Origin of the sequence: Rhizobium sp. Root708, assembly GCF_001429725.1 — a bacterium.
Classification (GTDB): domain Bacteria; phylum Pseudomonadota; class Alphaproteobacteria; order Rhizobiales; family Rhizobiaceae; genus Rhizobium.
Window position 1 is genome coordinate 113,600 of the sequence record NZ_LMHV01000007.1, and the last position, 112,691, is coordinate 226,290.

General features: G+C 61.1%; 111 protein-coding genes and 2 pseudogenes (2 of these 113 running past the window's edge). 49 read left to right on the plus strand and 64 right to left on the minus strand.

Annotated features, from left to right (window positions below):
* Window positions 1-185: the final stretch of a DUF72 domain-containing protein gene (locus tag ASE04_RS07440; protein WP_056814407.1), read on the plus strand. It extends 622 nt beyond the left edge of the window; the window shows 185 of its 807 coding nt (coding positions 623-807); its start codon lies off the left edge, out of view; it ends in the stop codon at window positions 183-185.
* Between the two features lie 5 nt (window positions 186-190).
* Here ASE04_RS07440 and ASE04_RS07445 read toward each other — a convergent pair whose 3' ends face one another.
* A complete protein-coding gene (locus ASE04_RS07445; protein WP_056814410.1) occupies window positions 191-1,666 on the minus strand; it encodes a bifunctional ADP-dependent NAD(P)H-hydrate dehydratase/NAD(P)H-hydrate epimerase in 1,476 nt (491 codons plus the stop codon).
* A 342-nt stretch (window positions 1,667-2,008) separates the two neighbouring features.
* On the opposite strand from ASE04_RS07445, the gene ASE04_RS07450 reads away from it, so the two are divergent.
* The 3 genes from ASE04_RS07450 to hspQ all read left to right on the plus strand — a co-directional run bounded on the left by ASE04_RS07450 (window position 2,009) and on the right by hspQ (window position 4,296).
* Entirely contained in the window at window positions 2,009-2,347 is a 339-nt protein-coding gene (locus tag ASE04_RS07450; protein WP_003579240.1) for a P-II family nitrogen regulator, read from the plus strand.
* A 57-nt stretch (window positions 2,348-2,404) separates the two neighbouring features.
* Window positions 2,405-3,814 carry a type I glutamate--ammonia ligase gene (gene glnA / locus ASE04_RS07455; RefSeq protein WP_056814412.1) on the plus strand — a complete coding sequence of 470 codons (1,410 nt, stop codon included), beginning with the start codon at window positions 2,405-2,407 and terminating at the stop codon, window positions 3,812-3,814.
* Between the two features lie 152 nt (window positions 3,815-3,966).
* Window positions 3,967-4,296, plus strand: coding sequence for a heat shock protein HspQ (gene hspQ / locus ASE04_RS07460; protein WP_056814414.1), 330 nt, complete (start codon window positions 3,967-3,969; stop codon window positions 4,294-4,296).
* Between the two features lie 123 nt (window positions 4,297-4,419).
* On the opposite strand, the gene ASE04_RS07465 is transcribed toward hspQ, so the two are convergent.
* Window positions 4,420-5,073: an invasion associated locus B family protein gene (locus tag ASE04_RS07465; protein ID WP_056814419.1), complete on the minus strand. Its 654-nt coding sequence runs from the start codon at window positions 5,071-5,073 to the stop codon at window positions 4,420-4,422.
* Window positions 5,074-5,340: 267 nt separating this feature from the next.
* On the opposite strand from ASE04_RS07465, the gene ASE04_RS07470 reads away from it, so the two are divergent.
* Window positions 5,341-7,146: an extracellular solute-binding protein gene (locus ASE04_RS07470; protein WP_056814422.1), complete on the plus strand. Its 1,806-nt coding sequence runs from the start codon at window positions 5,341-5,343 to the stop codon at window positions 7,144-7,146.
* 90 nt (window positions 7,147-7,236) lie between these two features.
* Window positions 7,237-7,908 (plus strand): DsbA family oxidoreductase, encoded by a 672-nt coding sequence (locus ASE04_RS07475; RefSeq protein ID WP_056814425.1) that lies wholly within the window; start codon window positions 7,237-7,239, stop codon window positions 7,906-7,908.
* A gap of 207 nt (window positions 7,909-8,115) precedes the next feature.
* Here the strand turns inward: ASE04_RS07475 and mfd are convergent, their stop codons facing one another.
* Window positions 8,116-11,619, minus strand: a complete 3,504-nt coding sequence (gene mfd, locus ASE04_RS07480) for a transcription-repair coupling factor (protein ID WP_056814428.1) — start codon at window positions 11,617-11,619, stop codon at window positions 8,116-8,118.
* Complete coding sequence (locus tag ASE04_RS07485) at window positions 11,619-11,933, minus strand: FAD assembly factor SdhE (RefSeq protein WP_056814431.1); 315 nt, start codon at window positions 11,931-11,933, stop codon at window positions 11,619-11,621. Before ASE04_RS07485 ends, mfd begins: the two co-directional genes overlap by 1 nt.
* Window positions 11,934-12,025: 92 nt before the next feature.
* Between ASE04_RS07485 and recG the strand changes: the two genes are divergently transcribed.
* The gene (recG, locus tag ASE04_RS07490; RefSeq protein ID WP_056814434.1) at window positions 12,026-14,131 is read left to right on the plus strand and encodes an ATP-dependent DNA helicase RecG; all 2,106 of its coding nucleotides are present in this window, start codon (window positions 12,026-12,028) and stop codon (window positions 14,129-14,131) included.
* A gap of 68 nt (window positions 14,132-14,199) precedes the next feature.
* On the opposite strand, the gene ASE04_RS07495 is transcribed toward recG, so the two are convergent.
* Window positions 14,200-16,071, minus strand: coding sequence for a L,D-transpeptidase family protein (locus tag ASE04_RS07495; protein ID WP_056814436.1), 1,872 nt, complete (start codon window positions 16,069-16,071; stop codon window positions 14,200-14,202).
* A 402-nt stretch (window positions 16,072-16,473) separates the two neighbouring features.
* Between ASE04_RS07495 and fumC the strand changes: the two genes are divergently transcribed.
* The 3 genes from fumC (at window position 16,474) to ASE04_RS07510 (ending at window position 21,034) form a co-directional block, all read left to right on the plus strand.
* Window positions 16,474-17,865 (plus strand): class II fumarate hydratase, encoded by a 1,392-nt coding sequence (fumC, locus tag ASE04_RS07500; protein ID WP_056814438.1) that lies wholly within the window; start codon window positions 16,474-16,476, stop codon window positions 17,863-17,865.
* 159 nt (window positions 17,866-18,024) lie between these two features.
* Complete coding sequence (locus ASE04_RS07505; RefSeq protein ID WP_056814441.1) at window positions 18,025-19,632, plus strand: fumarate hydratase; 1,608 nt, start codon at window positions 18,025-18,027, stop codon at window positions 19,630-19,632.
* A 334-nt stretch (window positions 19,633-19,966) separates the two neighbouring features.
* Complete coding sequence (locus tag ASE04_RS07510) at window positions 19,967-21,034, plus strand: GGDEF domain-containing protein (RefSeq protein ID WP_056814443.1); 1,068 nt, start codon at window positions 19,967-19,969, stop codon at window positions 21,032-21,034.
* A gap of 62 nt (window positions 21,035-21,096) precedes the next feature.
* Here the strand turns inward: ASE04_RS07510 and ASE04_RS07515 are convergent, their stop codons facing one another.
* Together ASE04_RS07515 and ASE04_RS07520 are read right to left on the minus strand one after the other, a co-directional pair.
* The gene (locus ASE04_RS07515) at window positions 21,097-21,708 is read right to left on the minus strand and encodes a pyridoxamine 5'-phosphate oxidase family protein (RefSeq protein ID WP_056814446.1); all 612 of its coding nucleotides are present in this window, start codon (window positions 21,706-21,708) and stop codon (window positions 21,097-21,099) included.
* Between the two features lie 49 nt (window positions 21,709-21,757).
* Complete coding sequence (locus ASE04_RS07520; protein ID WP_056814449.1) at window positions 21,758-22,711, minus strand: alpha/beta hydrolase; 954 nt, start codon at window positions 22,709-22,711, stop codon at window positions 21,758-21,760.
* A gap of 45 nt (window positions 22,712-22,756) precedes the next feature.
* Between ASE04_RS07520 and ASE04_RS07525 the strand changes: the two genes are divergently transcribed.
* Window positions 22,757-23,233 (plus strand): MarR family winged helix-turn-helix transcriptional regulator, encoded by a 477-nt coding sequence (locus ASE04_RS07525; protein ID WP_056814452.1) that lies wholly within the window; start codon window positions 22,757-22,759, stop codon window positions 23,231-23,233.
* Here ASE04_RS07525 and ASE04_RS07530 read toward each other — a convergent pair.
* A complete protein-coding gene (locus tag ASE04_RS07530; protein WP_056814455.1) occupies window positions 23,230-24,420 on the minus strand; it encodes a low temperature requirement protein A in 1,191 nt (396 codons plus the stop codon). The genes ASE04_RS07525 and ASE04_RS07530 overlap by 4 nt on opposite strands.
* A 24-nt stretch (window positions 24,421-24,444) precedes the next feature.
* Entirely contained in the window at window positions 24,445-24,819 is a 375-nt protein-coding gene (locus ASE04_RS07535) for a gamma-butyrobetaine hydroxylase-like domain-containing protein (RefSeq protein WP_056814458.1), read from the minus strand.
* Window positions 24,820-24,952: 133 nt separating this feature from the next.
* Here ASE04_RS07535 and moaA point away from each other — a divergent pair, with 133 nt between their 5' ends.
* Complete coding sequence (moaA, locus tag ASE04_RS07540; protein ID WP_056814768.1) at window positions 24,953-25,999, plus strand: GTP 3',8-cyclase MoaA; 1,047 nt, start codon at window positions 24,953-24,955, stop codon at window positions 25,997-25,999.
* A 21-nt stretch (window positions 26,000-26,020) separates the two neighbouring features.
* On the opposite strand, the gene ASE04_RS07545 is transcribed toward moaA, so the two are convergent.
* Entirely contained in the window at window positions 26,021-26,791 is a 771-nt protein-coding gene (locus ASE04_RS07545) for an SDR family oxidoreductase (protein ID WP_056814464.1), read from the minus strand.
* Window positions 26,792-26,991: 200 nt separating this feature from the next.
* On the opposite strand from ASE04_RS07545, the gene ASE04_RS07550 reads away from it, so the two are divergent.
* From ASE04_RS07550 to mobB, 3 genes are read left to right on the plus strand one after another with little or no spacing between them, the layout of a single operon-like run.
* A complete protein-coding gene (locus tag ASE04_RS07550) occupies window positions 26,992-27,900 on the plus strand; it encodes a DMT family transporter (RefSeq protein WP_056814467.1) in 909 nt (302 codons plus the stop codon).
* Between the two features lie 7 nt (window positions 27,901-27,907).
* A complete protein-coding gene (mobA, locus tag ASE04_RS07555; RefSeq protein WP_056814470.1) occupies window positions 27,908-28,540 on the plus strand; it encodes a molybdenum cofactor guanylyltransferase MobA in 633 nt (210 codons plus the stop codon).
* Window positions 28,540-29,055 carry a molybdopterin-guanine dinucleotide biosynthesis protein B gene (mobB, locus tag ASE04_RS07560; protein WP_056814771.1) on the plus strand — a complete coding sequence of 172 codons (516 nt, stop codon included), beginning with the start codon at window positions 28,540-28,542 and terminating at the stop codon, window positions 29,053-29,055. Before mobA ends, mobB begins: the two co-directional genes overlap by 1 nt.
* A gap of 60 nt (window positions 29,056-29,115) precedes the next feature.
* On the opposite strand, the gene ASE04_RS07565 is transcribed toward mobB, so the two are convergent.
* A complete protein-coding gene (locus ASE04_RS07565) occupies window positions 29,116-31,353 on the minus strand; it encodes an OmpA family protein (protein ID WP_056814473.1) in 2,238 nt (745 codons plus the stop codon).
* A gap of 318 nt (window positions 31,354-31,671) precedes the next feature.
* Between ASE04_RS07565 and ASE04_RS07570 the strand changes: the two genes are divergently transcribed.
* The 8 genes from ASE04_RS07570 to ASE04_RS07605 all read left to right on the plus strand — a co-directional run bounded on the left by ASE04_RS07570 (window position 31,672) and on the right by ASE04_RS07605 (window position 37,120).
* Window positions 31,672-32,448 (plus strand): transporter substrate-binding domain-containing protein, encoded by a 777-nt coding sequence (locus ASE04_RS07570; RefSeq protein WP_056814477.1) that lies wholly within the window; start codon window positions 31,672-31,674, stop codon window positions 32,446-32,448.
* 113 nt (window positions 32,449-32,561) lie between these two features.
* The gene (locus ASE04_RS07575; RefSeq protein ID WP_056814480.1) at window positions 32,562-33,365 is read left to right on the plus strand and encodes an ABC transporter permease; all 804 of its coding nucleotides are present in this window, start codon (window positions 32,562-32,564) and stop codon (window positions 33,363-33,365) included.
* Complete coding sequence (locus ASE04_RS07580) at window positions 33,362-34,192, plus strand: ABC transporter permease (protein WP_056814482.1); 831 nt, start codon at window positions 33,362-33,364, stop codon at window positions 34,190-34,192. The genes ASE04_RS07575 and ASE04_RS07580 overlap by 4 nt, the downstream gene beginning before the upstream one ends.
* 161 nt (window positions 34,193-34,353) lie before the next feature.
* On the plus strand, window positions 34,354-34,620 hold the full coding sequence (locus tag ASE04_RS07585) for an usg protein (RefSeq protein WP_056814484.1): 267 nt from the start codon (window positions 34,354-34,356) through the stop codon (window positions 34,618-34,620).
* 87 nt (window positions 34,621-34,707) lie between these two features.
* A complete protein-coding gene (locus ASE04_RS07590; protein ID WP_056814775.1) occupies window positions 34,708-35,526 on the plus strand; it encodes a class I SAM-dependent DNA methyltransferase in 819 nt (272 codons plus the stop codon).
* Between the two features lie 89 nt (window positions 35,527-35,615).
* Window positions 35,616-36,305: a glutathione S-transferase family protein gene (locus ASE04_RS07595; protein ID WP_056814487.1), complete on the plus strand. Its 690-nt coding sequence runs from the start codon at window positions 35,616-35,618 to the stop codon at window positions 36,303-36,305.
* Window positions 36,305-36,637: an ArsR/SmtB family transcription factor gene (locus ASE04_RS07600; RefSeq protein WP_056814490.1), complete on the plus strand. Its 333-nt coding sequence runs from the start codon at window positions 36,305-36,307 to the stop codon at window positions 36,635-36,637. Before ASE04_RS07595 ends, ASE04_RS07600 begins: the two co-directional genes overlap by 1 nt.
* Before the next feature lie 6 nt (window positions 36,638-36,643).
* Window positions 36,644-37,120 (plus strand): SRPBCC family protein, encoded by a 477-nt coding sequence (locus ASE04_RS07605; protein WP_056814493.1) that lies wholly within the window; start codon window positions 36,644-36,646, stop codon window positions 37,118-37,120.
* Between the two features lie 19 nt (window positions 37,121-37,139).
* Here ASE04_RS07605 and ASE04_RS07610 read toward each other — a convergent pair whose 3' ends face one another.
* The 4 genes from ASE04_RS07610 to ASE04_RS07625 all read right to left on the minus strand — a co-directional run bounded on the left by ASE04_RS07610 (window position 37,140) and on the right by ASE04_RS07625 (window position 41,038).
* Window positions 37,140-37,943, minus strand: coding sequence for an ABC transporter ATP-binding protein (locus tag ASE04_RS07610; protein WP_056814495.1), 804 nt, complete (start codon window positions 37,941-37,943; stop codon window positions 37,140-37,142).
* Window positions 37,944-37,955: 12 nt separating this feature from the next.
* On the minus strand, window positions 37,956-38,792 hold the full coding sequence (gene ssuC / locus ASE04_RS07615; protein WP_056814498.1) for an aliphatic sulfonate ABC transporter permease SsuC: 837 nt from the start codon (window positions 38,790-38,792) through the stop codon (window positions 37,956-37,958).
* Window positions 38,793-38,869: 77 nt separating this feature from the next.
* Complete coding sequence (gene ssuD, locus ASE04_RS07620) at window positions 38,870-40,045, minus strand: FMNH2-dependent alkanesulfonate monooxygenase (protein WP_056814500.1); 1,176 nt, start codon at window positions 40,043-40,045, stop codon at window positions 38,870-38,872.
* A 27-nt stretch (window positions 40,046-40,072) separates the two neighbouring features.
* Complete coding sequence (locus ASE04_RS07625; protein WP_056814778.1) at window positions 40,073-41,038, minus strand: aliphatic sulfonate ABC transporter substrate-binding protein; 966 nt, start codon at window positions 41,036-41,038, stop codon at window positions 40,073-40,075.
* Between the two features lie 254 nt (window positions 41,039-41,292).
* Between ASE04_RS07625 and ASE04_RS07635 the strand changes: the two genes are divergently transcribed.
* Window positions 41,293-42,162 (plus strand): NAD(P)-dependent oxidoreductase, encoded by an 870-nt coding sequence (locus ASE04_RS07635; protein WP_056814505.1) that lies wholly within the window; start codon window positions 41,293-41,295, stop codon window positions 42,160-42,162.
* Window positions 42,159-42,845 carry a DNA alkylation repair protein gene (locus ASE04_RS07640; RefSeq protein ID WP_056814508.1) on the plus strand — a complete coding sequence of 229 codons (687 nt, stop codon included), beginning with the start codon at window positions 42,159-42,161 and terminating at the stop codon, window positions 42,843-42,845. Before ASE04_RS07635 ends, ASE04_RS07640 begins: the two co-directional genes overlap by 4 nt.
* 15 nt (window positions 42,846-42,860) lie before the next feature.
* Here ASE04_RS07640 and ASE04_RS07645 read toward each other — a convergent pair whose 3' ends face one another.
* The 3 genes from ASE04_RS07645 to ASE04_RS07655 all read right to left on the minus strand — a co-directional run bounded on the left by ASE04_RS07645 (window position 42,861) and on the right by ASE04_RS07655 (window position 44,582).
* Window positions 42,861-43,349: an Lrp/AsnC family transcriptional regulator gene (locus tag ASE04_RS07645; RefSeq protein WP_056814509.1), complete on the minus strand. Its 489-nt coding sequence runs from the start codon at window positions 43,347-43,349 to the stop codon at window positions 42,861-42,863.
* A gap of 67 nt (window positions 43,350-43,416) precedes the next feature.
* The gene (locus tag ASE04_RS07650) at window positions 43,417-44,055 is read right to left on the minus strand and encodes a uracil-DNA glycosylase family protein (protein ID WP_056814511.1); all 639 of its coding nucleotides are present in this window, start codon (window positions 44,053-44,055) and stop codon (window positions 43,417-43,419) included.
* Window positions 44,049-44,582, minus strand: a complete 534-nt coding sequence (locus ASE04_RS07655) for a thermonuclease family protein (RefSeq protein WP_056814514.1) — start codon at window positions 44,580-44,582, stop codon at window positions 44,049-44,051. Before ASE04_RS07655 ends, ASE04_RS07650 begins: the two co-directional genes overlap by 7 nt.
* A gap of 106 nt (window positions 44,583-44,688) precedes the next feature.
* Here ASE04_RS07655 and ASE04_RS07660 point away from each other — a divergent pair, with 106 nt between their 5' ends.
* Entirely contained in the window at window positions 44,689-46,224 is a 1,536-nt protein-coding gene (locus tag ASE04_RS07660) for a sensor histidine kinase (RefSeq protein WP_056814517.1), read from the plus strand.
* Window positions 46,225-46,231: 7 nt separating this feature from the next.
* On the opposite strand, the gene ASE04_RS07665 is transcribed toward ASE04_RS07660, so the two are convergent.
* The 3 genes from ASE04_RS07665 to cobT all read right to left on the minus strand — a co-directional run bounded on the left by ASE04_RS07665 (window position 46,232) and on the right by cobT (window position 48,931).
* Complete coding sequence (locus ASE04_RS07665) at window positions 46,232-47,302, minus strand: hypothetical protein (RefSeq protein WP_156408725.1); 1,071 nt, start codon at window positions 47,300-47,302, stop codon at window positions 46,232-46,234.
* A 108-nt stretch (window positions 47,303-47,410) separates the two neighbouring features.
* Window positions 47,411-47,791 carry a diacylglycerol kinase gene (locus ASE04_RS07670; RefSeq protein WP_056814521.1) on the minus strand — a complete coding sequence of 127 codons (381 nt, stop codon included), beginning with the start codon at window positions 47,789-47,791 and terminating at the stop codon, window positions 47,411-47,413.
* Between the two features lie 123 nt (window positions 47,792-47,914).
* Window positions 47,915-48,931, minus strand: coding sequence for a nicotinate-nucleotide--dimethylbenzimidazole phosphoribosyltransferase (cobT, locus tag ASE04_RS07675; RefSeq protein WP_056814523.1), 1,017 nt, complete (start codon window positions 48,929-48,931; stop codon window positions 47,915-47,917).
* A 132-nt stretch (window positions 48,932-49,063) separates the two neighbouring features.
* Between cobT and ASE04_RS07680 the strand changes: the two genes are divergently transcribed.
* From ASE04_RS07680 to ASE04_RS07695, 4 genes are all read left to right on the plus strand, one after another.
* The gene (locus ASE04_RS07680) at window positions 49,064-49,846 is read left to right on the plus strand and encodes an adenosylcobinamide-GDP ribazoletransferase (protein ID WP_056814526.1); all 783 of its coding nucleotides are present in this window, start codon (window positions 49,064-49,066) and stop codon (window positions 49,844-49,846) included.
* A 19-nt stretch (window positions 49,847-49,865) separates the two neighbouring features.
* Entirely contained in the window at window positions 49,866-50,054 is a 189-nt protein-coding gene (locus ASE04_RS07685) for a DUF1289 domain-containing protein (protein ID WP_056814527.1), read from the plus strand.
* The gene (locus tag ASE04_RS07690) at window positions 50,051-50,752 is read left to right on the plus strand and encodes a TIGR02281 family clan AA aspartic protease (RefSeq protein WP_056814530.1); all 702 of its coding nucleotides are present in this window, start codon (window positions 50,051-50,053) and stop codon (window positions 50,750-50,752) included. Before ASE04_RS07685 ends, ASE04_RS07690 begins: the two co-directional genes overlap by 4 nt.
* 178 nt (window positions 50,753-50,930) lie before the next feature.
* Entirely contained in the window at window positions 50,931-52,394 is a 1,464-nt protein-coding gene (locus ASE04_RS07695) for a glycosyltransferase family 39 protein (protein WP_056814531.1), read from the plus strand.
* A gap of 38 nt (window positions 52,395-52,432) precedes the next feature.
* Here ASE04_RS07695 and ASE04_RS07700 read toward each other — a convergent pair whose 3' ends face one another.
* The 9 genes and pseudogenes from ASE04_RS07700 to ASE04_RS07735 all read right to left on the minus strand — a co-directional run bounded on the left by ASE04_RS07700 (window position 52,433) and on the right by ASE04_RS07735 (window position 61,584).
* Entirely contained in the window at window positions 52,433-53,194 is a 762-nt protein-coding gene (locus ASE04_RS07700) for an ABC transporter permease (protein ID WP_056814534.1), read from the minus strand.
* A complete protein-coding gene (locus tag ASE04_RS07705) occupies window positions 53,191-54,117 on the minus strand; it encodes an ABC transporter ATP-binding protein (RefSeq protein WP_056814537.1) in 927 nt (308 codons plus the stop codon). The genes ASE04_RS07700 and ASE04_RS07705 overlap by 4 nt, the downstream gene beginning before the upstream one ends.
* A 170-nt stretch (window positions 54,118-54,287) precedes the next feature.
* Window positions 54,288-55,589: an extensin-like domain-containing protein gene (locus ASE04_RS07710; protein ID WP_056814539.1), complete on the minus strand. Its 1,302-nt coding sequence runs from the start codon at window positions 55,587-55,589 to the stop codon at window positions 54,288-54,290.
* 159 nt (window positions 55,590-55,748) lie between these two features.
* Window positions 55,749-57,152 (minus strand): pyridoxal phosphate-dependent decarboxylase family protein, encoded by a 1,404-nt coding sequence (locus tag ASE04_RS07715; RefSeq protein WP_056814781.1) that lies wholly within the window; start codon window positions 57,150-57,152, stop codon window positions 55,749-55,751.
* Window positions 57,153-57,290: 138 nt separating this feature from the next.
* Window positions 57,291-57,524: a hypothetical protein gene (locus ASE04_RS07720; RefSeq protein ID WP_056814545.1), complete on the minus strand. Its 234-nt coding sequence runs from the start codon at window positions 57,522-57,524 to the stop codon at window positions 57,291-57,293.
* A gap of 142 nt (window positions 57,525-57,666) precedes the next feature.
* Window positions 57,667-57,825: a hypothetical protein gene (locus tag ASE04_RS31150; protein WP_200960694.1), complete on the minus strand. Its 159-nt coding sequence runs from the start codon at window positions 57,823-57,825 to the stop codon at window positions 57,667-57,669.
* 131 nt (window positions 57,826-57,956) lie between these two features.
* Window positions 57,957-59,617 (minus strand): annotated as a pseudogene (locus ASE04_RS07725) (alpha/beta hydrolase).
* Window positions 59,618-59,654: 37 nt separating this feature from the next.
* Complete coding sequence (locus tag ASE04_RS07730) at window positions 59,655-60,707, minus strand: linear amide C-N hydrolase (protein WP_244490359.1); 1,053 nt, start codon at window positions 60,705-60,707, stop codon at window positions 59,655-59,657.
* A gap of 52 nt (window positions 60,708-60,759) precedes the next feature.
* Entirely contained in the window at window positions 60,760-61,584 is an 825-nt protein-coding gene (locus tag ASE04_RS07735; RefSeq protein WP_056814551.1) for a hypothetical protein, read from the minus strand.
* Between the two features lie 254 nt (window positions 61,585-61,838).
* Between ASE04_RS07735 and ASE04_RS07740 the strand changes: the two genes are divergently transcribed.
* The 4 genes from ASE04_RS07740 to ASE04_RS07755 all read left to right on the plus strand — a co-directional run bounded on the left by ASE04_RS07740 (window position 61,839) and on the right by ASE04_RS07755 (window position 63,656).
* A complete protein-coding gene (locus tag ASE04_RS07740) occupies window positions 61,839-62,222 on the plus strand; it encodes an acyl-CoA thioesterase (protein ID WP_056814553.1) in 384 nt (127 codons plus the stop codon).
* 3 nt (window positions 62,223-62,225) lie between these two features.
* On the plus strand, window positions 62,226-62,813 hold the full coding sequence (locus tag ASE04_RS07745; RefSeq protein ID WP_056814557.1) for a hypothetical protein: 588 nt from the start codon (window positions 62,226-62,228) through the stop codon (window positions 62,811-62,813).
* A 71-nt stretch (window positions 62,814-62,884) separates the two neighbouring features.
* On the plus strand, window positions 62,885-63,331 hold the full coding sequence (locus ASE04_RS07750) for an SRPBCC family protein (protein ID WP_056814561.1): 447 nt from the start codon (window positions 62,885-62,887) through the stop codon (window positions 63,329-63,331).
* Window positions 63,324-63,656, plus strand: coding sequence for an ArsR/SmtB family transcription factor (locus ASE04_RS07755; RefSeq protein ID WP_200960697.1), 333 nt, complete (start codon window positions 63,324-63,326; stop codon window positions 63,654-63,656). Before ASE04_RS07750 ends, ASE04_RS07755 begins: the two co-directional genes overlap by 8 nt.
* A 1-nt stretch (window position 63,657) precedes the next feature.
* Here the strand turns inward: ASE04_RS07755 and ASE04_RS07760 are convergent, their stop codons facing one another.
* The 3 genes from ASE04_RS07760 to ASE04_RS07770 all read right to left on the minus strand — a co-directional run bounded on the left by ASE04_RS07760 (window position 63,658) and on the right by ASE04_RS07770 (window position 66,820).
* Window positions 63,658-64,830 (minus strand): DUF1501 domain-containing protein, encoded by a 1,173-nt coding sequence (locus ASE04_RS07760; protein WP_056814571.1) that lies wholly within the window; start codon window positions 64,828-64,830, stop codon window positions 63,658-63,660.
* A gap of 10 nt (window positions 64,831-64,840) precedes the next feature.
* Window positions 64,841-66,355, minus strand: coding sequence for a DUF1800 domain-containing protein (locus tag ASE04_RS07765; protein ID WP_056814573.1), 1,515 nt, complete (start codon window positions 66,353-66,355; stop codon window positions 64,841-64,843).
* 111 nt (window positions 66,356-66,466) lie between these two features.
* Window positions 66,467-66,820 (minus strand): DMT family protein, encoded by a 354-nt coding sequence (locus ASE04_RS07770; RefSeq protein WP_056814575.1) that lies wholly within the window; start codon window positions 66,818-66,820, stop codon window positions 66,467-66,469.
* A 301-nt stretch (window positions 66,821-67,121) separates the two neighbouring features.
* On the opposite strand from ASE04_RS07770, the gene ASE04_RS07775 reads away from it, so the two are divergent.
* Window positions 67,122-68,357: a TIGR02594 family protein gene (locus tag ASE04_RS07775; RefSeq protein WP_056814578.1), complete on the plus strand. Its 1,236-nt coding sequence runs from the start codon at window positions 67,122-67,124 to the stop codon at window positions 68,355-68,357.
* A gap of 65 nt (window positions 68,358-68,422) precedes the next feature.
* Here ASE04_RS07775 and ASE04_RS07780 read toward each other — a convergent pair whose 3' ends face one another.
* The 4 genes from ASE04_RS07780 to ASE04_RS07795 form a co-directional block, all read right to left on the minus strand.
* Window positions 68,423-69,670, minus strand: coding sequence for an MFS transporter (locus ASE04_RS07780; protein WP_056814582.1), 1,248 nt, complete (start codon window positions 69,668-69,670; stop codon window positions 68,423-68,425).
* A 161-nt stretch (window positions 69,671-69,831) separates the two neighbouring features.
* The gene (locus ASE04_RS07785; protein ID WP_056814586.1) at window positions 69,832-70,158 is read right to left on the minus strand and encodes a hypothetical protein; all 327 of its coding nucleotides are present in this window, start codon (window positions 70,156-70,158) and stop codon (window positions 69,832-69,834) included.
* 29 nt (window positions 70,159-70,187) lie between these two features.
* Window positions 70,188-70,847: a dihydrofolate reductase family protein gene (locus tag ASE04_RS07790; protein WP_056814589.1), complete on the minus strand. Its 660-nt coding sequence runs from the start codon at window positions 70,845-70,847 to the stop codon at window positions 70,188-70,190.
* A 67-nt stretch (window positions 70,848-70,914) separates the two neighbouring features.
* Window positions 70,915-71,382 (minus strand): VOC family protein, encoded by a 468-nt coding sequence (locus ASE04_RS07795; protein WP_056814591.1) that lies wholly within the window; start codon window positions 71,380-71,382, stop codon window positions 70,915-70,917.
* Window positions 71,383-71,554: 172 nt separating this feature from the next.
* Between ASE04_RS07795 and uvrB the strand changes: the two genes are divergently transcribed.
* The 5 genes from uvrB (at window position 71,555) to ASE04_RS07825 (ending at window position 78,276) form a co-directional block, all read left to right on the plus strand.
* A complete protein-coding gene (gene uvrB / locus ASE04_RS07800) occupies window positions 71,555-74,473 on the plus strand; it encodes an excinuclease ABC subunit UvrB (protein WP_056814594.1) in 2,919 nt (972 codons plus the stop codon).
* Window positions 74,474-75,006: 533 nt separating this feature from the next.
* Window positions 75,007-76,176, plus strand: coding sequence for an ImmA/IrrE family metallo-endopeptidase (locus ASE04_RS07810; protein ID WP_056814600.1), 1,170 nt, complete (start codon window positions 75,007-75,009; stop codon window positions 76,174-76,176).
* 1 nt (window position 76,177) lies between these two features.
* A complete protein-coding gene (locus ASE04_RS07815) occupies window positions 76,178-76,573 on the plus strand; it encodes a hypothetical protein (protein WP_056814602.1) in 396 nt (131 codons plus the stop codon).
* 668 nt (window positions 76,574-77,241) lie between these two features.
* Window positions 77,242-77,688 carry a hypothetical protein gene (locus ASE04_RS07820; protein WP_056814605.1) on the plus strand — a complete coding sequence of 149 codons (447 nt, stop codon included), beginning with the start codon at window positions 77,242-77,244 and terminating at the stop codon, window positions 77,686-77,688.
* Between the two features lie 375 nt (window positions 77,689-78,063).
* Window positions 78,064-78,276, plus strand: coding sequence for a cold-shock protein (locus tag ASE04_RS07825; RefSeq protein ID WP_007533154.1), 213 nt, complete (start codon window positions 78,064-78,066; stop codon window positions 78,274-78,276).
* Between the two features lie 431 nt (window positions 78,277-78,707).
* Here the strand turns inward: ASE04_RS07825 and dusA are convergent, their stop codons facing one another.
* Complete coding sequence (dusA, locus tag ASE04_RS07830) at window positions 78,708-79,736, minus strand: tRNA dihydrouridine(20/20a) synthase DusA (RefSeq protein WP_056814607.1); 1,029 nt, start codon at window positions 79,734-79,736, stop codon at window positions 78,708-78,710.
* 178 nt (window positions 79,737-79,914) lie between these two features.
* On the opposite strand from dusA, the gene ASE04_RS07835 reads away from it, so the two are divergent.
* A complete protein-coding gene (locus ASE04_RS07835; RefSeq protein ID WP_056814610.1) occupies window positions 79,915-80,610 on the plus strand; it encodes a fumarylacetoacetate hydrolase family protein in 696 nt (231 codons plus the stop codon).
* Between the two features lie 10 nt (window positions 80,611-80,620).
* Window positions 80,621-81,148, plus strand: a complete 528-nt coding sequence (locus tag ASE04_RS07840) for a gamma carbonic anhydrase family protein (protein WP_056814612.1) — start codon at window positions 80,621-80,623, stop codon at window positions 81,146-81,148.
* A gap of 3 nt (window positions 81,149-81,151) precedes the next feature.
* On the opposite strand, the gene ASE04_RS07845 is transcribed toward ASE04_RS07840, so the two are convergent.
* From ASE04_RS07845 to ASE04_RS07865, 5 genes are all read right to left on the minus strand, one after another.
* Complete coding sequence (locus ASE04_RS07845; protein ID WP_056814615.1) at window positions 81,152-81,505, minus strand: hypothetical protein; 354 nt, start codon at window positions 81,503-81,505, stop codon at window positions 81,152-81,154.
* Between the two features lie 10 nt (window positions 81,506-81,515).
* Window positions 81,516-81,956 (minus strand): hypothetical protein, encoded by a 441-nt coding sequence (locus tag ASE04_RS07850; protein ID WP_056814618.1) that lies wholly within the window; start codon window positions 81,954-81,956, stop codon window positions 81,516-81,518.
* Between the two features lie 116 nt (window positions 81,957-82,072).
* Entirely contained in the window at window positions 82,073-82,471 is a 399-nt protein-coding gene (locus ASE04_RS07855; protein WP_056814621.1) for a Fur family transcriptional regulator, read from the minus strand.
* Window positions 82,468-83,283, minus strand: coding sequence for a zinc ABC transporter permease subunit ZnuB (znuB, locus tag ASE04_RS07860; RefSeq protein ID WP_056814623.1), 816 nt, complete (start codon window positions 83,281-83,283; stop codon window positions 82,468-82,470). Before znuB ends, ASE04_RS07855 begins: the two co-directional genes overlap by 4 nt.
* On the minus strand, window positions 83,276-84,211 hold the full coding sequence (locus ASE04_RS07865; RefSeq protein ID WP_056814625.1) for an ATP-binding cassette domain-containing protein: 936 nt from the start codon (window positions 84,209-84,211) through the stop codon (window positions 83,276-83,278). Before ASE04_RS07865 ends, znuB begins: the two co-directional genes overlap by 8 nt.
* A gap of 101 nt (window positions 84,212-84,312) precedes the next feature.
* On the opposite strand from ASE04_RS07865, the gene znuA reads away from it, so the two are divergent.
* Entirely contained in the window at window positions 84,313-85,299 is a 987-nt protein-coding gene (znuA, locus tag ASE04_RS07870; protein ID WP_056814628.1) for a zinc ABC transporter substrate-binding protein ZnuA, read from the plus strand.
* A gap of 77 nt (window positions 85,300-85,376) precedes the next feature.
* Complete coding sequence (locus ASE04_RS07875; RefSeq protein WP_056814631.1) at window positions 85,377-86,582, plus strand: GTP-binding protein; 1,206 nt, start codon at window positions 85,377-85,379, stop codon at window positions 86,580-86,582.
* Between the two features lie 213 nt (window positions 86,583-86,795).
* On the opposite strand, the gene ASE04_RS07880 is transcribed toward ASE04_RS07875, so the two are convergent.
* The 10 genes from ASE04_RS07880 to ASE04_RS07925 all read right to left on the minus strand — a co-directional run bounded on the left by ASE04_RS07880 (window position 86,796) and on the right by ASE04_RS07925 (window position 98,973).
* The gene (locus ASE04_RS07880) at window positions 86,796-87,107 is read right to left on the minus strand and encodes an RcnB family protein (protein ID WP_056814634.1); all 312 of its coding nucleotides are present in this window, start codon (window positions 87,105-87,107) and stop codon (window positions 86,796-86,798) included.
* Window positions 87,108-87,272: 165 nt separating this feature from the next.
* Window positions 87,273-88,886 (minus strand): glycoside hydrolase family 43 protein, encoded by a 1,614-nt coding sequence (locus ASE04_RS07885; protein ID WP_056814636.1) that lies wholly within the window; start codon window positions 88,884-88,886, stop codon window positions 87,273-87,275.
* A 91-nt stretch (window positions 88,887-88,977) separates the two neighbouring features.
* Complete coding sequence (gene mgrA, locus ASE04_RS07890; RefSeq protein ID WP_056814639.1) at window positions 88,978-90,009, minus strand: L-glyceraldehyde 3-phosphate reductase; 1,032 nt, start codon at window positions 90,007-90,009, stop codon at window positions 88,978-88,980.
* 67 nt (window positions 90,010-90,076) lie between these two features.
* On the minus strand, window positions 90,077-91,210 hold the full coding sequence (locus ASE04_RS07895) for a Gfo/Idh/MocA family protein (protein WP_056814642.1): 1,134 nt from the start codon (window positions 91,208-91,210) through the stop codon (window positions 90,077-90,079).
* 8 nt (window positions 91,211-91,218) lie between these two features.
* Window positions 91,219-91,980 carry a sugar phosphate isomerase/epimerase family protein gene (locus tag ASE04_RS07900; RefSeq protein ID WP_056814644.1) on the minus strand — a complete coding sequence of 254 codons (762 nt, stop codon included), beginning with the start codon at window positions 91,978-91,980 and terminating at the stop codon, window positions 91,219-91,221.
* Between the two features lie 42 nt (window positions 91,981-92,022).
* A complete protein-coding gene (locus ASE04_RS07905) occupies window positions 92,023-94,488 on the minus strand; it encodes a beta-mannosidase (RefSeq protein ID WP_056814648.1) in 2,466 nt (821 codons plus the stop codon).
* Between the two features lie 124 nt (window positions 94,489-94,612).
* Entirely contained in the window at window positions 94,613-95,698 is a 1,086-nt protein-coding gene (locus ASE04_RS07910; protein ID WP_056814651.1) for an ABC transporter ATP-binding protein, read from the minus strand.
* A gap of 3 nt (window positions 95,699-95,701) precedes the next feature.
* Window positions 95,702-96,631, minus strand: coding sequence for a carbohydrate ABC transporter permease (locus ASE04_RS07915; protein WP_056814654.1), 930 nt, complete (start codon window positions 96,629-96,631; stop codon window positions 95,702-95,704).
* Window positions 96,624-97,526 (minus strand): carbohydrate ABC transporter permease, encoded by a 903-nt coding sequence (locus ASE04_RS07920; RefSeq protein ID WP_056814657.1) that lies wholly within the window; start codon window positions 97,524-97,526, stop codon window positions 96,624-96,626. The genes ASE04_RS07915 and ASE04_RS07920 overlap by 8 nt, the downstream gene beginning before the upstream one ends.
* Before the next feature lie 211 nt (window positions 97,527-97,737).
* Complete coding sequence (locus tag ASE04_RS07925; RefSeq protein ID WP_056814660.1) at window positions 97,738-98,973, minus strand: ABC transporter substrate-binding protein; 1,236 nt, start codon at window positions 98,971-98,973, stop codon at window positions 97,738-97,740.
* A 453-nt stretch (window positions 98,974-99,426) separates the two neighbouring features.
* On the opposite strand from ASE04_RS07925, the gene ASE04_RS07930 reads away from it, so the two are divergent.
* Both ASE04_RS07930 and ASE04_RS07935 read left to right on the plus strand, forming a co-directional pair.
* Entirely contained in the window at window positions 99,427-100,467 is a 1,041-nt protein-coding gene (locus tag ASE04_RS07930; protein WP_056814663.1) for a LacI family transcriptional regulator, read from the plus strand.
* 52 nt (window positions 100,468-100,519) lie between these two features.
* A complete protein-coding gene (locus tag ASE04_RS07935) occupies window positions 100,520-101,077 on the plus strand; it encodes a cysteine hydrolase family protein (RefSeq protein ID WP_056814784.1) in 558 nt (185 codons plus the stop codon).
* Window positions 101,078-101,136: 59 nt separating this feature from the next.
* Here ASE04_RS07935 and gndA read toward each other — a convergent pair whose 3' ends face one another.
* Window positions 101,137-102,588 carry an NADP-dependent phosphogluconate dehydrogenase gene (gene gndA, locus ASE04_RS07940; protein ID WP_200960695.1) on the minus strand — a complete coding sequence of 484 codons (1,452 nt, stop codon included), beginning with the start codon at window positions 102,586-102,588 and terminating at the stop codon, window positions 101,137-101,139.
* A 123-nt stretch (window positions 102,589-102,711) separates the two neighbouring features.
* Between gndA and ASE04_RS07945 the strand changes: the two genes are divergently transcribed.
* From ASE04_RS07945 to ASE04_RS07955, 3 genes and pseudogenes are all read left to right on the plus strand, one after another.
* Window positions 102,712-103,509, plus strand: coding sequence for an AraC family transcriptional regulator (locus tag ASE04_RS07945; protein ID WP_056814668.1), 798 nt, complete (start codon window positions 102,712-102,714; stop codon window positions 103,507-103,509).
* A 65-nt stretch (window positions 103,510-103,574) separates the two neighbouring features.
* Window positions 103,575-103,982, plus strand: a pseudogene (locus ASE04_RS07950) (SRPBCC family protein).
* The gene (locus tag ASE04_RS07955) at window positions 103,982-104,335 is read left to right on the plus strand and encodes a VOC family protein (RefSeq protein ID WP_056814786.1); all 354 of its coding nucleotides are present in this window, start codon (window positions 103,982-103,984) and stop codon (window positions 104,333-104,335) included. The pseudogene ASE04_RS07950 and the gene ASE04_RS07955 overlap by 1 nt, the downstream one beginning before the upstream one ends.
* On the opposite strand, the gene ASE04_RS07960 is transcribed toward ASE04_RS07955, so the two are convergent.
* The 10 genes from ASE04_RS07960 to cobD all read right to left on the minus strand — a co-directional run.
* On the minus strand, window positions 104,336-105,055 hold the full coding sequence (locus tag ASE04_RS07960) for a PAS domain-containing protein (protein ID WP_056814673.1): 720 nt from the start codon (window positions 105,053-105,055) through the stop codon (window positions 104,336-104,338).
* 171 nt (window positions 105,056-105,226) lie between these two features.
* On the minus strand, window positions 105,227-106,162 hold the full coding sequence (locus tag ASE04_RS07965; RefSeq protein WP_056814676.1) for a lipid A biosynthesis lauroyl acyltransferase: 936 nt from the start codon (window positions 106,160-106,162) through the stop codon (window positions 105,227-105,229).
* 4 nt (window positions 106,163-106,166) lie between these two features.
* Window positions 106,167-107,195: a zinc-binding dehydrogenase gene (locus ASE04_RS07970; protein ID WP_056814790.1), complete on the minus strand. Its 1,029-nt coding sequence runs from the start codon at window positions 107,193-107,195 to the stop codon at window positions 106,167-106,169.
* A gap of 131 nt (window positions 107,196-107,326) precedes the next feature.
* Complete coding sequence (locus ASE04_RS07975) at window positions 107,327-108,613, minus strand: beta-ketoacyl-ACP synthase (RefSeq protein WP_056814679.1); 1,287 nt, start codon at window positions 108,611-108,613, stop codon at window positions 107,327-107,329.
* A 10-nt stretch (window positions 108,614-108,623) separates the two neighbouring features.
* Window positions 108,624-109,820, minus strand: coding sequence for a beta-ketoacyl-ACP synthase (locus tag ASE04_RS07980; RefSeq protein WP_056814682.1), 1,197 nt, complete (start codon window positions 109,818-109,820; stop codon window positions 108,624-108,626).
* A complete protein-coding gene (locus ASE04_RS07985; protein ID WP_056814685.1) occupies window positions 109,817-110,299 on the minus strand; it encodes a 3-hydroxyacyl-ACP dehydratase FabZ family protein in 483 nt (160 codons plus the stop codon). Before ASE04_RS07985 ends, ASE04_RS07980 begins: the two co-directional genes overlap by 4 nt.
* A 115-nt stretch (window positions 110,300-110,414) precedes the next feature.
* Window positions 110,415-110,693, minus strand: a complete 279-nt coding sequence (locus ASE04_RS07990) for an acyl carrier protein (protein ID WP_056814689.1) — start codon at window positions 110,691-110,693, stop codon at window positions 110,415-110,417.
* 160 nt (window positions 110,694-110,853) lie between these two features.
* Entirely contained in the window at window positions 110,854-111,282 is a 429-nt protein-coding gene (locus tag ASE04_RS07995; protein ID WP_056814692.1) for a L,D-transpeptidase, read from the minus strand.
* Window positions 111,283-111,382: 100 nt separating this feature from the next.
* The gene (cbiB, locus tag ASE04_RS08000; RefSeq protein ID WP_056814695.1) at window positions 111,383-112,363 is read right to left on the minus strand and encodes an adenosylcobinamide-phosphate synthase CbiB; all 981 of its coding nucleotides are present in this window, start codon (window positions 112,361-112,363) and stop codon (window positions 111,383-111,385) included.
* Window positions 112,360-112,691, minus strand: the final stretch of a protein-coding gene (gene cobD, locus ASE04_RS08005; RefSeq protein ID WP_056814697.1) for a threonine-phosphate decarboxylase CobD. The gene runs 670 nt beyond the window's last position; only the last 332 of its 1,002 coding nucleotides appear in the window; the start codon falls outside the window, past its right edge; the stop codon is at window positions 112,360-112,362. Before cobD ends, cbiB begins: the two co-directional genes overlap by 4 nt.

Below are 112,691 nucleotides of genomic sequence, written 5' to 3' on the forward strand. Positions count from 1 at the left end.
TGAAGGCCTGGGCGGAGCGCCTCGAGCTATGGGCAGCCGGCAAGGTTCCGAAGGATCTGCCATTGGTCGATAGCACCCGGAAGGTCGAGGAGAAATCCCGCGACGTCTTCGCCTTCATCATTCATGAGGGGAAGGTCAACGCGCCCTTCGGTGCCATTGCCCTGCAGGAAAAGGTCTCGGCCTGATCTCGTCACGGCGGAAGCACCGCGGACACCAGATCTTCCGCCGTCAGCCCTTTGCCCGCGCGCATTCCCGCTTCGCCGTGCAGGTAGACCCCGGCGGCCGCAGCCTCGAATGCAGGCGCGCCTTGCGCCATCATCGCGCCGACGATCCCGGCAAGCACGTCGCCTGAGCCGGCGGTCGCAAGCCAGATCGGAGCATTGGTGTTGATCAGCGCCCGCCCGTCGGGCGAAGCGATCACCGTATCCGCGCCCTTGTAGATGATGGCGGCGTTGGCGCGCTTGGCGGCCGCCCGCGCCTTATCGACCTTCCCCTTCGTCGCGTCTTCGGCGATATCGGGAAAGAGCCGCCCGAATTCCCCTTCATGCGGGGTCAGGACAAGGCGTGGCGCTCCGTCGGCAAACAGCGCGAACAATTCGTCCGGGTTGTCGCGAAAAGAGGAGATGCCGTCTGCATCAAGCACCAGATGGCGATCGCGCAGTGCCGCAACGAAGCGGCGGGCCTTGTCGCCTGCGCCAAAGCCCGGACCGAGCACGAAGGTATGCAGTCGGTTGTCCTCGAGCCATAGATCGAGCCCTGCCGCGTCGTTGACCTCATGCAGCATTATGGCCGTCAGGTGCCCGGCATTTTCCGCGAGCGCATCGGTTGGCGAAGCAATCGTCAACAATCCTGCGCCCGCCTTCAGTCCGGCCATCGCCGACATGCGCGCGGCCCCCGTTTTCCCGACTTCGCCGGAGAACACCGCAAGATGTCCGCGCTTGTATTTGTGCGTTTCCTGTTCTGGCCGAAGCAACGCGCCCATCCACTGCTCGGGCCGGTTTTCAGCAAGCCGCTCGACAGCCTTCGAACGTATGATCCGCGCGGGAATGCCGATGTCGTAGACCTCGACGCTTCCACAGTACTCGCGGCCCGGAAGAAGCAGATGACCCGGCTTGCGCGTCATGAACGTGACCGTTCGATCCGCCTTGAAGGCTGCTCCAAGTATCGCGCCAGTGCGCCCATCGATCCCTGAGGGAAGATCGATCGCAAGCACGGGAAGCGATGCCTCGGCCACCTTCCGTATCGCGTCGGCGACAACCTGCCCGACATCGCGAGAAAGCCCTGCCCCGAAGATGGCATCGATGACGACGTCGCCTTGCCGCGGCTCGTAGTCAGCAAGCGGCCGGCTGCTCCCAGCCCATTCCTCCCGAGCTCGAGCCGCATCGCCCTTCAGTCCTTTGGGATCGCCGAAATGAAAGACAGCAACATCTATGCCCGTCTCCTCCAGGCAGCGCGCCGCAACGTATCCGTCTCCGCCATTATTACCCGGACCACAGAGAATGACGGCGCGGACGGCACCGGGATAGAAGCGTAGAAAGGATGCGGCGACAGCGGCGCCGGCACGCGTCATCAAGGCGAAACTGTCTAGTCCGGACTCGGCGGCGGCCACGTCGGCCGCGGTCATTTCAGAAGGTGTGAGAAGAAGATCGGAAAGGCGTTCGGTCATAGGGCCATTCAACCAGAAACAGCCCAAATAACAATCAGTTCCGCAGATATTCTCGTGACTCATTTTTATTCATTTGCATACTTTTTAATCACGACCCTACCATCACGATCATTATTTAGGGTATGTGAATATTCATGTTTTCAGACAAAAAAGCGCGTCGAAGCTGATTTTTTCGTCGATTTTTCATGAAAAACATTTCGAGTTACGCCCAAAACAGACGCATTTCAGCGCGCTCGCTCTATTTTCCAGAAAATTCCGCTTTCCAACTGGCACGATAACTGCATCATGTCGCTCAGCGGGTTTGGACCTGCATTAACGGGAGAAGCGGAGAGTCATTTTCTCATGAAAAAGATCGAAGCGATCATTAAGCCCTTCAAGCTCGACGAAGTGAAGGAGGCCCTTCAGGAAGTTGGTTTGCAGGGCATCACTGTCACGGAAGCGAAGGGCTTCGGTCGTCAGAAAGGCCATACGGAACTTTACCGTGGCGCTGAATATGTCGTGGACTTCCTGCCCAAGGTGAAGGTGGAAGTCGTGCTGGCGGACGAAAACGCGGAAGCCGTCATCGACGCCATCCGCAAGGCCGCACAGACCGGCCGCATTGGGGACGGCAAGATTTTTGTGTCCAACATTGAAGAGGTTATCCGCATCCGTACCGGCGAAACCGGTATCGATGCTATCTAGCCTTTATCGCCTAGCGGCGAAAAACCGTATCGTCATCTCAAATAAAGGAACTATTTAATGGCGACCGCAAGCGAAATTCTCAAGCAAATCAAGGAAAACGACGTAAAGTTCGTCGACCTGCGCTTCACCGATCCTAAGGGCAAGCTGCAGCACGTAACGATGGACGTCGTCTGCGTCGACGAAGACATGTTCGCCGATGGCGTCATGTTCGACGGCTCCTCGATCGGCGGCTGGAAGGCCATCAACGAATCCGACATGGTGTTGATGCCGGACCCGGAAACGGTTCACATGGACCCGTTCTTCGCGCAGTCCACCATGGTTATCCTCTGCGATATTCTCGATCCGGTCTCGGGCGAAGCCTACAACCGCGACCCGCGCGGCACCGCCAAGAAGGCTGAAGCCTACCTCAAGGCATCCGGTATCGGCGACACGATCTTCGTTGGCCCGGAAGCTGAATTCTTCATTTTTGATGACGTTCGCTACAAGGCCGATCCTTACAATACCGGCTTCAAGCTCGACTCCACCGAACTGCCGTCCAACGACGACACCGAATATGAGACAGGCAACCTCGGCCACCGTCCGCGCGTCAAGGGCGGCTACTTCCCGGTTCCCCCGATCGACAGCTGCCAGGACATGCGTTCCGAAATGCTGACGGTTCTGTCGGAAATGGGCGTCACCGTTGAAAAGCACCACCACGAAGTGGCCGCTGCCCAGCACGAACTCGGCATCAAGTTCGACACGCTCGTTCGCAACGCCGACAAGATGCAGATCTACAAGTACGTCGTGCATCAGGTCGCCAATGCCTACGGCAAGACGGCAACCTTCATGCCGAAGCCGATCTTCGGCGACAACGGTTCGGGCATGCACGTCCACATGTCGATCTGGAAGGGCGGCAAGCCAAGCTTCGCCGGCGACGAGTATGCGGGCCTGTCCGAGAGCTGCCTGTACTTCATCGGCGGCGTCATCAAGCATGCCAAGGCGCTGAACGCTTTCACCAACCCGTCGACGAACTCCTACAAGCGTCTCGTCCCGGGCTATGAAGCACCGGTTCTGCTCGCCTATTCGGCGCGCAACCGCTCGGCTTCGTGCCGTATTCCGTTCGGCAGCAACCCGAAGGCAAAGCGCGTCGAAGTCCGCTTCCCGGATCCGATGGCAAACCCCTACCTCGCCTTCGCAGCGATGCTCATGGCGGGCCTCGACGGCATCAAGAACAAGATCCATCCCGGCAAGGCCATGGACAAGGATCTCTACGATCTGCCGCCGAAGGAACTGAAGAAGATCCCGACGGTTTGCGGCTCGCTGCGCGAAGCTCTCGAGAGCCTCGACAAGGACCGCAAGTTCCTGACCGCCGGCGGCGTCTTCGACGACGACCAGATCGACAGCTTCATCGAGCTGAAGATGGTGGAAGTCATGCGCTACGACATGACCCCGCACCCGGTCGAATACGACATGTACTATTCGGCGTAATAGCCTGATCAATGGGAGCCCGGCCCGCCGGGCTTCCACTCCGTCGTCACGGATCGCCAGAGGCGATATGACGCTCATGTGACGCAATCCCGCACAAATCTTGATTTGAGCGAGGCCAATCACCAAATTGGGTGATGAAAGGAAGTCGTACCATGAAAGAAAGAGTAGCAAAGTTCAGTATCGGCGAAGTGGTTCGGCACAAGGTTTTTCCGTTTCGCGGCGTCATCTTTGACGTAGACCCGGAATTCGCGAACACGGAAGAATGGTGGAACTCCATCCCCGCCGAAGCGCGTCCGAGCAAGGATCAGCCTTTTTACCACTTGCTCGCCGAAAACGATGAAAACGAATACGTCGCCTATGTATCCGAGCAGAACCTGATGAACGACGAAAGCGGCGTTCCGCTTCGCAACGAGCAGGTCTACCAGATCTTCGACATGGCACCGACGGGCGAGTTCAAGCCCAAGATGAGCTTCGCCCACTAAATTGTCGGCCCACCAAATTCGGAATGACTTCGAACCCCGCTCCGGCGGGGTTTTTCCTTGCCGGCAGGCAACAAAAAACCCGGCGCTAGGCCGGGTTTTCGATATTGTGAAAGCGGTGCCGGCTTACTGAGCCTTGGCAGCCTTCTGAGCGTCTTCGAGCTTCTTGCGAGCTTCGTCAGCCTTCTTCTGCATGCTGTCCTGCAGGCTCTTCTGGCTTTCGGCAAGCTTCGAGGCAGAAACGGCTTCGCCGTCGAATGCGCCCGTGAAGCCTTCCAGAGAAATCTTGATCGGGTTCGGCGCACGGCGGAAGTTGATCGAGGTCAGAACCAGGTCGGTGCCCTTCTTCAGGCTCGCAACCATGGCATCCGTCAGCGGGATCTGCGCGACGCAACGATCAGGCATGCACATCAGGTAGTCGATCTTCTGCGGCTTGCCGCCGTCGATCTGCATACCCACGCCTGGCGGGATCAGACGTGCAGGGGGAACGGAAACCTGCAGGCTCTTGTTGTTGATCTTGCCGGAAACCGTGATCAGGCCAACGCCGGTAACCAGCTGGCCGCCGCCTGCCAGGACAACGTTCTGAACAACGCAAACGTCGTTGTCTTCCTGCTTGCTGCAGGTCTTGTACCAGCCGAGGCGCGGTGCGCCGGCAGCCTGGGCCGGAGCGTCGGTCGAAGCGTCCTGTGCGTAGGAAGACACCGGAGCCGCTGCGGCTCCAAGCATCACTGCCAGAACGGACAGCGCTGCCCGCGTTTTCTTTTCAGCCTTGAACATCATAACGAATTCCGTCTCCTGAAATCCCTTAGGGACGACGACGCGTCATCCTCACCAACAGGGTTGTTCGCACTCCACCTCTTAAAACAATGAGGCAAATGCATGACCCCCCGACTTCGGGTTCTCCTGTTACATCGCGTCGCGCTAGATATCCAGTATTTCTTTGGCCTTTTCGGGGTCGTTCGAAAGAATTCGGCGCGGATGGTGAATTGCGGTGGCTGCGTGATAGTCTGGCGCCGAATCGTGCCGTTCCCGGAAAGGACCTCAACGATGCTCCGGATCGTTCTTCCCGTCATTTTTACGCTTGTTGGCAGCGCCGCGCTGGCCGACCCGGTGCACGGTATAGCCATGCACGGCGAGCCCGCTTTGCCCAGCGATTTCAAGCATCTCCCCTACGTCAATCCCGATGTGAAAAAGGGCGGCAAGATCAACTATGGGGTCGTCGGAACCTTCGACAGCCTCAATCCCTTCATCCTGAAAAGCATGCGCACGACAGCGCGCGGCATGTGGGATCCGGAGTACGGAAATCTCGTCTTCGAAACGCTGATGCTGCGCTCGCGAGACGAGCCCTTCACGCTCTATGGCCTGCTCGCGGAATCGGCCGAATGGGACGAGGATCGCACCTATATCCAGTTCAACCTCAATCCGGCCGCCAAGTGGTCCGACGGGCAGCCGGTGACGCCTGACGACGTCATCTTCACCTTCAATCTGCTCAAGGAAAAAGGCCGCGTCCCGTTCAGCACGCGGCTGAACGCGGTCGAGAAGATGGAGAAGGTCAGTGACCACGGTGTCCGGTTTACCTTCAACGATAAGGCCGACCGCGAGTTTCCAATGATTCTGGCTGGTTCGACCCCGATCCTGCCGAAGCATGCCATCGACCCTGACAGCTTCGACCGATCGTCGCTGACGCCTCCTGTCGGTTCGGGACCCTACAAGATCAAGTCGCTGAAACCGGGCGAAAGCATTACCTTCGAACGCGACCCGAACTATTGGGGCAAGGCCATCCCGGCAAAGATCGGTCTCGACAATTACGACCAGATCAGCGTCCAGTATTTCCTCCAGGACACAACCCTGTTTGAATCCTTCAAGAAGGGCGACGTCGATATCTATCCCGACGGCAGCCCAGGCCATTGGGCGAATGCCTACAATTTCCCTGCGGTGACGTCCGGCAGCGTCGTCAAGGACACGTTCGACCCCAAGCTGCCGAGCGGCATGTTCGGCTTCGTCTTCAACACCCGGCGCCCGGTCTTCGACAGTGTGAAGCTTCGCGAGGGACTGTCGCTCATCTTCGACTTCGAGTGGGCGAACAAGAACCTGTTTTCAAACGCCTATATCCGCACCCAGAGCTTCTGGCAGAACTCCGATCTGTCGAGCTTCCAGGTACCGGCCGACGAACGCGAGTTGAACTTGCTCGGCCCGATCAAGGATCGCATCGATCCGGCGATCCTCAACGGCACCTACAAGCTGCCGGTGACCGACGGATCCGGCCGCGACCGCAATGTCCTGAAGCAGGCCGCAGCCCTCCTCAAGGAAGCGGGTTACACAATCAAGAACGGCAAGATGAGCGACGCCAACGGCCGTCCGCTTGGCTTCGAGATCATGACGCAGAATACCGATCAGGAAAAACTGGCTGTTTCTTATCAGCGGTCGCTGCAGCTTCTCGGCATTGGCGTGACGATCCGAACCGTCGACGATTCGCAGTATCAGAGCCGCACCAACAGCTTCGACTACGACGTCATCGTCAAATCCTACACCTCTTCGCTGTCGCCTGGGATCGAACAATTGGGACGCTGGTCCTCGGCCGCGAAGGGTCGCCAGGGCACGGACAATTTCGCCGGCGTCGCCGACCCCGATGTCGATACGCTGATCCAGCACATCCTCACGGCGCGTTCGGCCGAGGACTTTACCGCTGCCGTGCGTTCGCACGATCGCATGCTGCTGTCGGGCCACTACGTTCTGCCGCTCTATCACGTGGATCAGCAGTGGGTGGCGCGCAGCAAGCGCATCGCTCATCCTGATACAGTGCCCCTCTATGGCTATCAGCTGTCGACCTGGTGGGATCAGAGCGTACAATAGGCAGGTTCCCTTTTACTGCCTGGTTGAACTCTTCCGCCGCAGGTCCTAGATGGCGGAAAGATTTCGATTTTCAGGAAAAGGGAAAAGCCCATGGAACGTATTGCCATCGACGTTGTTTCCGACGTCGTCTGCCCGTGGTGCTATCTCGGAAAGGCGCGGCTCGAGCTTGCGATCGCCGAAGTCCAGGACGAAGTCGGCGTCGACATCAACTGGCGCCCTTACCGTCTCAACCCCGACTATCCGCCTGAGGGCGTCGATCAGAAGACAGCGCTCGAGCAGAAGCTCGGCGGTGCCGAACGCGTCGCTCAGGGCCACAAGATGCTGAGCGAGCTTGGCCGCGAAGTCGGCATCAAGTTCGATTTCGACGCCATCGAGATCGGTCCGAACACGCTCGACGCGCACCGTCTCATTCACTGGGCGATGATCGAGGATCGCGACAAGGCGGACCGGGTGGTCAATGCGCTGTTCAAGGCGAATTTCGAGGAAGGCCGCAATGTCGGCGATCATGCCGTGCTGCTCGACATCGCCGAAGCCGGCGGCCTCGACCGCGCCGTCACAGCATCCCTGCTCGCCTCCGACGCCGACAAGGATCTCGTCGTCGCCGAGATCGAAGCAGCGCAGAAGATGGGCGTGAACGGCGTGCCGTTCTTCATCTTCGACCAGCAATATGCCGTCAGCGGCGCGCAGACGCCCGACGTGCTGGCCGGCGCGCTTCGTGACATCGCCAAGGCGAAGGCCGAAGCGCGCGCCGGCATGAACTGAGGGCGCGTCTGCATATTATCGGAGCAGCCAGAAGATGCTCCCTCATCCCGGCCTTGAGCCGGGATCCAGCCGACGCGCGTCCGCGTGACGAAAAGACTCTTCCGGCCCAAGGACTTGGGCCTGCTGGATCCCGGCACAAGGCCGGGATGAGGAGAGGAAGAGGGGGGCCGCGCAACTCACTCAGCTGCCGAAGTCCCCTGAACCGTCCTACTTCGCCATCTCCGCAAGCTGGGTCATGATAACGGCTGCTCCCTGCAGCCGTTTTTCCGGCGTGGGCAGATCGCGAGTCAGGAACACGCTGTGATCCGGGCGGATCTTCGCCATGGCGCCCTGCTTGGCGATGTAGCCGACCAGGTTTGCCGGGTTCGGAAATTCCTTGTTGCGGAACTGAACCACGATGCCCTTCGGACCGGCATCCAGCTTCTCGACGTTGGCGATACGGCAGAGCGACTTCACGTAGACGATCTTCAGGAGATGCTGCACCTCGATCGGCATCGGGCCGAAGCGGTCGATCATCTCCGCGCCGAAAGCATCGATCTCCTTCAGTTCCGTGATTTCGCCGAGGCGACGGTATAGCGCCATGCGCAGGTGCAGGTCCGGAACGTAGCCATCCGGGATCATCACCGACGTTCCGACGGAGATTTGCGGCGACCAGCCGGTATCCTGGATCTCGTCGACGCCCTTCACCTCGGCAACCGCTTCTTCCAGCATCTGCTGGTAGAGCTCGAAGCCGACTTCCTTGATATGGCCGGACTGTTCTTCGCCGAGCAGGTTGCCGGCGCCGCGGATATCGAGGTCGTGGCTCGCCAGCTGGAAGCCGGCACCCAGCGTATCGAGCGACTGCAACACCTTCAGGCGGCGTTCGGCCGTCGCCGTCAGCACCTTGTTGACCGGCAGGGTAAACAGCGCGAAGGCGCGCACCTTGGAGCGGCCGACACGCCCGCGCAGCTGGTAGAGCTGTGCAAGGCCGAACATATCGGCGCGATGCACGATCAGCGTGTTGGCGGTCGGAACGTCGAGGCCGGATTCCACGATGGTCGTCGACAGCAGCACGTCGTAACGCCCTTCATAGAAGGCATTCATGATGTCCTCGAGCTCTCCTGCGGGCATCTGACCATGCGCGACCGCCACCTTCAGTTCCGGCAGATCGGACCGCAGGAAGGCCTGCACGTCTTCGAGATCGGCAAGACGCGGGCAGACATAGAAGCTCTGGCCGCCGCGATAGTGCTCGCGCATCAGCGTCTCGCGGATAACGAGGCTGTCGAAGGGCGAAATGAACGTTCGTACCGCCATGCGGTCGACCGGTGGCGTCGTGATCAGCGACAATTCGCGAACACCGGTCATCGCCAGCTGCAGCGTGCGCGGGATCGGCGTTGCCGAGAGCGTCAGGACGTGAACGTCACTCTTGAGTTCCTTCAACCGCTCCTTGTGCTTCACGCCGAAATGCTGCTCTTCATCGATGATCAGCAGCCCGAGATTGGCGAACTGGATACCGGCGCCGAGCAGCGCATGGGTGCCGACGACGATATCGGTCTTGCCATCGGCGACCTCCTTCTTGGTCAGCGCCAGTTCCTTGGAGCCGACCAGCCGCGATGCCTGCGCCACACGAATCGGCAGCCCGCGGAAACGCTCGGAAAAGGTCTTGAAATGCTGGCGCGACAGCAGCGTCGTCGGCACGACGACGGCCACCTGAATGCCGTTCATCGCCGCGACGAAGGCCGCGCGCAGCGCAACTTCGGTCTTGCCGAAACCAACGTCGCCGCAAATCAGACGATCCATCGGGCGCCCGGCGCCAAGATCGCTGCGAACAGCCTCGATGGCGCTGTCCTGGTCTTCCGTCTCGTCGTAGGGGAAGCGAGCCGCGAACTCGTCATAGAGCCCTTCCGGCGTCGTCAGAACCGGCGCATGGCGCGTCAGGCGCTCCGCGGCGATACGGATAAGCGCATCCGCCATGTCGAGCAGCCGCTTCTTGAGCTTGGCCTTGCGCATCTGCCATGCGCCGCCGCCAAGCTTGTCGAGCTGCGCCTCGGTCCCCTCGCCGCCGTAGCGCGAAAGCAGGTCGATGTTCTCGACCGGTAGAAACAGTTTGGCATCATCGGCATACTGCAGCTCGAGGCAGGCGTGCTGCGCACCTGCCGCCTCGATCGTGCGCAGGCCGATAAACCGGCCGATGCCGTGCTCGGCGTGGACGACGATCGAACCTTCATCGAGACCAGCGACTTCGGAAATGAAATCGGCAGCCCGCTTGCGGCGCTTCGAGCGACGCACCATGCGGTCGCCGAGAATGTCCTGCTCGCCGATGACGACAAGATTGCCGGCTTCGAAGCCGGATTCGAGGCTGAACACGGCAGCCGCCGCTTCGCCCTTGGCGAGGCCATCGATCTCCTTGAACGCGCCAATTGGCTTCACGCGCTCGAGACCGTGTTCGTTCAGCACCTGCAGCAGACGCTCGAGCGAGCCTTCCGTCCACGCCGTTATCAGCACCTTGGCGCCGGACGCGCGTCTGTCGGCGATATGCTTGACGACAATATCGAAAACATTGACGCGCTCGGCATTGCCGCCGCCTTCGGTGTTGGAACGAGCCCAACGCTCCCCCTGGCGCGCATCGAGGTTGATGACGCGCCGCGCCTCACCCTCATGCTCGTTGAAGGGCGAAATCCGCATCGCATTGAAGGCGTCGAGCGTTGCCGCGAACGTCTTGCCGTCCATGTAGAGCTGGCCGGGCGTTACGGGCTTGTAGGGCGTTCCCTGCGCCATCTGCCCCTTGACGGCTTGGCCGGAATTCAGGCGGGCGTCGTAATAATCGAAGACGAGCTTTGAGCGTTCTTCTGCCGCTTCGCGAACCGTGTGGTCCGTCACCAGACGGAAGCCGCGGAGATAATCGAAAACGGTTTCCAGCTTTTCGTAGAAGAGCGGCAACCAATGTTCCATGCCGGGATAGCGCCGTCCCTCGGATATGGCGAGGTAGAGGGCATCGTCGCGCGTCGCGGCCCCGAAAGCGGAGAGATAGTTCTTGCGGAAACGGCTGATCGTATCGGGGGTCAGCGTGACTTCGCTCATCGGGTTGAGATCGAGAGACCGCACCTGTCCGGTCGTGCGCTGGCTCGCCGGGTCGAAGCTGCGAATGCTTTCGAGCGTGTCACCGAAGAAGTCGAGGCGAACCGGTTCCTCGGAACCGGGCACGAAAACATCGAGAATACCGCCGCGCACCGCATATTCGCCGACCTCGCGCACCGTCGCGACGCGCTCGAAACCGTTCCGCTCCAGGCGGCCGGCAATGTCGTCCATTCGCACCGTGTTGCCGGGGCGCGCGGAGAAGGCCAGGCTCTCGATGATCTCCTGAGGAGCAACCTTCTGAAGCATCGCATTGACGGTGACGAGCACGATCGCCGCATGCGGCTTCTTCCGATGCGCGATCAGCCCGCTGAGGGCAGCAAGCCGCCGCGCGGAAGTGTCGGCGCTTGGCGACACGCGGTCATACGGAAGACAGTCCCATGCAGGCAAGGTCAGGACCGGTATCTCTGGCGCAACGAAGCCCAGCATCTGTTCCAGATCTGCCATCCGCTGGCCATCTGAAAGCACGTAGGCAACAGGCTCGCCATTGCGCGCCAGCTCCGCCAGGAGCAGCGCTTCCATGCCGGCGGGCACGTTGCCGATCGTCAGTGGTTCGGCGACCGCTGACAGCTTCTTTGCGTCAAAACCTGGGATCATTAGGCGTTCCTGGGCAGGGCTTCGGCTGGATACTCGAAATCGGGCTTGTAGGCGCAAAGGCGCTCGAACATCGGCGTCAGGAAACGCTCCGGCACAGGCCAGGTTCCCATGATCCAGCGCACGAGATCGTTATCCTCTTCGGCCATGATGGTCTCGAACTCGTCCAGCTCGGCTTCCGAAAGTGTGGCAATCTCCTTCTCGGCGAACTGTCCGAAGACCAGATCCATCTCACGGATGCCGCGATGCCAGCAGCGAAAGAGAATTCGGCGGCGGCGCGGATCAAGATCGGCGCTTGAGAGTGACACACCCGTCATGGCATTACCTTCCTGTTGATGCGCCTCTATAGACCCTCGAAAGCGGCTTGTCAGCCTTGCCAAGACCGCATTGTTCATCGCATTTTGCCGCCATGCGCCCCGCCATACTCGATCCGCTGTTTTCACCTGTTTCCGCCCTGCCCGGCGTCGGTCCAAAGATCGCCGAGCTGCTGGTGAAGTTGCTTGGGCGGGAGACGCCCGATGACACCCGCGTCGTGGATCTGCTGTTCCACGCGCCTCATTCGCTGATCGACCGCCGCAATCAGCCGGGCATCGCTCTTGCCCCGCAGGGTGCCATCGTCACGGTCACCGGACGCGTCGACCGCCATCAGGCGCCGCCACGCGGAAAGAGCAACATCCCCTACCGCGTCAGCCTGCACGACGAGACCGGCGAGCTGACACTCGTCTTCTTTCGCGGTCAGGCGGCGTGGCTCGAAAAGCAGCTCCCGCTCGATGAGGAGGTAACCGTCAGCGGCAAGATCGACTGGTTCAACGGTCGCGCCTCCATGGTTCATCCCGACTACATCGTGAAGGCAAGCGAAGCCGAGAACCTGCCTCTTGTCGAGCCGATCTATCCGCTTACTGCCGGTCTTTCTCCGAAGACATTGCGAAAGATCATCGAGGCAGCGCTGCCGCGCGCGCCGGAGCTGCCGGAATGGATCGACCTCGCGCTTGCGCAGAAGCAGGGCCTGCCGTCGATCGCGGACGCGTTCCACGGGCTGCATGAACCTCATGACCCCTCGGATATCGACCCGCAGGCGCCTCCCCGCCGCCGCCTCGCCTATGACGAGTTCCTGGCCGGTCAGCTTTCGCTGAGCCTGGTGCGCCAGCGGCTACGCAAGGTGGCCGGTCAGCCAGTTCATCCGACAGGCCTTATCAGCGCCCAGATCCTCGGGGCTTTGCCGTTCTCACCGACATCAAGCCAGAACGCCGCGGTTGCCGACATCCTGAAGGACATGGCAGGAGAGGATCGCATGTTGCGGCTCCTGCAGGGCGACGTCGGCTCCGGCAAGACCCTGGTTGCCCTGATGTCGATAGCCGCTGTCATCGAAAGCGGCGGCCAAGCAGTGCTGATGGCACCGACCGAAATCCTGGCTCGCCAGCATTACGCAACGATCTCCAAGTTTGCCGCCTCCGCCGGCCTCGGCATCGAAGTGCTCACCGGCCGCACCAAGGGACGTGAGCGTGAAGACATCCTCGAAAGGATCGCATCTGGCGAGGCACAGATCATCATCGGCACCCACGCGCTGTTCCAGGACAGCGTCAACTATCGCAACCTCATGTTGGCCGTGGTCGACGAGCAGCATCGCTTCGGCGTCCATCAGCGCCTCAGACTGACGGCCAAGGGTATCACGCCACATATGCTCGTCATGACGGCGACGCCGATCCCGCGAACCCTGGTGCTCGCGGCCTTCGGCGACATGGACGTCTCGAAGCTGACGGAGAAGCCAGCCGGTCGGAAGCCGATACAGACGATCACCGTTCCGACGGAACGCACCGGCGACATCGTCGGCCGCCTGCAAAGCGCGCTGGCCGAGGGCAAGAAGGCCTACTGGATCTGCCCGCTCGTCGAAGAGTCCGAGGAAAGCGACCTGATGTCGGTCGAGGAGCGTCATGCGACACTGGTGTCGTCGCTTGGCCCCGGCATCGGCCTGATCCACGGCCGCATGAGCGGCCCGGAGAAGGATGCCGTGATGATGGCGTTCAAATCAGGCGAAACCCGCCTGCTGGTTGCGACAACCGTGGTGGAAGTCGGCGTCGATGTTCCCGATGCGACGATCATGGTGATCGAGCATGCCGAACGTTTCGGCCTGGCGCAGCTGCATCAGCTTCGCGGTCGCGTCGGACGCGGCGACGAGGCCTCCACCTGCATCCTGCTTTACAAGGGACCGCTCGGAGAGACCGGCCACGCGCGCCTGTCGATCATGCGCGAGACCGAGGACGGCTTCCGCATCGCCGAGGAAGATCTGAAACTGCGCGGCGAAGGCGAGCTCCTGGGTACGCGCCAATCCGGAACGCCGGGCTTTCGCATCGCGAGCCTTGAGGCACATGCCGATCTTCTGGAAATTGCGCGCCGGGATGCGGCCTATCTGATCGAGCGCGATCCCGATCTCTCCAGCGAGCGCGGCCAAGCCGTCCGCACATTGCTTTACCTGTTCCGCCGCGACGAAGCGATCCGCTTCCTGCATGCCGGCTGACGGCTGAAACCACGATTGCGGCATCAGAAAACCGCTGCGCGACATCTGCCGCGCAGCGGGTACGATCCTTAGATCTGGGCGCCACGAGCCTTCGTCGTGACATCGAAAGCTTTCTCGACATAGGCATCGCGTCCATAGACATCGTCGAAGTACTGGACGACGCCGTCCTTGTTCGGCCATGCCGTGAAGTAGGCGATGTAGATCGGGAACTTCTGCGGCACTTGGACGGCGTGGTTCTTGCCGGTGGCGATTTCCTGGCCGATCTTCTCGACGGTCGTGCCGAGCACCGCCGCCGCCATGGCGCGCGGATCGGCAAGGCGTACGCAACCGTGGCTGAGAGCCCGCATGTCGCGCTTGAAGAAGCTCTTCGACGGCGTGTCGTGCATGTAGATGGCATGCGCGTTCGGGAACAGGATCTTCAACTCGCCGAGCGCATTGTCACCACTCGGTGGCTGACGCACGGAAACGTTCGAGGTCGAGCCGTACCAGTCGACGCTCGACGACGGAACGGCCTTGCCGCCGACGGCAACTTCGTAACCCATGCGATCGAGATAGTTCGGGTCGGAACGCAGCTTCGGCAGCATCTCGTTGATGATGATCGACTGCGGAACGCCCCAGAACGGATTGAACTCGACCGTCTGGACCTGATCCTGGAAGAAGAAGGTCTGATGCGACGGCTGGCCGACCACCACCCGCATCGACAACTGTTCCTTGTTGTCGTTGTGATAGTAGACCATGTAGGCCGGCTGATTGATGAAGACGTAGCGCGAGCCAAGGTCATTCGGCAGCCAGCGCGCCTGTTCCATGGCAACGACAAGCTTTTCGACCTTGGCGCCATTGCTGTCGCCGCCGGTCATGACACGAACGGTCGCCTGCCCGATGACGCCATCAGGCTTCAGACCGCGCTCCTTCTGGAAGGCTTCGACCAGCGAGACGATCTCAGGCGAGTATTCGGTGCCGCCGGCATAGGAGGAAAGCGTGGCGGCGTTCTCGCTCTTCAGCGCAGCCGAACCATGCTTGTCGATGGCCTTGACGATATTCGGGATCGCGTCGGACGTATCGCCCGGACGCAGCAGGCCGCTAAGCTCGATCTTGATCGGCTGCTCGATGTGACCTTCGCCCCGAAGCTTTGCCAGTTCAGCCTTCAACGCGGCAAACTGCGGGCCATCAGGGGTGCGGCTACCAAGATAGGCGCCGACATCGGGGCTCATCCGCGCCAGCTTCAGCACCGGATCGAGCTTGACCGTCTTGCGGGCGAAATCGTGATAGCCAGACAGCTTGTTCGGATCGACGCGCCCACGACCGGTGTCCTGCACATATGCGAGAACCTTGGCGGACAGCTCGAGTTCGAACTGCATCAGGGCGCGATCGCGCACGGCCGGATCCGGATTGGCCGGATCGACCGCAGGGGCGCTTACTGCGTAATCGGCGGGATCGAGGCCAACCGAGCCGACATCAGCCAGGAAGGCCATGGCAGCCTTGGCGCGATCGTTGATTTCAGTACCGCTCACCCAGACGAGAGGGTTCTTCGCGTCGCTGTAATAGGTTTCGAGAGCCTTTGCGACATCGACGGGCGCACGCACCTTGGCTTCGATCAGGTATCGGCGCTGCACGGCGGGAGCAGGCTGGGCGTCGCCGGTGGCAGCCACGACGGCGCCGGTCACGACGGGATCGGTGAATTTCCCGGTATCGACGAAACGCATCGCGTCCGGCTTGTAGGTATAGTATTGCGGTGACGAAACCTTCGGCAACGGCGCGGAAGGCTGCTCGGCCATCGGCGCCATTGTCGGCGCCGGATTGATGATCGTGCTCTGGGTACGGGCGCGATCGCCGCGGATCATGTCCATCAGCGTATAGGCATGCGCGGGCGTCACTCCGAAGGCCGCGGCGCCGCAGGACAATGCGAGTGCGGAAACCGCACCTTTGAAGAAGAATTTCATGCTTTTTCCAGTCCCAGTGTCATGCTTGTCTTAAATCATGGGCAAGAGCCCAGTTCAGAACTCGTCTTATCCCGGCGCCAGCCGGTCACATGGCAGAAAGCAGCCAGCATCGCCAGCCTCGAAGAATTCAATCTTCGGTAACGCAGCACAGCCGCCGCCAGAACTCAATTCACACAAAATTATGAAATTATTGGTTAATTTTTTACTCTGTTTTCGTATCCGGACACAGTTGCCAAAAAGCCGCTGAACTATAAAAAGTCCGCCGTGGCGCAAATGCCACTGCCGATTTCGCGCCATAACATGACTTCATCATTCATATTTCCGCTTCCCCAGTTTTCTTGGCGCCGTTTCAGACCTATAAGACCGCATCTCGCATTGCAGACGCGTCAGAAAGGCTCGGCCATGACCTCCACCCGCACCGAAACCGATACATTCGGCCCGATCGAAGTTGAAAACGACAAGTATTGGGGAGCGCAGGCCCAGCGCTCGCTCGGAAACTTCAAGATTGGCTGGGAAAAGCAGCCGGCATCGATCGTGCGCGCCCTTGGCATCGTCAAGCAGGCAGCTGCCCGGACGAACATGGCGCTTGGCCAGCTTTCGCCCGAAATCGGCAACCCCATTGTCGCGGCCGCCCAGGAAGTCGTCGACGGCAAGCTCAACGAGCACTTCCCGCTCGTCGTCTGGCAGACCGGATCCGGCACCCAGTCGAACATGAATGCCAATGAGGTGATCTCCAACCGCGCGATCGAAATGCTCGGCGGCGTCATGGGTTCGAAGAAGCCGGTGCATCCGAACGATCACGTCAACATGAGCCAGTCGTCGAACGATACCTATCCGACGGCGATGCACATCGCTTGCGCCGAACAGATCGTTCGCCACCTGCTCCCGAGCCTCAAGCACCTTCACGCCGCGCTCGACATGAAGGTCACTGAGTTCAGCCACATCATCAAGATCGGCCGCACCCACACGCAGGACGCGACGCCGCTGACGCTCGGCCAGGAGTTTTCGGGCTATGCGGCGCAGGTCGGCTCCGCCATCAAGCGCATCGAACTGACATTGCCGGGCCTTTGCGAACTGGCGCAGGGCGGCACCGCCGTCGGCACAGGCCTCAACGCGCCTGTGGGCTTTGCCGAAAAGGTCGCGGAAGAGATTGCCGCGATCACCGGCCTGCCCTTCGTGACGGCGCCGAACAAGTTCGAGGCGCTGGCTGCCCACGACTCGATGGTCTTCAGCCACGGCGCCATCAACGCCGCCGCCGCCGCGCTGTTCAAGATCGCCAACGACATCCGCCTGCTCGGATCCGGCCCGCGCGCCGGCCTTGGTGAACTGGCCCTGCCGGAAAACGAACCGGGCTCCTCGATCATGCCGGGCAAGGTCAATCCGACGCAGTGCGAAGCCCTGACCCAGGTTTGCGTCCATATCTTCGGCAACAACGCCGCGCTCACCTTCGCCGACAGCCAGGGCCACTTCGAGCTCAACGTCTACAATCCGATGATGGCCTACAATTTCCTGCAGTCGGTCCAGTTGCTCGCTGATGCGGCAGTCTCCTTCACCGACAATTGCGTCGTCGGCATCGAGGCGCGTGAGGACAACATCAAGAAGGGCGTCGAAAACTCGCTGATGCTGGTGACGGCGCTGAACGGCAGGCTCGGCTACGATATCTGCGCCAAGATCGCCAAGACCGCCCACAAGAACGGCACGACGCTTCGCGAGGAAGCCGTTGGCGGCGGCTACCTGACGAACGAGGAGTTCGACCAGTATGTTCGCCCCGAAACGATGATCGGCCCGAAGTAAATCCGCCCTGCGACCTCGCTCAACAGTCGACACCGCCGGCTCTGCGGCGGTGTTTTCGCGAGTTTTCATGACTAAAACAGACTAGTTTTAGAATTATTGCAATTGCGAAGACGCGCGAATAGACCATCTGCGATTTCGGTCCGCATGAAAGGTCCTTCGATGGCTGACGATCTTTTCCCCCTCAGCAAAGACTCCACCCAATACCGCAAGATCAGCAGCGACTACGTCTCTGTCGACAGCTTCAAGGGGCAGGACATCCTGACCGTCGAGCCGGAAGGTATCCGCCTGCTTGCCGAAACAGCCTTTGCAGACATCAACCATCTCCTGCGGCCCGGCCACCTGAAGCAGCTCGCCTCGATCCTCGAAGATCCGGAAGCGACCGACAACGACCGTTTCGTCGCCTACGACCTCCTGAAGAACGCCAACATCGCCGCCGGCGGCATCCTGCCGATGTGCCAGGACACTGGCACGGCGATCATCATGGGCAAGAAGGGCCGCCGCGTCTGGACCGAAGGTGAGGATTACTCGGCTCTTGCCAAGGGCGTCATGGACGCCTACGAGAAGAAGAACCTGCGCTATTCGCAGCTCGCGCCGATCAAGATGTTCGAGGAAAAGAACACCAAGAACAACCTGCCAGCCCAGATCGACATCTACGAGGAAGGCACGGACAGCTACGACTTCCTCTTCGTCGCCAAGGGCGGCGGCTCGGCCAACAAGACCTTCCTCTATCAGGGCACCCCGTCGCTTCTGACCCACGACCGCATGATCGACTTCCTCAAGGAGAAGATCCTGACCTTAGGTACGGCAGCCTGTCCCCCTTACCATCTGGCGATCGTCATCGGCGGCACTTCGGCCGAGATGAACCTGAAGACCGTCAAGCTCGCCTCGACGCGCTATCTCGACGAACTGCCGACCGAAGGCTCCGAAAGCGGGCACGCCTTCCGTGACATCGAGATGGAAAAGGAAATCCATAAGCTGACGCAGCAGATGGGCGTCGGCGCGCAGTTCGGCGGCAAGTATTTCTGTCATGACGTGCGTGTCGTCCGCCTGCCCCGCCACGGCGCGTCGCTGCCGATCGGCCTTGGCGTCTCCTGTTCCGCCGACCGACAGGCCAAGGGCAAGATCACCCGCGACGGCATCTTCGTCGAGCAGCTTGAGACGGATCCCTCGAAGTACATGCCTGAGATCGACGAGTCGAAGCTCTCGGACTCCATGGTCCGCATCGACCTGAACCAGCCGATGACGGCAATCCTCGCCGAACTCAGCAGGCATCCGGTCAAGACCCGCCTGTCGCTGACGGGCACCATCATCGTCGCCCGCGACCTCGCCCACGCCAAGATCCGTGAGCGGCTGGAAAAGGGCGAAGGCATGCCGGAGTATATGAAGAACCACCCGGTGTACTACGCCGGCCCGGCCAAGACACCGGCAGGCTACGCCTCTGGCTCCTTCGGCCCGACCACGGCCGGCCGCATGGACAGCTACGTCGACCAGTTCCAGTCTTTCGGCGGATCCATGGTCATGCTGGCCAAGGGTAACCGCTCCCGCGCGGTGCGCGAAGCTTGCAACAAGCATGGCGGCTTCTATCTCGGCTCGATCGGCGGACCGGCCGCGCGCCTCGCCCAGGATTGCATCAAGAAGGTCGAGGTTCTGGAATACCAGGAACTCGGCATGGAAGCCGTCTGGAAGATCGAGGTCGAAGACTTCCCGGCCTTCATCGTCACCGACGACAAGGGCAACGACTTCTTCCAGGAATTCAACCTGGGCTGACCCGCTTCACTCACTCGCCGCGGTTGCCTGATGGGCGACCGCGGCGACCTTCTACCGGCGTTCCTGCAACGCGGTATCGGCAGCCAACGTGGCCGAAACAATCCGCAAGAAGTGCGGCTTTCTCATATTTTTTCTTCCTATACTCGCCTAAGGCGCGATCCGATTTTCGCGATCTCGAAATTCCAAGATAAAAATCAGTGAGATAAGAAGACGTCATCGTTTCATGAAAAAACTTACATGTAATCTCTGGTATATCCTCCCTTAATCATTTCCCAACAAATGAAGAGTAAGAAATTAAAGACTGCTTTTAAGAGTTTCCAAGAGGAGTAGCCGGATGACGACGGCTGTGGCGCCAAAGACCCAGGTTCCCGACGTGGCGAGCCAAATTACCTTTGCCATGCGCTCCATGGGCGTCGCGCCTATTCCGCGGAACTACGAGCTCTTTTACGAAGCCTATATCGGGTCCAACCCGGCACTGACGCGCGATCTTGCTGCCCTCGGAAACCATGCCACGCAGGAAGAACTCGACGAACTCGGTGCGCAGTATTTCACGCACAGCCCGGCCCGCGTCTTCGACGACGCACACACCCGCATCGTCGCCGAACTGGAGACTCTGTTGAAGGTCCTCCGACAGGAGCAGACGTCGCTCGAAAGCTACAACAAGCTGCTCGGCGAGACCTACAACCGCATCAACTCGAAGAACACGACAAGCGCCGAAATCATTCAGAATGCGCTGACGCTTCTGACCGAAGCCACGGGCGATACGATGGCGCACGGCGAGAAGACCGTCGAGAACGTCGTTCAGCGCTCGCAGGAAATGGATCAGGTCCGCAAGGAGCTCGACGAATACAAGCGTATCGCCAATACGGACTCGCTGACACGTCTCGCAAATCGCCGCGCCTTCGACGACCGCCTTGCAGCCGTCTTCAACAATCCGATGATGCGCCCGGTAAGCGCTCTCGTTCTTGCTGACATCGACAACTTCAAGAAGATCAACGACACCTACGGCCACCCGGTCGGTGACAAGATCCTTGCGACGGTCGCCTCCGTCATTCGCGCCAACGTCCGCCGGGACATCTTCGTCGCCCGCACCGGCGGCGAGGAATTTGCTCTCATCATCGAAGGCAACACGGCCGAGGAAGTGATGGGTATGGCGGAACGGATTCGCCGGACGCTGGAAACGACACCCTTCACCAATTCCCGCACCAGGATCAATTACGGTCCGGTCACCGTATCCGTTGGCGTCTGCATGGCATCCAATGCGGCCGATGCCGGAGAGCTTTATCACAAGACCGACGTCGCCCTTTACGGCGCAAAGAACTCCGGCCGCAACTGCAGCGTCCTCTTCGAAGACGGCATGCAGAAAGACTTCACGAAGAGTTGGCTGATCTACAAGGGCTGATAGCCCGACATTTCAGCGGTTTGTCGCACCTGCAGGCTCTCCGGCAGGTTCAGCTGTTGTGGCTACCACATCGTCTTGGCCGCGCGCTCCGGCCACTCGCGATCATAGGTCTGATAGTCAAAATCGCCCGTCGCCGCCTTCAGCATCAAGCCGGGGGTCGGCAGGCTTTTCGGATCGATGAAGGTTTCGGGATTCCAAAGCTCCGAGCGGATCAGCGCCCGCGCGCACTGGAAGTAGACCTCGTCGATCGCGATGACGATCACCGTGCGCGGCTGTTTGCCGTCCATCTCGAAGCTGGAAAGGACCGCCTCGTCGTTCGTCACGACGCCGCGCCCGTTGATGCGCATCGTCGTGTTCGAGCCGGGAATGAGGAACATCAGCGCTAGGCGCGGGTCTCGCACGATATTGGAGAGCGAGTCGACACGGTTGTTGCCACGCCAATCAGGCATGTGCAGCGTTCGCTCATCGACAATGCGCACCACGCCGCCGATATCGCCGCGCGGCGAACAGTCGAGCCCCTCGGGACCAACCGTTGCCAGTGCCACAAAGGGCGAAGCCTCGATCATCTCGCGATAGAGGGGCGTGAGATAGTCCGTCACCTTGGCCACCGATGCCTGCGAGAGCCCGCCCGCATAGATCGCCGCAAGTTCTTCCACCGTCTCAATGATTTTCATGATCGTCCCGCCGCGTTGTTCAGGTGGCCCTTAGCCGCCTAAGGTGACGCTACAATGACATGCGCCGCGCGGAAAGATCGAATAGCGGCACGATCTCGGCCTCGCGGACGGAATCGTCACCGGTCAGAAACTCGGTGATCGTCTCGAGAACAGGCAGCGCCGCGACGATGCGGCGATGGCCGAAGCCGTTCGCCCAATGAAGCCTGACGGCATCGCCGGCCGCCGCGTAACGCCGGGCGTGATCGGCGCTGACCTCCTTGTCGTCTTCCGCATGCACGATCATGACCGGTCGCCCGATGATGCCAGCCACCGCGCTCGCATCGAACTCCTCAAGTCTCCGGCCGGTGATGCGATGGACCTCGCTCTCCAGCGCCTGCTGCGCCGGTCGCCGAAGCCCGATCATCTTGCCGAAATCCTTGAACAGCCAGTGCATTTCGCTGGGAGAGCCTATCAACACGAGCTTCTCCGGCAGGACGGCCGGCACCGCCGGCAACATACCTGAAGCGGCTACCATCAAGGCGGCGCCGCCGAAGGAATGGCCGATGGCGGCGTCGAATGCGCCGAACCGACGTTCGGCTGCGGCGATCGCCTTCACGGCCATACCCATATGAAGCGCTCGCCCTTTGGCGCCTCCGTGCCCGGGGAAGTCCACGGCAATCACCTCCGCGCCGGTTGCCGCCAGCGTTTCGATGATGTCAGCCATGTAGACGCTGCTCGATCCCCACCCATGCGTCACGAGATAGCGCGCTCGTCGCCCGATGGCGCCACCGTTCATCCGGTAGGCATGCGCCTGCCCGCCGCCTTGAAGCGCCAGGGTGAAGCGCTCGGCGCCCGCAAGCTTCGCGGTGCCCGCGGCATGTGCCGCTTTTGCCTTCTCTCCCTTCGGCGCCGAGGACGGCGTCATGCAGAACAGACGGAAGGCCGCTTTTCCTGCCATGCGCGGCGAAACCGACTGCAACAGCGAAAATCCGAGGCGGGTGACCTTCAGCGTAAAGTTTGCCATAGTGGGAATCCAATAATGTTCAACACTGAACAATAAAGTACAACGATGAACAAAAATCAATCCCTACCCTGGGATCATCCACGTTTTCGCAGCTGGATCGCCGTCGCCCGCGCCTGCCAGCTCATGCAGCAATCGCTCGGTCGCTCGCTCGCCGAACTCGATATCAAGACCCCGCACCTCGATATCATGATCAACCTCTACCGGTTCGAGGGCATTTCCCAGCAGGAGCTTGCCCGCAAGCTCCTGGTCGGGCGCTCGAACATGAGCATGCTGCTGCCGCAGATGGAGAAACGCGGGCTGATCGAGCGACGTGGCGATGAAAAAGACAAGCGCGTGCTGCGCCTCTTCCTGACCACTGAAGGCCGGGAAATCACCGAAAAGGCCATGGTCATGCAGACAGACCTGATCGAGCGCGTATTGTCGCCGGAACCGATCGAACAATGCATGGCAATGGCGGATTCCATGGAACGGATTATCCGCGTGCTGCAAAAAGATCTAGTCGACGACGAAGACGCGTCCTAGTGAACCGTGTGAGCGGTGGTCTGTCCAGCGAGAGATTTGTACTCCCACGCGGCCACGATGATCAGCACGGCCGTCGCCAGCATTCCCGCAAGATAAAGCTCGATGAACGGCGCGACAAAGGCGAGCAGGATCAGCAGCACGAGGCCACCGAGATGCGAGAGCGGCAGGCGTCCGCTCGTGGCACCCTTGAACCACAGGTTGCCGGCAAGGAAGAGCCCGGATCCGCCGAAGACCGAGGCCATCACGCCGATATTGCCGGTCTCATGCGGGTGGGAAAACATGAACTCGACCGCGACGGCATGGACGATGATGCCCGCCAGGATCGGAATATGCGCATAGGTGAAGGCCTGGCGCGCAAGGCTCCCCGGTGCCTCGTCATGCTCGATGCGATGTGCCGCCCGTTCGTGTCCGAAACGGAAATAGAGCCACCACATGGTAACAGTCGCGACGAAGCCGGTGGCGAAGACCACCGCCGTCAGCCCCGAAAACGGCAGTTCCGAGAAGGTGCGACCCGAAACAAGGATCGCTTCGCCGAGGCAGATGATGACGAACAGCGCGCAGCGCTCCGCCATATGCGCGCCCGACACATCCCAATCCGACGCGCTGGACTTGCCGAGCCCCGGCACGAAAAAGCCGCTTGCCGGCCCGGCATATTCGATCGCCAACGCGATCAGCCAGGCAGTCAGCCGCGCCTCATGCTCAAGCAGACCGCCAGCAATCCAGAAGACGGCGGAAACGATCAGCCACGTACTGATGCGCAGGAAATTGCGGTAGTTGGAAGGACTGGCTTCCTTGACGGCATAGACCGTGAAAAGCGACCGGCCGACCTGCATCAGTACGTAGGCGCCCGCGAAAAGCAGCCCCTTCTCACCGAAGGCTTCCGGAATGGATGCGGAGAGAACGAGGCCAAGCAGCATCAGCACCACGAGCATGCCGCGAACAGCCGTCTTTTCCGGATCGAGCCAGTTGGTGACCCAGGCCGTGAAGATCCACACCCACCAGACCGCAAAGGTCATCAGCCCCGCTTCAAGCGCGCCGAGTGGCGTGTAGTGAGCAGCGAGCGCATGCGACAGCTGGGAAATCGAGAAAACGAAGACGAGGTCGAAAAACAACTCGAGGAAAGTGACTCTGCTGCCTCCCGGGCTGCCCTTGCTGCGCAGCCAGTTCCGTTTTCCCGTTCCTGCCATGATGTCCCCTTGAGCAGTTGATATTCAGCGCGGCTTTTCCGAGGTGTCGCGGCTCATGCCCTTTTCGCGCAGCTCCGCTTCGTAGGTGGCAAACAGCTCTTCGCCACGCTCGCCGAGTTCGCGCAGATAGGTCCAGGTAAAGATCCCGGTATCGTGCATGTCGTCGAAGCCGATCCGGACGGCGTAGTTGCCGGTCGGCGTGAGCGAGATGATCGCGACATTGCGCTTTCCCGGCACCGTCACTTTCTGCCCCGGCCCGTGCCCCTGCACTTCCGCCGAAGGAGAAAGTACGCGCAGCATCTCCGCCGGAAGATCGAAACGCGTCTCGTCGTTGAATGTCACGACCAGATGCTGCCGGTCTTTCGAAACTCTGAGTTCGGTTGGCCAGATATCGCTCATGATCCCATTCCCCTTCAAAATCACGAGTAGGCAATGACGCAGAGTGAGGCAAGCGCAATTTGCCGCTTGCGAAGGCGTTTCCCTTGACGCCGCAATGACCTATACGCACATTAGTAGCATTGCGGAGGCATTCGTGAACAGCAACGTCGGAACGACAGGCAACGCATCGCCGCTGGTTGCAGAGGCGAAACCGATGATCGACCCGTTCAAGCGGGCCGTAACCTATCTGCGCGTCTCCGTCACCGACCGCTGCGACTTCCGCTGCACCTACTGCATGGCCGAGCACATGACCTTCCTGCCGAAGCAGGAGCTGCTGACGCTCGAGGAATTGCACCGGCTCTGTTCCGCCTTCATCGCCAAGGGCGTCCGCAAGCTGCGGCTGACCGGCGGCGAGCCGCTGGTGCGCAAGAACATCATGTATCTGGTGCGCGAACTCGGCAAGCAGATCGGCTCCGGCCTCGACGAGCTGACGCTGACCACCAACGGCTCGCAGCTTTCCCGCTTCGCCGACGAGCTCTACGCCGCAGGTGTCCGCCGCATCAACGTCTCGCTGGATACGCTCGATCCCGACAAGTTTCGCCAGATCACCCGCTGGGGCGACTTCAACAAAGTGATGGAAGGGATCGACGCCGCCCAGAAGGCAGGCCTGAAGATCAAGCTGAATGCGGTGGCGCTGAAGGATTTCAACGATAGCGAGATGCCGGAAATGATCCGCTTCGCGCATGGCCGCGGCATGGACCTGACGGTCATCGAAACGATGCCGATGGGCGAGATCGAGGAAGACCGGACCGACCGATACCTGCCGCTGTCGAAGCTGAGGGCCGATCTCGAACAGCAGTTCACCTTCTCCGATATCGGCTACCGCACCGGTGGTCCGGCCCGCTATGTCGAGGTCAAGGAGACAGGCGGACGGCTCGGTTTCATCACGCCGATGACCCATAATTTCTGCGAGAGCTGCAACCGCGTGCGGCTGACCTGCACCGGTACGCTCTACATGTGTCTTGGCCAGAACGATGCAGCCGATCTTCGCGCTGCCGTCCGCGCTACCCCTGATGATGGGCTGCTCTATGCGGCGATCGACGAGGCGATCTCGCGCAAGCCGAAGGGCCACGACTTCATCATCGACCGCACCCATAACCGCCCGGCGGTCGCCCGCCATATGAGCGTCACCGGCGGGTGACGCCCACTGGAGTCAAGCGGATCAGGTCCGGTTGATCGAGACCCCACCGTCCGCCAGCATCGACGTGCCGGTCACGAAGCTCGCCATATCCGATCCCAGGAAGAGTGCTGCCTTGGCGATTTCCTCCGGCTGCGCCAGGCGCTTCAGCGCGTGCAGGCCATGGATGAAGGCGACCAGCTGCATGTCCGGGTTTTCGAAATTCGCCGGGTTCAGCGCGGTATCCGTACCGCCAGGCAGCAGCGCGTTGACGCGGATGTTCTTCGGCCCGAGTTCGGCGGCAAGGACCTGCACCAGGCCGGTCAGGCCAGCCTTGCTCGCGGCATAGGCGCCCATACCCGGCATTCCCGCCGTGTGGCCGACGAAGGTCGAGGTGAAGACGATCGATCCGCCGCCGCGGGCAATCATCGCCGGCACCTGATATTTCGCCGCCAGAAATGCGCTGGTCAGGTTGACCGCCAGCATCTCGTTCCAGCCTTCGAGGGAAAGATCGGCGACCGGCGCAGACTCGCCCGTCCCCCCGGCATTGTTGAACGCGACGTCGAGGCCGCCGAAGCGCTCGACAGCCACCTCGACCAGCCGCCTGTTCAACGCCTCGTCGCGCACGTCGCCGGCAACGGCCACCGCCTCGCCGCCGGCATCGGCGATCTCCTCGACCAGCATGCCGAGTTCCGCTTCGCGTCGCGCCGCGACCACCAGCCGTGCGCCCTCCGCTGCAAAGAGTTTGGCCGCCGCCCGGCCAATGCCGGAGCTCGCTCCCGTTATGATCGCAACCTTGCCATCCAGATATTTCATGTCGGAACCTCCACTTGTTGTTGGCGGTCCTCCAAATCTCAGACATCCGCCGCCGCAGCCACCCGTTTCCTGTCGTCGGCGCACGAACACCGGCATCATTGTGCACTGCGCAATCGAATTATGGCGATTGTGGCTTTCGATCGATTCCCATCGCAACCGCCAGCTTCTAAAAGGAGTTGTACGAGAATCGGAATATCGACATGCCGCGGTCCCGCAATACCCAGGGCGCCATCTACATGAGTTCGGCCATGGCCGGATTTTCCTGCAGCGACGCACTCTCCAAATCAGTCATCGTCTATATGAACGCCGGCCAGATCATGTGCCTGCGTGGCCTCTTCACCAGCGTGCTCGTCTATGCGATCGCCCGCTACATGGGTGCGCTGCGCTCATGGCGCGTCATGCTGAAGCCCATGGTCCTGGTCCGTGTCGTCTGCGAGGTTCTGGCCGCCGTGACTTACATTACGGCGCTTGGAATGATGCCGATCGCCAATGCCTCCGCCATCCTTCAGTCGCTGCCGCTCGTCGTCACCTTCGGTGCCGCGCTGTTCTTTTCCGAGCCGGTCGGCTGGCGCCGCTGGCTGGCGATTGTCGGCGGATTGGTCGGCGTGCTGATCATCATCCGCCCCGGCGCGGAGGGCTTCACGACGGCGGCCCTGCTCTGCGTCGCGAGCGTGCTCGTGACCGCAGGCCGCGACCTCGCCACCCGCGGCATCGGCCCGGAAATTCCCTCGCTGATGATCACCGTCGTGACGGCGCTCTCGGTCACGATCATCGGCGCCTTGCTGACACCTGTTCTCGGCGGATGGCAGCCGGTCAGCGCCACGGCGCTGTCTCACCTGCTGCTCGCCGCCGTTCTCGTCCTCGTCGGCTATCAATCCGTCATCATGGCAATGCGGACGGGGGAGATTTCCTTCGTTGCCCCTCTGCGTTACACCAGCCTGATCTTCTCGGCCCTGCTGGGCTTCATCTTCTTTGCGGAGGTTCCCGACCTCTGGACCCTGATCGGTGCCGCTGTCGTCATAGCGTCCGGCCTCTACACGTTCTATCGTGAGGCAAAACGTCATGTGCAGCCGGTCGCCCAGGAGTCCGAACCGAGAACACCCGTCTGAGGCAAACATGAACGATTTTACATTGGACAGATCCAACATTCCGGGTGTCGTACTGGCAGGTGGGCGCTCGTCCCGCATGGGGCGCGACAAGGCCTCGGTGACGCTTGGCGGGCATTCGTTGCTGAGCCGCGTGCTCGATCAGCTGACGCCGCAGGTCTCCTCGATCGCGGTGAACGCCGACGCGATACCGGAAAATTGCAGCCAGCGGTTCATTCCCGATATAATCCCCGGCAAGGCTGGACCGATGGCCGGCATTCATGCGGCGATGGCCTACGGCGCGACCCTTGGGGACGCCACGCACGTGATCACGGTTTCCGTCGACAGTCCGTTCTTTCCACACGACCTCGTCGACTGGCTCGCCGCCGCAATCGATACGCCGGAAAAGATCGCCATTGCCACCTCCGAGGGCCGCAGCCATCCGGTGTTCGGACTTTGGCCCGTGGTGCTGGCTGATGATCTCAGATCCTGGATCGCCACCGACGAAAAGCGGCGCGTGCGGGACTTCCTCCTGCGTCATGACGTTACGGAAGTTGCCTTCCCGCTACGCCCGACCCGCGCCAGCCTTCTCGATCCGTTTTTCAACGTCAACACGCCAGACGATCTCGCCGAGGCGGAACGCTGGCTGAAGGTACTCGTATGATGAACAAGCCGAAGGTCTTTGGCATCGCCGGCTGGAAAAACTCGGGCAAGACCGGCCTCGCCGTTCGTCTCGTCGAGGAGTTTACCCGCCGCGGCTACAGCATCTCGACGATCAAGCATGCCCACCACGACTTCGACATCGACAAGGTCGGCGCCGACAGCTACCGGCATCGTCAGGCCGGCGCGCATGAGGTCACCATCGTTTCCGGCACGCGCTACGCCATCATGCATGAACTGCGCGGCGCACCGGAGCCGACCTTCGAGGAAATCCTCTCCCGTCTGGCGCCCTGCGACCTTGTCCTGATCGAAGGCTACAAGCGCGAGCAGATCCCGAAGATCGAGGCCCGGCGCCTGGAGGCGGCAAACCGCGAGCCGCTGGCGCCGACCGATCCGTTCATCTCCGCAATCGCCGCGGACCACCCCGTCGCCGAAGCCTTCCTTCCGGTCTTCGATATCAACGACACATCGGCGATCGCCGATTTCATTGCCGCGATCGTGGAATTGGCCGCCAAGTAGCAGCCGGAACGAAAAAAGCCGCCGGTCTCCCGGCGGCTTTTGATGCGTGCTTGCAATAACTCAGTTGCGCGAAGCGACCGGACGGACCAGCGCCGTGACGCGGCGGATGGTGACGCGGCGGTTCTCCTGGTTCGGCCCCTGCGTGTTGACCTTCAGATAGCGCTCGCCATAGCCCTGCGTCGCAAGGTTTTCAGGCGGGATGCCGTAAACGTCGGTCATGACGTTGGCGACCGATTCCGCGCGCTGGTCCGACAGAACGAGATTGCTCTGGTCGGAGCCAACCGCATCCGTATGACCTTCGATCAGGAAGGTTTCCGACGGATCCTTGCGCAGCACCTCGTTGATGGCGTCTGCCACCTTGCGCAGGCTGCGCGCCTGGCTCATCGGGATCTCCGAACTACCCGTTGCAAAGGTGATCGTATCGAGGTCGATACGGCGCACCTTGTCGCGGATACGGGCCGAATACTTCACCTCGTCGAGCGAATAGACGCGTTCGACAGGCTCGACCGGCGGCTCGCGCAGGAAGTCGTAGTAGTCGCGATCGTCGTCACTGCTCGTGTCCATGATGTAGTCGCGCAGCGGAATGCGCAGGCGCATCGGCGGCAGGTCCGCACCCGGATCTTCGAAGTAGCTGCGATCCGGATCGTCATAAAGTCCCGGCGAGTAGTAGAGCACCGACTCCCTGCCCCGGTTGTCGACACGCGAGCGCTGGATGATGTCGCCGTAGCGGTTACGAACCGTCACGATCTGGTAGCCGTCGCGGTCGATCGTCTCGCGATAACGGTCACGCGGCAGCTGCTCGTAGATCGGCCGTTCGCCATCCCTGAGGAAGCGGCGGTCGTCGTCGCCGCGCACATAGGTCTGGTTGTTGAACTGGATGATCACACGATTGTCGTTGCCGCGCTGGCCGAACTGAGCACCGTCGGGCCGCTCGAACTGCGGGCGACGATCAAGGCGCTCGCCCTGTTCGCTGGTAACTGCCTCGATCTTGATCGGCGGACGTCTTTCGCCGCCCGGAGCAACCTGTGCGTCGGCATCGGACTTCGGAACGCGAAAGTTCTGTTCCTGCCCGCGCTGCCTGTCGCGGTCGCGGCGCGACTGCACGCCACCGGAACGATCCGCGTCCTTGTCGCTGTCGAGAACGGCGGCACCGTTTTCAACAGGTAGAACGACCGTTTCCGTGCTCTTGCTCGGATCGGCGGCGATCTCCTTGCGACGCTCGAGTTCCTTCGGCGTTATCTTTTCAGGAGCCGGGATTGCCTGCTCGGTCTGGCCGGCTACCGCCGGTGGCTGTGCGGTGGCATCGCCATTCGGCTGTGCTGCCGGCACCTGCTGTCCCTGCTGCATGTTGCCAGCGGGCTGTTCGGGATTGGCCGGAGCCTGCTCGGCAGCGGGCTTTTCTTCAGGCAGCGGCGGCTTCTCGCCGCCAGGCGCAGCCTGTTCGGCCGGCTTCTCGCCTTCGGGCTGAGCCTGCGGTGCCTCGGCGGCAGTCGGCTTCTTGCGCGGCTTTACCGGCTGCTCGCCCTCAGCGGCGACGGGCGCCTTGGCTCCAGGCTGGGCTTCGCCCTGCGGCTCCGCTGCCTGCGGAGCCGGCTGCTCGGCCTGCGGCTTGGCTTCCTGCTGCTGTTGCTTGTCACGCTTGTTTCCACGCGGCTTCTGCTGCGGCTCGGCGGGCTGCTCCTGCGGGGCTGCCTGCTCCTGCTGCGGAGCGGCTGGTTCCGCCTGAGGCGCTGCCTCTTCGGCGGGCTGGCGCTTCTTGCGCGGCTTTTCGGCCGGGGCTTCCTGCTGCGGGGCGGCCTGCTCGGCCTGCGGCGCGGCTTCCTCTACCTGCTGACGCTTCTTGCGCGGCTTCTCGGCTGGGGCCTCTTGCTGCGGAGCAGCCTCCTCGGCGGGCTGCTGGCGCTGACGGCGCGGCTTTTCTGCCGGAGCTTCCTGTTGCTGCTGCGGAGCGGCTTCCTCGGCTGCCGGCTCGCGCTGGCGGCGCGGCTTCTCGGCAGGCGCTTCCTGCTGGGCCGGCTGCTCTGCGGCGGGCGCCTGCGGAGCCTGGGGCTGTTCGGCCGGAGCCTGCTGTTGTTCGCCGCCTTCTTGCTGCTGCTTGTGACGCTTCTTCAGCAGTTCCTCTTCCGACTCTCCGCCGGGGGCTGCCTCTTGCGCCACTTCGATCCCGGCTGCAGCCGGCGCCGTGCGCACCTGTTCGACCGATGAAGCTGCAGCCATGGCATGTATGGGCTGCAAGGCCATGGACAGCGACAGAAGCGGAAAGGCGGCACTGGCAAACAATCTGGATTTCATTCCCATAGGGGCTCCTCGTACGTTCTTCTTATTTCAGCACAGTCGTATTGCGAGCACACAACAACGTGACGGTCGCAACTGAAGTGCGTCCGGTTTTGTTCCATGCATTCTTAGGAACTGCCCCATTAACCCGTTATGAATAAGGCAGACTGCAATTGTTCATGTTTGTCACCGTTTAGCGCGCTCAAAGCGCTTCGATTCCAGTTGCAATTTTAGAGAAAAAAGATTGAGTATCGCGCCAAGGCGCTGCACCGCGGCGCCGCATACTGGCCGCCGACGCAAAACCAAAAACACGGCTGGCGGCCACCAACAGAGAGGACTCTTATGCGTATCTCCACCCGTATTCTCGCCGCCGCCTCCGTTGCCGCGATGTCTCTTTTCGCCGGCTCCGCAATGGCTGATGGCGAGAAGTATGTTATCGGCACCGACTCGACATATCCCCCCTTCGAATATGTCGACGCCAGCGGCCAGTTCCTCGGATTCGACATGGACATCGCCCGCGCGCTCTGCACGCAGATGAAAGCCGAATGCACGATCGTCAGCAGCGATTGGGATGGCATCATTCCCGCCCTGCAGGCAAAGAAGTTCGACATGATCATTTCGTCCATGTCGATCACGCCGGAGCGTTCGAAGCTCGTCGACTTCACCAACAAGTACTACAACACCCCACCGGCGATCGCCGTCCCCAAGGACTCGACGGTCACCGACGTTGCAGGCCTGAAGGGCAAGACGATCGGCGCCCAGACGTCCACGACGCACGCGAACTATGCCGAAAAGCACCTGTCGGACACCGAACTTAAGCTCTATCCGACCGCGGACGAGTACAAGCTCGACATCTCCAACGGTCGCGTCGACGCCGTCATCGACGACGTTGTCGTTCTCTCGCAGTGGGTCAAGTCCGACGCCGGCGCATGCTGCAAGATCCTGACGACGCTGCCTGTCGACAAGGAAATCAACGGCGTAGGCGCAGGCATCGCCGTCCGCCAGGGCGACAACGAGCTTCGCGAAAAGCTCAACAAGGCAATCGTCGCGATCCGCGAAAGCGGCGAGTACAAGAAGATCCAGGACAAGTACTTCGACTTCAACGTTTACGGCGACTGATAATTTCTGTAGGCCGCTAATAAAGGTGATGGCGGAAGGCTTGCCCTTCCGCCATTTTTGTTTGACATAGACGGAAAGAGCAAAGCGGCAAAAGCCGCGAGGGGAAAATTGGTATGGGCGGATTATTTTCCGCGCTGGGCTCGTTGTGGGCCTGGATAGGATATATTTTCGATCCGCTGTGCGGACCGGCAGGGCTTTTCACTTGGTTCGGTTCTTCCACGATTTTGGCCTGCGGTGATACCGGCTGGGGCGATGAAATCGCGGCAGGCCTGAAGGTCACCGTGGCGGTCGCCATCGTCACCTTGCCGATCGGCCTCGTCATCGGCTTTCTGGTGGCGCTCGGCCAGCAGTCGGAAGAAAAGTCCGTTCGTCTCGCCGCCGGCATCTACACCACGATTTTTCGCGGCCTGCCTGAGCTCCTGACGCTCTTCATCATCTACTACGGCATGCAGATCCTCATTCAGTCGGTCCTGTCGTCGCTCGGATATGACGGACGAATCGAGATCAATGCATTCCTGGCCGGCGTTATCGCGCTCTCCGTCGTCTTCTCGTCTTACTGTTCCGAGGTTCTGCTGTCGGCGTTCCGCGCGGTGCCGAAGGGGCAATACGAAGCCGGCGATGCGCTTGGTTTCCATCGCGGCCGCACGATGATGCTGATCATCCTGCCGCAACTGGTCCGGATCGCCCTACCCGGCCTCGTCAATCTCTGGATGATCCTGCTCAAGGACACGTCCTACGTCTCGATCATCGGCCTCGCCGATGTCCTGCGCCAGACCGGCGTCGCGGTGAAGGTCACCAAGCAGGCCTTCCTGTTCTACTTCGTTGCCTGCTGCATCTACCTCGGCCTCGCCATCATCTCGTCCTACGGCCTGAGCTACATCGAACGCTGGGCGAAGCGCTCGGAGGTCCGTCGATGAGCTACGCGGAAGCCCTGATTCCACCGCAGCCGGCGCCAAAGGCGGCGCGAAAGCCTATTACGCTCGCCCGCGTCACCGGCTATGCGGTCGTGGCCCTTTGGATTCTTCTTGCAATCGTCCTGATCACCACCGTCATCGGCGGCTGGGACCCGGAGAAGTTCACGCGCTACGGACCACGCTACCTTCACGGCCTCGTCACGACGATCGAGTTGGTCGCGATCTCGGTTTTCTTCGGCGCCATCCTGTCGTTGCCGCTGGCCTTCGCGCGGATGTCGCCCAACCGCTACATCAACGGCATCGCCTACGCCTATGTCTACGTGTTCCGCGGCACGCCGCTGCTCGCCCAGCTCTTCCTGATCTACTACGGTCTTGGCGGCTTTCGCAAAGAGCTCGAAGCCGTCGGGCTCTGGTGGTTCTTCCGCGACGCCTGGTTCTGCGGCCTCTTTTCCATGACGATCAACACCGCTGCCTATCAGGCCGAGATTCTTCGCGGCGCGATCGAAAGTGTGCCACGCGGCCAGCACGAAGCAGCCGCATCGCTCGGCATTCACAAGATCGTCGCTTTTCGCAAGGTCGTGCTGCCGCAGGCGCTGATCGTGGCGCTGCGTCCTTACGGCAACGAGATCATCCTGCTGATCAAGGGTTCCGCCGTCGTCGCCATCATCACCGTTCTCGATCTGATGGGCGAGACGCGTTACGCCTTCTCGCGCACCTTCGATTATCAGACCTACCTCTGGGCAGCGATTTTCTATCTCACCATGGTGGAAGCGCTGCGCCATCTCTGGGGCTGGATCGAACGCCGGCTGACGCGCCATCTCAAGCGCTGACAATGCTTGGCAGCAGTCCGTTCGTGCGGCTGCCAAGCACCTGAAATAAAAGAACAATCATCGATTCTTCTAGCATTCCCGCAAGCTTCGGTTAACCATCACATGGTTCCATTTCACATGGTGCTAATAAGCGCCGTGTGGGAACAGAAGCGAGGCAGGCAATGCATAAGGACATGGAAAAGCAGCTGCAGGGCTACGGCTTGACGACCGCGCAGATCATCTACCGCATGCCGGATCACCGCGCGATCCTGCAGACCTATATCTGGCAGGACTACGACCTGGCGCCGGACTTCCCGGAAATGCGCGGCTTCCTGAAATTCTGGCAGGAGAAGCTGGACGGGCCTCTTCATTCGGTCCGTTATATCCATCGCAAGCTGATATCGGCCACGGAATGGCGCGCTCTGCGCGGCGAGTTCATTCTGAACTGACGTCCGGGTCGGCCGCAGGCGCACCATTGCAAAAACGGCGCGGGGGCCGTACAGCCACCGCAACGGATGATGGAAGGTGTGAACGCCATGGCAAACAAGATCGACGAAGACGTGCTGGCGGAAGCCTACAACCGGGCGCTGACGCTGGAAAAGGCCGGTGACGTGGACGCCGCCGTAAAAGCCTATGAAGAGGTGCTTGTCATCGATCCTGAGGATCACGGCGGCGCCGCAGTTAGAATTGCGGCGCTTGGGCGCGGCGAGACCCCGGCCAAGGCGCCGGATGCCTACGTCGAGACGCTTTTCGATCAGCATGCGGAAGTCTTCGAGGACGTGCTTGTCGAGCAGTTGGGCTACCATGTGCCGATGATGGTCCGGCAGCGTTTGCAGACGCTTGGGCTCGGGCCGTTCCAGCGCTTGCTCGATCTCGGATGCGGAACCGGCCTGACCGGCAGCGCGCTTCGCGACATGTGCGCCGACATGACCGGCATCGATCTCTCCGAGAACATGGTCGAGATTGCCCACGAGAAGGACCTTTACGAGACCTTGTTCGTGGCCGAGGTGGAAGACTTCCTCGATGATAACGACGAGGATCCCTTCGACATCATCACCGCGACCGACGTTCTGCCCTACCTCGGCGCGCTGGAGCCGTTGTTCTTCGGCGCGGCCGAAAACCTGACACCAGGTGGCCTTTTCGTATTTTCGTCCGAAACCCTGCCCGAGGCGGTTCTGAACGGCCGAGCCTATATCGTCGGCCCGCACCAGCGTTTTGCGCACGCGGAAGCCTATGTACGCGAACGACTGACCGCGACCGGCTTCGAGCTCGTCGAGATCACCGACATCAACGTGCGCATGGAAGAGGGGCAGCCGACTCCCGGCCATCTCGTCGTCGCACGGCTCGCCCAATAGTTTTCCATTTGGAGAACTATTTGTTGCAGAGTGCCTTTGGGTTTGATAGTTTCCTATTTGGATAAGTATCAAAGCAAAGGCTTCTGCACATGCCTCTCGTTCTGTACGGCCACCCCCTCGCCTCCTTCTGCCACAAGGTGCTGATTGCGCTTTACGAAAGCGGCACCGCCTTCGAAGACCGGCTCGTCGATCTCGCCAACGAGGATTCGCGCGCCGATTTTCTCTCGCTCTGGCCGGTCGGCAAGATGCCGATGCTGCGCGACGAGGCCCGCAACCGCACGGTTCCGGAAACGACGATCATTATCGAATACCTCGAGCTGCATTATCCGGGCGCACAGCGGCTTCTGCCGCTGGAGGACGGTGATGCCCTGCAGGTCAGGCTTTGGGATCGCTTCTTCGATCTTTACGTGCAGACGCCGATGCAGAAGATCGTCGGTGACACGTTGCGCCCCGATGGGGCGAAGGACCCGCATGGCGTTGCTGAGGCACGCACGACGCTGGAGACGGCTTACGACATGATCGAAGCCCAGCTCGGCGCCCAGGCCTGGGTCTGCGGCGACAACTTCACCATGGCCGATTGCGCCGCCGCTCCGGCCCTATTCTACGCGGAGACGCTGGTGCCGTTTGGCGAAGCCCGTCCGCTACTGAAGGCCTACTACGAACGCCTGCTCGCGCGGCCGTCCTTTGCGCGGGTTTTGGAAGAGGCAATGCCCTACTTCCGCTTCTATCCCCACCGCGACAACCTGCCCCTTCGGTTCCGGCCGGATGGCGCAGCCTGATGACGGCGGGCGACACCGGCCTGGATCGCCTCTTTCATGCCTTGTCCGATCGCAGCCGGCGCGGCATGGTCGACCGACTGGGACGAGGGCCGGCATCCGTATCGGAGCTCGCCGCCCCGCAAGCCATGGCGCTTCCGGCGGCGATGAAGCATCTGTCTGTGCTGGAAGAAAGCGGGCTGGTCGCCTCGCGCAAGGTGGGGCGTATCAGGACCTATCACCTGCGCAAGGAAGCACTCGGGAATCTCGAACACTGGCTTAGCGCCCACAAGGAAGGATGGAACCGAACCTTCGACAGGCTGGAAGAGTTCCTTTCCCGAGATGAAACGGAGTGATCTGGAATGAAGACGAATTCTGCCGACCATGCGACCTTCGTGATCGAACGCGACCTGCGCGCACCCGTCGGACGAGCCTTTGCTGCCTGGGCCGACCCACGGGCCAAGCAACAGTGGTTTGCCTGCCACGACAATTGGGTCTCTCTCGAATACGGCCTGGATTTTCGAGTTGGCGGCGCTGAGGTCAACCGCGTCGCGGATGCGGAGGGGATCGTCCATGCCTACGACGCGCGATATCTCGACATCGTCCCCGACGCGCGCATCATCTACGCCTACGACATGAAGCTCGGCGATAACAGGATCTCCGCGTCGCTGACGACAGTCACCTTCCGGCCAACGCCACAGGGAACGACAATGACGTTCACCGAGCAGGTCGTCTTTCTCGACGGTTACACCGACGACGGATCGCGTCGTCAGGGGACCGAGATCCTGATCGACAACGTTCAGGCGTTCATCGAACGCGAAAGCGAGATGGTGCACTAGTCCTATTCGCCGGCAGCTCTCAGGTTCCGAGAAGTGCGTGCAGAAGCCGTCCTTCCAGCTCGGCCAGTTCAGGACTTCCGTGATGGCGCGGATGCGCTTGCGGAATGGCAAGGTCGAGCGCAACACGCCCTTCGTCCAGCACGATGACCCGATCGGCGAGATGCACGGCCTCGCTGACGTCGTGCGTGACGAGTACGGCGGTAAACCCAAGCTCCCGCCAGACGCGGCTCAACAGCTGCTGCATGCTGATACGCGTCAACGCATCAAGCGATCCGAGCGGTTCGTCGAGCGCGAGAACGCCCGGCTTGCTGACCAGCGCGCGCGCCAGGGCAACGCGCTGCCGCTGCCCGCCCGAAAGCCGCGCCGGCCATTCATCTGCCTTCTCCGCAAGCTGAACCTCTTGGAGGGCAGCAAGCGCTCTGGAGCGACCCTCCCGCTTATCCACGCCCACGCCCAAGCCGACGGCCACATTGTCCGCGACGGTGAGCCACGGAAGCAATCTCGGCTCCTGGAAGACGATACGGGCGCTCTCACGCGAACCACTTGCCTGGTTGTCGAAGACAAGCTCGCCCGCGGTCGGTCTGTCGAGGCCCATCAGGATCCGCAGCAACGTGCTCTTGCCGCAACCGCTCTTGCCGATCACAGCGACGAACTGGCCGGCCGGTATATGCAGGCTGATGCCGCGAAGGACGCGATTGCCGCCGAAGCTCTTTTCCAATCCCTTGAGCGTGATCGACGCGGCACCGGTCTGGGGAGCGGCCGTCGGCTGGGTACCGTACTCGTCCGCCGTTTCCTGAAAACGTTCCTGCATGACGAAAGCCATCGGAGTTCTCCCTTATTGAGCGTAGACCGGGTTCCATTTCAGCGCACGGCGTTCCAGCCAGCGCGCGATCACATCGGCAAGCTTGCCGAGCATTGCGTAGATCACCAGCGCCAGCACAACGACGTCGGTCATCATGAACTCGCGGGCGTTGTTGGCCATATGGCCGATACCTGACGATGCGGCGATCGATTCCGATACGATCAGTGTCAGCCACATGATGCCAAGCGCATAGCGCAGGCCGACGAAGATCGATGGCAGAGCGCCTGGGAAGATCACTTTCCGAAACAGCGTCCATCCACTCATCCCGTAGACGCGCGCCATCTCGATCAGATCCCGATCGACGCTGCGCACGCCGTGATAGGTGTTGAGATAGACGGGAAAGAGCACACCGAGGGACGTCAGGAACAGCTTCGATTCTTCACCGATCCCGAACCACAGAATGACGAGCGGGATCATTGCCAGATGCGGAATTGTCCGCAGCATTTGCAACGTCGTGTCGGTCAGTTGCTCCGACAGCCGCGAAACGCCGTTGATGACCCCGAACAGGAACCCGATCGAACCGCCGACAAGCAACCCCGCGAAGGCACGCGCGGCGCTGACGAGGATATCGTGCGGAAGCTGGCCACTCGACGTCGTCGACCAGAAGGCAACGGCAACATCGGCGGGCGACGGCATGATCCGGGAAGAAATCCATCCTGCCGAGGAAGCGATCTGCCAGATGGCGATAATCGCGACCGGCACGGCATAGGGCAACAGCTTTTCCCTGCAGGGAAACGAGATGCGCAATGGCGCCCTCCCCGCGCTGCCTTTCGCCAGGCTCCGGTCGATCGACGTATCGAATGCGGACATCAAGTCTCTCCTCGCTTATTGCGATGGCATCTTCAAACAGCGAACGCCGCCCTGAGCGAGCGGCGTCCAGCGGTGTCTCAGGAGCCGGAAACGACCTTCAGGTTTCCGCCGTGGCTGCCGCCGCCGAAGACTTGCTTCTTTCCGAAATCGCTCTGGAAGCCATGACGCTGTTCCTCGCGAACGAGGCCGAGCTCCGGGAAGAGCAACTCTGCCACGCGGTAAGCCTCTTCGAGATGCGGGTAGCCGGAGCCGATGACCGTATCGACGCCGATGTCCTGATATTCGCGCAATCTGGCGGCGACGGTCTTCGGCGAACCGACAAGCGCGGTGCCCGCACCGGCGCGCACCAGGCCGACACCAGCCCAGAGGTTTGGCGAAACCTCGAGATTGTCACGGCGACCGCCATGCAGCGCCGCCATTCTCTTCTGGCCAACGGAATCAGACTCCTGGACGAAGCGCTCCTGCGCCTCGCGAATCGTGTCGTCGTCGAGCTTGGAGATCAGCTTGTCCGCGGCTGCCCAGGCTTCCTCGTCCGTCTCGCGGACGATGAAATGCAGTCGGATCCCGAAGCTGACCTCGCGGCCCTTCTGCGCCGCCGCTGCACGCACCTTCTCGACCTTCTCGGCAACCTGTGCCGGCGGCTCGCCCCAGGTCAGGTACTTGTCGACGCGGCCAACGGAGAAGTCGATACCGGCATCCGATGATCCGCCGAAATAAAGTGGCGGGCGCGGGTTCTGCACCGACGGGAAGCCGAGCCGCGCATTGGTCGCCTTGATGTATTTGCCGTCGTAGCTCGCAATGCCCTTCTCCAGCAGCTCCTCGAAGACCGTGAAGAATTCGTCGGCATGCGCATAGCGCTCGTCGTGAGCGAGATGGATGCCATCACCGGCAAGCTCCGCCGGGCTTCCGCCGACGACGATGTTGAGCAGCAACCGGCCATTGGAGATGCGATCAAGCGTGGTCGTCAGGCGGGCGTAATACGCCGGCGACGCTGTTCCCGGCCTGATGGCGACGAGGAACTGCAGCTTCTCGGTCTTGGCGGCAAGGGCTGCCGCGGTCACGAAGGACTCCTCGCAGGCAACACCGGTCGGCAGAAGCACGCCGGAATAGCCGAGGCGGTCGACCGCCTGCGCGATCTGCGTGAGATAGCCGATCTCCGGCGCGCGGTTGAGTTCGTTGGAGCCGAGATAGGCGCCATCGCCGGAAGTCGGGATGAACCAGAGAAAATTGATCGGGTCGTGTTTGGCAGTCATGGGAGGGGTCCTTTTCGAAAATCGCAATCAGCTGGCCTTCGGCCGCCAGACGATGTCGCCAGTCTTCAACTGCCTGGGCACGATACCGAGGCTGAAGAATTCGTCCGCGAGAGCCTGCTGATAGGCCGCAGCATCGTCGGTGATGGTGGAAACGCTCCCGAGGTCAGCACCCGGCCGGGAGAGCGTCGTACGGGTCACCTCTGGAGGTACGCCGGTGATCTCGGAAAGGGCTGCGACGGTCTCGTCGAGCTTTCCCTGTGCCGATTTGCCGACCTTTGCCAGTTCATCGATAACATCCACGATGACCTGACCGTTGGCGTCGGTGAACTCCGCGTTGGCGAGGAAGTAGCTATAGGAATCGACGATGCCTTCGGCGGTGGAGAGCACACGCGTCTGCGGATCGGCCTCGACGATCGCCAGATACGGATCCCAGATCGACCAGGCATCGATGCTGCCGTTCTTGAACGCCGCCGCCGCATCAGGCGGTGACAGGTCAATCGCCTCGACATCATCGATCTTGAGGCCCGACTTGCGCAGGATTTTTACCGTGACGTTGTGCGCGCTCGATCCGCGCTTGAAGGCGACCTTCTTGCCCTTGAGATCTTCCACCTTCTCGATGCCGGAATCCTTGCGCACGACGATGGCCGAGCCGGCCGGGCTGCCGCGATAGGTACCGACATAATAGAGGTGGCCGCCGGCGGCCTGGGCAAAGAGCGGCGGAACGTCGCCGGTGGCGCCAAAATCGAGCGCACCGGCGCCGAGCGCCTCGAGCAACGGCGGGCCGGAGGTGAACTCGGACCAGCTGACGGCAATGCCCTTGGCTAACAGCCGCTCTTCCAAGGCACCCCGACGCTTTGCGAGAGCGAGAACACCGTTCTTCTGCCAGCCGATACGGAATTCCGTCGCGGCAGCGCGCGCCTGTCTGGTCGCGGGCAGAAGTGCGGTTGCGGCAGCCGCACCGAAAAGCCCGAGAGTCTGTCGACGAGAGATCATCTGATTCCCCTTTTCTTGGCCGCTCGGCCTCATCGGCAGACGGCAATTATCTTGATGATCTGATCCTGCTTAAATCTACTAACTCTATCGACAATTGGAATTACAATCTTGAGGCCCGTTTCAATTTTCCTGACCTTCGCTTGGCGGGTTTTCGGAAATAATATTCCAAGCAGCGGCGGCGCGCGGCTGGACGGCTTTTCGACCGTCATGCTTTCGGCTACTTCTCGTTCCGATGTTTTTGAAGGGATGAGTACATGTCAAAAGTCGCGTTCATCGGTCTCGGTGTCATGGGTTTTCCCATGGCGGGTCATCTCAAGACCAAGGGCGGCCACGACGTCACGGTGTATAACCGCACGGCAGCCAAGGCGGCATCCTGGGTGGAGAAGTTCGGCGGCAGCAGTGCCCCTACCCCCGCGCAGGCAGCCGAGAATGCTGACTTCGTCTTCACCTGTGTCGGCAATGACGATGATCTCCGCGCGGTGACAACCGGGCCGGATGGCGTGTTCCAGTCGATGAAACCGGGTGCGATCCTCATCGACAATACGACGGCCAGCGCCGAGGTTGCCCGCGAACTCGATGCGGCGGCAAAAGCAAAAGGCTGCTCCTTCATCGACGCTCCCGTATCCGGCGGCCAGGCCGGCGCCGAAAACGGCGTGCTGACAGTGATGTGCGGCGGCGACGAGGCGACCTTTTCCACGGCTAAGCCTGTTATCGACGGCTACGCCCGCATGGTCGGCCTGATGGGTCCCGCCGGCGCCGGGCAGCTGACCAAGATGATCAACCAGATCTGCATCGCCGGTGTCGTTCAGGGTCTCGCCGAGGGCATCCACTTCGGCAAGCGTGCCGGGCTCGACATCGAGAAGGTTGTCGAGGTGATCTCCAAGGGCGCTGCCGGTTCCTGGCAGATGGAAAACCGCCACAAGACGATGAACGAGGGCAAGTACGATTTCGGCTTCGCCATCGACTGGATGCGCAAGGATCTTGGGATCGTCCTCACCGAAGCAAGGCAGAACGGCGCCAAGCTGCCGCTGACAGCACTTGTCGATCAGTTCTATGGCGACGTTCAGGCGATGGGCGGCAACAGGTGGGATACATCTTCGCTGCTGGCACGTCTCGAAAAATGATCGATCCGTCTTCGAGCGCGGCGGATCTCGTCGCCCACCTGAGATCGCTGCGCTCCGAGACAAACATCGCCGGCATGAAACGGTTCGGAATCGAGACCGAAACGGCGCTCGGCATATCGAATCCCGACTTGCAGGCAATCGCGCGTCGCGTGAAGAAAGACCACCGGCGGGCGCTGACGCTTTGGCAAAGCCAGGTGCGCGAAGCTCGCCTCCTCGCCGTCTACACGGCCGATCCGAAACAGCTCTCGCTCGATGAAGCGCGCCTCTGGTGCGCCGATTTCAATTCGTGGGAGATCGTCGACAGCGCCGCCGATCTCTTCGTCGAGGCCCGTCTTCTGCCACTCATCCGGGAATTCGCATCCGACGAGCGTGAGTCTATTCGTCGCACCGCCTTCGCGATGATCGCATCCGCCGCCGTACATATGAAGAAAGAGCCGGATGCAACGATATTGGCCTATCTGCCGCTGATCGAGTCCCATGCGACCGATCCACGAAATTTCGTGAAGAAAGGGGTGAATTGGGCGCTTCGCAATATCGGCAAGCGAAACCGCTCCTGCCATGCGCAGGCGCTTGTGCTTGCGGAAACGCTTTGCGAGAGCGCTGACCGGACGGCACGCTGGATCGGAAAGGATGCGGTGCGGGAACTGACGAGCGAAAAGATCATCGCTCGTCTGAAAGGTTGAGTGCCGCGACCCCGCTCAATCCTCGTTGGATTTGGCGTTGTCGAGAAGCATGTAGTCGAGCGGCAGCTGCGTCGAATACTTGATCTGCTCCATGGCAAATGCCGAGGAAACATCCCGGATTTCGATCTTTGCGATCATCCGCTTGTAGAACGCATCATAGGCCGCGATGTCAGGAACGACCACGCGCAGCAGATAGTCGACATCACCGCTCATGCGATAGAACTCGACGACCTCGGGAAATTCCGCAACAACCTCGGAAAAGCGGCGCAGCCATTCGATCGAATGGGTGGCCGTCCGGATGGACACGAAAACCGTAACCTTGGTGTTGACCTTCTCCGGGTCGAGGATGGCGACGCGGCGCTTGATAACGCAGTCTTCTTCCATCTTCTGGATACGGCGCCAGCAAGGCGTCGTGGAAAGCCCGACCTTCTTGGCGAGGTCGGCCACGGCCAACGTCGAGTCTTCCTGCAGAAGACGCAGAATTTTGCGGTCAAGACGATCCATAAATCAAACCCCCGTCGAATTATTTTCTCTGTATAGCGCGATTCCGAAAGGATAAAAGAAATTTGTTTCAGTTCACGAGCAATTTGATGCGTGCGCGCAGCACCGGCAGCAATTCCTCGGTGAACCAGGGGTTTCGCTTGATCCAGCCGCTGTTGCGCCAGCTCGGATGCGGCAGCGGCAGGATTGCAGGCGACCGATTGGCAAACAATACCTGCCGCCACGCCCGCACCGTTTCCGTCAGGCTCTCGCGGCGCTCCTCGCGCATATGCCAGGCCTGAGCGTACTGCCCGACGGTGAGCACCAATTCGATCTGCGGCATGAGCCGCATGGCGCGCTCGCGCCAGATCGGCGCGCATTCGCGCCTGGGCGGAAGATCACCGCCCTTCGCGTCGTAGCCCGGAAAACAGAAGCCCATCGGCAGGATCGCAAATCGATCGGGATCGTAGAACGTCTCCCGGTCGACATCGAGCCAGTCGCGTAATCGGTCGCCGGAGGCATCGTTGAACGGAATGCCGCTCTCATGCACTCGCAAGCCCGGTGCCTGCCCGGCAATGAGGATGCGGGCACGCGACGAGAGAGTTGCAACGGGTCTCGGCTCGTGCGGCAACTGATCAGCCGGGCCTTTTAGCGGCGCATCGCGACAGATACGACAGCCGGCGATGGCAATGCGCAGCGCCTCGAGTTCGGGCTCATGGTCGCCTACCATCCGAACAGCTTTCGCGTCTCAGGCCGGGCGCCATGCTCCCGGTCACGCACATCCCGCGGCATTTCGAAATGGCCGGCCCACATACCGGCCTTCTCCGCCCTCGCCTGCGCCTCCTCGGCGCCATAGCCGCCATAGGCGACCGCAAATCCCTGGCGGACCATCGTCCCATTGATATCGGTTCCACCAGCCTTGCACACCACCAGCCGCCGCTGGAACCGGTCGCGCTCATGCCCCTCGCACTTTGTATCCCGCGTATCGACGAGCGCCTGCAGCGTCTCCTTGGCCTGACGACCACAAGCCCATTGCCGACCGTCGCGTTCGCACGTCTGGCCAAGCTCGGGTGCGTCGATGTTCTTGAGGCGCATCCGCTCGTCTCCGATCGCGAGGCTATCGCCGTCAGCGGCATGAAACCTGCCGGTGTAGGCGGTCTGCGCCTCACCGTTCAATTTGGCGGCGATCAGCCAAAGGAAAGCAAGCAGCGCCAGGGCGACAACGCCGTCCCGCATCACCTGGAAATTGCGCGCCACGCTTTCGCCTCCTTGAAAAACAAATCCTTGGCGAAATTGGCAAACAACTTCTTAAGAATTGCGCACTAGGGTGTAGGCACGCAGGGTTCAAATTCCAACGTGCAAAATGAGTAACGGCGTCAGCACATCGACGGACAAAAATATCGTCGACAAATCTCGAAGCCACCGCAACAAGCCTGTGTCCCGGGCTGTGCGGCAGACTCGCGAACGCCTGCAATCCAGCCATGCTCCAAGCGGTGCATTCGATCGCGACGTGCTTGCGCGATATGTCGGCGCCGTCCTTCAAGGCGCCTCTATCACACCTCTCTTCGTCGTCATAGCCGCAGCACTCGGGACGTATATCACCGAGAACACCCAGATTTTCCTCTGGGCGCTGCTGACGCTGACAGCACATGCCGCGAATGTTTTCCTCGCGCGACGAGCCCGCAAGCAGGAGATAACAGCGGTCAGTGCACGGAGCTGGCGCCGCGCGCTGCTGCTCGGCCAGGTGATGATCGGCTGCTGCTGGACCGTCTTTGCGATGCAGGATTGCTCCACCTGCGATCCGGCCAGCTTCGTTCTCTACAAGGGCGCGACGCTGCTGATTGCCTTGTCCGTGACGGCCATGTGGAACTTCATGCTGACGCCGGCGGTGCTCGTTACCTTCGCGCCTGTCGTGATCGGGCTTGCGACCAAGGCGGCGTTTTCGCGCGAGATCCTCGAAATCAGCCTGACCGCGACCTTCACCACGACGGTCGTCTTCTTCAATTTCATCAGCGACAGGCTGTTCCAGTCGAACCTGCAGATCCTCGCCTATCAATCCGAGAAGGACGACCTGATCGCCGAGCTCGAGGTCGCGAAATCCATGTCCGACGAGGCCCGTCGGCGGGCCGAGGAGGCCAACCTGGCCAAGTCGCGGTTCCTCGCGTCCATGTCACACGAACTGCGAACGCCGTTGAATGCCATTCTCGGCTTCTCGGAAGTGATGTCCGCGGAAGTGATGGGACCGCTGAACAATCCGACCTACAAGGAATACGCCGACGACATCCACCGGTCGGGCCAGCACCTCCTCAACCTGATCAACGAGATCCTCGACCTTTCTCGTATCGAGGCCGGCAAGTACGAACTGAACGAGGAAGCGATCTCCCTCCTGGACATCTCCGAGGATTGCATCGGCATGGTCCAGCTGCGCGCGCGCGGCAAGAACATCTCGATCAGCCAACAGTTCGAACCCGAGCTCCCGACCGTTTGGGCCGACGAGAAATCAATGCGGCAGGTGATCCTCAATCTGCTGTCGAATGCCGTGAAGTTCACGCCGCAGGGCGGCGAGGTTCACGTCAAGGTCGGCTGGACCGCAGGCGGCGGTCAGTACATCTCGATCAAGGACAACGGCCCCGGAATTCCGGAAGAGGAAATACCGGTCGTTCTCTCCGCCTTCGGCCAGGGCTCGATCGCCATCAAGAGTGCGGAGCAAGGCACCGGCCTTGGCCTGCCGATCGTTCAGGCGATCCTTTCCAAGCACGACGGTCAGTTCATCCTGAAGTCGAAGCTGCGCGAAGGCACCGAGGTCATCGCGATCCTGCCGGCAAAGCGCGTGCTCCAGACAGTTCCCGCCGTCGAGGAAGCGCCCGTCGTCTCCCGCCGGCGGAAGAGCTTCGCCTGATCCCGACCTACTTCACGATCTGCTGAAATTCCTTGTCGGAGGCAAAATCCTGCAGGTCGTTGTCGTCGTTTTCCGGATCCGTCAGCTCCAGAAGCCGGAACTTGTAGTTATGATTCAGTTGGACGGCTCGGCGAGCCGCGCTTAGCACCGCGTTCCGCGCCTGCCGCAACTCTCGCGTGGTCGCGCCTGCAATGAGCAGTTCGTGATGTTTTTGTCCGTAGGCCGCCGCCATCAGATACCAGTAGCGTGCAAGGTTGGCTGCCGGCGTTTCGGCGAGCGTATTGCCGATATCGATTGCCTCGGCATATCCGCCCTCGCGGTACAGCAGGCTGAATATGACCTCGAGGCTATCGTCGATCGATATCTCCGATGCTGTTGAAGTGTAGGCGAGCGATGGCCCTCCGGCTATGTCCGCCAGCCTTGCCGCGGCTTCACGGACTTTCGGCACACCAACTTGAAGCAGCGCCTCGCCCGGATCGCGCAGCACCTTCTCCGCGTACTGGAAGAGAGGTGAGAGGTAGATGCGGGTATACAGATAGAAAAAGATGAAACCGGCCACGAGCCCGGAGACCAGAAGGAAGGGACTTACCGCAGGCAGGGTCGTTGCCTGGGAGCCAGGCATATTGTCTTTCAGGAAAGCACTGAAATCCACGAAACGATCGTCAAGCGAGCCGATCTGCGTCAGCCCCACGCCGACCAGCATCGTCGTCAGCCATTCGGAAACACGCTCGAGATTCGTATTGGAACTGAGCAGACGTTCGCCTTTGCCGGCAAGTCTCGCCAGCGGGTCGGCGTCCGCCGGCGCCGCAACGACCGCAACCTGGTTATCCTTGGTCATTATCCTGGGCACGGAAAACAGAAATCCGAGGAAGCCGCCTGCCGACATCCCCGCAAAAACGACCAACCCGCCGACGCCGCTCGCAGCAACCCAACCGCTGAACTGAGACAAAACCAGCAGAAACAGAATGAACGCAACGGATATCCCGCCGACGACCACAAGCACCATAGCCGGTCGGCTACGCTTCTTCTCTTCCTGCCGCCATTGCCACCACCTGAAATGAGACGACATGCCCACCATGATCAGCCCCCACCGTTAAGAATGACGGCAGGTAATCATAAAGCAGACACACCTTCAAGGTGTACAATTTGATTAAGCAACTCAAAAGAGCATTCGGTTGTATCACCGCTATCCAAGCAGCAGATGCTTGCCGATCGTGAACATGAGAAACAGGCCGCAAGCCGCGAGCATGCACAAGACCGCGAACGATCCGAGATCCTTCGCGTGCTTGCCGACCATGGAAATCTCAGGCGATATCCGGTCGATCACCTCTTCGATCGCCGTATTCAGTGCCTCGACCGCAAACAGCGCCAGAAACAGCACCACCGCGATCATCAATTCGGAAAGCGTCGCCCCGACGGAAAGCAGCAGAATGATGGAAACCGCGAAGAACAATAGCTCCTGGCGAAACGCCGCTTCCTTGATCAGCCGACGAAAGCCGCCGAGCGAATAGCCGGCGGCGGCAAAAAAGTGGCTGAAGCCGGTCAGCTTCGTTACGGCGGGTTTCATGGAGCGGCCTCATTCGTCAAGTCGATGGCGGCCCCTTCGGCCGCCATGTTTCAGAAGATGCGAATACCGTTAACAGACCCGTACCGCAAGGCTCCGTCACAAAACTGTCACGGACGCCAATGCTCAGTGCTTGTTCGTCACCCCTGCCTGGGCAAAGGTCGCCATGCCGGAATGGCATGCGGCAGCGGCCTTGACGATACCCGCCGCCAGCGCAGCACCGGTACCTTCGCCGAGGCGCATACCGAGGGCGAGCAGCGGCGTTTTTCCGAGCATCTCGATAGCGCGCAGGTGTCCGGGCTCACCGGAAACGTGACCGATGAGGCAATGGTCGAGCGCCGATGGATTGGCGGCCTTGAGAATGGCACCGGCGGCCGTCGCGACGTAACCGTCGATCAGCACCGGAATCCGCTCGACGCGCGCGGCAAGGATAGCGCCGGCCATGGCCGCGATCTCCCTGCCGCCAAGGCGGCGCATGATCTCCAGCGGATCGTGCAGGTGGTCGCGATGCAACGCAACGGCCTTCTCGACGGCCGCGACCTTCCGCTCCAGCATCTCGCCTTCGGAGCCGGTGCCCGGTCCGACCCAGTCACGGGCGGAGCCGCCGTAGAGCGCATAGTTGATCGCCGCGGCGATCGTCGTATTGCCGATGCCCATCTCGCCGATGCAAAGCAGATCCGTACCGCCGGCGATCGCCTCCATGCCGAACGCCATCGTCGCGGCACAGTCGCGTTCGGAAAGCGCGGCTTCCTCGGTGATGTCGCCGGTCGGATAGTCGAGCGCGAGATCGAAGACCTTCAGGCCGAGGTCGTAAGCGACGCAGATCTGGTTGATCGCCGCACCGCCGGCTGCGAAGTTCTCCACCATCTGCTGGGTGACGGACGGCGGGAAAGGCGTGATCCCCTGCTTCGCCACACCATGATTGCCGGCGAATATCGCCACGAGCGGCCGGTTCACGGCAGGTGCGCGGCCGGTCCAGGCGGCAAGCCAGAAGGCGATTTCTTCAAGACGGCCCAGCGCACCCGGCGGCTTCGTCAGTTGCGCATCGCGTTCGCGTGCGGCGACCAATGCCGCGGCATCCGGTCCCGGCAGATCGCGCAGCAATGTCCGGAAATCGTCGAACGGCAGGCCTGAAACGCTCATGAATGCGGCTTCCTTGTCTCTAACTTGTATTTTCGCTGCAAATCAGCTTCTTTCGTGGCCACTCTCTTAAAGGCAGCAGCTCAGGCGAACAACTGCAAAAGCGCTGCAATATCGTCGCGGAGCAAGCCCTGCATGAACATCGGAACCTACGGGGCGGATATTGCCCGGGCCATCGGTTTCCTCAGCCGAATTCCGATGCCGCAGGCCGCGTTTTCCGGCTATGACGGCAAGCTCGGTCGTGTCGCGCGTGCCTTTCCCGCCGCGAGCGTGATCATTACGCTTCTGCCGGCTTTGATCCTTTTCGTGATGCTGTCCCTGCACGGTGACCGGCTCATGTCGGCGCTGGTGGCCTTGTCCGTTCTGTGTGTCCTGACTGGCGCGCTGCACGAAGACGGACTGGCCGATTGCGCCGATGGCATGGGTGGTGGCCGCGACCGCGAGCACAGCCTGTCGATCATGAAGGACAGCCGCATCGGCACCTACGGCGCGATTTCCCTCGTCCTGTCGTTTGCGCTTCGTGCGGCGGCGCTGGCGGCGATCGCCCGCGCGGAGGCACCGTTAGCCGCAGCCCTCGCCCTTCCAGCCGCCGCCTGCATCAGCCGCAGCGCGCTCGTCTGGCATTGGTACCGCCTGCCGCCGGCAAAGCCCGACGGCGTTGCCGCAGCTTCTGGCAAACCGAACGAAAGCGCCATGCAGATCGCGTTGGTATCGGGCTGCCTCCTGGCGGGCCTGCTGGTCTGGCCGAGCCTCGGCCTGCTGCCCCTCGTTTGCACGCTTCTGGCGGCGGGATTGAGCACCGTCGCCTTCACGAGATACACGCGAATGCGCCTGCTCGGCCACACCGGCGACACCCTTGGCGCGACAGCACAAATTTCCGAGATCGCTTCCCTGTGCGCCCTTGCCATGGCTTTGTGAAACAACGATAAAGCTCGTCATGCGCACGCCCTGCATCAACGTATGCTCTATCGATCCCGCCAACGGTTTCTGTGTTGGCTGCGGCCGCACGCTTGGCGAGATCGCCGGCTGGATGTCGCTTAGCGAGGAGCAGCGCAACACTGTGATGGCATTGCTGCCCGACCGGCTCCGCCAGAGTGCTGCGGCAACCTTGGAGCATCGTGCATGAGCCGTATGGTTGTCCTTCTTGCTGTGCTCGGCATCGGTCTTGCCGTCCTGATCTTCAATCACGACAATTCCCGCATCATGGGAATGCGGACCGACGATTTCGGACGCATGATCTATCTGCTGCCGATCGCCTTGATGCTGGCGGCCGGCATCTGGTCACGACGGATCAACGCCGGCGAAACACTCCGCAACATCATGATCTGGCTGGTGCTGATACTCGGCCTTGCGACGGCGTATCTCTATAGGCAGGAAGCCTCAGGCGTAGGCAACCGCCTCCTCGCCGGCCTCGTTCCCGGCCGCGCCGTCGTGGTGACGACGAGCGAAGGCGGCAAGGAGGTTATTCTCCATAAGCTGCTGAACGGCCATTTCGAGGCCGACGTCATGGTCAACGGCCAGTCGATATCGATGCTGGTGGATACCGGCGCGAGCATGATCGCCCTGTCGCGTGAAGACGCCGAGCGCGTCGGCATTATCCCCGAGAACCTCACCTATTCCATGTCCGTCATGACCGCCAATGGTCGCGCCAGTGCCGCTCCGGTCACCCTTGCCGAAGTCTCCATCGGCCCGATCGTCCGCAACAATGTCGTTGCCAGCGTCGCCGAAGACGGCAAGCTGGACCAGAGCCTGCTTGGCATGAGCTTCCTGGAAACCCTGGGTTCGCTGCAGATGCAGACCGACGAATTACGGATGCGCGACTAGTCCGGGAACGATCACCCAAGATGAACGAGCGACGCAAGATCTGGTGAGGTTTTCCGGCATCAGTGGCCACAAATCATCTTTCTGACGCCCTCCGTCGCTTGCTCCCCCTGCCTCCATAAGCAATGTTGCAACTCAGATTGGTTGATCCGTTTGCGATCAGGATGCCTGGGAAAGCAATTTGACTGATATTAGCAGCCAAGCGGAACGTCCGTGGCGCAGCCGCCTGGACGTGACGATCTCGCTTCCAATGGCCGTGCTTGCAACCTACTTTGCAATGGCCTTGATCGCACGCCTGTTGCGCGGCAACGACCTTTCAGCCGACGAGAACCAGTTGGCGTTCCTCTCTCAGTTCATGTGGCTGGGCTACGGCAACCAGCCGCCGTTCTACAACTGGCTCGCCTGGATTTCGACCCATGCTTTCGGCACCTCGATAGCGTCGTTATCGCTGCTGAAGGATTTGCTGCTTTTTTCAAGCTGTCTCTGTCTTGGCGTGGCAACGCGGGTTGCCACGCAACGCAAGGAATGCGCAGAGCTTGCCGCCATAGGCGCCGTGACGCTGCCAGCCGTCTTTCTGCTCTCCCAGCGCGACTTGACGCATACCGTCGGCGCCTTTCTGGCCGTCGCCCTTTTTCTTCTCTCTCTATTTTCCGCCCTCAAGCGTCCGACTGCGCTGAACTACGCCTGTGTCGGGCTTGCGGCCGGGATCGGCTTTCTTGCCAAGTATAATTTTGCCGTCCTGCCGATCGCAGCCGGCATTGCGCTATTGCTGGACAAGGACTGGCGTGCCCGTGCACTCGATTGGCGAGTGGCGATCACCGTCGTCGTCGGGCTGATGGTCGTCGGCCCGCATCTGAGCTGGGTGCATGGCAATTTCGGCATGGCGACAGGTGCAACCGTCGAGGAGATGCAGGAAGCCGCAAGCGGTTCGCTTCCCAAATGGTTGACGGCTGCCGCGGCCCTCCTCCTTTCCGTCGTGAAGTGCTCGGCCATCACCATGGCGCTCTTCGCACTGGCCTACAGAAGCCGGCTTGCCGACATCATCAGGGCCGAAAGCCGGTGGACGCGCCTGACCGGACGTATGCTGCTCATATCGCTGCTGCTGGTTTTCGTGGTGCTTATCGCGGTCGATGCAACGACCGTGCGTCCGAAATGGCTGGCGATCTATTTCCTGCTCTTGCCCGTCTATCTCGCCTGCAAGGTCGCCGCAGCCGATGTCCGATCGGAAAAGGCCACACGGCAATTCACCCTGGTATCGGCGGGCCTGGTCATGTCCTTCCTCGCGGTGATCCTCATCGGCGAGCTGACGGAGCCGCTGCGAGGCAAGGATGACGACAACTCCGCGCCCTACGCTGCCCTCGCCTCCCAGGCCCGTGCCGCCGTTTTGAGCGATGCCACCGTCATTCTTGTGGAGAACGTGCCGCTGGCCGGAAACCTGAAGATATGGCTTCCGAATGCCCTGGTTCTGACGCCGGATACGGCCAGCGCCGTTGGCGCCGAACCGGCTCTAGTCGTCTGGCAGGCGGACAAAGGTGGCGAGCCGCCGGCCTGGGCGACGGAATGGATGGAGCGGTCGAACCTGCTCGATATCCACTCCACGACCGACGGAAACTTCCGTCTGGCCGTGCGCTCCTCACTGCCGTGATATCGGCACGCTCAGGCGCCGCTGCTTGAGCGGCGTCCTCAGTTGCGCAGGCGATATCCAGTCTTGAACATCCATCCGAGCGTTCCGAGGCACAAAGCCAGGAAGATCGAGATCATCCCGAGGCTGACCAGCGGGTTGACATCGGCAATTCCGTAAAAGCTCCAACGGAAACCGCTGACGAGATAGAGCACCGGATTGAAATGGCTGACCGCCTGCCAGAATGGCGGCAGCATGTTGATCGAGTAGAAGCTGCCACCGAGGAAGGTCAGCGGCGGAACGACCAGCATCGGAATGAGGTTGAGCTGCTCGAAGTTGCTGGCCCAGATGCCGATCATGAAGCCGAACAGGCTGAAGGTGATCGCCGTCAGCAGGAAGAACAGCACCATCATGAACGGGTGCTCGATCCGGACATCGACGAAGATATTGGCCGTCAGAAGGATGATCACGCCGATCATCAGCCCCTTCGTGGCGGCTGCGCCGACATAGCCCAGCAATATCTCGGCCATGGCGACCGGGGCCGACAGGACCTCGTAGATGGTTCCGGTGAACTTCGGAAAATAGATACCGAACGAGCCGTTGCTGATGCACTGACCGAGCAGCGTCAGCATGATGAGACCCGGCGTGATGAAGGCGCCGTAGGACACCCCTTCGACCTCCTGGATCCTTGAGCCGACCGCCGCCCCGAAGACGATGAAATAGAGCGACGTCGAGATGACGGGCGAGACCACGCTTTGAAGCAGCGTGCGGCGGGTCCGCGCCATTTCGAAGAAGTAGATGGACTTGATGGCCTCGAAGTTCATTTTGCTCCTCCCACGAGAGCCACGAAAATGTCCTCAAGCGAGGTCTGCTGCGTGGACAGGTCCTTGAAATGAATATTGTGCTGGCCAAGCCGCGTCAGCAGCGCGGCAATGCTTTCCTGCTCGTTCTGTGTGTCGAAATCATAGACGAGCCGGCCTCCGTCATCGGAGAGCGACAGACCGTTTCCGGCAAATTCCGGCGGCAGAACGGAAAGAGGCTCGCTGAGCTCCAGGATCAGCTGCTTGCCGCCGAGCTTCCTCATCAGCGTGCTCTTCTCCTCCACCAGCAGGAGCTTGCCGCCATTGATGACGCCGACGCGATCGGCGATCTCTTCCGCCTCTTCGATATAGTGCGTCGTCAGGATGATCGTGACGCCTGCCCGGCGCAGCGTCGCGACGACCTCCCACATGTCCTTACGCAGCGCGACATCGACACCGGCGGTCGGTTCATCGAGGAAAAGCACCATCGGCTCGTGCGACAACGCCTTGGCGATCAGCACGCGCCGCTTCATGCCGCCTGACAGCTGCCGAAGCGTGTTGTCCTTCTTGTCCCAGAGCGAGAGGTCGCGCAGCACCTTCTCGATATGGGCGGGATTGGCCTTCTTGCCGTGCAATCCGCGTGAAAAGCTGACCGTGTTCCAGACGGTCTCGAACTGGTCGGTGGTCAATTCCTGCGGAACGAGGCCGATCATCGATCGTGTCAGCCGGAAGTCCTTCACGACATCCTTGCCATCGACGAGGACGTGACCGCTGCTCGGGTTGGCGATGCCGCAGACGATCGAGATCAGCGTCGTCTTGCCGGCACCATTCGGGCCGAGGAGCGCGAGAATTTCCCCACGCTCGACGTCGAGGTCGACGCCCTTCAGTGCCTGGAAGCCATTTGCATATGTCTTGGTGAGATCGCGGATGGAAATGATTGGGGCCATAGGGCTTTTTTCTAGGTTAGCGCGGAATTACTCGCGCTATATAGCCGCCGCGAGCACGTTTGACATCCTGTAACGCGCGAACAGAGCATTCGTATTCACGAAATGCTGAAAGAACGAAAGAATCTACTTTCCCTTAGTTCAATCAGTTCGGCCTTTTGACAAGGACGCGGCTAGTCGCAGTAAGCCTTGCCGCTCTGGCGTGCCCGCAGATCGAAATGGAAGTGGTTCCAGTGCTCCGGATTGCTGCCCGGACCGAGGACGGTGTTGAAGTACTTGCAGCTGTCGCTGCGAACCGCCTTGAGCAAGCGCCCCTCGCGTAAGGAGAACAGCCCCTTCTTGCGCACATCGATCTCGTGGCCGCTCTTCAGCACGAACTTGCCGACATCGATCGCGTTTCCGCGCGCATGTTCGGACATCGGATTGTATTTCTGGCGGCTGTTGTTCATGCGGCGGCAGCTGTATCCACCGAGAGGTTGGATCGTCTTGATGCCGGACCAGTAGCGGAAGCGCGCTGATGGAGCGAGCTCGTTCTTGACCCACTTCGCGAAGGCGAGCGTAACCTGGCAATTGAGCGTGACCGCCGGCTTGACCCCGATGTTCCCTGACAGGCCCTGCAGCGAAATCGGGTAGGGAACCTGGCAGGCCGGGCCCTGGGAGATCGCCGGCTTGTCGGTGAAGACGACGCCCATGCGCTTCAACTCGCGGCGGCATGAAAGCTCGGAACTCGGCATGACGCCCGGATCGACCGGCGCCGGCGCGCTCATCATCGGATTGTTGGGGCGCAGCATCGCCACCTGCGTCTCGTTTTCCTCAGGCACTCTCGCGGGAGCAACGACCGCGCGTCCGTCACCCCAGGCGGGCGCCGCGCTCATCGCCGCTTCGCTGGCCGGCCTAGGCGCCCGGGCCCTGTTGATCTGCGTCGGACTATCCGTGCCTATGCCATCGACAACAGGCTGATCGGATTGACCTTCGGCGATCTGCTGCTCTTCCTCGGCGGCAAGCCCGGTCACCGGTTCGGCGCCAAGTTCGTCGTCCATGTTGACGCCGCCTGCGGGAACGGCGAGCTGCTGCGTGCCACCCCAGGTCTGCGGCTGCCCTGAAAGCTGGCCCGCCATCCCGCGTGCACCGGCGGAGGCTTCGTCACTGCCGCTGCGCGGCAGCCCTTGTGACGCCGGCATTGGCTGCGCCATCCGCGCCGAATGACCGGTTCCCGCCAGATTGGGCGTATCGAGATAGTCGACGGACTGCGAGGTATCGCGCACAGGCTGCGTGGAAACGGGGTATGCCGGCTGAACATCGGCGCTCGGCATCTGCACCGGCGCCTGATAATGCTTCGGCGGAGTAATGGAACTGACCTTCATGCCGCTGTCGACATCGCCGGGGGGAACGAGCCCGTCCGTTGAACAGGTCGTCAAGGCTGTCGAAAGCAGCACCGGCAGCAAGGAACGCCGCAGAAGGGAAACAAACGCCATACTCTCATCGCTTCCGGGTATCGGCAGTGACCAAAAGACTTCACCCGAAATTTAGTGAAAAACGGTGAACGAAAACTTACCTGCCGAAACCGACGACATCTCCCCAACAATTCGTGGTATTGAATGCACGCTACGCGGACGCCCCAACGTCGGTCTTTTTCACCCTCGCCGCACCGCGCGATAGGCACTGATGATCGCCTCGGCCGCCCTCTCCGCTTCCGCCATGTCGGTCTGATAATTGCACACAGACAGGCGCATCACCTGCCGTCCGCGCCAGGTCGCCCCGCCTGCGAAGACACGGCCGACCCGCTGCAGCTCGGCAATCGTTGCTGTGGTCAACGCGTCCGCCGGCTCCGCGGGCAGGTCGGTGCCGAACCGGACGATGGCCTGATTCAGGACAACGCTGTTGCCGATCGCAATTCCGGGCTCCGACGCCAGCGCCGTCGCGATCGTCTCGGCAGAATCACAACAGCGGTCGACCAAGGCTTCGATGCCCGACCGACCCAGGTGCCGGATCATGGCCCAGGTCGAAAATCCGCGCGCCCGCCGCGAGAGTTCGGGAACGTAGTGGGACGGATCACGCTCGCCCTCGCGCGCAAGCGGAAGGTAACTGGCGGCAATCGTCATGGCACGACGGTGCGCGAGCTCATTGCGGACGATCGCATAGCCGCAGTCGTAAGGCGTCTGCAGCCATTTGTGGCCGTCCGTCGCCCAGCTGTCCGCGAACTCGACCCCACCGGTGAGATGGCGCCGCCGCGCCGACGTCTGCGCCCATAACCCGAATGCACCATCGACGTGAACCCAGGCTCCCTTGGACTTTGCCATTGGAATGAGCCGCGCGAAATCATCACAATGGCCGGTGTTGATCTGCCCGGCCTGCAAGACTGCGATACAGGGACCCTCAACCTCTGTAATTGCCTCAGCGAACGCCTCGGGCTCTATCCGCCCCTGATCGTCGGTCGCGATCCTGATGACACGATCGTGGCCGAGGCCGAGGAACTGCAGGGCAGAGAAGACCGTCGTATGCGCATCGTCACCGATCAGGACGCTGATCGGCGGTGCCCCGAAGAGACCAAGCGCATCGGCATCCCAGCCCGCCCGCGCCAACACCTCGCCCCTGGCAGCCGCAAGACAGGTAAAGTTCGCGACCGTTGCGCCGGTGACGAAGCCAATGGAACAGGAAGGCGGCAGCCCAAGCAGCGTCAACAGCCAACGGCTGGTAACTGCCTCCACCGCCGAGGCAGCGGGCGCAACGGTATGATTGCCGGAATTCTGCCCCCAGGCGCTCGTCAGAAAATCGGCCGCCACCCCCATCGGATGCGAGCCACCGATGACCCAGCCGAAGAAGCGCGGCCCTGTCATGGCGTGAAGTGCAGGCTCCGCCTTCGCGACGAGATCGTCCAGCACGCTCGCCATCGGCGCCGATCCCTCGGGAAGATCCTCGGAAAAATCGGCAAGCGCGGCCGCATAATCCTTGCGGGCACGCTGCGGCCCTTCCGCGACGCGGTCACGAAAGCTTGCAGCGTGATCGGCGGCCTTCGAAAAGAGTTCTCTGTTGTCCACCGCATCTGCCTCCCGGACGGGAGCGAACCCGCCCAATCTGATGTCGGATATCTGGATCAGCAAACGATAGCGGCAACGCCCGGCCCATGCCAAACATCAAAGGGAGGTACAGCGGAAATTGCGCGGTGCTTCGGCGGCTCAGCCGGCGAAGCGTACCGATGTCGGACGCGACACCTTGATCTCGCGGGTGCGATTGTTGTCGCGACTATAGATCTCGTTCATGATCTTGGCGACTTCGGTGGCATAGCCCTCCGTCAGGCCATGCATGATCTGGCCGCCGAAGGACGCCGGCTCTTCAATCTGATTGTCCCAAACCATCCACATATCGAGCGGATCGCAGATGGTATCGTAACGCGGGCTAAAATTACTCATAAACTCGATGCCTTGACTATGCCCGACAAATAGCACGCGCCTGTTAACGCGAGCTTGCGCAGACCCGTCATTTCATAGGGGCGAAATCTTGCATGGTCTACCGGCGCCGCCAGTGAGGTGGCCCACATGCTTAACACTCCGCTCATCGCGGCGGCACGCTGCCGGTGACGATCCTGTCAGTCTTGGAAAGATCCATCTGCGGCCAATTGGACGCAGTTTCATTCGCAGGGCGGGCGCCGATCGCTAGAATCGTGATCAGGCCGGCCACAATGGCAGAAAGGAGCAAGCCGCTATAGGTCATGTTCAAACCTCGAAAATGTGGTTTCCCAGCCACTGCGGCGCAAACTGATACGCGAGCCTAAATGAAAGCCTAAGGAACGTGGTTAACCCACACCAATATCCACATTCGGAACATGAGATTGCCGGTCGCGGTCAGTCGTGAGCAGCATTCGCCTCTTCCTTAGCCTCGAAAAAGCGCTTGAGTTCCTGCACCTGTCCGGAGGGAATCCCGGGATCGGTCACCGCGACCCAGGCGTCGATGTAATGCTGCGGCGCGTAGACATGGCCGTAGCCGATTGGCGACGTGGTCGCGATCGCCATGTCGAAAACCAGTTGCAGCATTGTCAGGGCCGGCAGCCAAGTCAGGCTCGGCGTCACATCGGGCCCGCGCGGCGCCTTCATCCAGGCCGGCTCGCGTAGAACGAATGCGCATCGAAGAACGTGATGGGGTCGCTGGCATATTGCAGATAGACGATCCGTATCGGCCCCCAGATAGCGCCGGCGATATCGAGAGCATTGTTCTGGTTGGTGAAGCGGACGATCGAGCCGTCCCGGAAACGCGGCAGCCACGCAGGCGATTGCGGATCGCGGCCTGCCGTGACGGCGCGCCATGTTGCGCTTTCAAACGGCGGTCCGCTCCAGAGCGCGCCTTGAAACGGATCAGCGACAATGTCGAAGATGTCAGCCGAGATCTGCGAGTTGAGCGCGCCAAGGCTGAGGCCGTGCAGATAGAGCTTAGGCCGCTTGTCACGCGGCAGGCTGGTCCAATAGCGATAGACCTCACGAAACAGCGCACGGGCAGAGTCGGCGCCATATTCGGGCTCCACCAGCAGCGAAAGCCAGCTTGTCAGATACGAGTATTGCAGCCCGACACTGGCGACATCGCCGTGATGCAGGTATTCAAGCGTATCCAGCGCAGCCGGATCGATCCACCCGGTTCCCGTCGGCGCAACGATGACAAGCAGCGAGCGGTCGAAGGCTCCTTCTCTTTTCATCTCCTCCAGCGCCAGATTCGCCCGGGCCTCGATCGTCTCGGCATTGTTCAGGCCGACATAGACCCGCACCGGCTCCTTGGCCGGAGATTTCCAGAACGCTCCGATATCCGCGGCCGTCGGTCCGGATGCAATGAAGTGCCGTCCCTGGCGGCCAAGCCCCTCCCAAGAAACAAGCGAAGCGGCGCTGCCCGTATGCATGGGGTTCGCAGGCATCGGAACGTCGTCCTCGATGAGTGCATCGACCTTGCGGAACGACGAGTCGGCAAGGTGAAGCGCCCCTCGCAGCAACACGCCCTCCACAACCGACCAGAAGAGAAATGCCGCAAGGAGGCCGCCGACGACGTTCGAAACGCGGCGCGGAACGAAGCGGTTGAGCCGCTTCGATATCCATGAAACCGTCAATTCAAACAGCCGCGCCACGAGAATTGCAACCAGGAAAACCAGAGCCGCAACGGCTGCCAACTTCGTCGGCTCGGCGGTATCAAGCGGCGGCATATGCCAGAGTTCGCGGATCGAATTCTGCCAGCCGGCTGCCCGCCACAGGAACGCGACGGACACCAGCAGGCCGCCAGCGAAAACGACGTATTTCAGCGGCAGCAATCTCGTCCTTGCCGTCGGCAGCTCGAGATACTGCCAGAGCCAGGTCAGCACGACCCCGAAGAGGTAGCCGACCGCAGCACTTATGCCCGACAAGGCTCCCTGGACGATGAAGGATCGCGGCATCAGGCTCGGCGTCAGCGATGCCGCGAAAAACGCGAACCCGGCAACGATCCCTGCTACCGACAGCGAGCCGATAAAACGTCCGAGAAGGCGTTTCATGCAAGTCCCCTCAGGCTTCGGTCACTCCGGCCACAGCCTAGTGCAGCCCGAGGAAGATGAACGGCTTCGCCTCTTTGAAGTCCTTGGTGGCATCGCCGGAATAGGTGTGATCCTGATTCTCGCCGAGGTCGAGGCGCTTGACCTTGCCAGTCTCCCTGGAGAAATCAATCGCCTTCAGATCGACCCAGAAAGTGTTCGGCGTCAGCGCCGACTCGAAAAAGTAGAGCTTGCGCTTGTGGTCGAAGACGGTCCGCCAGCGCGTCGAGGAGATGTTCGGCTCCTCCGGCGTATTCAGACCGTAGGGCACGGAAACATTGCGGATCACGCTGAAGACGCTGGCAAGCGCACGGTGCGGATCCTCGTCCTTCGGGATCGCGTTCACGTAGAACGACGCCCGCGCAAAGCGATCCGAGGCGCGGTTCGTGCCGGGAAGCATCACCGTGCCGCCGATCTGCTTCCAATAGGCGTTGAGGGCCAGTTGCTGCTCGAAGATCGGTGAGTTGGTCATCACCTGATACTTGCGGTCGTGATGGATGACCTGCTTGCCTTTGACATACTCCACGATCGCACTGTCGCCTGTCGCATCAGACATGGAAAGGTGCAGCGTCGTCAGTCGGTTTTCTCCGGGAACATTGTCCGTGACGATGGTGAAAGGCTCCTTTTCAAGCACCCTCACCGCCTCGTCGACGGTCGCGAAATTGTCGAGCACGTATTGCGCCCAGGCCGCGATCGTCAGCCCCGGCTTGCTGTCCTTGCCGAAAGACGGGTACTCGGATTCAACCAGCCAGAGAAGGTTGGCGCTGAGACCGGCCTCGTTGACCCCGTCGGTCGTCGAGACGTCGTAGCCCGTGGCAACCACGCTGCCATACTTGGCGGTCCACTTGATGGAATTCGGTCCCGCCTCACCACTCCGCTCGATCCCGCGCGGCAGGACGTAGAGATTGGTCGCCACGTCGCTCTTCCAGTCCATCGAGCGGGCAGTGATGATGTTGTCGTCGGGCCCGAGATAGACCAGGCGCGTGCACGCTTCGGCAGCCATCGGCCCTAGCGCCAGCATGAGCCCCAGCGAGGCGGAAAGCAGAGAACGCATCGAGGAATTCCTGACCAAGAACATGGGCAACTCCAATCTGTCCGGTTGACCTTTAGAAGCGCATCGAAAGCCCGATGACCGGCCCATGCTGGCTCACATCCCAGCGGAACTTGTTGACGCCGGTGAAGTCGTCGTTCTCGTAGTCCTGATAGAGCAACCGATAGCCCGCGCGGAGAATTGTCGGGTGGCCGAACATCGTCATGCGATAGCCGAGATAGGCCTGCGCGTTGACGCTGACCTTGGAGCCGAGGCCGAAGCCGCCGACATCGGCCTCGGCAAACAGGTTCCAGCGCTCCGTCAGGTCGGCATTCATGCGCAACCCGATGAATGGATCGGTCCAGTCCGCGCTTTTCTTGGTACGAAGGCCAAGCGCCTGCACATCGGCCTTCAGTTCGGTCCAGCGAACACCGGCTGTCGGCTCGATTGAGATCGTGCGCGGCTTCCCGAAGACCGTGTCTCCACCAAGTGACTGTTCGTAGGCCTTGTAGAAGGCACCCGCAGCCAGCGTCGTCGTGGTGATATCGAGCCCGATTTCATGAGCGAAGACATCCTCGCTCTGGCTTGTCTTGACGTACTGCCCGTCGAAATAGACGCCCCATTGGCCGTTCGTCACTTCGATATTGCCCATCGCCACGAAGTCGAGATGGTGGAAAATATCGGAGAAAGGCACGTCGACATCAGTGTCGAGGCCTGCAAGCGAACCATTCCCTATGAGGGACGCAGCCCAGGCATAAGGACTGACGATAACCGCCCATTCGCGCTCGGGCGCCATCCGCTCGGCATCGAAATCAGCCGAATATGCACCGAACGGGACCACCATGGAGAGGAACAGAACCAGCGGAAGAACGGGATGCAGGACACGCTTCGAAACCGGCATGCAGAAACTCCGTTCCCCTATGGTTACAGCAGCTTACTATCGTAAGGCGCAAATTCAAGCTGTCCGCACAAAACAAAACAAATGGTTGTGCAACTCACCCCGGCCTTCCATTTCCGATTAAGGCCGGCATCCTGCCGGTCGGGCGTGCCTCGCGGCATCGTCCTTACGCGGGAAAACCGCAATTCGATTTGGAATTGCCGACCGATAAGTTAGGCTCCCGCGGAATCGAATACGCATCCAGATAGGAGACCCGCATGACCGACACCAAGCCGAATGGCGCCCTGACCCTCCGTACGGTGGCGATGCCGGCCGACGCCAATCCGGCGGGCGATATTTTCGGCGGCTGGGTGATGGCGCAGATGGACCTTGCATCGGGGATCATGGCCTCCGAGCGTGCGAAGGGCCGTGTGGTGACCGCCGCCGTGAAGGAAATGGCCTTCGCCCTGCCCGTGAAGATCGGCGATACGCTCTCTGTGTATACGACGATCGAACGCGTCGGCCGCACCTCGATCACGCTCTCCGTCGAGGCTTGGGCAACGCGCGCCCGCTACAACAACATGGAAAGAGTGACGGCAGCGACCTTCATCATGGTCGCGCTCGACGAAAACGGCCAACCGACGCCCGTTCCGGCGGAGTGATGCATGGAAACCGTCACCTCACCCGAGGTCTTCCTCCACATCAAGGTGGTCATGGGGATGGTCATCTCGCTGAGCCTGGCGCGGTTGCTGACGGGCATCGCCGGCATCATCCAGCACCCGGGAAAGGCGAAGCCTTATGCCGTTCATCTCGGCTGGGCCGCCTCCATGTTTCTCTTCATCATCCACATCTGGTGGTGGGAGTACCGGCTGCAGGCAGTGCCGATCCTGCATTTCGGCATCTACCTGTTTCTGGTCTCCTTCTGCTGCCTGTTCTTCATGCTCTGCGCCCTGCTCTTTCCGGCCTCGCTCGATGAGTATGGCGGCTATGAAGAGTATTTCTATTCGCGTCGCCGCTGGTTCTTCGGCACGCTCGCCATCACCTACGCCGTCGATATCATCGACACCGCGATCAAGGGCGGGGATCACATCCAGTCGCTCGGCTGGGAATATCCGGCGCGCAACATCATCTACGTGATCCTCTGCGTCGTCGCCGCCTGGACCGCCAACCGCCGTTTCCACATGGCCTTCGTGTGCCTCAATCTGCTCTATCAGATCAGCTTCATCTTCCGGATCTACGACGTCCTCGGATGACAATGCGCAACTTTCTGGTTGCCATTCACCCTTCAGCGTGAGATAAAAAGAGCAACCAGGAGGTTGCTGATATGTCTGATCGCATCGAGAAGGTTATCGAACTGAACGCACCGGTCGACCGCGTCTGGAAGGCCATTACCGATCATCGTGAATTCGGCGAATGGTTCCGCGTCCAGCTGGACGGCCCCTTCGTCCCGGGCGAGAACTCCACCGGCCACATCACCCATCCAGGCTACGAACACATCCGCTGGCAGGCGACCGTCAAGCGCATGGAGAAGCCGGAGCTGTTTTCCTTCACCTGGCATCCCTACGCCATCGACCCCGACGTCGATTATTCCGGCGAGCCGCCGACCCTCGTCGAGTTCCGACTGGAGCCGACGCCCTCGGGCTCGCGCCTCACCGTCACGGAGTCCGGCTTCGACAAGGTGCCCCCGCATCGTCGCGAAGAGGCTTTCCGAATGAACGACGGTGGTTGGGCCGCACAGATGAAAAACGTCAAGGAATACGTCGATCGATAACGTCGAGCTTCATCGCGAAAACGCGGCGACCCTGTTTGCCGCCTTGGGAGACCCGACGCGCCTGTCGCTGCTGACGACCCTCAGCGACGGGCGCGAACGTTCGATCGCAGGCCTTTCGATCGGCACTGTCCTGACCCGGCAGGCCGTGACGAAACATCTGCATGTGCTGGAGCAGGCAGGCCTCGTTCGCTCCACCAAGGTCGGGCGCGAAAGCCACTACGCCTTCCAGCCCGACAGGATCGGCGAAATGCGTGCCTATCTCGACAGTGTGTCGCGGCAATGGGACGATGCGCTGGAGCGCCTGCGTGCCTTCGTCGAACGGTAGATCACGCCCGCAGGAACTGTGATCCCTTGTCGAAGCTCACCCCGGGAAAGATCCTTGACGTAAGGTCATCGGCGCTGACGTCGAACTGCCGGTAAAGCATAGCCGCGGCAAGCTCGCGGACGTCGGCTGTCGGCGCAAGATCGCGCCCATCGAGGAGCTGCTGTTCGGCAAGCCCCGGCCATCGTCCGAGAATGCGACCGCCATTGATGCCGCCGCCGGCCAGGACCGCGCAGCCGCCCGTACCGTGGTCGGTACCGCCCGAGCCGTTCTCACGCACGGTTCGCCCGAATTCCGTCATCGCCAGCACGACCGTCTTTGCCCATACGTCCGGGCCGAGCGTCGCCTTCAGCGTCGTGATCGCCTCTGCCAGATCCTGCGCCGGTCGTTTGAACTGGCCGACCTGCGCAACATGCGTATCCCAGCCGGTGATAGAGAAGCTCGCAATCCTGTAGTCGCCCTTCAACATCTTGCCGGCGAGGGCCGCGATATCGGCGATCTTCTCGCCTCTCGGCCCGTCGGGCTCGGTCATCATAGAGGCGGCATTGGCGCGTGTCGCCTCTTCCATGGCCTTGGCGAAGGCAGGATCGTCCGCATAGAGCCGCTTCAGAAACTGCATCTCGTCCTTGGCCGAACCGAGATCGGAGTCGGATGCCCAGACGTCGACATTGCTCGGTCCGGAGAGGATGAGCTCGGTCGAGGTATTGATGTCGATCGCCTTTCTCGGATCCGAGCGGGGAATGACCGCCAGCGCACGGTTGAGCCAGCCGGTCTTTTCCTCCTGCACGTGCTCACCACCCGATTCCAGCATGTCCTGTCCGTCGAAATGGCTGCGCTGGTCGCGGTATGGCGTCGAGACCGCCTGCACGAAAGCGAGTTCCCGGCTCTTCCACAGCGGCAGCAGATCGGCCGCGGCGGGATGCAGCCCGAAATGTCCGTCGAGATCGAGCAGACCGCTATCGGGCGTCAGGGCAAGCGTCGGACGCAATGCCGAAAACCCCGCCTCCCCATAGGGCTGCACCAGAGCCAGACCGTCCATCGCGCCACGCAGCACGATCGTCACGAAACGGTTGTCGCCCGGCATGGCGGCGAAGGTAACCGGCGTGAAGATCGGCGCCGCGGCAAGGCAACAGGCGGAAGCAAGAAAACCCCGGCGTGAAAGCACCATGTCATTCATGAGCATGCTCCTATCGGCGATTGAATTCGGGCGATGCCAGCGTCAGCATCAGGCCGCTGATCTTGTTGGGTGCCTGCCCGACGATACGGATCGTGTCGTCCCGCGCGGCATCGGCGAGCGTCGCCTTCAGGAATTCGCGAGGATCGAAACCTTGTCCGAACTGCGCGGTCGCGCGCCGCGCCCAGCGCAATCGCTCGGCAAGTTGGCTCGCGGTGATCCAGGCGCCGAAGGACTCTTCGAAGCCTGCCGGGCTGGGCGGGAGCCAGGTGGGCTGCCCCATCCGTCGCAACGCGCCCTGCCCCAGCGCCCGGGCGGTCTGGATGGCCTTGCGATCCCTGAGCGCCTTGCCAGCCTCGCCCATCATCGTCGCATCGCCACCAACGTTCGGGGAACTGGCGTCGCCGTTCTTGGCCGCCATGCCAAGGTCTTCGCGACTGCCCTGATTGGCCTTGAGAAAACGCCCGACGTTACCGTCATCAGGACCGGCGTTCAGCGCCCGCAACCCGGCCACCACATAGTCGAAAGGCTGGCGCGCCTTGCTCCCGGGATTGTCCCACGCGGCGGGATGCGCGAGCATCGCCGTATAGACGGCGGTCAAATTGCCGTCGGTCTTCCTCCACGCATCGGTCATGACGGAAATCATGCCATCCGGTGGATCGTCGGAGATGAAGTGGACCACGAGTTTGCGACAGATGTGCAGGGCCGTCTTCGGGTTCGCGGCCAGCTCGTCGAGCAGCGAGAGATAGTCCCGCTCGGTTCTCTTCGGGCCGCCGTAGCTGATACCGAGAACCTTGTGCGGCCCGGGCTCGGAGATACCCGGCCGGAACATCGCGTCCATATCGCGGCGATCGATCGTCAGACCGGTCAGAACCATGGCGGCGGCGCGAACGTCGGCCTGCGTGTATCCGCTACCCGCCCCAAGCGTATGCAGCTCAAGCAGCTCGCGCCCGAGGTTTTCGTTGAGCCCCTTCTTTTGCTGCATGCCGCCGCGCGAGTCCGGCCCCAGTGATTGCGCCTGGTCGAGATAGATCAGCATCGCCGGATGCTCGGTCGCGCTGCGCAAAAGGTCGGAAAAGTGCCCGGCAATATGCGGGCGGATCGCCTCCGCCTCATATGCCGGCACGAGCAGGCGCATGGGCAGGCTCTTGTTGGCGCTGGTGGAAAAGTGATTGGTCCAGAACGTCGCCAAGCGCTCATGGAATCCGTATGGAGAAAGAACCGCCTGCAAGAGCCGCGCGTTTGCGTCCTGTTGAAACCTTGCCTGCGCCTGTCGCTGCAGCAACTTGCGGTGCTCCCGGCGCTCCTGGTCGTCATCCTCGCTTTGCCTGAGGTCGCGAAGCTGCTGCTGAAGATCGGAGATTGCGGCTCGCCTCTCGTCGAGGCCGCCGACGGGAAAAGCGACCGGCGACTGCAGGGCGGCCGGCAACTGGGCAAGCAGCGCGTCCTTGTTCTGCACCGAAGCTTCGCCCGGACGCAGACCGTAGCCGAAGCGGATCGCCGCCATGGTTGGAACCGAAAGGCTCATGAGCCGTCACCTCCATATCGCTGGATGGTGACAGGCTCTCAATAAATGTGTCGGAAATTACGGCAATTTCCGAACATGGACGATTTGTAATTCTCCGGCGATTCCAGACCGTTAGCCCCGGAAAATGAACGATGCGCCGATCGCGATCAGGGCAAAGCCGATGACGTGATTCCACGTCAGGCTTTCGCCCAGCCAGAATACCGAAAAGCCCGAGAAGACGAGAAGCGTGATGACTTCCTGCATGGTCTTCAGCTGCGCCGTCGAATAGACGGCCGAACCGATGCGGTTGGCCGGCACCGCGAGGCAGTATTCGAAGAAGGCGATCGCCCAGCTGACGACGATAGCGACGAAAATCGCCGTGCCCTTATGCTTGAGATGCCCGTACCAGGCAAAGGTCATGAAGATGTTGGACGCAAAGAGCATGACAACCGGCCAGACGGCGGCTGGGCTGATGGCAAAGGGCATGGGTGATTCCTGACGTTGAAACTGGCGCCAGCATGTATCGCCAATTTTCCTCTCTGCAAGGGGCCGAACCCCGTTGCCGTGACTGCGCATCGCGGAGCCGGCGAACCACTCTCCAAACATCCCGAAAACACAATCAGTGATTGATGTTGATTTGTGTGAATTACCCCAAAGCTGTGCGCCTAATGCGGCAGGCGTCCGCACATGGATAATTCGATGCGCCGCAACGGCAGAATTGCCGCCCGATTGTCGCGCATCATCCGTCCGGATGGCCTTGTTGAACGTCTGTCGGAGGGGACGCCCCATGGATACGATCACAGACATTGCCAAAACCAGTCTGGCCGAAGTGCTTTCCGCCTTGGCGCAGGCGAAAATGAAAGTCGGTTCCATCGCAGATGCCGATGGTACCTACTCGGTGACTTACGAGCCGTCGCCATCGTCCTCGGATGGCGCCAGCCTCAGCAGCACCTTGCCGACCGCACCGCCGGTCGCCAACATGGACAGCCCGTCGCCGCCCGTGGCCGGCGCACCTGGCGCATTCGTCCACGCTCGGGCGATTGCGCCGAAAACGATCCTCTATACCGACGCGGAAGGACGCGACGAAATCCGCGAAGGCGGATCTCGCTCCTGGCGCAACTGCAATGCCGGAAATATTCGCAAGGGCGATTTCTCGATCAACTGCGGCGCCATTGGCGATGACGGCAGCTTCGCGATCTTTCCCGACGAGGAAACCGGCAAGGCAGCAATCATCGCCCTGCTGCGAACGGCAACCTACATCAAGCTGACCCTCAAGGAGGCGATTTTCCGTTACGCGCCGCCCAGCGAGAACAATTCTGAAGCCTACGCCCAATTCATCCACAGCAAGACCGGTATCGCACTGAATGCCGTTCTCTCCAGCCTGAAGATGGATGACTTCCGCAAGATCGCGAGGTTCATCCAGATCGTCGAGGGCTGGAAGCCGGGCATCATCAGATCGAACGCACCGCCCGCACCGCTGATGAGCACCGCGATCGGCGTGGCGTCTTCCGCGGCTTCGGCCACGCAGGACTGGATGATGATTGCCCGCCGCGAAGCGGCCCTGCCCGTGCGCGAACGCAGCCAGTGGCCGGACCCCGGCGAGAACCCGCGCATCCTCAATTACTTCAGGGTCAGCGCCCCGTGGTTCGAGGTGGCGGGCGGCGACGAGGTCGATTGGTGCGCGGCCTTCGTCAATTACTGCCTTGTCAGCAGCGGCCACATGGGCACCGATCATCCCGGCGCACGATCGTTCTTCTGGAACAAGAAGAAGCAATTCCTCGTCCTAAAGGAGCCGAAACCAGGAGCGATAGCGGTTCGTCGCTATGCGCCCTTCTCCGATCCCGACTGGGCAACCGGTAACGGCCATGTCGGCTTCGTGGTTTCATGGACCAGCACGACGGTAACGCTGCTTGGAGGAAACCAGAGCAACACCGTCTGCGAGAAGACCTTCCCGCGGCTCGAAAAGAACGGAAACACCAAGGAATCCGAGTTCGTCCGTTTCCTGATGCCCGTCATCGTCTGAGCGACATCACAAGGCAACGCGGGCGCGGCCATACCGCGCCCGCGCAGAGCGGTTCGGCTGGCCGATCAGGCGCGCACGCCGTGCGGCTCCTCGGCCTCCTCCGTTCCGAACCGCACATCCTTCTTCTCGTAGCCGAAGCCGGCGAGCAGCGCGACGACGATGGCAACGACAGCCGCGACCATCAGCAGCGCGTAGGCATAGTCGCCACCCCAATGCTCGGCCAGTCCCGCCTGCAGCGTCGCGTTGCCCGACGCGAGCAGATTGCCGAGCTGGTAGGCGAACCCCGGGAAGGTGCCGCGCACCTCGTCCGGCGACAGTTCATTGAGGTGCACCGGCACAATACCCCAGGCGCCCTGCACGAAAAACTGCATCAGGAACGCCCCGATCGCGAGCAGCACCGGTCCCGGCGCATAGACCCAAAGCGGCGCCACCGGCACGGCGATCAGCGAGGCGATGACGATCGCCTTCTTGCGTCCGATCCTCTGCGATAACGCACCGAAGAACAGGCCGCCGCAGATAGCCCCTATATTGTAGACGATGGCGATCGCGCCGGTCGTGTAGCTGTCGTAGTTGCGCTGGGTCTCCAGGAAGGTCGGATAGAGATCCTGCGTGCCATGGCTGAGGAAATTGAACGCCGTCATCAGCAGCACCGACCACAGGAACAGCGGCACGTTTTCACGCAGCACGGCGAGGAACGGCCGGCGCCCCTGTTTCTGGCGCTTGATGAAAGCCGGGCTCTCCTCGACGTTGCGCCTGATATAGAGCACCAGCAACGCTGGCAGCGCCCCGACGAAGAACATGCCGCGCCAGCCGATAACCGGAAACAGCAGGAAAAACACGATCGAGGCAATCAGATAGCCGGACGGATAACCGGCCTGCAGAATGCCGGAGACGATGCCACGGCTATCTTCAGGCACGGTTTCCATGACAAGCGAAGCGCCAACGCCCCACTCGCCGCCCATGGCGATACCATAGAGCGCTCTGAGCATGATGAACATGGTCAGCCCGGTCGAGAAACCGGTCAGAAACTCGAACAGCGAATAGAGCGCCACATTGACCATCAGCGTGATGCGGCGACCATATTTGTCCGACGCCAGCCCGAAGAGCAGCGCGCCGAGCGGCCGCATGGCAAGCGTCAGGAAGATCGCCACCGACACGGCGGCGACGTCGGTATGGAACTCCTCGGCAATGTGTTTGAGGACGAAAACCAGAATGAAGAAATCGAAGGCGTCGAGCGTCCAGCCGAGATAGCTGGCAATAACGGTGTTGCGCTGCTGCGGGGTGAGCGCGCGCAGGCTCTGCAATGCGGACATCATGGTCCTCCGTCCGAAAGCGGCGGCGAGGCGGGCAATGTCCGGATGCCGTCGAAGAGAGGGATCGCCCGGGGATGGGCGAGGTCGAAGCTGTGACAGGCAGCCTCGTTCAACGTCAGCACTGCTGTCCTTGTTCCCGGCTGCGACAGTTTGACCGCCGCTCAGCCTTCGCCGGCAAGCTTCGCGCGAATGCGATCCGGCCCGCCGGTCATGCGCCGGGCAAAGGGCCGCTCGGGATCGACGACTCGCCAGAAAGGCGCGCTGCCCTCCTCGCTGATGTGCGCCAGATGCCGCTGCACAGTGACAGGGCAGCAGGCATCCGCCCCATGTTTCGCCGCGAGCGCTCGCCGGATTTCCGCCAGATCCGACAGCTGGCCCGCCGGCGCGCTTCGCAACGCATCGACGACCATGCTTTCGCTCGGGATCAGCATGCGCTGCTCCCGTGCCCTGCCCTTCGGCCGCATCCTGATGACGGGAACGTCTTCCATATCCATCCTCCTCAGATCGAAAGCCGCGCTCAGGTGAGGTTCCGGCGGCGCTCCAGCTCGGCGGCCGTCGGCTGTTCGAATTCGAACGAGCCGGTGACGATATCGCCGTCGCGAACATACTTGTTCACCGTCACACCAGTGCTCGAAACCCGCGAACTGACGAGCTTCAGCTTGCCCGGAGATGCTCCGTCGCCAAACAGCCGTTTGCCCTTGCCGAGCACGACGGGAAAGAACGAGACATACAGCTCGTCGACGAGATCGTTCCGGAACAGGGTCTGCAGGAAGTCCGTGGAACCTTGCGTCAGCAGGTCAGGTCCATCGCCCGCCTTCAACGCCTTGAGCGCACCGATGACGTCGGCGCCGAGCACCTGGCTGTTCTGCCAGTCGGGCTTGAAGTCCGGATTGCGGGTCGCGACATATTTGGTGATCTTGTCGAACAGCGGGCCGATCGGATCGTCGGGGGCGACATAAGGCCAGTGCGCAGCGAAGATGTCATAGGTCTTGCGGCCGAGCAGCAGATCGAAGCGATTGGCGAACATCTCACCGACCGACTCTCCCATCGCCTCGTCGAAATAGGGCGCGGCCCAGCCTCCGTAACGGAAGCCACCGATCGGATCCTCATCCGGACCGCCCGGCGCCTGCATGATGCCGTCGAGGCTGACGAATGCTCCTGTAATGATCTTTCTCATGCCTGTTCTCCTCCGTGATCCCTCGGGCTGTTGACGGCGGCTTCGCGGGCGCGCTCGCCAACGTCAGTCACTCTCGCCAATCGTCCATCTGTTGCGCTGGATTGAGTTCTTGCGCGAGTCCAATGAGAATCCCCTCAGGCCCGCGGATATAGCAAAGCCGATACGCCTCCTTGTACTGGACGACATCACCGACGAGACGCGCACCATGCGTGCGAAGCCTCTCAAGTGTCTCGTCGACGTCATCAACGGCGAACATGACGCGGAGATAGCCGAGGGCGTTGACTTCAGCGTTCCGGTGATCCGCGACCACATCCGGCCTGAGAAACCGCGAAAGCTCGAGCCGGCTATGGCCGTCAGGTGTGCGCATCATCGCGATCTCGACGCACTGATCGCCCAGTCCGGTAACGCGACCGGCCCATTCTCCTTCGATCATCGCCCGCCCCTCGAGCTCAAGGCCGAGCGCGAGAAAGAAATCGATCGTCGCTCCCAGGTCTTCGACGACGATCCCGACATTGTCCATCCGCTTCAGCGCCATTCTAATCTCCGTTTGGTTATCTGACCCCAAGGACGTTCGCCCGCCGCCCACACCGACACTCGCATCAGACAAAATTCGCCGCCACTGTTTGCCAAATCCGAACGATTCTTTTGTTTCCCTTTTGTACTCTTGGCCCCTTCACTTTCGCGGTGACTCTCGCCATATTCCGCCGATGGCCAAAACTCCGAAGAAATCCACCGCCCCGAATGGCTTCGAGGAAACCCCACAGTCGTCCTTTGAAGGCGCTCCCCTGTCCGGCTCCGTGTCCGACTGGGTGAAGCAGCTGGAGGCCGATGCCGAGGCGTCAGGTGTCGAGACGCAGCGCCAGATCGCCTCGAAGGCCGGCAAGCACCGCAAGAAGGTGGAGATCGCCGCTTCCAAATCCGCGAGGGGAACCTCCATGGGCGGCTCGACCGACCCGAAGACCCGCGCCGCCGCCGGCCTCAACCCGGTCGCTGGCATGGACACGACGCTGGAGGAGGCCGCCTCGCTGCAGGCCGGCACCGCCGTCACCGCCACAGTCGAGGCCCTGTCGGCGCTGATCGAGAGCGGCAACCCGCTGCACAAGAACGGCAAGATCTGGACGCCGCACCGCCCTGCCCGGCCCGACAAGTCCGAAGGCGGAATCTCGATCCGCATGGACTCGGAATACCAGCCCGCCGGCGACCAGCCGACCGCCATCAAGGACCTTGTCGAGGGCCTTGAAAATGGCGATCGCAGCCAGGTGCTGCTCGGCGTCACCGGCTCCGGCAAGACCTTCACCATGGCCAAGGTGATCGAGGAAACCCAGCGCCCGGCCCTGATCCTGGCGCCGAACAAGACACTGGCCGCCCAGCTCTATTCCGAGTTCAAGAACTTCTTCCCCGACAACGCCGTCGAGTACTTCGTCTCCTACTACGATTACTACCAGCCGGAAGCCTACGTCCCGCGCTCCGACACCTATATCGAGAAGGAATCTTCGATCAACGAGCAGATCGACCGCATGCGCCACTCGGCGACGCGCTCGCTGCTCGAGCGTGACGACTGCATCATCGTCGCCTCCGTTTCCTGCATCTACGGTATCGGCTCGGTCGAGACCTATACCGCCATGACCTTCCAGATGAATGTCGGCGACCGCCTCGACCAGCGCCAGCTGCTCGCCGACCTCGTCGCCCAGCAATACAAGCGCCGCGACATGGATTTCCAGCGCGGCTCCTTCCGCGTCCGCGGCGACACCATCGAAATCTTCCCGGCCCACTTGGAAGACGCGGCCTGGCGCATAAGCATGTTCGGCGACGAGATCGACGCCATCACCGAGTTCGACCCGCTGACCGGCGCCAAGACCGGCGACCTGAAATCGGTGAAGATCTACGCCAACTCGCACTACGTCACCCCGCGCCCGACGCTGAACGCCGCCATCAAGTCGATCAAGGAGGAGCTGAAGGGCCGCCTCGTCGAACTGGAAAAGGCCGGCCGCCTCTTGGAAGCCCAGCGCCTGGAACAGCGCACCCGCTACGATATCGAGATGCTCGAAGCGACCGGCTCCTGCCAGGGCATCGAGAACTATTCGCGCTACCTGACCGGCCGCGACCCCGGCGACCCGCCGCCGACGCTGTTTGAATACGTCCCCGACAACGCCATCGTCTTCATCGACGAGAGCCACGTCACCATTCCGCAGATCGGCGGCATGTACCGGGGCGACTTTCGAAGAAAAGCGACGCTGGCCGAATACGGCTTCCGCCTGCCGTCGTGCATGGACAACCGGCCGCTGCGCTTCGAGGAATGGGACGCCATGCGCCCCGACACCGTCGCCGTCTCGGCCACACCGGGCGGCTGGGAGATGGAACAGTCGGGCGGCGTCTTCGCCGAACAGGTGATCCGTCCGACCGGCCTGATCGATCCGCCGGTCGAGGTCCGCTCCGCCCGCAGCCAGGTCGACGACGTGCTCGGCGAGATCCGCGAGACCGCCGCGAAGGGCTACCGCACGCTGTGCACCGTGCTGACCAAGCGCATGGCCGAGGACCTGACCGAATATCTGCACGAACAGGGCGTGCGCGTCCGCTACATGCACTCCGACATCGACACGCTCGAGCGCATCGAGATCATCCGCGATCTCCGCCTCGGCGCCTTCGACGTGCTCGTTGGCATCAACCTCCTGCGCGAAGGCCTCGACATTCCCGAATGCGGTTTCGTCGCCATCCTCGATGCCGACAAGGAAGGCTTCCTGCGCTCCGAGACCTCGCTGGTCCAGACCATCGGCCGCGCCGCGCGTAACGTCGACGGCAAGGTCATCCTCTATGCCGACAAGATCACCGGCTCGATGCAGCGGGCGATGGACGAAACCGCCCGCCGCCGCGAAAAGCAGGTCGCCTACAACGAGCAACACGGGATTACGCCGGAGAGCGTCAAGGCGAAGATTTCCGACATCCTCGATAGCGTCTACGAACGCGACCACGTCCGCGCCGACATCTCCGGCGCCTCGGGCAAGGGTTTCGCAGACGGCGGCAACCTCGTCGGCGGCAACCTGCAGACGCATCTCAACGCGCTCGAAAAGCAGATGCGCGACGCCGCCGCCGACCTCGACTTCGAGAAGGCCGCCCGCCTCCGCGACGAGATCAAGCGCCTCAAGGCCGCCGAACTCGCCGTCATGGACGACCCGATGGCGCGCGAGGAAGCCCGCGCGCAGGAAGGCAGCGGCAGGAAGAGCGGCAAGCCGGCCGCAGGCGCCGAGCCCAAGTCCCTCTTCGCCAAGCCCGGCCTCGACAACATGGGCCCGGGCACCGACACCACGACGCCGCTCTTCCGCAAGCCCGATCTCGACGATATGGGCCGCGACGTCGCCGACCCCGCCGGCAAACCCCTCTTCCGCCGCAACACGCTCGACGAAATGACGGTCGGCCGCACTGAAAAACCGGTCGCAGGCCACCTGCCGGATAAGCCAGACGCCGCCAAGAGCACGAAGCGCTTCTCACCGCTGCTGGAAGGCCAGCCGGAGCGCGACGACGTCAGGCCGCTGGTCCGCGGCAAGACCGGCGTCGGGAGTTATGAGGATGCGGGTGACGTGAAGCGCAAGGGGCGGACCAAGGGCAAGACGGGGCGGCCAGGGCAGTAAAGCTTCAATGGCTCGCGATAACATTAAGGCAATGCACCGCCGGAAACCTCAGTGTCTTGCCTTCGCCTTGAAGTTTTCCCTGTAGTAGGAAATTGCCGACGAGAGCCTAGCATAGCCATCATACCACCGAATTAGCTGCACGATCCCCAACAAGAAAGGCGAAGTGAAGATCAAGCAACTCCAAACCGACGTGGACCGAGCTATACAGATCGTTGGCACAATTGACGAAATAACCAGAAGCAAGAAAGCAACAAATCCTATTATGGCAGAGGCAAACGTCAGCCGGCCGTTCATAATCCCGATTCTATTTAGCTCGAACTGAAATTGTAGCTTCTCGTTCCCGAGATCGCTAAGGCCGGCTTTGCCATGAATTCGTTCAGTGAATTTCAGAACGCGAGCACACTCGGCTAGTATTTTTTCATTTTTTATATCGATAATCTGAGATAGAATCGGATAAGCAAATGCAACCCCAACGCCCGTTGAGAATACGTTCTGAAGTGACGTAAGCAGTACTCCTTCGCAGGCTACCTCTAATGACATTCAATCCCTCAACGGTGAAAAACATAATTGGCGCGCGCGGCCTTACGATCGATGAGGTATCGAAGGCTGCAGGCATGTCCGTCAAAAGGGTTCATGCAACCCTCGACGGTGACAATATCCCAACAAAGAATCAGATAGTTAATTTAGCTGCCAAGATGGCAGTGCCGCCATATGCTTTCTTCGCTGACCAATACATTGTACCGGCGTCACCCATCCTGGACTTTCGGGCTTCCAAACCGGAATCTCTCAAATACGGAAAGGATGCTAGCCGGTTCGAGTACATTTTTACGCTTAGAGACTTTCTTGCGAGACTATATAACCGTTTAGATCTCGATGCACCCGAGATCCTTTTCTCATCTGAGCCCGAAGGAAACCCTGAACAATTTGCAAAGTCAGTGGAGAACCTGCTCGACCTTCAAGCGATAAGAGCGGAGTCGAATTCTAAATCGGACTTCTACAGACTTTTTAGAAAAGCGATAGAAACGCTTGGTGTGTTCGTCATACAAGACCACAACATTTCCACGAACGTCGATGGATTTGCTCTTTATCACGCAAACTTCACGTCCAATTTGATATTCGTGAATACGCTGAAGCGAAATCCCGGAGCGAAGAGCTTCACTCTTGCACACGAACTGTCGCATATTCTTGGAAAGCGCTCGGCTATATCAAACAATTACGAATATGATAATGAGATTGAAGCCTACGCGAACGATTTTGCCGGGTGCCTCCTGATTCCTCGCGAGGCTTTGATCGACGAACTGAATTCAAAGAAGTATTTCTTCAACTCCTACGAAATGGCAAGGCAGTCGGCCGATAAGCTTTCTGACATTTTCAGATGCAGCGTCAGCGCGATGTTGGTTAGACTGGAGAGGCTTGGATACTCGAAGCACGAGTATACAAAAGCCTTTCTGGCTGGCTTTGGAAAAGCCAATTTCCTCGATACTGACAAACCACCAGCATTCGGCCCGAAGGATGGTCCTAAGCCAGGCGTTATTGATCTTGCATATTTTGGCACACGAGCCACAGCGGTCTTAGTTGCAGCTTTACAGCGTGGTTTAACTACAAAATACGAAATATTCGAGAATACCGGCCTCTCCAAGAAGAGAATTGATGGGCTTCTCCAAGTTGCTTCAGAAAAAAACCTACTAGGGCAGTTCGATTAGGATGGCTTCAATACTCGAATTTACAGTTGCCACGGAAGCAGCTGACGCAATGGATAATACAGGACTTTGCGCCCATGGTTGCACATCGTTCTCTCCGCTAGGGCTCGCCAGAGCAGAAGCCGACGACATTCAACGATTTGATCCAGATGCATTTGAGAAACTGAATCATTTCGGGGTAACCATACATGAAGTTGAGATCGAAGATTTTGATTATATTGGCTCTTTGTCTCATTTAGCTGTAGTGAACCAGTTTGATAGCAAAACCACCAAGAAGCTCTACAAGCATGCTATTGCTGTTCGGCTGGGGCGAGACCTTCTGATCGCAAACGAATCGCCAGAAAAAGACACGATCGAGGCGGTCTCCTTAGCGTTCGGGAATGCCTATCATATACTCTAACCTGGTGGTTAACGTCTCGGACGGTGCCGCTAGCGCGTCTGAGTCTGACGTCTGACTCTTGAAGACACTATCGGCAGGGCGCGACTTAAGGGCTAGGCCCTCGCGGTAGACAACCTGTTCCGGGCGGCGCTCACGCAGCGCCCGTTGAACAGAGAAAACCGGATCCCCGTAAAAACAGAGACATACGCCTCGCTTCATCCCCACCTCTCCCAACCCATGCCATCATCCCCTCGTCCCGTCACGGATACACCGCAAGGCGTTGCGGCGAGGCGGGACCGGCGCGGGGTGGGAGGGTAGGACGCAAAACCTGACACACCGGGTCCGCAGAAAATGGTCTCCCTCCGGGGACGGCGGCGTTCGCGTGAATGCGGCGTCGAGTTGAGCCCCGGACGTGCTTGTGTGGCACACATGGCCCCCAGGGAAGCGAACGCTTCCTCGGGCAAGGCGGCAGAGGGACCGGAGTTGCGGGCATAAACCGCCGAACGGGGCGCTCGACAGCGCCATTTTAGACTTTTCAGATGAGGCTCTTTCGAGCGCCCCGTCCGAACCCTGTCGCCCGCAAGGGCCGGCAAACCGATGCCAGGATCAAACCACGGGTGAAACCAGCCGCGTGAAGGCAAAGCCGCGCGCCGCCGGCAGCGCGGCGATGCGAAGATGGAGGAGCAGGCATGACCACATCCGAAGCGAAGGCGCCCAAGGCGGGCATGAGCGATTGGGAACGCCGCATCGGCGACTACGGCACGCTGAGGCTGCGCCAGCGCACCGCCGAGATGCTCGGCCTGCCGGCAAGGGTCTGCGGCGTGCGCAACTGCCGCCGCACGAGATCCTGCCTGTTCGCATTCATCGACACGAAGCTTGCGGTCTGTTCCACGATGCTGACCGAGGAGGAGCGCAAGGCGCATGACGAACTCCTCGATTTCGCCGCCCGCGTCTACGAAGCGGCCCACTCCGGCCACTTCGGCAACCTCTATCGCCTGCTTTTTCAGAACCCGCCGGAATATCACCGCTCGGTGATAGAGATCGTCCGCCATGCCCTGCCGCCCGGCCATTCCGGACATGACGGCCTCGACGCGATCCGCAGGATCGCCGCGCAACGGCTGGTTGGTACCATTTAGGGACAGTTTCCGGCAATGGGACAGTAGCCGCCGTGAATGCTTACCATTCGTCAAGTATCTGAATCTTTGGGGATTCCCGTTTTGTAGAATCGCATGCCACAATATTGCCGCTTGCCTTTTGCTTCGAATGCTGTCACCAAATGCGGCTCTCGGGCATTTGCATGCCGGTGACTGGACTGATGTGGTAAAGCTTTCCGGCAGGAAGGCAGCGTGGGGGACCCCGCGTGACTGAGACGTTCTTTCCCCGTTCGTGAACTACTCGACTGAGCTTTCGCGCGCTGAATTTCGATGGAGGAGCGCGAAAGTGAAAGCCGTCCGTTTCCTCTCGAGGGGCGCGGATACCAAACAGACTACAGGGAAAAGGACCTATCCCCCATGGCCACCAAAGGCACCGTAAAATTCTTCAACCAGGACAAGGGTTTTGGTTTCATCACGCCAGAAGGCGGCGCGAAGGACGTTTTCGTCCACATCTCCGCGCTCCAGGCTTCCGGCATCCAGTCGCTGCGCGAAGGCCAGCAGGTTACCTTCGACACCGAGCCGGATCGCATGGGCAAGGGCCCGAAGGCCGTCAACATCTCGGCTAACTAATTCATTTTCTGCTTCGGCAGGAAAGAGAACGGCGCTCTGCAAGGGGCGCCGTTTTTCGTTTGGGGATGGTGCAATGGCCCCGCGAATTGCGAAGGCGGCGATGCGGATCGAGAGCGGATCGGCCTATCCGAGGTTTGGCGACACGGTCGCGGCGGTCTCAGGCTTGGCTCACCCAAGATTGCCCACATAGCAACGTCCCCTCTACCGGAAACCGTGCAACACTCCTCGCAAGGTTAGGACGTCCGCTGCGTCAGCAATGCATCCGCTTTAAAGCACGATGAAGCGGGCAAGGCATGGGGAGGTTTGGAGGCTTTTCGGTAAGGACGGGTTTCGTTGAACCGCCAAAGGCAGACGCTTCACCCGCACGCCAGCTGGAGCGCTGGACACAACGCCTTGCAGACGCCCAGCCACCTCGCTCCGTCGTGCGGCCGCTATGCGCCGACCGCTTCCCTAGTGCCGTCGAAATCGACCGCGGCAAAGGCTGCGGCAATCACCTCGGGTCCGGCGCCCGCCTTGACGGCGTCGGTCGACAGGATCTGCCGATAGCGGCGCGCGCCTGGTAGCCCCGTGAACAGCCCGACCATATGCCGCGCCACCTGCTGCAGCCGCCCGCCAGCGGCGATGTGGCGCTCGGCATAGGCCATCATCCGGTCGCGGATCGCGCCCCAGTCGGCCGCCTCCGCCGCCGCGCCATAGAAGCGGCGGTCGACATCGGCGAGAACCGAGGCATTCTGATAGGCCGCGCGCCCGAGCATGATGCCGTCGATGTGGTCGAGATGCCCGGCCGCCTCGTCGAGCGTCTGGATGCCGCCATTGATGCCGATGAAGACATCCGGCCGCGCCTGCTTCGTGCGGTAGACGATCTCGTAATCGAGAGGCGGGATCTCGCGGTTCTCCTTCGGCGACAGGCCCTTCAGCCAGGCCTTGCGCGCATGGATCCAGATCGCGTCGGCACCGGCATCGAGCACCCGATCGAGAAGGCCGGGCAGCGCCGCTTCCGGATCCTGCTCGTCGACGCCGATCCGGCACTTCACCGTCACAGGCACGTCGGCCACCGCCTTCATCGCCGCCACGCAGGCCGCCACGGTCTCGGGCGTCAGCATCAGGCAGGCGCCGAAGGTGCCCGACTGTACCCGGTCCGAGGGACAGCCGACATTGAGGTTGATCTCGTCATAGCCGTAGGGCGCGGCGATCCTGACCGCCTCGGCAAGCTTTGCCGGATCCGATCCGCCGAGCTGCAGCGCGACAGGATGCTCCGCCGCATCGAAGGACAGCAGCCGTTCGCGAGGCCCATGGATGATCGCATCGGCGACGACCATTTCCGTGTAGAGCAGCGCATTGCGGCTGATCTGCCGGTGGAAATAGCGGCAATGGCGATCGGTCCAGTCGATCATCGGCGCAACGGCGAAGATCGGCTGGCCTGATTTCAGGGCCTCGGCGTAGAAATTGGATGTGGTCATGCCGCGCTCATAGCGCAAAGACGGGCGAAATGCCAGTTTGCAGGGCGCAGGGCAGCAATGCGGCGATGCGCAGCCAAATCGCCCATGTCCAAATTACCCATGCCATGACGAACCATGCTTCCCCCCTCGCCGGGTTTGCGTCTAAGATGCCTGACGTCATGAACAGCAAGAGCCTGCAATGTCCCTTTCCGCGACTGTCATCCCCCTTCCGCAACCCGTCCTGCTTCCTGTCGAAGGCACCGCCGAGACCTTTCCCGTCCGTCGCGTCTACTGCGTCGGGCGCAACTATGCCGACCACGCGATCGAGATGGGCCATGACCCGAGCCGCGAGCCGCCCTTCTTCTTCCAGAAGAACGCCGAGAACCTGCTGCCCGCAGGCAGTGATTTCCCCTACCCGCCGCTCTCGAGCGACGTGCATTTCGAGGTCGAGTGCGTTCTGGCGCTGAAGGCCGGCGGCCAGGATATCGCCGCCGACAAGGCGCTTGATTGTATCTACGGCTATGCCGTCGGCATTGACTTCACCCGTCGCGACCTGCAGGCGGAGGCCAAGAAGCTCGGCCGTCCCTGGGAAGTCGCCAAGGCGTTCGAGTTTTCCGCACCCGTGTCGCCGATCGTCCCGGCGGCCAAGCTCGGGCATCCCTCGGCTGGTCGGATCTGGCTGGAGCTGAACGGCAAGCGCGTCCAGGATGGCGACCTCAACCAGATGATCTGGAAGGTGCCTGAAATCATCGCCGAGCTTTCGAAGCTTTTCATCCTGGCGCCGGGCGACGTCATCATGACCGGCACGCCGGCCGGTGTCGGCGCAGTGAAGAAGGGCGACCGCGTCGATTGCGGTATCGACGGTATCGCCGCGCTGTCGGTGAAGGTAGCCTGAGGAGACGTCCATGCCTGTCTACGCGCTCGGCGGACTGACGCCGGATCTGCCGGCGCCCGGCACCTACTGGATCGCGCCGGATGCCCATGTCATCGGCCAGGTGTCGCTCGGCGTCGATGTCGGCATCTGGTTTGGCGCGGTGCTGCGCGGCGACAACGAACCTGTCGTGGTCGGCGCGGCCACGAACATCCAGGAAGGTGCGATGCTGCACACCGATCCCGGGCATCCGGTCACGATCGGCGAAGGCTGCACCATCGGCCACCACGCCATCGTCCACGGCTGCACGATCGGCGACAATTCGTTGATCGGCATGGGCGCGACTGTGCTGAACGGCGCCAGGATCGGCAACAATTGCCTGGTGGGTGCCAATGCGCTGATCACCGAGGGCAAGGAGTTTCCCGACAATTCCCTGATCGTCGGCTCGCCCGCGCGGGTTATCCGCACGCTCGACGAGGCGGCGATCGAGGGGCTGCGCCGCTCGGCCGAGAAATATGTCGGCAACTGGCAGCGTTTTGCCCGCGACCTGCGTCCCCTCTGACCGTCAGAACAACAGGCCGACGCCGGTCACGTTCTTGACCGCCGTCTTCACGAGATCGAAGACGGCATTCAGGATTTTCTGCGCGGCCGCGTAAAGGAGGAATTCGAACTCCGACAGTGCGCTGTTCAGATTGAGTTCGAGCAGATGCAGCGTCAGGTCGGCGGCCTTGACGGTGATCGTCTTCGCCGCCAGCTGCGCCATCACCTTGGCCGTCTTCTGCGCGATGAAGCCGAGCTGATAGGTCATCTCGTCACGGATGGCGGTCCATTGTTTCCTGGCCGTGCCGGCTGCGACCGACAGTAGGCCCTGAAGCAATTCCTCGGCGGATGTGGGTGCGAAAGTCGCGTCAACAGGCATGGATCTTTCCCTACTTCAATGAGCCTTCCATCGTCTTGGCAATGCCGCAGGTGTTCCGAACGATCGAAATGTTGTCTGCTTCGTTGGGCTGCTGGCCGCCCGCCTCGAAGCTCGCTCGCGACGTCTCGATCGCTTTCCGGCAGATTTCGATATTGCCGGCCAACAGCTTGGCAGCATGCGCGGAGGGCTTGCCTTTCAGGTAGACAGGACGCCGCTCAGCGATATCGCCGGCATCCTTCACCATCGCCAAAGCCTCGATGTAGTAAGGCTCGACGTCGCGGTAGCGTGCGTGCTGCGGCGCTTTCGTCTCCAGCGCGGTTTCGATCTTCGTGAGGCTGGAATGCGCGCCATCGAGCTTGGTGTAGATGGCCTCGTTGTAAGCGGGCGCAAAGATGGAACATCCACCGAGCGGAATCGTCACGATAAACGAGAGTAGATGATGTTTCGGCATATGTGCGGTCCCCGGTCCCTGCCGCACATCATAATTCAGTCGCATGCACAATCAATAGTTACATATAAACATAAATGCAATCATTACGATTGTTCGGTTGCAAGCCTAGTTGATGGTCAAGCCGCACACGCCTCACACAGGCCACGGATCTCGATCGTCGTCTTCTCCGCCTTGAACTTCTTGCCGCGCGTCCAGTCCATGAGGCGATGATCGACCTCGTGATCGTGGAATTCCATCACGTGGCCGCAGCTCTCGCAGATAGCGAAAGCGACGATGCCGTGGCTGTGGCAGTTCTGGTCGGGATGCGCGCAAGCAACAAAGGCGTTGATGCTTTCGAGCCGGTGCACGACGCCATATTCGAGCAGCTTCTCGAGCGCACGGTAGACCTGCAGCGGCGCGCGAAAACCGTGATCGCGCAGCCTATCGAGGATCGTATAGGCGCTGAGCGGTCCGTCGGCCTTTTCGAGAACCTCGAAAACGAGAGCCTGGTTCTTGGTCAAAGCAGGTGCATTCATGAACGTTGTCCTTCCGGGGCCTGCCCGCGCCCGCGCTTCGGCAGCAGGCTCAGAATGAAGAGGATCAGGGCCGCGACGACGATCGACGGGCCGGAGGGCGTGTCGTAGGTCAGCGAGCCGAACAACCCGCCGACCACGGCGACGGCACCGATCAGCGAGGCGAAGATGGCCATCACCTCGGGCGTCGCGGCGAAACGCCGGGCCGCCGCCGCCGGGATGATCAGCAGCGAGGTGATCAGCATGATGCCGACGATTTTCATGGCGATGGCGATGACGACGGCCATCAGCAGCATGAAGAAGAGCCGCGCCCGCTCCGGTTGCAGCCCCTCGGCCTCGGCAAGTTCGGGATTGACGGTGGAGGCGAGAAGCGGTCGCCAGAGCCAGGCGATTGCCGCCAACACCAGTATGCCGCCGCCCCAGATCATCACGATGTCGGTCTTCGAGACCGCGAGGATATCACCGAACAGGAAGGCGATGAGATCGATGCGCACCCAGCTCATGAAGGCGACCATCACGAGGCCAATCGCCAGCGTCGCATGCGAGAGGATACCAAGCAGCGCATCCGCCGACAGCGCCTGGCGTTTCTGCAGGAACAGCAGGAGGATCGACACCGCTGCCGCCACCAGGAACACGGCGAGCGTCAGGTTGAACTGCAGCAGCAGCGACAGCGCGACGCCGAGCAGTGCCGAATGGGCGATCGTATCGCCGAAATAGGCCATGCGCCGCCAGATGATGAAGCAGCCGAGCGGACCCGTTGTCAGCGCCAGGCCAACCCCTGCGAGGATCGCGCGGACGAAGAAATCGTCAAACATGGCGCTCTCCTGCCGGGTGCCTGTGATCGTGATCGCCGCCAGCATGGCTGTGATCGTGGCTATGGCCGGCGTGGTCATGCCCCGCATGGTCATGATGGGCGTGGTCGTGCCCGTCTTGGCCATGGTGGTGGCCATCGTCGGGGTGGCAGTGATCGGTGACGGAGCCGTCGGAATGCAGCACCCGGCCATCCGGCAGATGCGTATGATCGTGGTCGTGGCTGTAGACCGCAAGCGCCTGCGCCGCACGGCTGCCGAACAGGCGGACATATTCCGCGCTCTGGGTGACCGCCTGCGGGGTGCCGCGGCAGCAGACATGACCGTTGAGGCAGATCACCGTATCCGTCGCCGCCATGACGACATGCAGGTCGTGCGAGATCAGCAGGATGCCGCAGCCCGTCGTGTTGCGGATCGACTGGATCAAATCGTAGATCGCGATCTCGCCCGAGAAATCGACGCCCTGCACCGGCTCGTCCAGCACCAGCAGGTCAGGCTTGCGGGCGATGGCGCGCGCGATCAAGGCTCGCTGGAACTCACCACCGGACAGATGCTGCACTTCGGCGTCGAGCATGTGCGACAATCCGACGGCCTCGAGAGACGCCGCCATATCGGCGTCGGAGAGAGGTCCGGTCAGCGTCATCAGCCGGCGCACGGTGAGCGGCAGCGTCCAGTCGATCGCCAGCTTCTGCGGCACATAGCCGACCTTGAGGCCGGAGGCACGCTCCACCCTTCCTTCGTCGGGCTTCAATACGCCGATCGCTGTCTTGACGGTGGTCGATTTGCCCGAGCCGTTGGGTCCGATCAGCGTGACGATCTCGCCGCGCGAGACGGAGAAATCCACGCCGCGGACCAGCCAGCGGCCGTTTCTGCGAACGCCGACGTTGGAAAGCGAGACCAATGGCTTCGCTTCGGAATTTGCAGGAGAGGACATCATTTTTCCGAATGTGCTGTTGCGACTTGCTATCGCACACGTTATAGCATAACGCAATTGATGTAATAACATTACAATTGCAATTCAAGCGGAGTACACCGATGAAATTCGCGATGGCCCTTACTCTCGCAGTCCCCGCCATCTTCTTTGCCGAGGCGGGCAGAACGGCGGATGCGCCTGTCGTGGTGACCTCGATCAAGCCGATTCACTCGCTCGTATCGGCGATCATGCAGGGCGTGGGCACGCCGGAACTGATCGTCGATGGCGCCGCCTCGCCCCACACCTACAATATGAAGCCGTCGAACGCCCGCGCGTTGCAGAACGCCAAGGTGGTATTCTGGGTCGGCCCCGGGCTCGAAGCGTTTCTGCAGAAGCCGCTGGAGGCGATCGGATCCGATGCCGTGGTCGCCGAGCTCGACAAGGCGCCCGGCCTGACCAAGCGCAAGTTCCGTGAAGGCGGCGCCTTCGAGCCGCACGATGACGGCGACCACGACGGTGACGATCACCATGCGGGCGATGGGCACGATCATGCCCATGCCGACGCAGATCACGACCATGATCATGGGGCATTCGACACCCATCTCTGGCTCGATCCGCAAAATGCCAAGGCGATGGCCACCGAGATCACCACCACCCTCGTCGCCGCCGACCCTGCCAATGCCCTCACCTACCAGGCCAATGCCAAGACGCTGGACGACAGGCTCGACGCGCTGGACGAGGAAATCACGGGCATCGTGTCACCGGTCAAGGACAAGCCTTTCATCGTCTTCCACGATGCCTACCAGTATTTCGAGAACCGCTATCACGTGCGGGTCGCCGGTTCGATCACCGTCAGCCCGGAAACGATCCCCGGCGCGGAACGCATTGCCGAGATCCACAAGAAGGTCGGCGAACTCGGCGCCACCTGCGTCTTCGCCGAACCGCAGTTCCAGCCGCGACTGGTCGATGTCGTGATCGAGGGGACGAAAGCGAAAGCCGGCGTCCTCGATCCCGAGGCCGCCACGCTCGACGCCGGGCCGGACCTCTATTTCAACCTCATGCACGGGATAGCCAACAGCATGAAAGACTGCCTTTCGCGAGACAGCTGAAAGACACCAAAGGCGGACCTCGCAGTCCGCCTTTTTCAGCCCACTGCATGTAACTATATAACATATCGGATGGATGAATGAATACGAAGCTTCCCGTAACGGTGTTGTCGGGCTTTCTGGGCGCGGGCAAGACCACGCTGCTCAACCACATCCTTGGAAACCGACAGGGTCTGCGTGTCGCCGTGATCGTCAATGACATGAGCGAGGTGAACATCGATGCCGCCCTCGTGCGCGACGGTGGCGCCAACCTGTCACGGACCGACGAAGAGCTGGTGGAGATGACGAACGGCTGCATCTGCTGCACACTGCGGGACGACCTCTTGAAAGAAGTCCGCCACCTGGCGAAACAGGGGCGCTTCGACTATCTCCTGATCGAGTCGACAGGAATTGCCGAACCTCTGCCGGTGGCGACGACCTTCGAGTTCCGCGACGAGGATGGCGCAAGCCTCTCCGACATCGCCAGGCTCGATACCATGGTCACGGTGGTCGACGCAGCCAACCTGCTCTCCGACTACGCATCCTCGGACTTTCTGGCCGATCGCGGCGAAACAGCAGGCGACGGCGACAGCCGCACCATCATCGACCTCCTGGTCGAACAGATCGAATTCGCCGATGTGATCGTCCTCAACAAGATCGGCACAGCGACACCGGCCGAGCGCCAGGCAGCACGGCAGATCATCGTGGGGCTCAACCCGGACGCCAAGCTTGTTGAAACCGACTTCTGCCAGGTCGACCTTGGCGACGTGCTGGGAACGGGGCGCTTCGACATCGAGCGCGCCGAAACGCATCCGCTCTGGTACAAGGAACTGCACGGCTTTTCCGACCATGTGCCTGAGACCGAGGAATACGGCATCCGCTCCTTCGTCTATCGGGAAAAGCGGCCCTTCGAACCTGCCAAACTGCAACGCTTCTTCGATACCGCCTGGCCCGGGGTCGTGAGAGCGAAGGGCTTCTTCTGGCTGGCGACCCGTCCGCATCACGTCGGCGAAGTCAGCCAGGCCGGGGCTTTGCTGCGGACAAGCAAGATGGGGCTCTGGTGGTCGTCCGTGCCGCGCGAGCGATGGCCTGAGGACGAACGCTTCCTGACAGCGCTATCGCCCTATCTCGACCCGATCTGGGGCGACCGCCGACAGGAGATCGTCTTCATTGGCAGCGATCCGATGGACGAAGGTTGGATACGCCAGCAACTCGACGCGTGCCTTGTGCCGGAGCAGACCTTTGCACCGGAGAAATGGCGCGGATTGCCGGATTCCTTCGCGAGTTGGGAAGAGCGCGTGGCGTGACAACGCAAGCTCCAAAACCCTATCGCTATCACTGCGAGGAATGTGACCCTTTGCCGCCGATCGAGGAATTGGCTGCACCGCGACAAGCGGACGTCGAAACAGGCGCCATTGCCGGGCTAGCCGCTGCCATCCGACGGCTCCTGCGCAAACAGGCGCCCGATTGAATCAGAAGGGCGGCATTCAAGCCGCCCTTCCAGATATCAAGCGTTGTGCTTAGCGAATGACGATGTTCGCGATCACGCCGTTGACCGAGCCGATGAGCAGGAAGTCGTTGTTGACCTGCACCCAACGATAGCCGCGCGGCGGAGCCGACAGGCGGTAGCGATGATAGTCGCGTACGTCGCGCATATTGCGGCGCTCGGCCTGCGACATGCGATGGCCGCGCGACCACTTGTACTTCTTGACGTGAACATCGCGCTCCACAACAACCGGCCGACGATGATCCTGGGCGCTCGCTTCGGTCGTTGCCAGCAGCGGAGCGGCGATTACGGTAGCGGCAAGAAGGAGGGTGGTGAGCTTTTTCACTGGGAGGTTCCTCGTGTTGAAAACGCCCCGAACCTAGGCTCAAAAAGATGAACCGAAACTGAAACTTAGATTAAACTTCTGTAATCATAACACATACTTAAAAGCATATACTAATTTAAAAGATGCGATATCGCCCGGGTTTCCGGGCGATATCCGACCTCTCGATCAGAGTTCGTCGTAATTAAACCAGTCGAAATCTGCCGTCCTTGCGCGCCCCGACGTATCGAAGGCGAAGACGCCCGCGAAGGCACCGGTAAACGAGCCGTGCTCGCCGCGCCCGCCTTCATCTGAGACGACGCCGGCATCAAGGACCGGACCGATCGGCTGCCACGCCCCCTTGCCTTCCGTCTGCCAGAAGAACTGCAGGTCGTTGTCCCGGATCTCCATGGAAAGCTGTACGCGGCCCTCCGCTGGAAGCGCCACACCACTGCCTGCCGGGAAACTGAGGCGGCTGTTCGGGTAGTCGCCATCACAGGAGAAGATCGTGACGCAGCGTCCCAGCTTTTCGTGCAGGGTCACGCCGATCGCATGGAACTTGTGCCTGTTGTAGTAGTGGGTCAGGCCGGCGACCTGCTGGTAGGTATCGGGATCGAATTCGACCACCGTTTCCGCCCGGAAGCTGTGGTGCTCCTGGCGACGCGCGACGAGAGACTGTTCGAACCACGAACCGATGCTTTCGCGCGCAATCAGCCTGAGATGCCCCGGCCGGTCGGTGAGGTTGAAGATGCGCTCCGGCTTCGGCGTGCGAAGCCACTGGAAGTCGGCAGGCAGACTGCCACCCTCGAAACTGTACTCGCTACGCATCGGTGTCTCGACAGGCACGGCACCATCAATTCCCGGCACGGTGACATCGGGAACGGTCGTGCCATTCTCGAGATAGAGCCAGCCGTCATCCTTCCAGACGCACTTCTGCAGGCTGGTTTCGCGGCCAAGCGTGCAGCGGCGCTTCGGCGGCATCGGTCGACCGCAGAGATGCGTGTGATAGACTTGGCCATCCGGCGTTTCGACATACTGTCCGTGCCCTGCCCGCTGCAGGACGGCCTCAGGGTGATCCTTCGACGTGATGAGGTGCTTGTTCGGATGCATTTCATAGGGACCGTCGATGTCGCGCGACCGCGCCATCGTCACCGCATGGTCGTAACCGGTGCCGCCCTCGGCGGTCGTCAGATAGTAGTAGTCGTTGCGCTTGAAGAGATGCGGCCCTTCAACGAGGCCAAGCGGGCTGCCGGCGAAGATGTTCTTGATCGGGCCCTTCAGCGAGCGCGTTTCCGCGTCCCACTCCTGCATGAGGATGCCGTCGAAGGCCGGTGACTTCGGCGCGCCGCCGAAGCTCTCGGTGCGGTGGTTCCACTGCATGTTGAGGAACCACTTACGGCCGTCCTCGTCATGGAACAGCGACGGGTCGAAGCCCGAAGAATTCACGTAGACGGGCTCGGACCATTCGCCCTCGATATCAGGCGAGGTCACGACGTAGTTATGCGCGTCCTTGAAGTTGCCGTCGAAGCGCTTGACGTCGGTATAGACAAGCCAGAATAGCCCGTCGGCATAGGAGAGACAGGGCGCCCAGACGCCGCAGCTATCGGGATTGCCGCGCATGTCGAGCTGAGACTGGCGCTCCAGCGGACGCCGCACCATCGTCCAGTTCACGAGATCGCGCGAATGATGGATCTGGACGCCGGGATACCATTCGAAGGTCGAGGTGGCGATATAGTAATCGTCGCCAACTCGGCAGATGGATGGATCCGGGTTGAAGCCCGGCAGGATCGGGTTGCGGATCATCGGTGAAATCTCCTCCCTGAAGTACGGCTTGCGGCACGTACATCAAAACTCAGCAAAAAAGCGCCCGGAAGATCGTTCCGGGCGCTTCGGTTTATTCGCGTTCCGCGGACTTCGCCCAGAGATTGATGTCCGCCTCGCGGGCGTAGCCATCGATCTCCTTGAGTTCCTCGGCGGTGAAGTCGAGATTGTCGAGCGCCTTGACGCAATCGACGATCTGCGACGAGCGGCTGGCGCCGATCAGCGCCGACGTCACGCGGTCGCCGCGCAGCACCCAGGCGATCGCCATCTGCGCCAGCGTCTGGCCACGGCGTTCCGCGATCTCGTTGAGCTTGCGGATATTGTCGATGATCTGCGGGCGGATGAAGTCCTTCTTGAGGAAGTGGTTCTGCGCCGCACGGCTGTCCTCAGGGATGCCGCCGAGATACTTCGTCGTCAGCATGCCCTGCGCCAGCGGCGAGAACACGATCGACCCCATGCCGACCTCGTCGAGCGTATCGAGCAGCTTGTCGTCCTCGACCCAGCGGTTGAGCATGGAATAGCTCGGCTGGTGGATCAGGCACGGCGTGCCGAGTTCCTTGAGGATGGCGGCGGCTTCGCGGGTGCGCTGCGCGTTGTAGGACGAGATGCCGACATAGAGCGCGCGGCCGGAGCGAACGATGTGGTCGAGCGCGCCGCAGGTCTCTTCCAGCGGCGTGTCCGGATCGAAGCGGTGCGAATAGAAGATATCGACATAGTCGAGACCCATGCGCTTCAGGCTCTGGTCGCACGAGGCGATCAGATACTTGCGGCTGCCCCACTCGCCGTAAGGACCCGGCCACATGTCGTAGCCGGCCTTGGACGAAATGATCAGTTCATCGCGCAGACCTGAGAATTCGGTGCGCATGATCTCGCCGAAAGCGGTCTCGGCGCTGCCGGGAGGCGGCCCGTAATTGTTGGCGAGATCGAAGTGGGTGATGCCGAGATCGAATGCCGTGCGGCACATGTCGATCTTGCGGTCATGCGGCGTGTCGCCGCCAAAATTGTGCCAGAGGCCGAGGGAGACGGCCGGCAGCTTCAGGCCGGAACGGCCCGTGCGGTTATATTTCATTTTCGAATAGCGGTCGGAAGCCGGTTGCCAGCTCATAATTCTGATCCTTTAAGTAAAAAGGCGCGGGCTCGTCGCCCGCGCCGGACCATAGTCGTTTAGCGGCTCACTTCAAGAGAGCCTGCGCCTCTTCGATGCCGAGTGCGGCCGGCTGCGTGCAGGTTGTCGTCAGCTCGATGAAGCGGCCTTCCTCGCCGGACTTCAGGATCGAGGTCATGACGTCGACGCCATGCAGCGTGCGATCGAGCGAGCAACGCGCATCGCGCCCCTCGATGATCGCGATCGCCATGTCGGCCAGACCCGCCGTGCGGTAGTTGGCGCGCGGTCCCTGCGGGCTCTCCTGGTTGAAGATGCCGAACGGATGCTCCCAGCCGTCCAGCGGCTTGATGTCCTTGTCCTTGCCGCTTGCCTCGACGACGCCGCCGAAGAAGTTCGGATCCGGCACGTAGATGGAGCCCTCGGTGCCGTAAAGCTCCATGTTGGCATGGCGGTGAGACCAGACGTCCCAGCTCGCGGTCAGCGTCACGGTCGCGCCGCTGACGAATTCGAGGATCGCCTGGATCGTCGTGGGCGTCTTAACCGGGATCGTTTCGCCGTTGCGCGGCTCGCTCGTGATCGTGCGGGTCTCGGACGCCATCGAGGTCATCGCGCCGACGCGCTTCACCGGTCCGATCAGGTTGATCAGGTTGGCGATGTAGTAAGGGCCGAGATCGAGGATCGGACCGCCGCCGGGCAGGAAGAAGAAATCAGGGTTCGGATGCCACATCTCCATGCCCGGGCTCATGACATAGCACGCGCCCGAGGTGACGCGGCCGATGCCGCCCTCGTCGATATATTTGCGGGCGAGCTGATGCGCGCCGCCGAGGAAGGTGTCCGGCGCACAACCGACGGAGAGGTTCTTCTCCTTGGCGATACGGCGCAGTTCCTCACCCTGCTCGAGGGTGAGAACCAGCGGCTTTTCCGAATAGACGTGCTTGCCAGCTTCGAGGATCGACTTCGAAACCGGGAAATGCGCATCCGGGATGGTGAGGTTGACGACGACGTCGACCTCGTCATTGGCGAGAAGCTCGTCGATCGTCTGCGCCTTGACGCCATATTCCTCTGCGCGGGCCTGGGCGGCCTGCATGTTGAGGTCGGCGCAGGCCACGACGTTGAGGCCCTTGAATAGCGGGGCCAGCGAAAAGTAGGTGGTGGAGATGTTGCCGCATCCGATGATGCCGACGCCAAGTTCCTTGGTCATGATGGTCCTCAGTAGGTCTTGAAGGATGCGATCGAGCGGGTGATCAGGCGATCGACATCGGCCGGATTGTCATGCTCGACGACGTAATGCTTGGTCTTGGTGCCCTTCAGCGCCGTGACGAGCTTCGCCCAATCAAGCGTGCCGTGGCCGACATCGGCCCAGCCGTCTTCGTTCTTGTTTTCGCCAGCCGGCGCAATGTCCTTGACGTGCGCCGAGGTGATGCGCGAACCGAGCTTCTCGATCCATGCGAAGGGATCGGCGCCGCCGCGAACGACCCAGGCGATATCCGCTTCCCAGGAGATGTCAGGCGCGCCTTCAAAGATGCGCTCGATCGGCAGCGAGCCGTCGGCGAGCTTGACGAATTCGAAGTCGTGATTGTGCCAGCCGAACTCGTAACCCGCATCCTTGTAGGGCTTGCTCATTTCCTGCAGGCGCTTGCCGAAGGCCAGCCAGCCGGCACCATCGGTCGGCCGCTCATCGGCAGCCAGATGCGGCGCATAGATGGAATCCATGCCGAGGATCTTGGCGATGTTCAAAGACTTCTGCACTTCGCCATCGAGGAAGTCGGGGCTGAAGTGGCCGCTCGCCATCGTGAGACCGTTCCTGTCGAGTTCGGCGCGCAGGCTGTTCAGGCCGGCGTCGTCGAGATCGGCATAGATTCCGCCGAAGCCTTCGACTTCCTGATAGCCGGCCTTGCCGAGCTTTTCGAAGATCGCCGAATAGGGCTGGAAGTTGCGGGCGCTATAAAGCTGGAAACTCAGTTTCGTCATAATATCCTCCTCGGGCCTCGTGCCCGTTCATTTCAATCAGGATCAATCCACGGACTGACAGGATTGCAGGTCGTAGAAACGGAAGTCCGGCAGGGCGCCATCAGCAAGCGGCGTGGCCGGGGTGAAGGTGATGCGGCGCGTCTCGCCCGCCGCCAGATCGAAGGCATTGTCGGAATATTTGCCGTCGGTCTCGGTTTCGATCATCACAAAGAGCGCAAGTCCCTTCGCGGTGACGTTGAGGCAGACGGAGCCGTCCTCCTCGACATATTCGTGCGTGACCATCAGGCCCGCCGGCTCTAGCTCCAGTGCCTTGTAGGTGCCATGAACATAATGCCCCTCGCCGCCCATGCCGTTCGACGCCGTGAAGCGCCAGGCAAGCAGCGTGCCCGAGGGGATCTCGGAGACGTCGATGCTGGTCGCGGTCACGGCCGCGTCAGGTGAGCAGACCGCCTGCACATCCTTCAGGTGCTTGCGCTCGCCCTTCATGTCGATCAGCGAGACCGACAGGTCGACGCTGACGTCAGCAAGCGTGTCGTTGACCAGCGAGAAGCGGATCTGCTTCCCATCATCGGATGGGATCGCCGCAACCGCGACGGGCTGGAAGAAGCGTTTGACGAGATAATGCATCGCCTTCCAGCGGCCGCCGTAATCGAGGCTCGACCACGAGGCCACAGGCCAGGTGTCGTTGAGCTGCCAGTAGATCGTGCCCATGCAATGCGGCTTCAGCGACCGCCAGTATTCCACCGCCGTCTTGATCGCCAGCCCCTGCTGGATCTGGGAGAGATAGACGAAATTCGGGAAATCCTTGGGGAAGCGGAAATAGCGGAACATCGTCCCGGCGATGCGCTCGTTGCCGCCGGCATTCTTCTGGTGCAGTTCCATGACCGGCGACGCCACGTTCATGTCCTTGGCATCGGCATAGGTCTTGATGACAGGTAGCGAGGTGTAGGACTGGAAGCCGAACTCCGAGCAGAAGCGCGGGCGCACCGAACGGTAATTGTCGAACGATTTGTTCTCGTGCCAGACTGACCAGTAGTGCATATCGCCGGAACCGTCGGCATGCCAGGCATCGCCGAAGTCGAGATAGCCCGACGCCGGGCTCGACGGCCACCAGATCGCATCGGGTGCGGCCTTCTTCATCGCCTGCTCGATCACGCGGTTGAGGCGGTCGTAGGAGACGAGATAGCGGTCGCGGTCCTTGCGCGATTCCTCGAACCAGGTCAGCGCCCCGACAAGCTCGTTGTCGCCGCACCAGAGCGCGATCGACGGATGCGAGTTCAGGCGGCGCACCTGGTAATCGACTTCGAGCGCCACGTTGTCGAGGAAGTCCTCGGTCGAGGGATAGAGGTTGCAGGCGAACATGAAGTCCTGCCAGACCATCAGGCCGAGCCGGTCGCAGAGATCGTAGAAATGCTCGTGCTCGTAGAACCCGCCGCCCCAGACGCGGATCATGTTCATGTTGGCGGACTTGGCCGATTGCAGCAGGTCCTCGGTCTTCTCCGGCGACGACAGCGAAAATAGCGCGTCGGCCGGAATCCAGTTGGCGCCACGGCAGAAGATCTCGCGGCCATTGACCTTCAGTGCGAAGCGGGCACCAGCGGCGTCAGGCGTGGTGATGAGCTCGACGGCGCGAAGACCGATCTGCTTGGTGACAGCATCTGCAGGCAGATCGACGGTGAGCGCATAGAGCGGCTGCTCGCCGCTACCCGCCGGCCACCAGAGGCGCGGCTTGTCGATCTCGAAGACGTGATTGACGACAGTCTCGCCAGCGCTGACGCCGACATCGAGGCGCACCCGCTCGCCGTCGAGCGAGAAATGCACGGGAACGATGCCTGGGTTCTTAGAGAACAGCGTCGTTGAGACCTTGAGATCGACGGAACCGTCGAGATTGTGCACTTGCTGCGTCGTCACATGCTCGATGCGGGCGGTGTCGAGACGGCGCAACGCGATCGTGCCGTATAGCCCGAGCGGCGCGATTGCGATGTTCCAGTCCCAGCCGAAATGGCATTGCGGCTTGCGCAGCATGTTGCCGTTGGGGATCGGCGAATTGCCGGTCGAATAGGGAATGTAGAAGGGCTGCTTGCCCTGCCGGTCCGCACCCGCCGCAATGCTCGAATGCAGCACGATGCGGATGACGTTCTCGCCGGATTTCAGATGGCTGCTGACATCCGGCCGATAGCGGCGGAAGCTGTTGTCGGCAAGCAGCGCCGGCGAGCCATTGATGAAGACGGCGGCCACCGTGTCGAGATAATCGATATCGAGATACCAGTCGCCATCGGGCTCCGACACCGTGAAGCTGCGCTCGATCGACCAGTCGCGATGCGCCACCCACTGCACGACCTCTTCGTTGCGGCCGAAATAGGGATCGGGGATAAGCTTGGCGGCATGGAGCGCCGAGTGCACGTCGCCGGGTAGCGTGATCGGCGCGGTGATTTCACCATCCGTGGAGGTGAGCTTCCACGAGCCTGAGAGGTCGAGGTTGAACCCGTTGGTGGGCAAGGATGTCATAGCACTGTCCGATCAGGCCGCTCTTGGGAGAACCCGTCACCGGGCTGCGACCGAATGTGGTTGGCCGATAAGGCCGATTGGAAGAACGGGCGGAGCTTTTGCGGCCCCGCCCGCAACGCGATGTTTAAAGGCGCAGTTCCGTCTCCGCGTCGAAGATCGACGCCAGTGACATGTCGAAGCCGAGCTTCACCTGTGAGCCCGGGTTGAAGCGGCGTGAACCGTTGATGCGCACCGACATTGTGTGGCCGGCATGCTTCAGCCACAGCAAGTTGTCGGCGCCCATCGGCTCCTCGATGTCGACGGTCGCGTCGTGGGTCTCGGCGCCGAGGCCCTCGTTGACCTTGATATGCTCCGGCCGCACGCCGAGCGTCACCTTGCGGCCAGCCTGCAGCGGCGCGCTTGCCTCATAGGCATCGACGTTGAAATCGACACCGTTGGCGGTGAACACGGTGGCGTCGCCCCGCTTGGCGATCTCGCCGCGCAGGAAGTTCATCGACGGAGAGCCGATGAAGCCGGCGACGAACAGGCTGCGCGGCTTGTTGTAGATCGTCGTCGGATCGGCGAGCTGCTGGATGACGCCGTTCTTCATGATCGCGATGCGGTCGGCAAGCGTCAGCGCCTCGATCTGGTCGTGCGTGACGTAGATCATCGTGTTCTTCAGCGACTGGTGCAGGCGCTTGATCTCGACGCGCAGTTCCGAACGCAGCTTGGCGTCGAGGTTGGAGAGCGGCTCGTCGAACAGGAACACGTCGACATCGCGCACCAGCGCACGGCCGATTGCCACGCGCTGCCGCTGACCGCCCGAAAGCTCGGCCGGCTTGCGCTTCAAAAGCGGTTGGATCTGCAGGATCTCGGAGGCACGGGCCACGCGCTTGTCGATCTCCTGTTGCGATACCTTGGCGACCTGCAGGCCGAAGGACAGGTTCTTCTCGACCGTCATCTGCGGGTAGAGCGCGTATGACTGGAACACCATGCCGATGCCGCGATCCTTGGGCTCTTCCCAGGTGACGTTCTTGCCCTTGATGTGAATCTGACCTTCGCTGATATCGAGCAGGCCGGCGATGCAGTTGAGCAGGGTCGACTTGCCGCAGCCGGACGAACCGAGCAGCACGAGGAATTCCCCGTCATTGATCTCGAGATTGAGATCCTTGAGGACGCTGACGGCACCGAAGTTCAGCGAAAGGTCTTTGATTGATACGCTCGAATTCATGGATCAGCCTTTCACTGCGCCGGCGGCGATGCCACGGACGAACAGACGCCCCGACACGAAGTAGACAACGAGCGGCACCAGACCCGTGAGGATGGTTGCGGCCATGTTGACGTTGTATTCCTTCACGCCCTGGACGGAATTGACGATGTTGTTGAGCTGCACGGTCATCGGATAGTATTCCGGTCGGGTGAAGACGACGCCGAACAGGAAGTCGTTCCAGATGCCGGTGACCTGCAGGATCATGGCGACGACGAAGATCGGCAGCGACATCGGCACCATGATCTTCAGGAAGATCTGCCAGAACCCTGCCCCGTCGATACGCGCGGCCTTGAACAGCTCCTGCGGCAGCGATGCGAAGTAGTTGCGGAAGAGCAGCGTCAGGATCGGCATGCCGAAGATCGAGTGCACGATGATCAGCCCGGTCAGCGTCCCGTAGATGCCGAGTTCGCGCAGCACGATGACAATCGGATAGATCATCACCTGGTAGGGAATGAACGCCCCGACGACCAGGATCGAGAAGAACAGTTCCGAGCCCTTGAAGCGCCAGTTGGCCAGCGCATAGCCGTTGACCGAGGCAATGGCGATCGAGACGATCACCGACGGCACGGTGATGCGCACCGAATTCCAGAAGCCGCGCGAAAGACCGTCGCAATTCAATCCGGTGCAGGCCGTGGCCCAGGCCTTGACCCAAGGTTCGAAGGTGATTTCCATCGGCGGCGAGAAGATGTTGCCCATGCGGATCTCGGGCATCCCCTTCAGCGACGTGACGATCATCACGTAAAGCGGCAGCAGGTAGTAGGCGGCGGCGACGAACAGCGTGCCGTAGAGCATGATGTTGCGCGGTGAAAGCACCCGCTTCGGCTTGGCGCCGTTCGGTCCGTCGAAGGACTTCGCGGTAGCGGTGGTGGTGTTGAGAGCGATGGTATCAGGCACGCTTACGCCCTCCGAATTCCAGATAAGCCCACGGAATGATGATGATCGCGACCGTGATCAGCATCATGGTCGAGGCGGCGAAGCCCTGCCCCAGGTTCTGCGCCTGGAACATGTAGTCGTAGACATACTTGGCGGGGACTTCCGACGAGATGCCGGGGCCGCCCGACGTCTGCGCCACGACCAGGTCGTAGACCTTGACGATGCCGGAGGCGATGATGACGAGCGTGGTGATGAAGACGGGACGCATCATCGGAATGACGATGAACAGATAGGTCTTCCACATCGGGATGCCGTCGACGCGCGAGGCCTTCCAGATGTCCTCGTCGATCCCGCGCAGGCCGGCGAGCATCAGGCACATGACGAGGCCCGTTCCCTGCCAGAGTGCTGCGATCAGGACGCCGTAGATGACGATGCTCGGCGTATAGAGTGGATCGAAGGTGAAGCTCGTCCAGCCGAGCGAACGTACCACCGACTGCACGCCGAACTCCGGATTGAGCACCCACTGCCAGACAAGCCCGGTAACGATGAAGGACAGCGCGAAGGGATAGAGGAAGATCGTCCGGAACGCGTTCTCGAACCGGATCTTCTGATCCATCAGGGCCGCCAGCGTGAAGCCGATGACGAGGCTGAAGATCAGCGAGAGAACGCCGTAGACGGCAAGATTCTCGATGGAGACGATCCAGCGCGGTGCAGCCCAGAGGCGCTTGTACTGGTCGAAACCGACGAAGCTCAACCGTGGAAGGAGCTTCGAGTTGGTGAATGAGTAGAATACTGTCCAGACCGTGCCGCCGAGAAAGATGACCACGGCGGTCAGGATCATCGGGATGGACGCAATCTTCGAGTTCAGATTGCGCAGTAACTGGTTTGGCCGGCCTGCTTTCGCTTGACCCGTCATTGTGACTCCTCCTGAATCGCAAGTCCTATGTGATCCAGAGCGCGGACCGTCGCCGGTCAGCTCCTCTTTTCACTTCCGTCTGGAGACTGAATGTCCTTCATCGGCACGTTTCAGCCTCGATCACTGCCGCAGCCGGATCACACTGGGAGTTCCGGGCAAATCCGGCTCCGTCGAAACGGAGCCGGATCGCAACAGCATCGGAATGCGACGATCAGTCGGCAGAGCCGATGATTTCAGCGAAGCGCTTCTGGGCGGCTTCCGGCGTCATCGACGGATTGGCGAAGAACTCCGAGAAGAGATCTTCCTTCTGCTTCTGGCTGTCGGCCGAAAGCAGCTGGTCGGTGCCTTCGATCACGTTGCCCTTCTTCAGGATCTCGAGGCCCTTCTTCATGCAGTCGTTGGCGGCTGCTAGGTCAACGTCACCGCGAACCGGCAGCGAGCCCTTCTTCAGGTTGAAGGCAACCTGGGTCTTGGGGTCGAGCAGCGTCTTGGCAAGAACGTCCTGAGCCTTCGACTTCGCTTCATCCTTCAGCTTCGGGAAATAGAACGCATCACCACCGGTGGAGATGATTTCGTTCACCCCGAGGCCCGGAAGGCAGGTGTAGTCGGTGCCAGCCTTCTGGCCAGCCAGCGCGAATTCGCCCTGTGCCCAGTCACCCATGATCTGGCCGCCGGCCTTGCCGGTGATGACCAGATTGGTTGCCTGGTTCCAATCCTGCACATTGCTGCCCTTCGACATCTTGCGGGCGTCGTCCGCAGCCTTGAAGACCTTGGCGATCTCAGGACCAGCAGCGACATCAGCGTCCTTGTCCTTGAACACCTTGTAGAAAGTATCCTTGCCGGCGATTGCGACCAACAGCACGTCGAACGCGCCTGTTGCCTGCCATGGCTGGCCACCGACGGCGAGCGGCACGATGCCGGCCTTTTCGAGCGCCGGCGCGGCAGCAACGAACTCATCCCAGTTCTTCGGCACTTCGACGCCAGCCTTCTTGAAGGCCGCATTCGAAAGCCACAGCCACTGCCAGGAGTGGATGTTGACCGGAGCGCAATAGATCTTGCCGTCGATCGTGCAGCTGTCGAGCAGGCTCGCCGGACGAATGATGTCCTTCCAGTGCTCGGCGGTCGCGACATCAGTAAGATCGCGCATCAGGCCGGACTGAACCAGTTCCTCGGCCTGACGGCCGTGGTTGAACTGGGTGGCGCCCATCGGATCGCCCCCGGTGATGCGGCTGACCATGATCGGACGCGCGGTGCCGCCGGAACCGGCGATAGCGCCGTCGACCCACTTATTGCCGGTCGCATCGAATGCCTTGGCGAGTTCAGCCACGGCAGCAGCTTCGCCGCCAGACGTCCACCAATGCGTGACTTCAAGATCGGTCGCGTTCGCCGCACCGAGCGGCAGCACGACGGAAGCGGCGAGCGCAGCCGCAATCAAACGAAAATTCATGAGTTCTCCTCCCTCACTGAAACGTTGCCGGAAAAACTTAGTTCAATCGATATTTGGGCGCAACAGCCCCTCTCGAAAATTTTCTCAATGACCGTGATTTGCTACCAATGCCTGTCGAAAAGCCGTCATTTTAGACAAGTGGCCTCAAGTGTGACCAGTGGACAGAGCAAACGCACAAGCGATATAATATCATGATTTTGCATACTATTTTTCGCCTCTCCTCGGGACCTCTCGGGAAATCCCGTTCGCAAGCGCAAAAAATCCGCGCAAAAACGACGATTTCAACCATTGAGAGCATTCATTTCGGCAGCGATAAAAAAGCGCTCGACATTTCTACTGTATCGTTACAGATTTTGCATCCTGAGGGAGGAGCCGCTTTTGCGTTCTTTGGGCTTACAGCGCTTCCAAAAGACACTATAAGCGGGACCTAATCGCGCAGGACGGCCTAGAGGCATGGAAAACAAAGCAAATTTTGGAGGAACGGCCTCCGAGGTAACTCGTGAACGGCCGACACTGAAAACGATTGCCTTCATGACCGGGCTCGGTGTGACGACGGTTTCCCGCGCCTTGAAGGATGCCCCCGATATCGGTGCGGAAACCAAAGAGCGCGTACGGATGGTCGCCCGCCAGCTCGGCTACCAGCCGAACCGTGCCGGCGTGCGCCTGCGCACCGGCAAGACGAATGTCATCGCCCTCGTCCTCAGCATCGACGAAGAAATCATGGGCTTCAGCAGCCAGATGGTGTTCGGCATCTCGGAAGTGCTGACCGGCACGCCTTATCATATCGTCGTGACACCGCATTCCCACAGCAAGGATCCGATGCTGCCGGTCCGCTACATCCTGGAAACGGGATCGGCCGACGGGGTCATCATCTCGCGCATCGAGCCGGACGACCCGCGTGTCCGCCTGCTGAGTGAACACAACATGCCCTTTGCCACGCACGGGCGCACCGATGCCGGCCTCACCCACCCCTTCCACGACTTCGACAACGAGGCTTTTGCCCATCAGGCCGTCGAGAAGCTGGTCGGGCGCGGGCGCAAGCGCATCGCCCTCCTCCAGCCTCCAAGCAAGCTGACCTATTACACGCATATGCGCATCGGCTTTCAGACGGGACTGCATGACCACGGCGCCGAGGAGGTTCCGCTGCGTGTCACGATCGACAATACGCTCGAAGAGATCCGCAACGCCGTCGAGGCGATGATGCGCGCACCGAATGCACCTGACGGCATCGTCTGTTCCGCCGGCAGCGCCGCCATCGCCGTGAATGCCGGCATCGAGGCAGCCGGCAAGGAACTGGGGCGCGATGTCGACATGGTCTCCAAGGAATCGGCGCCGATTCTGAACTGGATCCGTCCCGAAATCATCACGGCCTATGAGGATGTCCGGCACGCCGGTCGCGAAATGGCAAAGGCCGTCATCGCCCGCATCGACGGGATCGAGCCGGAGCTGCTGCAGAGCGTCAGCCAGCCCGTCTGGTCGCGGAAAGGCAAATAGCCCAACCACGCTCACCAGTCGGCGATTTTGAATGAAGGCGGAGACGCAGAGCATGACAAAGGCCTTGCTGATTATCGACGTTCAGAATGCCATTCTCGCCGGGAAGGGCACGCCGGAGCGCCAGCCCATTCTCGATGCCGCGCTGGATGAAACCGTGTCGCGGCTGCAATCGCTTCGCGCCGAGGCACACCGCGCCGGAGCCCCTGTGGTGCTTGTTCAGCATGACGGCGCACCCGGTCATCGGCTGGCTGTTGGCACTGATGGTTGGGCTATCCGGCCCGAACTATCGCCTGCCGAGGATGATACCACCGTGCATAAGAAGAGCTCGGATTCGTTTTTCGAGACCGACCTTGCCGAGAAGTTGGCGGAGCGGAACGTGACGCATCTGATCGTCGGCGGCTGTATGACGCAGTTTTGCGTCGACACGACCGTCAGGCGTGCAGTGTCGCTGGGATATGATGTGACCTTGGTTGCTGACGGCCATACGACGGCCGATTCAGGAACGCTTCATTTCGCCGACATCATCGCGCATCACAATGAAACGCTTGACGATTTCGATGCCGGCAGCGCCCGCATCCTGGTCCGGCCGATGGCGGATATTCAGTTCTGACGCGACTGTCGCGAGCAGGAGGCCAGCCGGGCGGACCCGGCTGGCTTATTTCAGGAGATTTAGAACGTCGCCGCGCCGCTGCCCCATGGGCCGTGGTGGAAGTCCTTGCCGTCGAGGCGGTCGAAGCCATGCGCGCCGAAGAAGTCGCGCTGCGCCTGGATCAGGTTGGCAGTGCCGCGACCCTGGCGATAGGCGTCGAAATAGGTCAGCGCCGACGTCAGCGCCGGAACCGGCAGACCTGCCTGCAGCGCGGCCGCAACGACACGACGCAGTGCCGGCAGCGATTCCTTTACCATGTCGGAGAAGGCAGGCGTCACGATCAGGTTGGCAGCATCCGGAGCCTTGGTGAAGGCCGAGGTGATCTCGTCCAGGAACTGCGAACGGATGATGCAGCCGTCGCGCCAGATCTTGGCGATGACAGGCATCGGCAGCGACCAGTTGAACTCACGCGAGGCTTCCGCCATCACCGCAAAACCCTGCGCGTAAGCGCCGATCTTCGCCGCGAACAGCGCCAGTTCCAGGTCCTTGTTCAGATCAGGTCCGTAGGCGATCGGGAACTTGTACTCCGGCTTGCCGAAGATCTTTTCGGCAGCTTCGCGCTCGGTCTTCATCGACGACAGGCTGCGGGCGGCAACAGCCGCCTCGATCGCCGTTGCCGGAATGCCCATGTTCTGTGCTTCGATAGCCGACCACTTGCCGGTGCCCTTCTGGCCGGCCTTGTCGAGGATCATGTCGACCATCGGACCGCCGGAAACCGGATCGCTGGCCGCCAGAACCTTCTCGGAGATCTCGATCAGGTACGAGTTCAGGCGGCCCTTGTTCCATTCGCCGAAGATGCCGGAGATGTCCTTGGCGCTCTTACCGAGACCGTCACGCAGGATGCCGTAGATTTCGGCGATCATCTGCATGTCGGCATATTCGATGCCATTGTGGATCGTCTTGACGAAGTGACCGGCGCCGTCGTTACCGAGCCAGGCCACACAAGGGTCGCCCTTGTACTTGGCGGCAATCGAGGTCAGCACCTTTTCGACGCGCTTGTAGCTGTCTTCGGTGCCGCCGACCATGATCGAAGGGCCATGACGCGCACCTTCTTCACCACCGGACACACCCATGCCGATGAAGGTCAGGTCGGTGTTCTTCAGGCGGTCGAAGCGGGCGATCGTGTCGCGGAAATTGGCGTTGCCGGCGTCGATCATGATGTCGCCCTTGGTCAGGTGCGGGCGAAGCGCTTCCATCTGCTGATCGACGGCTTCACCGGCCTTGATCATGATGATGATCGGGCGCGGCGGGCGGATTGCCTCGACGAACTCCTCGATCGTCTTGCAGGGAATGATCTGCTTCTTCAGATCACCGGCGCTTTCGTAGAACTCATCCGTCTTTTCGGGAGTACGGTTGAAGACCGCAATCTTGTTGCCTTTTTCCGCGATGTTGAGCGCCAGGTTGGAACCCATGACGGCAAGGCCGATCAGCCCGATTTCTGCCTTTTCCACGATACACCTCCGATGAGTCATTTTGGACCGGTGTTGTGGCACTGTCTGGCTCAAACGGCAAGTTCGATTCGGCTTCGAATTGGCGTCGTATTGCGAGCAATGCAAACTGACCCATATCCTGCAAAAGCCCAATGGGAGTGTGTGATGGCAAGCCAGAAACAACAGGCGCCGGCAACGCTTGCAATGCGCGCCGGCAGCTACCGCGAGCAGCGCCCGAAGCATGGGCTAGCCGGCCATTTCCATTGCCTCTGGACGCATAGCATTACCTCGAGCGCCAGGATTGCGATCGTGCCAGACGGCTATTGCGACCTTGTCTGGATCGGCGGTCGCGTCGTCATCGCCGGCCCCGACCGAACAAGCGCGTTCCCTTATATGGCGATCGGTGCTGATGTCGTTGGGGCGCGCTTTTCGCCAGGCTCTGCCGCCGAATGGTTGGGATTGCCGATGTCCGAGATCGTCGGGCAATCCGTTCCGCTCGAGGATTTCTGGGGAACGAAGGCGCATACACTCGGTCAGCAGCTCTCGGATTGTGCTGATAATCACGAGCGGCTCCGACTGCTGCCGGCGGTGCTGGAGAAGGAGACCGAGAGACATACTCCGCCGCCGGATGACATCCGCCATGCCTTCGATATCGCGACCGTCCATTCCACAGCCGATCTGACGGATCGGCTCCTGGCGGATATCAGTATTGGAGAAAGGCAGCTCCGGCGTCGCTGCCATCACTATTTCGGATACGGCGCGAAGACCCTGTCACGCATCAGGCGGTTCCAGCGGCTGCTCAAGCTGTTGCGGTCGTCACCATCGGCATCCCTCGCCGAGATTGCCGTTGCCGTCGGCTACAGCGACCAGGCGCACATGAACCGCGACGCCTTGGAATTATCCAGCCTGACGCCGCTAGAGCTGCAACGCCAGGCGGCACTTTCGAGCGCGCAGGTGCCGTGACCGTTTTCTTCAATACGGGGACCAGCAAGCAGCGTTACGATCCGTCAATCCATGAGAGAGCGACTATGACCACGATGCCCGTCAGAATTATCCACCAATCCATCGACCGCAACTGGCAGGACGTTTACGCCTACGCAATCGAGCCCGTGAACATGCCGCTTTGGGCGTCGGGCCTCGCATCCGGCCTGAAACCCGATGGCGACGACTGGATCGCTGAAGGCGTTCTCGGCACGGCGCGGGTCAGCTTCGTACCGAAGAATGCCTTCGGCGTGATCGACCACACTGTCATCATCGAAAGCGGGCTGCGGGTCTACAACGCGCTCCGCGTTGTCCCGAACGGCGATGGTTGTGTCGTCATGTTCACGCTGCTACGCCTTCCTGAAATGACCGACGAGTAGTTCGAAGCGGATGCGGCGCATATCGCACGGGACCTTGAGAGCCTGAGGGCGCTGACGGAAAACGGAGACACATGATGGACACCACCAGCGACATCAAACGCATCGACTACGTCGAATTCAACGTGACCGACATCGAAGCGACCAAGGCTTTTTACGGCCGTGCCTTTGGTTGGCAATTCAAGGACTACGGCCCGAACTATTGCGAGTTCAGCGACGGCCGGCTGACAGGCGGATTCACGAATCTGGAGAAGCCGCGCCCAGGCGGACCGCTGGTGATCCTCTATGCCGATGACCTTGAGGCAACGCTTGCCAGCGTCGAAAGCGCCGGCGGCAAGATCATCCGACCGATTACCGACTTTCCCGGCGGCCGCCGCTTTCACTTCGGCGATCCCGATGGCTATGAGCTCGCGGTGTGGACACGCGCCTGATCAGGCGGCCAGCGTGACCGCCTTCGCGCCGCGCTTTTCGAGAATGATCAGCGCGCCGATAACGCTGCTGGACGCGTCCCTTAGCGGCGACATGCGGCAGCGCATATCCTCGACAAGCCCGCTGCTTTTGCGCTCGTAGGAATGTTCCGAGCCCTCGCCGGCAAAGCAGGCGTCGAGCTTGGCCTTCACGCACTCGTTGAAGCGCTTCTCGCCGATGAACTCCATGATGTGGCGCCCGATCATCTCTATCGGCTTCTTGCCGAGATAGTCGGAATTGGCGGAGTTCGAATAGAGATAGCGGTAGTCTCGGGTCAGAACCGCCACGCGATCAGGCAATGTCTCGAGGATGGCCGCGTTGAGGAAATTTCCGTTGTCGGTGTTCGGAACATAGGCGCCGGGAACAGAAATCGGCTCCGGCACCGGCGCGGTCATCCGCCAGCCCGGCAAAGGCGTACCGAAATACTGCTCCATCAGGTGCGAAAGCAGCTTCACATGCTCGCGCACATACTCGCTGTCGTCGGCATACTGATCGATCAGGCAACCGACGAACTGCAGTTGCATGTGGATGTAGAGGAGATTTTCGGCACGGTAGCCGATGATCGCCTCGACGAGTCCGTCGACATGGCGATCCAGACTACTCACCCGCGCGTCATCGCCGAGCCGTATCGCCTCGTTGATCTGCGCGCAGCGCAGCGAAAACGCTTGAAAAAGCCCCAGCAAAACGCCCCCGATGCAGACCGTGTGACGAACATTCAGAGATCAGCTGAACCTCGGATTGCGACAAATCAAAGCCGAAACCACAAAGCGCTCGCCTTAGTAGAGGCGGTAACATGACACCTGTTCATATTCAATGAAGAACAGCAGGTATTTTTCAATGACAAGATGTAGGATTTACTTGAATACGCTGTGCTTGATCTGCCAGCGATCATGATACCAAAGCCATTGCTCGGGATATTCGCGTACCCAGCTTTCAACTTTATCGTTCAAAAGCTGTGCGGTTGCCGTGAGATCGAGATTGCCATTGGCATCGCGCGGCATTTCCATGCGCGGTTCGATCTCGAGACGATAGCGGTTTCCCGGCAGCCGAATGCATCGCGCCGGATAGACCTCGCAACCGAATTGCCGAACCAGCTTTCCAAGCAGCGGGTTGGTCTGCACGGGCAGCCCGAAGAACTCGGTCTTTAGCCCCTTCTGGAACTTCTGGTCGACGAGCACGCCGACGCCCTGCCCCGCCTCGAGCTGTCGGGCAAGCGCAAACGACGAGCCGGCATGCGACGGAACCAGCTTGCCCATGCGGGCACTCCGGAAGTCGAAGACCTTCTTTGCCACGTAAGGGTTGTTTGGAGGACGGAAGAGAACCGTCACGTAGAGACCGAATGCCGCGCCGGCCACCGGCAGCAGCTCGAAATTGCCCGTGTGCCCCGTAAACACAATGAAGGGCCGCGGATTTTCCAGGAGGTCGATGAAGATCGGTACCCCCGACACTTCCACCCTGCCCGGCTCCGACTGCTCCGGATCGAAATCGAACAGCCGGTCGAGGAATACATACTCGGCAGCCAGGCGCCCCATGTTGGCCCAGCTTCCGAGCGCGATCTCGTTGATTTCAGCCTCGCTCTTCTCCGGAAAGGCATTGCGGAGGTTCGCCAGCATCAGCTTGTGCCGTTTAAGCTTCGGTCCGATCCTGCGCATGAGCCAATCGATGAAGTTGATTGCCCCGTCCGCCGGAAAGATCTTCAGGAAATTCAGGAATCCGAACATCACCTGCGCAATCAGCCACTGGCGGAAATGCAGCAGTTTGAGCACGATGCGGGTGATGAAGAGCTTCAAGGGCTCAGTCCATCTTCAGGATGATCTTGCCGAAGATCTGGCGCGTTTCCATGCGCTCGAGCGCGCGATCGATGTCGTCGAAGCTGACCTCTGTATCGATAACAGGATGCACCAGGCCGCGCCCCATCTTCTGCATGGCGTCCGCCATGTTCTCCATGCGGCAACCGAACGAACCGAAGAGCTTCAGCTGCTGCTGGAACAGCATCATCAGGTTCATCTCGGTCGAGACACCCGACGTCGAACCACAGGTAACCAGGCGGCCACCACGCTTCATGCACAGCATCGAGCCGGCCCAGGTGTCCTTGCCGACGTGTTCGAAAACAACATCGACGCCCTTCTTCTTGGTGAGCTTGCGGACAACGCCCTCGAAACGGTCTGTGCGGTAGTTGATGACGTGATCGGCGCCGAGTGCCTTCGCCTTCTCGATCTTGTCGTCGGAGCCGACCGTCGTGATGACGGTGCAGCCGATCTTCTTGGCAAGCTGGATGGCAGCCGTGCCGATACCGGAACCGCCGGCATGCACGAGGATGGTTTCGCCGGGCTCGAGCTTGGCGTTATCGAACAGCATGTGCTCGACAGTTCCGAAGGTCACGGGAGCCAGCGCGGCCCCGATCGCATCGACACCGGGAGGAGCCGGCACGAGAAGACGCGCGGGTAGATTGACCTTTTCCTGCGCGAAGCCATCGAGATGGAAGCCATGAACGCCGGAGACATGTTCGCAAAGATTGTCGCGGCCTTCGCGGCACGGACGGCAGAGGCCGCAGGTGCGCGCGCCGTAGATCGACACCAGCTGTCCCGGCAGGACGTTCGCGACGCCCGGGCCGATCGCTTCGACCACGCCGGACGCTTCGGCACCGATCACCAGCGGCATCTTGCGCTTGGCGAAGGCCATGCCGCGCCAGCCCCAGACGTCGATGTGGTTCAGGGCGACGGCCTTGACGCGCAGCGTCACCTCACCGGCAGCCGGAGCATCGGGCTCGGGCAGATCGGTGATCTCAAGTTTGCGGTCGTCGATCAGTTGCAAAGCGCGCATGGCGAAGTCCTTGGGCAAGCGCATCGGCCGACGCCGACGCGCAGTTTATGAATGGGCGCTGCACCCGCGTCGCAACCGCGAGGGCGGCGGACACAGCACCAGTTGTTTCTCAAGCTACGATCGAAAACCGATTAAGCCGGTTCCAGCGCCATGACAAGGCTGGCGTTCTGTCCGCCGAATCCGAAGGAATTCGACAGCACCGCGTTCGCCTGTCCGTCACGCTTCTTGTTCGGTACGACGTCGAGCACGATCGTCGGGTCAGGCGTGTTGTAGTTGATCGTCGGCGGCAGCGTGCCGGTCAGCATCGTCTGCAGCGAGAAGACTGCCTCCACGGCGCCTGCGGCGGTCAACGTATGGCCGATCATCGACTTGTTCGACGACAGCGGGATCGAGGCAAGACGCTCGCCGAAAACCGCCAGCATGGAAGCATATTCCATCTTGTCGTTCTCCGGTGTCGAGGTGCCGTGAGCGTTGATGTAGCCAATGCTGTCTTCGTTCATGCCGGCATCCGCGAGGGCTGCGCGGATCGTTGCGATCGCCGGGCCGCCATCTGGCGAGGAACGCGTGCGGTGGAACGAATCCGCCTTTTCACCGGCGCCCTTCATGATACCCAGGATCTTGGCCCCACGTGCGATGGCCGATTCCAGCGATTCCAGAACCAGTGTTGCAGCACCTTCGGCGATGACAAAGCCGTCGCGATCCTTGCTGAACGGCTTCGAGGCCTTGGTCGGCGGATCGTTCTGCGTCGACAGGGCCGAAAGCAGCGAAAAGCGGATCAACGCCTCCGCGCTGACCGATCCGTCGGTGGCGACGGCCAGAGCACGGTTAGTGCGGCCCTGACGGATCGCCTCGATGCCGAGCTGGATCGCCGTTGCACCCGAAGCGCACGCCGTCGACAGCGTCACCGGCAGACCGCGTGTACCGAACCTGTCCGCAAGCCGCTCCGAGATGGCGCCGAACAGGGCCGCCTCATGGAAGGCCGGATCAGTGCGCTGGCGCATGGCCGCCAGGAAACGCTCATAGGCATCGCCCGGATGAGCGGCCGGCGGCGAGCGGTCCGCAAGTTCGAAACGCGCGTTCCATTCGGGCTCGATCGGCGGCGCGGCAAGAAACAGCGGACCGTTGAAATCGCCGGAGATATCGGCGTCGGCAAGCGCCTCGATCGTCGTTTCCCGCGCGAACGCATAGGAGCGCTCGACAGCATTGTCGGCCGGAACGTCGATGAAATCCACGGTGCCGGCAATACGCGTCGAAAGTCCGTCGGTCGGGAACCGGTTGATGTCGTGGATCCCGGACTTGCCCGACGTCAACGACGCCCAGTTGTCCTTCAATCCCTGGCCGAGCGAGGTGATGATGCCAACGCCTGTAACGGCGACGATCGGGCGCCCGAGATGATCCTTGTAAGCAGAATCTTTCATTGCTCTCTCCTCACGCTTCCGCGGACAGAACCGCGACGCCTTCGCCGCGCTGGTGACCGACCGTAGTGACGATCGCAGCCTTTGTAGGCGCGGTCATCGGTTTCTCATGGGCCGGGTCGAACTGGGGGATGACGGCCTTGCTGTCGACAGCGAGCGCCGCGAGAGCGAGCCCGAGCGTGAAGTGCGCCTCCATGCCGTGCCCGGTCACCCCGCCGAAGCCGCGGATCGCGGCACCCGGCAATTGGCGCTCGAGAACGGCCTTCTCGCGCTGCGCGAGTTCCGGCATGCCAGTGGAGCCGGAAAAGATTGCCGTGCTTTCGGCTGCCAACCCATCCGTCGGCTCAAGCAGGCGCTCAAGGCGGTGCTCGAAATTGCCGGCATTGCGATTGCCGCGATCGCCTTCGATGGACGAGATCGTCCCATAGATATGCGCGCCCCGCTCTTCAGCATGGGCGCGGGATTCAAGCACCAGAAACGCACCAACCGATCCAGAAATGATCCCGCCGTCTTCACGCGACCAGAGCGGCTTCCATTCGTCGCGCGAATGCGAGCCGATCGCTTCGAAGAGAAGCACCATATCGAGCCGCTCGGCCGAAAACGCACCGCCGACAAGCGCATGCGACGACTCTCCGGACTTGATCCGGTAGAACGCGGTTTCAACGGCTGAAATACCGGCGGCTTCCTCTCCCATGAAGGTTCGCGAGGATCCGGTCACCTTGTGCACGATCGAGATATTGCCGGCTAGCAGGTTCGAGAGCTGCGCGAGGAAAAGCGTCGGACGCAGTTCGGTCGTCAGCTTCTCGTTCAGCAGCACTTCGCGATCGTTGCGCTTCAGGCCTTCGTCGACGATGATCGTATCGACGTTGATGTCACGCTCGCCGCCGCCGGCAGCAACGATCATGTCCATGCTGCCGCAGGCTTCGGCATTATCCTTGAAACCCGCATCGTCGAGCGCGAGGCCGGCGGCGAACACGCCGATGCGCTGCCAGTTTTCCATCTGTCGCTGGTCGCCGCGCTTGGCGATCTGCTGCGACCAATCGACTTCCGGCAACGGATGGATCGGGTAGGGCTTAAACTTTTCGGTCTCGACGACAGGCTTCGGCGCCTCGCCGGCCGTCAGCAACGCGACATGCGCATCCTTGCCGACGCCCTGGCATGTGACAATGCCGACGCCCGTGATAACGACATCATTATGAGCCTTGCTCATCCGTTCACTCCTTGCGCAGCGATCGCATCCAAAAGCCCGACCTCGCCGGCTCGTTTCTTGACGATATCTCCGAGCGGCACTTCGCTGAAGGGCATGGTGCGAAGCTTGAGCTGCGCATCGCAAACCTTCTTGCCGGCGCTCGTGATCTTCGCCTTGGTAACGGCGAATCCGGATCCGTCGTGCTCCAGCACGGCCTCGATATCCAGCACCGCTTCGGGCTCGACAAACGTGCGCATCTTGGCGCCGTCGACCGTCATCAGAAACGGCATCGCGGCAAAATTGGTCACGGCAAGCACAAGCATGCCGGACGCCTGCGCCATGGTCTCGATAAGAAGCACGCCTGGTACAAGCGGCATGCCGGGAAAATGACCTTCGAACACAGGGCTCTTCGCGGGCACGACGGAACGCGCCCTGAGCGTTGCTTTCTGAAGGTCGACCGCCTCGATACGGTCAATCATCTGGAAGTATTCCAGCAGCATCGGATCCTCCGGCCACACGAGCACCAAACCCGGCGGCTAGGCCTACTTAATAACAAAACCGCCCGGCCGCCATGATGAAGGGCGGCAGGGCGGATAAAAAAGTTGGTTGTGCCGATCAGGCCTTGGCGGAGCGCAGCTCGTCGATCTTGGCACAGAGGTTCTTCAGCACGAAGTATTCTTCCGTGGAAACCTTGCCTTCGTTGACTTCCTGCGTCCACTTTTCGAGCGGGATCTTGATGCCGAATTCCTTGTCGATCGCAAAAACGATATCGAGGAAGTCGAGGCTGTCGATACCGAGGTCGTCGATCGTATGGCTTTCCGGCGTGATCGTGTCGCGATCGATCTCGCTCGTCTCTGCAATGATGTCGGCAACTTTATCGAATGTAGCGGTCACGCCTGTACCTCTTGAGATGAGAATTTACCCCCTCATAGGCAAATCCATTTCAAAAGCCAATGCCTTCGCTTGTTGCAAGGCGCAATTTGCAACTCCACTGTTGCTCAAACAGCATGGAGGCCCGCTGTGCGCGAGCGAGTGCCATTAGCTGGGTCACCAATCAGTTGGTGATGACGACGCGGGTATTCGCAAGCCCCGCCTGGCGGGTCATGGTGAAAAATTGCGCGGCATTCTCGGGATGAAGGCGAACACAGCCATGCGACGCCGGCCGGCCGAGCCGCTTCAGATCGAATGTGGCATGCACGGCGTATCCGCCGTTGAAAAACACCGCGTAGGGCATCGGTGCATCGTCGTACTTCTTGGAACGGTGATCGCGGGAAAGCCACTTGGCGCTCCAGGAACCGACCGGGGTGACGTAACCGCGACGAGCCGTCGAGACCTTCCAGCGGTATTTCACGAAGCCGTTCTCGCTGACGGTCATCGTCTGGTCCCCGATGCTGATCTGGGCGACCAGCGTCGAAGCGCTTGCATCGGCGGCAGACAGCTGCAGCAGAAGAATTGCCGCCGCTCCCACAAGTATAGTCTTCATTGTCCCTCTCCGTCTCATTCGACGACCCAACAGAAAGGAACGTATTTCCTGAAAAATTACAGGAGCTTAAAGATCATGGTAAGCAAGAGAATAACATCAATTACAGAAGAAAGACGAAGAGAGCCAGGATGATGAAGGCGAGCACCGAGCAACTGGCGTAGAAGACCGACAGGCCATCCTCGATATCACCGACCGTTGCCGTATCCCGTCCTGCCCCATTGATCATCGGCTCCATCACCACAACTCCGGAATAGACCCTTGGGCCGGCAAGCTGGACGTTCAGCGCCCCGGCCATCGCCGCTTCCGGGCGACCGGAGTTCGGCGACCGGTGTAGGCCGCCGTCGCGCATGGCGATACGGAACGCCTCCCGGCAGGCATCGCTGCCACGCCGCAACCAGGCACCTGCGGCAATCAAGGCGATGGACAGGCGCGCGGCCGGCCAATTGGCCAGATCATCGAGCCGGGCCGAAGCCCAGCCGAAATCGATGTAGCGCTCGGTCTTGTGACCGATCATCGAGTCCGCCGTATTCAGCATCTTGTAGGCGAAAAGCCCCGGCAGGCCGAGAACCGCATACCAGAACGCCGGCGCGACGACGCCATCCGAGAAATTCTCCGCCAGGCTTTCGATCGCTGCGCGACAAACGGCAGGCTCGTCCAACGTTTCGGGGTCGCGTCCGACGATCATCGATACGGCATGCCGCCCGCCTTGCAATCCGTCCTCCTTCAGCCCCGCCGCCACGGCATCGACATGGTCGCCGAGGCTCTTCTGCGCGAAAAACACGGTTGCACATACCACCTCGAGCAATATTCCAGCGAGCCCGAACAGCGCGAAGAACCAATGGAGGGCGAGACCGACAAGCGCGCTCGCCAGAAGCAGCAGGACAATGCACAGGATACCGTTGCGCCGCTTCTGCCTCTTGGTCAGGGTGCTCCGGTTCAACCATCCCTCGAACCACCCGATGACACGGCCGAACAACACGATCGGATGCGGCACCTGAGCCCATAGGGCGGGCGGATCGCCGACGATCCGGTCGAGGAGCAGTGCGAGGACCAGGACGAGAAGATTCAGTTCAAACGTCATGCGTTGTAACTCTGAAGAGCCTCCAGAAGCCTCGCATCGCCCGCAGCATCCGCTGCAAGCCCGAAGCGAAGCCAGTTGGGTGCATAGTCGAACTTCCGGACAAGGATCCGGGATCGGCAAAGATGTGCGTGCAAACGGTCGGCAGCATTGTGCTCGACAAGCGCAAACAGGCTCGTTCCGCCGACGATCCGGAGACCGCTCGCCTGCAGCGTCCCGTGCAAAGCCAGGCTGCGCTCCGCGATCGCCTGCCTGATGGCAGTCGTATCAGAACGCAGAAGCGACGCGGCGACGGAAAGAGCCGGGCCGGACACCGCCCAGGGCCCGAGCC

Bases quoted from the DNA above. Each gene is read 5' to 3' on its own strand.
- ASE04_RS07445 (WP_056814410.1), bottom strand. From the start codon at position 1,666: ATGACCGAACGCCTTTCCGATCTTCTTCTCACACCTTCTGAAATGACC.
- ASE04_RS07450 (WP_003579240.1), top strand. From the start codon at position 2,009: ATGAAAAAGATCGAAGCGATCATTAAGCCCTTCAAGCTCGACGAAGTG.
- glnA (WP_056814412.1), top strand. From the start codon at position 2,405: ATGGCGACCGCAAGCGAAATTCTCAAGCAAATCAAGGAAAACGACGTA.
- hspQ (WP_056814414.1), top strand. From the start codon at position 3,967: ATGAAAGAAAGAGTAGCAAAGTTCAGTATCGGCGAAGTGGTTCGGCAC.
- ASE04_RS07465 (WP_056814419.1), bottom strand. From the start codon at position 5,073: ATGATGTTCAAGGCTGAAAAGAAAACGCGGGCAGCGCTGTCCGTTCTG.
- ASE04_RS07470 (WP_056814422.1), top strand. From the start codon at position 5,341: ATGCTCCGGATCGTTCTTCCCGTCATTTTTACGCTTGTTGGCAGCGCC.
- ASE04_RS07475 (WP_056814425.1), top strand. From the start codon at position 7,237: ATGGAACGTATTGCCATCGACGTTGTTTCCGACGTCGTCTGCCCGTGG.
- mfd (WP_056814428.1), bottom strand. From the start codon at position 11,619: ATGATCCCAGGTTTTGACGCAAAGAAGCTGTCAGCGGTCGCCGAACCA.
- ASE04_RS07485 (WP_056814431.1), bottom strand. From the start codon at position 11,933: ATGACGGGTGTGTCACTCTCAAGCGCCGATCTTGATCCGCGCCGCCGC.
- recG (WP_056814434.1), top strand. From the start codon at position 12,026: ATGCGCCCCGCCATACTCGATCCGCTGTTTTCACCTGTTTCCGCCCTG.
- ASE04_RS07495 (WP_056814436.1), bottom strand. From the start codon at position 16,071: ATGAAATTCTTCTTCAAAGGTGCGGTTTCCGCACTCGCATTGTCCTGC.
- fumC (WP_056814438.1), top strand. From the start codon at position 16,474: ATGACCTCCACCCGCACCGAAACCGATACATTCGGCCCGATCGAAGTT.
- ASE04_RS07505 (WP_056814441.1), top strand. From the start codon at position 18,025: ATGGCTGACGATCTTTTCCCCCTCAGCAAAGACTCCACCCAATACCGC.
- ASE04_RS07510 (WP_056814443.1), top strand. From the start codon at position 19,967: ATGACGACGGCTGTGGCGCCAAAGACCCAGGTTCCCGACGTGGCGAGC.
- ASE04_RS07515 (WP_056814446.1), bottom strand. From the start codon at position 21,708: ATGAAAATCATTGAGACGGTGGAAGAACTTGCGGCGATCTATGCGGGC.
- ASE04_RS07520 (WP_056814449.1), bottom strand. From the start codon at position 22,711: ATGGCAAACTTTACGCTGAAGGTCACCCGCCTCGGATTTTCGCTGTTG.
- ASE04_RS07525 (WP_056814452.1), top strand. From the start codon at position 22,757: ATGAACAAAAATCAATCCCTACCCTGGGATCATCCACGTTTTCGCAGC.
- ASE04_RS07530 (WP_056814455.1), bottom strand. From the start codon at position 24,420: ATGGCAGGAACGGGAAAACGGAACTGGCTGCGCAGCAAGGGCAGCCCG.
- ASE04_RS07535 (WP_056814458.1), bottom strand. From the start codon at position 24,819: ATGAGCGATATCTGGCCAACCGAACTCAGAGTTTCGAAAGACCGGCAG.
- ASE04_RS07545 (WP_056814464.1), bottom strand. From the start codon at position 26,791: ATGAAATATCTGGATGGCAAGGTTGCGATCATAACGGGAGCGAGCTCC.
- ASE04_RS07550 (WP_056814467.1), top strand. From the start codon at position 26,992: ATGCCGCGGTCCCGCAATACCCAGGGCGCCATCTACATGAGTTCGGCC.
- mobA (WP_056814470.1), top strand. From the start codon at position 27,908: ATGAACGATTTTACATTGGACAGATCCAACATTCCGGGTGTCGTACTG.
- mobB (WP_056814771.1), top strand. From the start codon at position 28,540: ATGAACAAGCCGAAGGTCTTTGGCATCGCCGGCTGGAAAAACTCGGGC.
- ASE04_RS07565 (WP_056814473.1), bottom strand. From the start codon at position 31,353: ATGGGAATGAAATCCAGATTGTTTGCCAGTGCCGCCTTTCCGCTTCTG.
- ASE04_RS07570 (WP_056814477.1), top strand. From the start codon at position 31,672: ATGCGTATCTCCACCCGTATTCTCGCCGCCGCCTCCGTTGCCGCGATG.
- ASE04_RS07575 (WP_056814480.1), top strand. From the start codon at position 32,562: ATGGGCGGATTATTTTCCGCGCTGGGCTCGTTGTGGGCCTGGATAGGA.
- ASE04_RS07580 (WP_056814482.1), top strand. From the start codon at position 33,362: ATGAGCTACGCGGAAGCCCTGATTCCACCGCAGCCGGCGCCAAAGGCG.
- ASE04_RS07585 (WP_056814484.1), top strand. From the start codon at position 34,354: ATGCATAAGGACATGGAAAAGCAGCTGCAGGGCTACGGCTTGACGACC.
- ASE04_RS07590 (WP_056814775.1), top strand. From the start codon at position 34,708: ATGGCAAACAAGATCGACGAAGACGTGCTGGCGGAAGCCTACAACCGG.
- ASE04_RS07595 (WP_056814487.1), top strand. From the start codon at position 35,616: ATGCCTCTCGTTCTGTACGGCCACCCCCTCGCCTCCTTCTGCCACAAG.
- ASE04_RS07600 (WP_056814490.1), top strand. From the start codon at position 36,305: ATGACGGCGGGCGACACCGGCCTGGATCGCCTCTTTCATGCCTTGTCC.
- ASE04_RS07605 (WP_056814493.1), top strand. From the start codon at position 36,644: ATGAAGACGAATTCTGCCGACCATGCGACCTTCGTGATCGAACGCGAC.
- ASE04_RS07610 (WP_056814495.1), bottom strand. From the start codon at position 37,943: ATGGCTTTCGTCATGCAGGAACGTTTTCAGGAAACGGCGGACGAGTAC.
- ssuC (WP_056814498.1), bottom strand. From the start codon at position 38,792: ATGTCCGCATTCGATACGTCGATCGACCGGAGCCTGGCGAAAGGCAGC.
- ssuD (WP_056814500.1), bottom strand. From the start codon at position 40,045: ATGACTGCCAAACACGACCCGATCAATTTTCTCTGGTTCATCCCGACT.
- ASE04_RS07625 (WP_056814778.1), bottom strand. From the start codon at position 41,038: ATGATCTCTCGTCGACAGACTCTCGGGCTTTTCGGTGCGGCTGCCGCA.
- ASE04_RS07635 (WP_056814505.1), top strand. From the start codon at position 41,293: ATGTCAAAAGTCGCGTTCATCGGTCTCGGTGTCATGGGTTTTCCCATG.
- ASE04_RS07640 (WP_056814508.1), top strand. From the start codon at position 42,159: ATGATCGATCCGTCTTCGAGCGCGGCGGATCTCGTCGCCCACCTGAGA.
- ASE04_RS07645 (WP_056814509.1), bottom strand. From the start codon at position 43,349: ATGGATCGTCTTGACCGCAAAATTCTGCGTCTTCTGCAGGAAGACTCG.
- ASE04_RS07650 (WP_056814511.1), bottom strand. From the start codon at position 44,055: ATGGTAGGCGACCATGAGCCCGAACTCGAGGCGCTGCGCATTGCCATC.
- ASE04_RS07660 (WP_056814517.1), top strand. From the start codon at position 44,689: ATGAGTAACGGCGTCAGCACATCGACGGACAAAAATATCGTCGACAAA.
- ASE04_RS07665 (WP_156408725.1), bottom strand. From the start codon at position 47,302: ATGGTGGGCATGTCGTCTCATTTCAGGTGGTGGCAATGGCGGCAGGAA.
- ASE04_RS07670 (WP_056814521.1), bottom strand. From the start codon at position 47,791: ATGAAACCCGCCGTAACGAAGCTGACCGGCTTCAGCCACTTTTTTGCC.
- cobT (WP_056814523.1), bottom strand. From the start codon at position 48,931: ATGAGCGTTTCAGGCCTGCCGTTCGACGATTTCCGGACATTGCTGCGC.
- ASE04_RS07680 (WP_056814526.1), top strand. From the start codon at position 49,064: ATGAACATCGGAACCTACGGGGCGGATATTGCCCGGGCCATCGGTTTC.
- ASE04_RS07685 (WP_056814527.1), top strand. From the start codon at position 49,866: ATGCGCACGCCCTGCATCAACGTATGCTCTATCGATCCCGCCAACGGT.
- ASE04_RS07690 (WP_056814530.1), top strand. From the start codon at position 50,051: ATGAGCCGTATGGTTGTCCTTCTTGCTGTGCTCGGCATCGGTCTTGCC.
- ASE04_RS07700 (WP_056814534.1), bottom strand. From the start codon at position 53,194: ATGAACTTCGAGGCCATCAAGTCCATCTACTTCTTCGAAATGGCGCGG.
- ASE04_RS07705 (WP_056814537.1), bottom strand. From the start codon at position 54,117: ATGGCCCCAATCATTTCCATCCGCGATCTCACCAAGACATATGCAAAT.
- ASE04_RS07710 (WP_056814539.1), bottom strand. From the start codon at position 55,589: ATGGCGTTTGTTTCCCTTCTGCGGCGTTCCTTGCTGCCGGTGCTGCTT.
- ASE04_RS07720 (WP_056814545.1), bottom strand. From the start codon at position 57,524: ATGAGTAATTTTAGCCCGCGTTACGATACCATCTGCGATCCGCTCGAT.
- ASE04_RS31150 (WP_200960694.1), bottom strand. From the start codon at position 57,825: ATGACCTATAGCGGCTTGCTCCTTTCTGCCATTGTGGCCGGCCTGATC.
- ASE04_RS07730 (WP_244490359.1), bottom strand. From the start codon at position 60,707: ATGCGTTCTCTGCTTTCCGCCTCGCTGGGGCTCATGCTGGCGCTAGGG.
- ASE04_RS07735 (WP_056814551.1), bottom strand. From the start codon at position 61,584: ATGCCGGTTTCGAAGCGTGTCCTGCATCCCGTTCTTCCGCTGGTTCTG.
- ASE04_RS07740 (WP_056814553.1), top strand. From the start codon at position 61,839: ATGACCGACACCAAGCCGAATGGCGCCCTGACCCTCCGTACGGTGGCG.
- ASE04_RS07745 (WP_056814557.1), top strand. From the start codon at position 62,226: ATGGAAACCGTCACCTCACCCGAGGTCTTCCTCCACATCAAGGTGGTC.
- ASE04_RS07750 (WP_056814561.1), top strand. From the start codon at position 62,885: ATGTCTGATCGCATCGAGAAGGTTATCGAACTGAACGCACCGGTCGAC.
- ASE04_RS07760 (WP_056814571.1), bottom strand. From the start codon at position 64,830: ATGAATGACATGGTGCTTTCACGCCGGGGTTTTCTTGCTTCCGCCTGT.
- ASE04_RS07765 (WP_056814573.1), bottom strand. From the start codon at position 66,355: ATGAGCCTTTCGGTTCCAACCATGGCGGCGATCCGCTTCGGCTACGGT.
- ASE04_RS07770 (WP_056814575.1), bottom strand. From the start codon at position 66,820: ATGCCCTTTGCCATCAGCCCAGCCGCCGTCTGGCCGGTTGTCATGCTC.
- ASE04_RS07775 (WP_056814578.1), top strand. From the start codon at position 67,122: ATGGATACGATCACAGACATTGCCAAAACCAGTCTGGCCGAAGTGCTT.
- ASE04_RS07780 (WP_056814582.1), bottom strand. From the start codon at position 69,670: ATGTCCGCATTGCAGAGCCTGCGCGCGCTCACCCCGCAGCAGCGCAAC.
- ASE04_RS07785 (WP_056814586.1), bottom strand. From the start codon at position 70,158: ATGGAAGACGTTCCCGTCATCAGGATGCGGCCGAAGGGCAGGGCACGG.
- ASE04_RS07790 (WP_056814589.1), bottom strand. From the start codon at position 70,847: ATGAGAAAGATCATTACAGGAGCATTCGTCAGCCTCGACGGCATCATG.
- ASE04_RS07795 (WP_056814591.1), bottom strand. From the start codon at position 71,382: ATGGCGCTGAAGCGGATGGACAATGTCGGGATCGTCGTCGAAGACCTG.
- uvrB (WP_056814594.1), top strand. From the start codon at position 71,555: ATGGCCAAAACTCCGAAGAAATCCACCGCCCCGAATGGCTTCGAGGAA.
- ASE04_RS07810 (WP_056814600.1), top strand. From the start codon at position 75,007: ATGACATTCAATCCCTCAACGGTGAAAAACATAATTGGCGCGCGCGGC.
- ASE04_RS07815 (WP_056814602.1), top strand. From the start codon at position 76,178: ATGGCTTCAATACTCGAATTTACAGTTGCCACGGAAGCAGCTGACGCA.
- ASE04_RS07820 (WP_056814605.1), top strand. From the start codon at position 77,242: ATGACCACATCCGAAGCGAAGGCGCCCAAGGCGGGCATGAGCGATTGG.
- ASE04_RS07825 (WP_007533154.1), top strand. From the start codon at position 78,064: ATGGCCACCAAAGGCACCGTAAAATTCTTCAACCAGGACAAGGGTTTT.
- dusA (WP_056814607.1), bottom strand. From the start codon at position 79,736: ATGACCACATCCAATTTCTACGCCGAGGCCCTGAAATCAGGCCAGCCG.
- ASE04_RS07835 (WP_056814610.1), top strand. From the start codon at position 79,915: ATGTCCCTTTCCGCGACTGTCATCCCCCTTCCGCAACCCGTCCTGCTT.
- ASE04_RS07840 (WP_056814612.1), top strand. From the start codon at position 80,621: ATGCCTGTCTACGCGCTCGGCGGACTGACGCCGGATCTGCCGGCGCCC.
- ASE04_RS07845 (WP_056814615.1), bottom strand. From the start codon at position 81,505: ATGCCTGTTGACGCGACTTTCGCACCCACATCCGCCGAGGAATTGCTT.
- ASE04_RS07850 (WP_056814618.1), bottom strand. From the start codon at position 81,956: ATGCCGAAACATCATCTACTCTCGTTTATCGTGACGATTCCGCTCGGT.
- ASE04_RS07855 (WP_056814621.1), bottom strand. From the start codon at position 82,471: ATGAATGCACCTGCTTTGACCAAGAACCAGGCTCTCGTTTTCGAGGTT.
- znuB (WP_056814623.1), bottom strand. From the start codon at position 83,283: ATGTTTGACGATTTCTTCGTCCGCGCGATCCTCGCAGGGGTTGGCCTG.
- ASE04_RS07865 (WP_056814625.1), bottom strand. From the start codon at position 84,211: ATGTCCTCTCCTGCAAATTCCGAAGCGAAGCCATTGGTCTCGCTTTCC.
- znuA (WP_056814628.1), top strand. From the start codon at position 84,313: ATGAAATTCGCGATGGCCCTTACTCTCGCAGTCCCCGCCATCTTCTTT.
- ASE04_RS07875 (WP_056814631.1), top strand. From the start codon at position 85,377: ATGAATACGAAGCTTCCCGTAACGGTGTTGTCGGGCTTTCTGGGCGCG.
- ASE04_RS07885 (WP_056814636.1), bottom strand. From the start codon at position 88,886: ATGATCCGCAACCCGATCCTGCCGGGCTTCAACCCGGATCCATCCATC.
- mgrA (WP_056814639.1), bottom strand. From the start codon at position 90,009: ATGAGCTGGCAACCGGCTTCCGACCGCTATTCGAAAATGAAATATAAC.
- ASE04_RS07895 (WP_056814642.1), bottom strand. From the start codon at position 91,210: ATGACCAAGGAACTTGGCGTCGGCATCATCGGATGCGGCAACATCTCC.
- ASE04_RS07900 (WP_056814644.1), bottom strand. From the start codon at position 91,980: ATGACGAAACTGAGTTTCCAGCTTTATAGCGCCCGCAACTTCCAGCCC.
- ASE04_RS07905 (WP_056814648.1), bottom strand. From the start codon at position 94,488: ATGACATCCTTGCCCACCAACGGGTTCAACCTCGACCTCTCAGGCTCG.
- ASE04_RS07910 (WP_056814651.1), bottom strand. From the start codon at position 95,698: ATGAATTCGAGCGTATCAATCAAAGACCTTTCGCTGAACTTCGGTGCC.
- ASE04_RS07920 (WP_056814657.1), bottom strand. From the start codon at position 97,526: ATGACGGGTCAAGCGAAAGCAGGCCGGCCAAACCAGTTACTGCGCAAT.
- ASE04_RS07925 (WP_056814660.1), bottom strand. From the start codon at position 98,973: ATGAATTTTCGTTTGATTGCGGCTGCGCTCGCCGCTTCCGTCGTGCTG.
- ASE04_RS07930 (WP_056814663.1), top strand. From the start codon at position 99,427: ATGGAAAACAAAGCAAATTTTGGAGGAACGGCCTCCGAGGTAACTCGT.
- ASE04_RS07935 (WP_056814784.1), top strand. From the start codon at position 100,520: ATGACAAAGGCCTTGCTGATTATCGACGTTCAGAATGCCATTCTCGCC.
- gndA (WP_200960695.1), bottom strand. From the start codon at position 102,588: ATGACTCATCGGAGGTGTATCGTGGAAAAGGCAGAAATCGGGCTGATC.
- ASE04_RS07945 (WP_056814668.1), top strand. From the start codon at position 102,712: ATGGCAAGCCAGAAACAACAGGCGCCGGCAACGCTTGCAATGCGCGCC.
- ASE04_RS07955 (WP_056814786.1), top strand. From the start codon at position 103,982: ATGGACACCACCAGCGACATCAAACGCATCGACTACGTCGAATTCAAC.
- ASE04_RS07970 (WP_056814790.1), bottom strand. From the start codon at position 107,195: ATGCGCGCTTTGCAACTGATCGACGACCGCAAACTTGAGATCACCGAT.
- ASE04_RS07975 (WP_056814679.1), bottom strand. From the start codon at position 108,613: ATGAAAGATTCTGCTTACAAGGATCATCTCGGGCGCCCGATCGTCGCC.
- ASE04_RS07980 (WP_056814682.1), bottom strand. From the start codon at position 109,820: ATGAGCAAGGCTCATAATGATGTCGTTATCACGGGCGTCGGCATTGTC.
- ASE04_RS07985 (WP_056814685.1), bottom strand. From the start codon at position 110,299: ATGCTGCTGGAATACTTCCAGATGATTGACCGTATCGAGGCGGTCGAC.
- ASE04_RS07995 (WP_056814692.1), bottom strand. From the start codon at position 111,282: ATGAAGACTATACTTGTGGGAGCGGCGGCAATTCTTCTGCTGCAGCTG.
- cbiB (WP_056814695.1), bottom strand. From the start codon at position 112,363: ATGACGTTTGAACTGAATCTTCTCGTCCTGGTCCTCGCACTGCTCCTC.